The organism is Oceanicella actignis, assembly GCF_008124525.1.
GTDB lineage: Bacteria > Pseudomonadota > Alphaproteobacteria > Rhodobacterales > Rhodobacteraceae > Oceanicella > Oceanicella actignis.
In genome coordinates this window covers 1-111,599 of sequence record NZ_VNHJ01000002.1, presented here as the reverse complement: position 1 = coordinate 111,599, position 111,599 = coordinate 1, and the positions used below count along the sequence as shown (strand labels likewise).

Below are 111,599 nucleotides of genomic sequence, written 5' to 3'. Positions count from 1 at the left end.
TTCGCCTCGGCCTTCTCGGACGTGTTCGACGATCTGTTCGGCGACTTCATGGGCCATCGCGGCGGGCGTCGGCGGACGGCGGCGCGGCGCGGATCGGACCTGCGCTACAATCTGCGCGTCACGCTCGAAGAGGCCTACGCAGGCAAGCGGCAGACCATCACGGTGCCCGGCTCGGCCAAGTGCGAGTCCTGCGACGGAACCGGCGCCGAGGACGGCTCGGCGCCCGTCACCTGCCCCACCTGCTCGGGCATGGGCAAGGTGCGCGCGCAGCAGGGCTTCTTCACCATCGAGCGCACCTGCCCCACCTGCTCGGGCCGCGGCCAGGTGGTCAAGAACCCGTGCCGGGCCTGCGGCGGCTCGGGCCGCGTGCATCGCGAGCGCACGCTCAACGTCAACATCCCGCCGGGCGTCGAGACGGGCACCCGCATCCGCCTGGCCGGCGAGGGCGAGGCGGGCGTGAACGGCGGGCCGCCGGGCGATCTCTACATCTTCATCGAGGTCGCGCCGCACCCGATCTTCGAGCGCGAAGGCCCCGACCTGCACTGCCGCGTCCCCGTGCCCATGACCACCGCCGCGCTGGGCGGCGAGATCGAGGTGCCGCTGCTGGACGGCGGCCGCACCCGGGTCAAGGTGCCCGCGGGCGTGCAGTCGGGCAAGCAGCTGCGCCTGCGCGAAAAGGGCATGCCCAACCTGCGCGGCGGCCGCCATGGCGACCTGTATCTCGAGCTGCAGGTCGAGACGCCCGTCAACCTGACCCCGCGCCAGAAAGAGCTGCTGCGCGAGTTCGAGGCCGCGGGCAAGGACAACTCGCCCCACAGCTCGAACTTCTTCTCGAAGGTCAAGTCCTTCTGGGAGGGCATGACCGGCTGAGCCGCGCGCGCCCCGGCCGGACGCCGGGCAAGGCCCCCGGTCACACGGCCGCGGAGCGATCGCAAGGCCGGCCAAGGGGGCGCGCCCGCAGCGGCGGCAGGGCCGCTACAGGCGCGGATGCAGAATGCGTTCGGCCGCCGCCTCGGAGCCCGGCGGCGCTCCTTCGCCGTCGAAGGCGCCGCGCAGCTGCGTCGCCCACCGCAGCGCCGCCAGGAAGGCGCGGGCCAAAGCCGGATCCGGGGCGGCCGGCGCGCGCCAGAACGCGTCGAGCGGCGCCTGGTCGGTCAGCCCCGGCCGGTCGAACAGCGCGCGTCCCAGCGCCTTGACCGGGCGCCCCGCCGCCAGCGCCGCCAGGCCGACGGTCGAATTGACCGTGACGACCCCGGCGCTGCGCGCGATCAGCGCGTCCAGATCGCCGCCGTCGAACACGCGCACGCGCCCGGCGGCGCCGCGGGCGGCGGCCTCGCGCTCGAGCAGCCGCCGCCAAGGGGTCAGCCCGTTGTCCATGGGGTGCTCCTTGACCGCCAGCACCGCGTCCGCCGGCGCATGCGCCGCGAATGAGCGCACCACGCGCCGCGCGGTCGCGCGCAGGTCCGGGTCCGGGCCGTTGACGCGGATCTGGTGATCGGTCCGCAGCTGCAGCGGGAACAGGAACATCGGCCCGCGCGCCCCTGCCAACGCCGCCAGCGCCCGCCCCGCCGCCCGCCGCCGCAGCGGCCCGGCCGCCAGCTTCAGCCCGAAGCCGCCATATTCGGCCAGCGGATGCCACAGCTGATGGCGCCGATAGCCCGGCGTCAGCGCCCATGACAGCGCCAGGTTCGACAGGTTCCACGCCATGTCCATGGCCGCATAGGCCGCGAAGCTGGCGGCGAAGCGCCGCGCCGGCTGGGGCGGCGCGGCGGAGTCCGCGGCGGCGGCGGCCTGCGCCATGAAGCGTTCGGCCTCGCGCGCGAAGCGCGAGTCGGGGCCCGCCCCGTCCAGCTCGACCGTGATCCAGTCGGGGCGGAAATAGCCCAGCTCGACATGATGCGCCAACACGCCCAGCCTGCGCGCGGCGGCGATGGCGGGCGCGTGAAAGGGCCGGTGCGCGCCCAGAAGGACAAGGTCGCTCACCCCCTCGCGCGCCATGAACGCCTCGATCCAGGCGGGCCAGCGCGCCAGGCCGCCGCGATAGACCCGCCCGCCGCCCCGGCGCCAGAACAGCATGTCGCCGGGGCACAGATGCACCCGCAAGACCCGCGCGCCCCGCGCCTCGAGCGCGTCGCCCAGATACGAGAAGAAGAACGATGACGGCCCCTGCAGCAGCAGCGCCGTGCGCGCGCGCGCCTCGCCGCTCATGCCCGCCGCCCCCGCCGCCATTGACAAGCCGCCCGCCCGCGCCTAGCGCTGCGGGGCCATCCCTGCACGCCGGACACGAAATGACGCCAGACGACGCAACCCGCGCCGAAGCCGCCCCCGCCGCGCCCGCGCGCCGGCGCGTGCTGCTGCTGCAGGGCCCGCCCTCGCCCTTCTGGCGCGAGCTGGCCGGCGCCTTCGAGGCCGCCGGGCACGAGGCGCTTCACGTCGCCGTCTGCACGGCCGATCGGGTCTATTGGGGCCGGCGGCCGACGGCCTCGTATCGCGGCCGCTTCGCCGGCTGGCGGCGCTGGCTGGAGGATTTCGTCGCGCGCCGCGGCGTCACCGACATCCTGTATTACGCCGACCGCAACCCCTACCACGTCGTCGCCGCCGAGCTGGCCGAGGAACGCGGCCTGCGCGCCCATGCGCTCGAGTTCGGCTATCTGCGCCCGGACTGGCTGACGCTCGAGCGCGTGGGCATGGGCGCCTATTCGCGCTTTCCGGACGATCCGGACGCCATCCGCGCCATCGCCGAGCGCGTGCGCGCCGAGGGCTTCGCGCCCGACATGAAAACCCGCCACCCCCATCCCTTCGTTCAGGAAGCCTTCAACGAGGTCTCGTTCAACCTGCTCAACAGCCTGTTCTTCTGGCCCTATCCGTTCTACCGGATGGACAGGCTGTATCATCCCCTGCTCGACTTCATCTCGTGGCTGCCGCGGCTGGCGCGACGCCGCCGCGCCGAGGCCCATGCGCGCGAGGTGACCCGCGCCTGCGCCGCCCGCGCCTTCGAATACGACCTGTTCGCCCTTCAGCTTCAAAGCGACTACCAGATCCGCGACAATTGCGGCTATGCGGGACTCGAGGACGCGATCGAAGAGGTCGTGGCCTCGTTCGCGCGCCACGCGCCGCCCGCGCGGCGGCTGGTGGTCAAGCAGCACCCGCTGGACAACGGGCTCGAGAACTGGCCCGCCCGCGTGGCGCGCGCCGCCGCGGCGCACGGCGTGGCCGAGCGGGTGACCACGATCGACGGCGGCGATCTGAACGCGCTGATCGAGGCGGCGCATGGGGTGATCGTCGTCAACTCGACCGTCGGGCTGCACGCCATCCGCGCGGGACGGCCGACGGCGGCGCTGGGCGCGGCGGTGTTCGACGTCAAGGGGCTGACGCATCAGGGGCCGCTCGACGCCTTCTGGCGCGAGGCCGCCGCGCCGGACCGCGCCCTGACGCGCGACTTCGTCCTGGCGCTGGCGGCGACGATCCAGGTCAAGGGCTCGTTCTACCAGCCGGCGGGACGGGCGCGCGCGCAGGCCGAGATCGTGGCGCGCGTGGCCGGCGGGCGCGTCAACGAGCCGGGCGCCTTCATGCCCTTTCCCCCGCGCCTGCGCCCGGCGCCGGGCGGGCGCTGAGCGCGCGCTCACCGCGCAAGCCGCGCCAGCCCGACGCCGGTCGAAACCGGCTGCAGCGCCAGGGCGATGACGCGCATGACCTTCTCGAAATTCGCGATCGGGGCGTTGGCGGCGTAGATGATGTCCTTGTCGCGCATCTCGAAGCGGCGGGCCAGGAAGAAGGACTCGGGCCGGCTCAGATCCAGGTTGTAGACCACCGGCACGTCCCGCGCGACGCGCCCGCCTGTCAGCGCGCGGGCGGTTTCGGCGCTCTCGCGGCGCATGACGAACACCGCCGAGGGGTCGGCCCGGTCGTCCGACAGCCCGCCGGCCAGGGCCAGGGCCTCGTCCAGGGTCAGGCGCTCGGCGGGGAACTCGATCTTGCTGGGGCGGGCGGCGGCGCCGAACACGGTCAGGCTGCGCGGCGCCTCGACCAGGTTGACGACGTCGCCCGGGCGGACGGGGACGTTCTGCGCCGGGTCGCGCAGCACCTCGGACAGATGCGCCTCGGCCGAGATCCGGCCCCGCGTCAGGCGCACCAGCGTGCGGTGCGGGGCGGCGCGCAGGCCGCCGGCGGCCGCGATCACGTCCAGGACCCGCTCGCCCACCCCGGCCAGCGCCACGCGGCCGCCGCCATTGGCCGCGTCGCCCAGCACCGTGACGGCCGAGACGGGCGATTCCTGGCGCGTGACCAGCGCCTGGGGCTCGATCGCCTTGCCCGCCAGCGCCGCCTCGATGGCGCGCTCGACCTGTCGCGGGGTGCGCCCGGCGGCGCGGATGCGCCCGGCATAGGGCACCAGAATGGCGCCGTCCTCGGCCACGCGCTGGGCCGGGAAGGGCGCCATGCGCGGCCCGTTCGCCTGCGGCGCGCTGAACAGGCCGCCATTGACGGCCTCCCACACCGTCACCGTCACCAGATCGCCCACCCGCAGCGCGTCGCCCGCGGCGGGGCCTGCGGCGGGCGCGTCGGCGCGCAGCGCGCCCGCTTCGCCGCCCGACGCGCCCTCGAGCGCGTCAAGCGCCGCCGGGTCGAGCGGCACCAGCAGATAGGGCGCATCCTTGACCTGAGCGGTCTCGCGCACCACATCCCCCTTGGGTCCGGCCTCGGGCATGCGCGCGCAGCCGCCAAGCAGCGAGGTCAGGATGAGGACGGCGCGGAGCGTCGGATTGAAGCGCATTGGAACCTCGTCGCGCGAGGGGCGGCGGCGCCCCGGTCGGCCTTCTTTGTGCAGACTTGCGCGCGGATGCGCAACCGCCTCGGATCGACCGTCGCGGGCGCCCGGCCCCCTCGCAATCGCCGATGCCGCGTGCTAGTGACGAAGCGTTCGCCAGCGCCGGCCCCGCGCCCGGCGCGGCGCGCAAGCGAAAGACGGAAGCGACCATGGAAGCCAGGGCGGGACAGGCCGAGAACCCATTCCGGGTGCACCTGCGCGTGGTCGGGGCGCTGATGCGGCGCGAGATGACCACGCGCTACGGGCGCTCGGCGGGCGGGTATTTCTGGGCCATCGCCGAGCCCATCGCCGTCATCGCGCTGCTGTCGCTGGTGTTTTCGACCCTGGCGCGCACGCCCTCGCTGGGGCGCAGCTTTCCGGTCTTCTTCGCCACGGGCTACATCGCCTACAGCCTTTACCGCAACACGGCGGACCAGATCTCGACCGCGATCCGGGCCAACAAGGCGCTGCTGCGTTATCCGAACGTCAACCCATGGGACGCCATCGTGGCAGCCGGCACGCTGCAGCTGCTGACCGAATGCATGATCGCGGCGCTGATCCTGCCGGCGCTGATCGTCGCGACGGGCGAGCCGGTGCTGATCGCGCCCGAATGGCTTCTGGGCGCGCTGGCGGCGGCGGCGATCCTGGCCTTCGGCGTGGGGTCGGTCAACGCGGTGATGTTCGTGGTGCACCCGATCTACGAGCGCATCTACAAGATCCTGATGCGCCCGCTTTTCATCATCTCGGGGATCTTCTTCCTGCCCGAGGCCCTGCCCTCCCAGCTGCGCGAGCTGCTGGCGCTGAACCCGGTGGTGCACATCGTGGCCGCCTTTCGCGAGGGGGTCTATCCCGTCTATCACGCGACGCTGGATCGGCTGGAGTATCCGATCATCCTGGGGCTGACGCTGTGCCTTCTGGGGCAGCTCCTGGCCCGGCGCCATGCGGAAAGGCTGGACGAGCTGTGATCCGTCTCGAGAACGTCTCGAAAACCTTCCGCCTGCCCGGCGGGCTGCGCAAGACCGTCGTGCGCGATCTGACCATGACGATCCCGCGCGGGCGCTCGCTGGCGCTGCTGGGGCGCAACGGGGCGGGGAAATCCTCGTTGCTGCGGCTGATCGCGGGCACGCTGCGACCCGATTCGGGCCGGGTGATCCATGGCTGCCGGGTCTCGTGGCCGCTGGGCTTTTCGGGCAGCTTCCACCGGGCGATGAGCGGCATTCAGAACGTGCGCTTCGTGGCGCGCATCTACGGCGTGGACGCGGACGAGCTGATCGCCTTCGTGCGCGAGTTCTCCGAGCTGGGCGACTATCTGCACCAGCCGGTGGCGGTCTATTCGGCGGGGATGAAGGCGCGGCTCGCCTTCGGCGTGTCGATGGGCATCCGCTTCGACGTGTATCTGGTGGACGAGACCATCGCCGTGGGCGACGCCGACTTCAAGCGCAAGTGCCGCGCCGTGTTCGAGGACCGCCTGTCGGCGAGCGACGTCATCATGGTCTCGCACGCGCCGGGGCCGCTGCGCAGCTACTGCGACTGCGGGCTGGTGCTCGAGAACGGGCGGCTCGAATATTACGACGACGTCGAGGACGCCATCGCGCGTCACGTCGCGAATCTGAGCGCCGGCCACGCGGGCGCGGCCCTTCGCGAAGCGCATGAGGAGCTGAGTTGAGCATGACGGACGACACGCGCCCGCCCGCCGCCGACGACGCGGCGCCCGATCAGGCCGAGCGCCGCGCCGCGCGCCGCGCCCGCCGCCTGGCGCGCCTGGGCCGCGGCGGCCAGGGCGGCCCCGGCCGCAAGGGCGGCGCGCCCGGGGGCCAGGGCGCGGACGAAACCGCAGGCCAGGGCGGGGGCTCGGGCGCGGGCTCGGGCGGGGGCAAGGCCGGCCAGGGCGCCAAGGGTCCGGGGCGCGGGGGCGCAAGGGGCCCCGGCGCCGGAAAGGGCGGCCCCCTCGCGGCCCGAGGAAACCCGGCTCGCCCCCGGCGCCAGGATGGCGGCGAGGGCGGCGGGCTGGCCGCCGGCGCCGGATCCGGCGCGCCGGCCGAGGCGGCGCGCGGGCGCCTTCGCGGCGGAAACGTCGACGGCCCCCGGCCGCTGCGCCCGACGGTCATCATCGAGGCCGGCGCGCCCGAAACGGGCCGCCGGGCGGGGCTGCGCCGGCGGCTGCGCGCGGCCCTGTTCTGGCTCAGCTTCGTCGTGATGGTGCTGCTGCCCTTGGGGCTGGCGGGCTGGTATCTGTGGACGCAGGCGGCCGATCAATACGCCTCCGAGACCAGCTTCGCCGTGCGCAGCCTGGACCAGACCCTGCCCAGCCCGATGACCGAACTGCTGGGCGGCGCGGCCGATTCCACCGCGGCCGACAGCCAGATGCTGTTCGAGTATCTGCAAAGCCAGCCGCTGGTCGAGATCATCGACCGCAAGCTGGACCTCGAAAAGATCTACAACCACCCCGACGCCGATCCGCTTTTCCGCCTCGGGCGCGGCCGCTCGATCGAAGAGAAGGTGTTCTACTGGAACCTGGCGGTCACGGTCAGCTACGACAACGCAAGCGGGATCATCTACGTCCAGACCCGCGCCTTCGACCCCGACGACGCCCAGCGCGTGGCGCAGGCGGTGCTGGACGAGAGCGCGCGGCTCATCAACGAGCTGTCGGTCAAGGCCCGCGCCGACGCGGTGCGCTACGCCCTGGCCGATCTGGCCGACGCCGAGGCGCGCGTGCGCGAGGCGCGGCGCAAGCTGCAGGAGTTCCGGCTGTCGGAACGCTCGGTGGACGTGACGCAGGACATCGCGCAGGCCATGGCGCTGATCTCGCAGCTGCGCGCCCAGCGCGCGGCGCTGCAGGCCGACTATGACAGCCGCAAGGACCTTCTGGGCGCCGAAAGCCCCGCCCTTGCGGCGCTGCGCCGGCAGATGGCCAGCCTGGACGAGCAGATCCGCCGCGAGCAGGAGCGCATCGCCTCGGCCGACCCCGAGGCCGCCGCGCGCGAGCGCGACGGCGGCGGCTCGCTGACCTCGGCCGCCGGCGCGCAGGAACAGCTGACCGTCGAGCTGAATTTCGCCGAGAACATGTATACCTCGGCGCTGGCGGCGGTCGAGGCGGCGCGCGCCGACGCCCGCCGCGCCCAGCGCTACCTGGCCACCCACATCGCCCCCACCCGCGCGCAAGAGGCCGAATACCCCGACCGGCTCATGTGGACCATCGCCGTGGCCTTCGTGTCTCTGCTGGTCTGGGCGATCACGCTGCTGATCATCGGCTCGATCCGCGACCGGCGCTGAGGCCCGGCGGGCGGCGTCGGGCGGGCCTTCGGCGCGTCCGCCGCGACCGTTCGGCCCGAACGCGAACGGCCGGCCCGCGCGGGCCGGCCGTCATCCCTTCCCCGCCGCGCGGCGGGCGCCGTCTCAGGCGGCCGAGCGGCGCACCACCTTGCCGTTGACGATGTGGATGCCGCACTCGGTCTTGTCGCGCCCGCGCCAACGGCCCGCGCGCGGGTCCTCGCCCTCGGCGACCGGGGTGGTGCACGGCGCGCAGCCCAGCGAGGGGAAGCGCTCGGTGGCCAGCGGGTGCAGCGGCAGGTCGTGCGCCTCCATATGCGCGCGGATGCGCCGCGCATCCCAGTCGGCCAGCGGATTGAGCTTGATGCGCCCGGCGGCGTCGGTCTCGTAGAACTCGAGCCGCGCGCGCTCGGCCGACTGGAAGCGCTTGCGCCCGGTGATCCAGGCGTCGAACGGCGCCAGCGCGCGCTCGAGCGGGCGCGTCTTGCGCAGATCGCAGCACGCGTCCGGGTCCGTCTGGTGCAGCGCGCCGTCGGGATCCTCGGCGCGCAGATCCGCCGGATCGGGGCGGATCAGCCGCACGTCGGTCAGGCCCAGCCGCTCGGCCAGATCCTTCTGGTAGGCCAGGGTGGCCGGGAACAGCATCCCGGTCTCGAGGAACAGGACCGGCGTCGAGGGATCGACCTCGGCCACGAGATGCAGCAGCGCCGCGCTTTCGGCCCCGAACGAGGACACCAGCGCGATGCGGCCGCGGAACTCTTCGAGAATCGCGTCGGCCAGCAGCTCCTGCGCCGACTTGCCGGCGTTGAGGCGGTTGAGCGCGGCCGCGCGCCGCTCGGCATGGCGGTGCAGCAGGCTGGGCGCGGCCGGCGCGGCGCCGGCCTGGTCGATGCTGGCGGGTGCGGTCATCTTGCGGCCTCCTCGCGCGCGGCGCGGCGCGCCTCCAGAATGTTGCGCCCGGGCAGCGCGTAGCCGCGCTGGTAGCCCAGCGTCATGCTGCGCGCCGCGGCCAGCCACTGCGCCTCGTCCTGGCGGGCGGCCAGCGCCTCGGGGATCTCGACGGCGTCGAAGCCGCAGGCGCGCAGGGCGGCGAACTGATCGGCGATCAGCGGCCCGAAGGCGCGCAGCTCGCCGGCGAAGCCCGCGGCGCGCAGGCGCCGGGCCACCGAGAACCCGCGCCCGTCGGCGAAGCTGGAAAAGCCCACCGAGATCAGCGCCGCGCGCGCGGCGGCTTCGGCGACGGCCTCGGGGTCGTCCTCGGGCGCGACATGCACGCCCAGCGCGGCCGCGCCGGCGGGCGGCCCCTGCTCGCGCAGGCGCGCAAGCGACACGATCACGCGCGCGCCCTCGGGGGCGGGACGGTCGTCGGCGAGCCGGGTCCACGGGTCGGGAACGAAGCCCGTATCGTCAAGCAGCGGCATAGAGGGCCTCCTTGAACGGGGTCATGCCCAGACGGCGATAGGTTTGCAGGAAGGTCTCGCCGGGCTGGCGCAGCTCGAGATACCGGCGCACGAGGGTCTCGACCACGTCGGGCACCTGGTCGAAGGCGAAGCCCGGCCCCGTGCGCTCGCCCAGCGCGGCGTCGTCGGTCGGATCGCCCCCGAGCGTGATCTGGTAGCTTTCGACCCCGGCCTTATCGAGCCCCAGAATGCCGATATGCCCGACATGATGGTGGCCGCAGGCGTTGATGCAGCCCGAGATCTTGATCGCCAGCGGGCCGATGCGCTCTTGCAGCGCCGGATCGGCGAAGCGCCGCGAGATCGCCTGCGCCACGGGGATCGAGCGCGCGGTCGCCAGCGCGCAGTAATCCAGCCCCGGGCAGGCGATGATGTCGGTCACCAGCCCCCGATTGGGCGCATCCAGCCCCTGCGAGGCCAGCATCCGCCAGACCTGGAACAGCTCGTCCTTGCGCAGATGGGGCAGCACGACGTTCTGCTCGTGCGTGATGCGCAGCTCGCCCATCGAGTGGCGCTCGGCCACGTCGGCCATCAGGCGCATCTGCTCGGCGGTCGCGTCGCCCGGCGCGCCGCCGATGGGCTTGAGCGAGATGGTCGCCGCCGCATGGCCGGGAACCTTGTGCGGGTGAACGTTGCGCCGCACCCAGGCGTCGAACTCGGGATGCGCGCGGCGCGCGCGCTCGAGCGCGGGGCACGCGTCGGGCAGCTCGGGATAGGCGGGGGGCGCGAAATAGGCCGCGATGCGCGCGACCTCGGCCGGATCGGGCGCGCTCGCCTCGGGGTCGAGGCGCGCGAACTCGTCCTCGACCGCGGCGCGGAAGGCGTCGATTCCCATCTCGTGCACCAGGATCTTGATGCGCGCCTTGTATTTGTTGTCGCGCCGGCCCAGCAGGTTGTAGACGCGCAGCGTCGCCTCCAGATAGGGCAGCAGATGCGCGCGGGGCAGGAACTCGCGCAGCGTCTTGGCGATCATGGGCGTGCGCCCCAGACCGCCGCCGACCAGCACGCGATAGCCGATCTCGCCGTCCGGGCCGCGCACGATGCGCAGGCCCACGTCATGCACCGCCACCGCGGCGCGGTCGTTCTCGGCGCCGGTGACGGCGATCTTGAACTTGCGCCCCAGGAAGGTGAACTCGGGGTGCAGGCTGGACCACTGGCGGATCAGCTCGGCCGTGGGGCGGGGGTCCTCGATCTCGTCGGCGGCGACGCCGGCCAGCGGGTCCGAGGTCACGTTGCGGATGCAGTTGCCCGAGGTCTGGATCGCGTGCATCCGCACGCCGGCCAGATCGTCGAGGATGTCGGGAATGTCCTTGAGCTGCGGCCAGTTGAACTGGATGTTCTGGCGCGTGGTGAAGTGGCCGTAGCCGCGGTCGTATTTCTCGGCCACATGGGCAAGCATGCGCATCTGCTCGGCGTCGAGCGTCCCGTAGGGGATCGCCACGCGCAGCATGTAGGCGTGCAGCTGCAGATAGACGCCGTTCATCAGGCGCAGGGGGCGGAACTCGTCCTCGGTCAGCGCGCCCGACAGGCGCCGGCGCACCTGCTCGCGGAACTGGGCGGCGCGCTGGGCCACGAAGGCGGCGTCGAATTCGTCATAGCGATACATGCGGCGTCTCCGTCGGTGTGGCGCGGCGGGCTTGGGGGCGCTCAGGCGGCGCGGGCGCCGGGGCCGCGCCGGGATGCGGCTTCGGGACCGTAGGCGAAGGTCGGACTGCGCGAGGCGCGGATGGCTTCGCGGCGCGAGGCGGGCCGCCAGGCGCCGTCCTCTTCGACCACCTCGACCAGACAGGGGCCGACCGTCGCGGCCTGCATGAGCGGCGTGTCCGCCAGCGCCTGGAGCGTGGCCGCCTGCTCGGGCGTCGTCGCGACGCGCGCATCGGCGAAGCTCTCGGACCAGCCGGCGCCGGTCCACCAGAGCGGCGCGCCCGATTCGAGCGCGTTGGCGGTCAGGACGACGGGATTGAAGCGTTTCGCCATGGCTTGGTCTTCCTTCGCTTTCCTGCCCCCGGTCGCGCCGCGGCGCGGGGGGCCGCAGGCAGGAAACTATGCCTGTTCGATGTGGTTCTCAATATTTCACACACGTCTTTGCGCTCAACATTTATTTCACATCAACGCAACGTTTTATTCCGCGCCGGGGGCTTTGGGGCTGGACCCCCGCCCCGCGCGGCGCTAACCGCTTTGCCTGACACAGGAGGCCAGATGACCGAGCGCGCCCTCTACGCCCGCCCCATCCCCGCCGACCCGGCACTTGGCGACGACCAGACGCTGCCGCTGGCCGGCGGGCCGGTGCGCTTCGCCTTCGCGCAGATCCTGTCGCGCTCGGCGCCCCCGCGCGTCGTGCCCGCGCGCGCGCTGCCCGACGACCTGCTCGAGCGCCTGACCGCCCCGCGCGCGCCGATCTGCGGGCTGACGCTGGACCGTCCGCGGATCATGGGAGTCATCAACGTCACGCCCGACAGCTTCTCGGACGGCGGGCGGCACCTGGCGGCCGAGGCCGCGGCCGAGGCCGGGCGGCGGATGCTGGCCGAAGGCGCCGACATTCTGGACATCGGCGGAGAATCGACCCGCCCCGGCGCCGCCGAGATCCCCGCCGAGGAAGAGGCCGCCCGCGTCCTGCCCGTCATCACGGCGCTGCGCGGCGCGGCGCCGCTGTCGATCGACACGCGCAAGCCCGAGGTCGCCCGCGCCGCCTTCGCCGCGGGCGCCGCGCTCTACAACGACGTCAGCGCCCTGACCTTCGCCCCCGACAGCCTGGCCGCCGCCGCCGAGCTGGGCGGCCCGGTGTGCCTGATGCATGCGCAGGGCGATCCGCAGACCATGCAGCGCAACCCGCGCTACGACGACGTTCTGCTGGACGTCTACGACTGGCTGGCCGCGCGCGTGGCCGCCTGCGAGGCCGCCGGGATCGCGCGCGCGCGCATTCTAGTCGATCCGGGCATCGGCTTCGGCAAGACCCTGGCGCACAACCTGGCGCTGCTGCGCGGGCTGTCGCTGTTTCACGGGCTGGGCTGCGCGATCCTGCTCGGCGTTTCGCGCAAGAGCTTCATCGGCGCCCTGTCGGGCGAGGCCGACCCCGCCCGCCGCGCCCCCGGCTCGATCGCCGCCGGGCTCGCGGGGCTTGCGCAGGGCGTGCAGATCCTGCGCGTGCACGACGTCGCCCAGACCGCCCAGGCCGTCGCCGTCTGGCGCGCCATCCGTCACGGAGAAAACCCATGACCCGCAAGCTTTTCGGCACCGACGGCGTGCGCGGGCGCGCCAACGAGCATCCCATGACCGCCGAGATCGCCATGAAGCTGGGCCAGGCGGCGGGGCGGCGTTTCCTGCGCGGGCGCCATCGTCACCGGGTGGTGATCGGCAAGGACACGCGGCTTTCGGGCTACATGATCGAATCGGCGCTGACGGCGGGCTTCGTCTCGGTCGGCATGGACGTGTTCCTGCTGGGCCCGGCCCCGACCCCGGCCGTCGGCATGCTGACCAAGTCGCTGCGCGCGGATGCGGGGGTGATGATCTCGGCCTCGCACAACCCGTTCCACGACAACGGCATCAAGCTGTTCGGCCCCGACGGGTTCAAGCTGTCGGACAAGGTCGAGGCCGAGATCGAGGCGATGATGGAGCGCCCCATCGCCCTGGCGGACGCCGCCGATCTGGGCCGCGCCAAGCGCATCGACGACGCGCTGGGCCGCTACATCGAGGCGGCCAAGGCCACCTTCCCGCGCCATCTGCGGCTGGACGGGCTGCGCGTGGTGCTCGACTGCGCCAACGGCGCCGCCTACAAGACCGCCCCCGCCGTGCTGTGGGAGCTGGGCGCCGAGGTCATCAAGATCGGGGTCGAGCCGAACGGGCTGAACATCAACGCCGGCGTCGGCTCGACCGCGCCCGATCTGTGCCGGCGCACGGTCGTCGAGACCGGCGCGCATCTGGGCGTGGCGCTGGACGGCGACGCGGACCGCGTCCACATCATCGACGAGAAGGGCGAGATCGTGGACGGCGACCAGATCATGGCGCTGATCGCCGAGCGCTGGCTGCAGAGCCGGCGCCTGGCGGGCGGCACGCTGGTGGCCACGGTGATGTCGAATCTGGGGCTCGAGCGCCACCTGGCCGCGCGCGGCGTGCGCCTTCTGCGCACCCGCGTGGGCGACCGCTACGTGGTCGAGGCCATGCGCGAGGGCGGCTTCAACCTGGGCGGCGAGCAATCGGGCCACATCGTCATGACCGACCATGCCAGCACGGGCGACGGCCTTCTGGCGGCGCTGCAGGTGCTGGCCGCCGTGGCCGAAGAGGGGCGCCCGGCCTCGGAGGTGTGCGCGCGCTTCTCGCCGTTGCCGCAGGTGCTGCGCAACGTGCGCTACGCACCCGGCGCGGCGCCGCTGGACGCGGCCGAGGTGCGCCGCGCCATCGCCGCCGCCGAGGCGCGCCTGGCCGGCGCGGGGCGCGTGCTGATCCGCAAGTCCGGCACCGAGCCGCTGATCCGCGTCATGGCCGAGGGCGAGGACCCGGCGCTGGTCGAGGCCGTGGTGGCCGAGATCTGCGCCGCGGTCGAGGACGCCGCCGCCTGAGGCGCGCGCCGCGGCCGCCCCCCCCGCGCGGCCGCGCGGCGGCGCAAGGCGCCGCCCGCCCGCCGATCGCAGGGGACGGGCATTCGAGGCAGGCCGCCCACCCGCGAATCGCGCCCCATGAACCCCCACGAAACCGACGCGCGCGCGGGCCGCGCCGCGCATGATCGCGGCCGCGGGGCCCGCAGGCCGGCCCGTCGCGTCGCGCATCGGCGCGCGCGGTTTCGGATCGGAAACATGGTTTCCCATCGCGGCGAAACGCGACGCTTTTCTGCGGGAACGCGACGTTTTGTGCGTTGACCGCGCCGGGGCCGAAGCGTATTGCGGCTGCGGGCCCGTCGCCGGAACAAGGGCGAGCGGCGGCGGACTCAGGAACCTCGCCCTGACGATGGAGCGCGTCGATGACGTTCCCCGCCAAGCCGCAGGTTCGCCCTGCGCGTCCCGAATTCTCTTCCGGTCCCTGCCCCAAACGCCCCGGCTGGTCGGCCGAAGCCGTCGCCGCGAAGGCGTGGCTGGGCCGCTCGCACCGCGCCGCCGGCCCCAAGGCGCAGCTCAAGCAGGCCATCGACCGCACCGCCGCCATGCTGGGCCTGCCGGCCGACTGGCGCGTGGGCATCGTGCCCGCCTCGGACACCGGCGCGGTCGAGATGGCGCTCTGGTCGCTGCTCGGTCCGCGCCCGACGGACGTGCTGGCGTGGGAAAGCTTCGGCGCCGGCTGGGCCACCGACGTGGTCAAGCAGCTCAAGCTGCCCGACGTCAACGTGCTCAAGGCCGATTACGGCCAGCTGCCCGACCTGACCGCCGTGCGCCCCGAGGCCGACATCGTCTTCACCTGGAACGGCACCACCTCGGGCGCGCGCGTGCCCAACGCCGACTGGCTCCCCGCCGCGCGCGAGGGGCTTGCGATCTGCGACGCCACCTCGGCCGTCTTCGCGCAGGAGCTGGACTGGAGCAAGCTCGACGTCGTCACCTTCTCCTGGCAGAAGGTCATGGGCGGCGAGGGCGCGCATGGGATGCTCATGCTCTCGCCCCGCGCGGTCGAGCGGCTTGAAACCTTCGCCCCCGACCGGCCGCTGCCCAAGATCTTCCGCCTGACCAAGAACGGCAAGCTCATCGAGGGCATCTTCCGCGGCGAGACGATCAACACCCCCTCGATGCTGTGCGTGGCCGACTACATAGACGCGCTGGACTGGGCCGAATCGATCGGCGGCGCGCCGGCGCTGCGCGCGCGCGCCGACGCCAACTTCGCCGCCCTTCAGGCCTGGGTGGACGCCACGCCCTGGGTCGAGAACCTGGTCGCCGATCCGGCGGCGCGCTCGAACACCTCGGTGTGCCTGCGCATCGTCGATCCCGGCGTCGCCGCCCTGCCCGACGCCGAGCAGAAGGCCTTCGTCAAGCGCATGGTCAAGCTGCTCGAGGACGAAGGCGCCGCCTTCGACGTCAACGGCTACCGCGACGCGCCCGCCGGGCTGCGCATCTGGTGCGGCGCCACGGTCGAGACCGACGACGTCAAGGCCCTGACCCCGTGGCTCGACTGGGCCTTCGCCCAGGCCCTGGCCGAGGCCCAAGCCGCCTGACCGGCGCCGCCGCAGCGGGCCGGCGCCGCATGCCCGGCCCGCCGCGCGGCGCCCCGCCGCCAACGCCGGCCGCGCGGCCGGCCCGCCACGGGCGCGACCGCGACGGCCGGCGCCCCCTCAGCATCATTCCATCCGAAAGACACGCCCCATGCCCAAGGTTCTCATTTCCGACAAGCTCAGCGAAGCCGCCGTCCAGATCTTCCGCGACAACGGCGTCGAGGTCGATTTCCAGCCCGATCTGGGCAAGGACCCCGCGCGTCTGGCCGAGGTGATCGGCCAGTATGACGGCCTCGCCATCCGCTCGGCGACCAAGGTCACGGCCGACATCATCGCCCGCGCCGACAGGCTCAAGGTCATCGGCCGCGCCGGCATCGGCGTGGACAACGTCGACATCCCCGCCGCCTCGGCGCGCGGCATCGTGGTGATGAACACGCCCTTCGGCAACTCGATCACCACCGCCGAGCACGCCATCGCCCTGATGTTCGCCGTCGCGCGCCAGATCCCCGCGGCCGACGCCTCGACCCGCGCCGGCAAGTGGGAGAAGTCGAAATTCATGGGCGTCGAGATCACCGGCAAGACGCTGGGCCTGATCGGCTGCGGGAACATCGGCTCGGTCGTCGCCTCGCGGGCGCTGGGGCTGCGCATGAAGGTCATCGCCTACGACCCCTTCCTGTCGGCCGAGCGCGCGCAGAACCTGGGCGTCGAAAAGGTCGCCGACCTCGACGACCTGCTGGCGCGCGCCGATTTCGTCAGCCTGCACCTGCCGCGCACCGAAAAGACCGCCAACATCCTGTCGGCCGAGCGCATCGCGAAGATGAAGAAGGGCGCGCGGCTGATCAACTGCGCCCGCGGCGGGCTGGTGGACGAGGCCGCCGTGGCCGAGGCGCTGCGCGCGGGCCATCTGGCCGGCGCCGCCTTCGACGTGTTCGCCGAAGAGCCCGCCCGGCAGAACCCGCTCTTCGACGCGCCGAACACGGTCTGCACCCCGCATCTGGGGGCCTCGACGACCGAGGCGCAGGAGAACGTGGCCCTGCAGATCGCCGAGCAGATGTCCGACTACCTGATGAAGGGCGCCATCTCGAACGCGCTCAACGCGCCCTCGGTCACGGCCGAAGAGGCGCCGCTGCTCAAGCCCTGGATCGCCCTGGCCGAGACCCTTGGCGGCTTCGCCGGCCAGGTGACCGAGCATGCGATCAAGGAGATCGAGATCGAGTATGTCGGCCGCGTCGGCGAGCTGAACCTCAAGCCCCTGACCGCCGCGCTGACCGCGGCCATGCTGCGCCCGCTTGTCGGCGAGGGCGCGGTGAACATGGTCTCGGCGCCGCTCGTAGCGCGCGAGCGCGGCATCCAGATCGCCGAAACCCGCAAGGACGCGCAGGGCGCCTACGGCTCCTACATCCGCCTCGTGGTGACGACCGAGAAGCAGACCCGCTCGGTCGCCGGCACGGTGTTCTCGGACGGCAAGCCGCGCATCATCCAGATCAAGGGCATCGACCTCGAGGCCGAGCCCCAGCCGCACATGCTCTACACCACCAACACCGACACGCCGGGCTATATCGGCGCGCTGGGCGCCAAGCTGGGCGAGCTGGGCGTCAACATCGCCACCTTCGCGCTCGGCCGCGCGGAAAAGGGCGGCGAGGCCATCGCGCTGCTGGGCGTGGACGAGCCGGTGACCGAGGCCATGCTGGCCGACATCGCGCAGCTGCCGCAGGTGCGCCAGGCCAAGGCGCTGCATTTCTGACCGGCGCCGCGCCGACGGGCATGGGGCGACCGCGCGTCGCCCCATGCGCATTTCCCGTTTCGCCCGCCCGCGCGCGCTGCTAAAAGGCCGCGTAATTCCCGAACAGGAAAGGATCGGCGGATGGCCAACGTTGTCGTGGTCGGCGCCCAGTGGGGCGACGAAGGCAAGGGCAAGCTCGTGGACTGGCTGAGCGAGCGCGCGGACGTGATCGTGCGCTTTCAGGGCGGCCACAACGCGGGCCACACGCTGGTGATCGACGGCGAGGTCTACAAGCTTTCGCTTCTGCCCTCGGGCATCGTGCGCAAGGGCAAGCTGTCGGTGATCGGCAACGGCGTGGTGCTGGACCCCTGGGCGCTGCTGGACGAGATGGAGCGCCTGCGCGCCAAGGGCGTCGAGATCACGCCCGAGAACTTCGCCGTGGCCGAGAACGCGCCGCTGATTCTGCCCGTTCACCGCGACCTTGACGTGATGCGCGAGGCCGCCGCCGGCAAGGGCAAGATCGGCACCACCGGGCGCGGCATCGGCCCGGCCTACGAGGACAAGGTGGGCCGGCGTTCGGTGCGCGTGGCCGACCTGGCGGACGAGGCCACGCTGGACAGCCGCCTGGACCGCCTGCTGGCGCATCACGACGCGCTGCGCAAGGGGCTGGGGGCCGAGCCCATCGACCGCGCCGCGCTCAAGGCGCAGCTGCTCGAGGTCGCGCCGCGCCTGCTGCCCTACGCCCGCCCGGTCTGGCAGGTGCTGGGCGAGCGCCGCCGCGCGGGCGACCGCATCCTGTTCGAGGGCGCGCAGGGGGCGCTGCTCGACATCGACTTCGGAACCTATCCCTACGTCACCTCGTCGAACACCACGGCGGGCATGGCGGCGACGGGCTCGGGGCTGGGGCCGAACGCGATCGACTTCGTGCTGGGCATCGTCAAGGCCTACACCACCCGCGTCGGCGAAGGCCCCTTCCCGACCGAACTGCATGACGAGGTCGGCAAGCGCCTTGGCGAGCGCGGCCACGAATTCGGCACCGTCACCGGCCGTCAGCGCCGCTGCGGCTGGTTCGACGCGGTGCTGGTGCGCCAGACCTGCGCCATCGGCGGCGTGACGGGCATCGCGCTGACCAAGCTCGACGTGCTGGACGGCTTCGACGAGCTGAAGATCTGCGTCGGGTATGAGCTGGACGGCCGCCGGCTTGACCATCTGCCCGCCGCGGCCGAGCAGCAGGCCCGCGTCAAGCCCATCTACGAGACGCTCGAAGGCTGGTCCGAAAGCACCGAGGGCGCGCGCTCCTGGGCCGACCTGCCGGCGGCGGCGGTCAAGTATGTGCGCCGCGTCGAAGAGCTGATCGGCTGCCCGGTGGCGCTGCTGTCGACCAGCCCCGAGCGCGAGGACACGATCCTCGTCACCGACCCCTTCGCGGATTGAGGTCATGGCGCTGAGCCACAAGACCCGCCGGCGCCTGTCGCTGTTTCTGCTGCTGGTGTGGCTGCCGCTCTACGTCGTGGCGGCGGTCACCCTCGCCGGCATGTTCGAGCGTCCGCACATCGCGCTCGAGGTGGCGATCTACGTCGTGCTGGGGATCCTGTGGGCATTGCCCTTCCGCCGGGTCTTTCTGGGGGTGGGGCGCGAGCCGCCCGAGGACGAGCGCTGACCCAGGCCAAGGGGTGCGAGGCTCCGGCGCGGCGCTGAGGTGGGGTGCTGCGTTGATCCTGACCCTTGGGGGAAGGGCCCGGCGAGCGTGGGGGCGCGCCGCCCCGGAGCCTCTCTCGCCAAGGTGGGGGGCCTTGACGATTTCGTCCGCCCTGCTCGCGGCCACGCGGCCGGCCCAGGGTGCCGAACGTCCTTCATGCGCTTTGCTACGCGCGCGGAAAGCTACGCTACCTGAGTGTGCATGGTCGCCGCACGGAACGCAGCGCGGCGCGGAAGCTTTCACGGCCTTGTTGTCGCCCAAATTCGCGCGAAAATCAACGGCAATTCCATTCATAAATCGTTCATAATCAATGCGCTGGGCAGGCCGCGACGATGTCTCGCCCCCTCGCGCCGTCGAACCCGCCGCAAGATGAACAATGCTTCATGTATCTTTCCAATTTGCGCTACTTATGCTTTCGTCGTTTCTTGGGCATTCCTTTCGGTTGAACCGCGCGCCCCATTGAGGTTAAGATTCCGTCGCATACGCAGGCTGGCGCGGCGTTTTTTTGCGCCGGCGGGAATTCTGGAGGATTCGATGCGCGTTCTGGTAGTCGAAGATGAAACGGTCCTTGCTTCGCAGATGCAAAAGGCGCTCGAGCGCGAGGGCCGCGTCGTGGACGTGGCCACCGACGGCGAGGAAGGCGGCTTTCTTGGCTCGACCGAACCGTATGACGCGATCGTGCTCGACCTGGGCCTGCCCAAGAAGGACGGCCACTCGATTCTCCGCGACTGGCGCGAAAGCGGCGTCAAGGCGCCCGTCCTGATCCTGACCGCCCGCAACAGCTGGCGCGACAAGGTCGAGGGGCTGGACAGCGGCGCCGACGACTACCTGACCAAGCCGTTCCAGATGGACGAGCTGCTGGCGCGCCTGCGCGCGCTGATCCGCCGCTCGTCCGGCCAGGCGAATCCGGTGTTCCGCCAGGGCGGGCTCGAATTCGACACCCGCTCGGGGCGCGTGAGCATGCACGGCGTCTCGGTGCAGCTGACGGCGCAGGAGACCAACGTGCTGGGCTACCTGATCGCCCATCGCGACAAGGTCGTCTCGCGCACCGAGCTGTCCGAGCATGTCTATGGCTACGACACCGAGCGCGACAGCAACACCATCGAGGTGTTCATCGGCCGCCTGCGCCGCAAGCTGGGGCACAACATCATCGTCACCATCCGGGGGCGGGGCTATCAGTTCAACGGCTCCTGACGCGCGATGAACCTGTCGCTGAGGGCGCGCGCCGTTCTCGGCGGCTTCGTCTGGATCATGTTCGCGGTGGGGCTGAGCGGCTATGTCCTGCTCTCGGCCTTCGACGAGATCGCGCGGCGCGCCTTCGACAACAAGCTGTCGGCGCGCCTTGACCAGATGGAGACGCTGATCCGCTCGGGCGCGCTGGACCCCGAGCGCGCGCCCGCCGACGGGCGCACCGGCGCGCTGGGGCCCTCGCGGCCCACGGATTTCTGGCAGATCGAGGCGCCCGACGGGCGCGTGTTCCGCTCGCCCAATCTGGGCGAAGAGCGCCTGCCCGACCCGGACGGCGCGCGCAACGCCTATTTCGCGCGCGCGCCCAGCGGTCTGGTCATCAAGATCATGGCCCGCGACGTGGCCGTCGATGCGGGGGCCGCGCGCGGCGGCGCCGGATCGTGGCGCATCCTGGCCGGCGAGGCGCTGGCCACCCTTTCGCGCGATCAGCTCGAGTTCCGGCGCAGCCTGTTCGGCGCGCTGATCGGCCTGGGCGCCTCGCTGATCCTGGCGGGCGCGGCGCAGACGGGTCTGGCGCTGCGGCCGCTGGCGACGCTGCGCGCCGCCTTCTGGGACTATCGGCAGGGCGAGGCCGACCGCATCGTCGGCAACTATCCGGCCGACATCGAGCCCCTGGTCGAGGACCTGAACGAGCTGCTCGAGCGCAACGCGCAGATCATCAGCCGCGCGCGCCGCCAGGCGGCCGATCTGGCCCATGCGCTCAAGACCCCCGCGGCCATCCTGCGCAACGAGATCGACGCCATGGACCCGCCCTCGCCGGTCATGCGCGACGCGCTCGACCGCATCGAGTCGCTCATGGCCCGCTACACCGCCCGCGCGCGCCTTGCGGGCGCGAACGCCCCCGGCGCCTCGGCCGAGCTGGCGCCGCTGGCCCAGGGCCTGGGCCGCGTCATGGCGCGCGTTCACGCCGACAAGGAGGTGGCGCTGAGCATCGAGATCCCCAGGGGCCTTCGCGTGCGCGCCGAGAAGGAGGATGTCGAGGAGCTGCTGGGCAACCTTCTGGACAACGCCTTCAAATGGGCCGACGGGCGCGTGCGGGTGCGCGCAAGCCCGCGCGAGCGCGTGATCGCGCTGACGGTCGAGGATGACGGCCCCGGAATCCCGCCCGAGCAGCGCGAGGCGGCGCTGCGCGCGGGCGGGCGGCTCGATCAGTCGACCCCGGGCACCGGGCTGGGGCTGGCCATCGCCTCGGACATTCTCGAGGCCTATGGCGGCGACCTGGTCCTTGACCGCAGCGAAGATCTGGGCGGGCTGGCCGTCCGCATCACCCTGCCGCGCGCGAAAGGGTGATGGGGCGGCGGCTTGCGCGGCGGCGGGCAAGCTGACACATTCCCCGCCATGAGCGCCTTCGACACCATCGCGCCGGGCGAACGCGGCGGCGCGCGCCCGCCCCTTGCCCGCGCCCTTGACGCGCTGAGCGCCCGCGCCGCCGCCGGCCCCGACCGCTTGCGGGTGTGGTCGCTGGTGGTGACCTTCTTCGGCGACGCGGTGGCGCCGCGCGGCGGGGTCATCCGGCTGGGGGCGTTGCAGCAGGTCACCGAGCGGCTTGGCGTCGAGCCCGGGGCGCTGCGCACCGCCATGTCGCGCCTTGCGCGCGACGGCTGGCTGACGCGCGAGCGGCGCGGCCGCGCCAGCTTCTACGCCCTCACCCCCGCCAAGCAGGCCGAAACCGACGCCGCCGCGCGGCGCATCTACGCGCCCGGCCCGCCCGAATGGGACGGCGGCTGGCGCGTGGCGCTGATCCATGCGCCCGAAGCTGATGCGCGCGCCGCCATCGCCGCCCGCCTTGCGGCGCGGGGCTTCGGCCGCGTGGGCGAGGCCTGGCTGCGCCCGCGCCGTGAGAACGCGGCGCCGCTGGTCGCCGAGCCGGGGGTGTCGTGGTTCGATGCGCCGGGCGAGGACGCGCGACCCGATCTCGAGGCGCTGTCCGAAGCCTGGAGCGACCCCGAGGCCGAACGCCGCATGGAGGCGGCCCTGACGCTGTGCGCGGCGCTGGCCTCGGCGCTGGACGCCGCGCCGCCGTCCGATCCGCTCGACGCCATGGCCGCGCGCTGCCTGCTGCTGCACCATTGGCGGCGCGCGGCGCTGCGCGGCCCCGACCTGCCGCTGGCGCTGCGCCCGGCGCGCTGGCGCGGCGAAGAGGCGCGCGCGGCGGTGCGGCGGCTCTACTGGCGCCTGCTTCCGGCCTCGGAACGCTGGCTCGACGGTTGCGAGGGGCGCCCCGACGGCCCCCTGCCCCCCGCCTCGCCGGCGCTTGCCGCGCGCTTCGGCGGCCCCCCCGCCGCCTGAAGCCCGCCGCCCCCATCGCCCGCGCGCGCCGACGCGCCAATCAGAACGGACCGCTTGCATGACCACCCAAGACCCGACCGCGCCCGACCGACAACCCGCCGCTCCGGCGCCCGAACAGGCCGATCCGCGCCCCCTGCCGCTGGCGGGGCTGCGGGTGGTGGACCTGACGCGCGTGCTCGCCGGCCCCTGGTGCACCCAGATCCTGGCCGACATGGGCGCCGAGGTCATCAAGATCGAGAACCCCGAGGGCGGCGACGACACCCGCTCCTGGGGGCCGCCCTGGCTGCGCGATCCGCAGACCGGCGAGGAAACGCGCGAGGCCGCCTATTTCCTGTCGGCCAACCGCAACAAGAAGTCGCTGGCCCTGGACCTGCGCAGCGAAGAGGGGCGCGAGATCGTCCGCCGCCTGGCCGCCGGCGCCGACGTGTTCGTCGAGAACTTCAAGGTCGGCGGGCTGAAGAAATACGGTCTCGACCATGAAAGCCTGCGGGCGCTGAACCCCGGTCTGATCTACGTCTCGATCACCGGCTTCGGGCAGACCGGACCCATGGCCGCGCAGCCGGGCTACGACTATCTGATCCAGGGCCTGGGCGGGCTGATGTCGATCACCGGCCAGCCCGACGACCAGCCCGGCGGCGGGCCCATGCGCGTGGGCGTGGCCATCGCCGACATCACCACCGGGCTTTACGCGGCCATCGGCATCCTGGCCGCCCTGCGCCAGCGCGAGGCGACGGGCCTTGGCCAGCATATCGACATGGCGCTTCTGGACACGCAGGTGGGCTGGCTGGCCAATCAGGCGATGAACTGGTTCATCGGCGGCAAGGTTCCGACGCGCACCGGCGTCTGGCACCCCAATCTGAGCCCCTACCAGCCCTTCGACGCCGCCGACGGCAAGGTGATCATCGCCGTCGGCAACGACCGGCAGTTCCGCGCGCTGTGCGACTTCATCGGGCTGAGCTGGATGGCCGACCACCCCGACTACGCGACCAACCCCGCGCGCAACGCCAATCGCCCGCGCATGATCCCCCTGATCGCCGAGAAGATCGCCCAGCGCCCGCGCGCCTGGTGGATCGAGAACCTTCCGCGCCAGGGGGTGCCCTGCTCGGGGCTGAACGACATCAAGCAGGCTTTCGAAGAGCCGCAGGTCCAGGCGCGCGGCATGAAGATCGAGACGCCCCACGCGCTGGGCGGGACGGTTCCGGGCGTCGCGAATCCGATCAGGTTCTCGGACGCGCGCATGCGCTACGACCACGCCGCGCCGCTGCTTGGCCAGCACAGCCGGCAGGTGCTGACCGAGGCGCTGGGCATGAGCGACGCGCAGATCGACGCCTTGCGCGACAAGGGCGTGATCCGCGAGGCGTCGCCCGCCCAGACGCCCGGGGACTGACCCGGCCGGCCCGGCCGCCGCGGCGGCCGGGCGCGGGGCGAGGACAGGGCGCGGCGGGCCTCAGCCCGCGGCCGCGCGCAGGTCGGGGTGGGCGTAGCCCATCTCTTCAAGCTGGCGGCGCAGCTGCAGCTTCGAGATCTTGCCCGTCGCGGTGTGCGGGATCTCGTCCACGAAGACCACGTCGTCGGGCACCTGCCACTTGGCGAAGCTGCGCGCGACCAGCTCGAGGATGCTTTCCTTGCTGGGCGCCTTGCCCGCCACGGGCACGATGACCAGGATCGGACGCTCGTCCCAGCGCGGATGCTTGACGCCGATGGCCGCGGCCTCGGCCACCTCGGGATGGGCGACGGCGGCGTTTTCGAGCTCGATCGAAGAGATCCACTCGCCCCCCGACTTGATCACGTCCTTCGAGCGGTCGGTGATGCGCACATAGCCGTGCGGGTCGATGGTGGCCATGTCGCCGGTGTCGAACCAGCCCTCTTCGTCCACCGCCAGCTTGTCGGCCTTGTGGTAGCGCTTGACCACGCCGGGGCCGCGCACGAACAGCTTGCCCTGGGTGCGGCCGTCCCACGGCAGCTCGGCGCCGGCGTCGTCGGTGATCTTGATGTCCACGGTGAAGGGCGGATGCCCGACCGAGGTCTGCACGTCCAGCCGCGCCTCGTCGTCCAGGGCGGCGACCTCGGGCTTGAAGGTGCACACGGTCCCCAGGGGCGAGGTCTCGGTCATGCCCCAGGCGTGGATGACCTGCACGCCGTAATCCTTCTGGAAGGTCTCGATCACCGCGCGCGGGCAGGAAGAGCCGCCGATGACCACGCGCTTGAGCGTGCTCAGCTTCAGGCCCTTGGCGCGCATGTGCTGCAGCAGGCCCAGCCACACCGTCGGCACGGCGGCGGTCAGCGTCACGTCCATCTCGAGCAGCTCGTAAAGCGCGGGCGGCGTCATGTCGCGCCCGGGCATCACCACCGAGGCGCCGACCATGGGCGTGGTGTAGGCCAGCCCCCAGCCATTGGCGTGGAACAGCGGCACCACGGGCATCACCACCTCGGTCGAGCTGAGCCCGACCACGTCGGGACTGACCGACACCATGGCGTGCAGCACGTTCGAGCGGTGCGAGTAGAGCACCCCCTTGGGATTGCCCGTCGTGCCCGAGGTGTAGCACAGCCCGCAGGGGTCGGTCTCGTCGCCCATGACCCAGGCGAAGTCGCCGTCCTGCTCGGCCATCAGATCCTCGTAGCAGATCGGATCGGGCAGGGTGGTCTGCGGCATGTGGGCGCGATCGGTCATGATGACGTAGCGCTCGACCGTGCGCAGGCGCGGGACCAGCGGCTCGAGCACCCCGACAAGGTCGAGATCCACGAACAGGACGCGGTCCTCGGCATGGTTGATGATGTATTCGAGCTGGTCGGCGAACAGGCGCGGGTTGAGCGTGTGCATGATCGCGCCGGCGCCGGCCACGCCCCACCACACCTCGAGGTGACGGGGCGTGTTCCACGCCATGACGCCCACCGCGTCGCCGCGCCCGATGCCCCAGCGATTGAGCGCCTGGGCGCATTTGCGGGCCTTGGCGTGGATCTCGCGCCAGTTCGAACGCACGATCGGCCCCTCGATCGAGCGTCCGATCACCGGCCGGTCGCCATGAAATTTCGCCGCGTGGTCGATGATCGACGTCACACGCAGCGGCCAGTCCTGCATTTCCCCGAACATGAACCGTCTCCTCCCGAATGGTTCTTCGCGGCGCAGATTATCAGCCGCCGAGCGGTTGTGAACCCGTGTTCCGCGCCGGTGCGCGCAGGTTACGGCCGCGCGCCGCGCGCGCCGGACGAGGGGCCCGCGCAGACCGCGGCGGCGCGGCCGGGCCGCCGCGATGGCGCGCCGCGCAAACCCGGCCGCGTGGCTGCGTCGCGCCCGTCCGGCGGCGGCGTCCCGGGCCGCTTCCATCGGCGTCCGAGCGCGGCGCGCCACGCCCCGCGGCCGCGCGCGCCTCATCCGCCGCGCCGGCCGGGCCGCGCGATCACGGCTCGGCGCCCTCTTCGAACAGGACGGGCACGTGGCGGAATCGGGTCACGTCGATCAGACCCTGATCCGAGATGCGCAGCTCGGGGATCACCGCCAGCGCCAGCAGCGAGTGCTGCATGTAGGCGTTGTTCAGCCGGCAGCCGCAGGCGCGCATGGCCTCGATCACGCCGTCGGCCTGGGCGGCGACCTGCTCGGCCGGGGCGTCGGACATCAGCCCGGCGATGGGCAGCGGAACCAGCGCCGCCTCGCGCCCGTCGCGGAACACCGCGACGCCGCCCCCGACCTCGGCCAGGCGATTGGCCGCCAGCGCCATGTCGCGCTTGCTGGTCCCGACCACGATCATGTGGTGGCAGTCATGCGCCACCGTCGAGGCCACGGCGCAGTCGGCCTCGTAGCCGAAGCCCGTGACGAAGCCGTTGACCACGCGCCCCTCGCCGCGGTGGCGCTCGACCAGCGCGATCTGGCACAGGTCGCGCGCGCGGTCCATCTGCGCCACGCCCCCGCGCACGGGCACGCGCGCGGTCAGCGCGCGGGTCGGGGCCTGGTTCTCGATCACGCCGATGACGCGCGCCGTCGCCTCATCCGCGCCGGCGGGGGCGGGGATGTCGAAATCGGCCTCGGTCAGCGGACGGGCGATGCGCACCGTCGCGCGCGCCTCGGGCGGGTAGTCGAAGCGCGGCGGCTCGACCAGCAGGCGCCCGTTCTCGGCCGCCACCCTGCCCTGGGCGATGACGGTCTCGACCGGCAGCTCGACCAGCGACGAGGTCAGGATCATGTCGGCCCGCCGCCCCGGCGCGATCGAGCCCAGCTCGCGCTCAAGCCCGAAATGGGCGGCGGCGTTGATGGTGGCCATCTGGATCGCGGTCACGGGCGCCAGACCCTGCGCGATGGCGTGGCGGACCACGCGGTTCATGTGCCCCTCGCGCACCAGCGTGCCGGAATGGCAGTCGTCGGTGCACAGAATGAAGTTGCGCGGGTCGAGCCGATCCTCGGTCACGGCGCGGATCTGCTCGGCCACGTCGTGCCAGGCCGAGCCCAGCCGCAGCATCGCCCGCATGCCCTGGCGCACGCGCGACACGGCGTCCTCCTTGCGGGTGCCCTCGTGATCGTCCGCGGCGCCGCCGGCGACATAGGCGTGGAAGGGCAGCCCCAGATCGGGCGAGGCATAGTGCCCCCCGATGGTCTTGCCCGCGGCGGCGGCGGCGGCGATCTCGCCCATCATGCGCGGATCGCCCGCGGCGACGCCGGGAAAGTTCATCACCTCGCCCAGCCCGACGATGCCCGGCCAGGCCATCATCTGCGCGATCTCGTCCGGGCCGAACTCGGCGCCCGCGCGCTCGAGCCCCGGCGCCGAGGGCACGCAGGAGGGCGCCTGCACGAACACGTTCGCGGGCTGGACCAGCGCCTCGTCATGCATCAGCCGCACGCCCGCAAGGCCCAGAACATTGGCGATCTCGTGCGGGTCGATGAACATCGAGGTGGTGCCGTGGGGCAGCACCGCGCGCACGAACTGGCCGACCGTCAGCATGCCCGATTCGACATGCATGTGCGCATCGCACAGGCCCGGAACCATGTAGCGCCCCTCGGCCTCGATGACGCGGGTGTCCGGGCCGATGCAATGGCCCGCATCCGGGCCGCAATAGGCGAAGCGCCCCGCGGCGATGGCGATGTCCGTGCGGGGCAGGATCTCGGCCGAATGCACGTTCACCCAGCGGCCGCCGCGCACCACCAGATCGGCCGGGGCGCGCCCCGCGGCGACGTCGACCAGGCGTTGGACCGATTGCTGCCAGGGCGCTGGGGCGGTCATGTCGTGCTCCTTCGTTCTTCGTTGGGCCCTCCGCCGGCCAGGGCGGCCGCGGGCGGGCGCAGTTTCCGCCCTTGGCGCGGCCGAGGCAAGCGTGCGCGCTTGCCCGCCGCCGCCCGCGCGCCTAGGCTGAACGCAAGCCGCCCCGCCCGGGGCGCATCCATGCGGGAGACGCCATGAAAGCCCTTGCGACCGGCCTTGTCGGCCTTGCCGCCGCGCTGCTCGCCGCCCTGCCCGCCATGAGCGAGACGCAGGCGCCGACGACGCTGCGCCCGGCCGATCCGCAGCCCGACCCCGCGCATCTGGCGCCGGGGCTGAAGGTGGGCTACGCCTATCCGGGCGACGTCAAGTTCCTGACCGACGCCTGGCGGGCCATCGACTCGGGGCTCGAGCCGGGGCCGCCGCTGATCGGGTTCGACTACCCCAACACCCTGCCGGGCGAACCGGCGCTGACCTCGCGCCGGGCCACGCGCGTGGTGGCGCTGATCGAAGGCTACATGCGCTTCGACGAAGCCGGCGAGCATGCGCTCGAATTCTGGTCCAATGACGGACTCGAGGTGTTCCTGGGCGGCGCGCGCATCTACCGCTTCGACGAGCGACGCCCCTGCGACACCGCCGGCCCGGTGCGCGTGAACGTGCCGCAGCCGGGCTGGTATGCGCTCAAGGCGGTGTTCTTCCAGCGGCTGAGCACCTCGTGCCTGTTGCTGAAGATGCAAAAGCCGGGCGGGCGCCTGCTGTGGGCGCCGACCGACATCTACGCCTACGAGAAGGACTGAGCCCGCTCAGCCGCGCGCGCTCAGCGCCGCCAGGGCGCCCGCGCCGGCCAGAAGGCCGCCGCCGGTCCGCCCCAGCGCCCGCATCGCGCCGGGGCGCGTGATGCGCTCGCGCAGCGCGCCCGCCGCAAGGCCCCAGATGACCACGTTGACGAAGCCCAGCGTGGCGAAGGTGGCGATCAGGATCGCGCATTGCGGCGCGAAGGGGCGCGTGGGGTCGATGAACTGCGGCACGAAGGCCACGAAGAACACCAGCGCCTTGGGATTGAACAGCGTCACCAGGAAGGCGTCTCGGAACATGCGCCGCGGCGCCTTCTGGCTTGCCGTCGTCAGCCCGAGCGCCATCTGCGGCGCCGCGCGCCACATGCGCAGGCCCAGCCACAGCAGATACGCCGCGCCGGCAAGCTTGACCGCCGAGAACAGCGCCGCCGACGCCGCCAGCGCCGCGCCCACGCCCAGCATCGAGGCGCTCATCGCCGCCAGGTCGCCCAGCAGCACGCCCGGCGCGCTGGCCAGCACCGCGCGCCGCCCCTGCCCCAGCGCGAAGCTCACCACGATCATCACCGTCGGGCCGGGAATGGCCACGATGACGCCCGCCGCGACGGCGAATGCGATCCAGGTGTGCAGATCCATGGGGCAAGCCCTCTGGCCAAGGTTCGGGATACGCCGTTCTCCGGCGCGGCGAATGTGGCGCCGAACGCCGCCGCCCGCAAGCGCGGCGCGCGCGCGCAACATCATTGCGCAAAGCTGCGCCGCAGCATATGCATTGCAGGTGCGAAAAGCGGTTTCCGGGCGAAACCGCCGCGCCGCGGGTCGGAGGTCCATGCGATGCAGATTTGCCGCACCAAGCAGGAGATTCGCGCGCTGACGCGCCGCTGGCGCGCCGAGGGGCGCTCGATCGGCTTCGCGCCCACCATGGGCTATCTGCACGAGGGGCACCTGGCGCTGGTGCGCCGCGCGCGCGCCGAGAACGACGCGGTCGTGGTCTCGATCTTCGTCAATCCGACCCAGTTCGGCCCGAACGAGGATTTCGACAGCTACCCCCGCGATCCCGAACGCGACCTGCGCCTTCTGCGCGCCGAGGGGGCGGATGCCGTGTTCCTGCCCGACGCGGCCGAGATGTATGCCCCGCACGCGCAGACCTTCGTCGAGGCCGAGCGCCTTTCGCGCATCCTCATCGGACGCCTGCGCCCCGGGCATTTCCGCGGCGTGGCCACGGTCGTGACCAAGCTGTTCAACATCGTCGGCCCGGACGCCGCCTATTTCGGCGAGAAGGACTACCAGCAGCTGACGGTGATCCGGCGCATGGTCGCCGATCTGGACGTTCCCGTGCGCATCGTCGGCGTGCCCACGGTGCGCGAGCCCGACGGGCTGGCCATGTCCTCGCGCAATGTGCGCCTGTCGCCCGAGGACCGCGCCGCCGCGCCGGTCCTGTGCCGCGCGCTGGACGCGGCCGAGGCGCGCGCCGCGCGCGGCCCCGTTTCGGTCGAGGCGCTGCGCCGCCTGATCCGCGAGACGCTCGAGGCCAGCCCCCGCGGGCGCGACCCGCGGGTGGACGTCCGCGCCGCGGACGACCTTTCGCCCCTGCGCGGCGCGCTCCGCCGCCCGGCCGTGGCGCTGATCTCGATGCGCTTCGGCGACGTGCTGCTGATCGACCAGCGCGTCATCCGCCCCGCTGACCAGGAGAACGCCCCATGAGCGCTCAGAAACCCGTCCGACGCATCACCGCGCCCCAGATCGCGGCGCGCAAGGGAGGCGAGCCGATCGTCGCGCTGACCTCGTATCACGCGCACACCGCCCAGATCGTGGACCGCCACGCCGACGTGATCCTCGTGGGCGATTCGCTGGGCATGGTGATGCACGGCATGGACAGCACGGTGCCCGTTCCGCTCGACCTGATGATCATGCACGGCCGCGCGGTGATGCGCGGCTCGCGCCGCGCGCTGGTGGTGGTGGACCTGCCCTTCGGCGCCTACGAGGAAAGCCCCCAGGCCGCCTTCCGCAGCGCCGTGCGCGTGATGAAGGAGACCGGCTGCGGCGCCGTCAAGCTCGAGGGCGGCGCGCGCATGGCCGACACCATCCGCTTTCTGGTCGAGCGCGGCATTCCCGTCATGGCCCATATCGGCCTGACGCCGCAATCGTCGAACACGCTGGGCGGCTTCAAGACCCAGGGCCGCGATCAGGACAGCTGGCCCCGCCACGAGGCCGACGCCCAGGCGGTGGCCGAAGCGGGCGCCTTCGCCGTGGTCCTCGAAGGCATGGTCGAGCCGCTGGCCGCGCGCATCACCGCCCAGATCCCCATCCCCACCATCGGGATCGGCGCCTCGGCGGCCTGCGACGGCCAGATCCTGGTGCTCGAGGACATGCTGGGTCTGAACCCGACGCCGCCGAAATTCGTCAAGGTCTACGGCGCGCTTGGCCCCGCGATCGAAGAGGCGGTGCGCGCCTATGCCGACGAGGTCAAGAGCCGCGCCTTTCCCGCCGAGGATCACGTCTACCGCTGAGCCGCGCGGCCCCGGACATGGCGACGCCCCGGCGCAAGGCGCCGGGGCGTTTCGTTTTCCGCCGCTCCGGGGGGCGCGAAACCGCGCCGCCCCGCAAGCGCGCGGCTCAGGCGGTGGCCTGCGCCGGACGCCCCGCGCCGCCGCGCCGGGGCCTGCGGCCGCCGGGCTTGGCGAAGGCGGGCTTGCCGAAGGCCGGCTTGCCGGCCGCGGGACGTCCGCCCGCCTTCTTGGGCGCGCCGCCGCGCGGCCCCTGCGCGGGCCGGCCGCGGCCAAGGCCGCCGCGCGGGGCGGGCTTTTCGTCGCGGCCCTCGGGTCCGTCGCCGATCACGTCGAGGCGCATCTGGATCACGCGCTCGATGTCGCGCAGATAGCCGCGCTCGGACGGATCGCAGAACGAGATCGCCGAGCCCGTCGCGCCGGCGCGCGCGGTGCGGCCGATGCGGTGGACATAGCTTTCGGGCTCGTTGGGCAGCTCGTAGTTCACCACATGCGAGACGGCGTCCACGTCGATGCCGCGCGCGGCGATGTCGGTGGCGACCAGCACGCGCGCGCGCCCCGACTTGAACCGCGCCAGCGCGCGCTGGCGCGCGTTCTGCGACTTGCCGCCATGGATGGCGTCCGCCTCGATGCCGGCGCGGGCCAGATCCTCGGCCACCTTGTTCGCGCGATGCTTGGTGCGGGTGAACAGGATGACGCGGGTCATCTCGGGATCGGCAAGCGTCTCTTCCAGCAGCTGACGCTTGTTCATGCCCGGATTCACATGACGCACCGACTGGGCGATGCGCTCGACGGTGGTGGACTGGGGCGCGATCTCGACGCGGATCGGGTCGTGCAGGATCTCGGCGCTCAGCCCGGCGACCTCGCGCGGCATGGTGGCCGAGAACAGCAGCGACTGGCGCTGCGCGGGCAGGGCCTTGAGAATGCGGCGCACGTCGCGCACGAAGCCCATGTCCAGCATGCGGTCGGCCTCGTCCAGCACCAGCACCTCGACGGCGCGCAGCGACAGCGAACCCTGGTCGAGATGGTCGAGCAGCCGGCCCGGCGTGGCGATGACCACGTCCACGCCGCGCGACAGGGCACGGAACTGCGGGCCGTGCTTGACGCCGCCGAAGATGACGGTGTGGCGCAGGCCGGCGAACTTGCCATAGGCCTGCATCTCTTCGCCGATCTGTATGGCCAGCTCGCGCGTCGGCGCCAGGATCAGCGCGCGCGGCTCGCGGCGCGAGCCGCCCCGCGCGCCGGACAGGCGGTGAAGGATGGGCAGCGCGAAGGCGCCGGTCTTGCCCGTGCCGGTCTGGGCGATGCCCAGCATGTCGCGGCCCTCGAGCAGCGCGGGGATGGCCTGCGCCTGGATGGGCGTGGCTTCTTCGTGGCCCCGCGCGGCAAGCGCGCGGAGAAGGGGCTCGGCAAGGCCGAGTTCGGCGAATTTGACGTTGGTCACAGATGATTCCCATGCTCGGGACGGAGCGCGCCTGTGCGCGGCCGGTCCCGGCGTCGCCCGCCTGCCGGGCGCGGCCGGGGCGGAATGTATTCAGAGGATTGGTCCCGGGACGTGACGTCCTTGACGGACGCTTCGCGCTATCGCGGGGCAACTGGTGCAAGCTATGTGGACGGCCGGGCGCCGATTGTCAAGCCGCGCCGCCCGCGCGGCCGGGGAACGCGCCCCGGCCCGGGACGGCCATTCAGGCGGGAATCGCCAGAAGGCGCCGCTCGCCGTCGGGAAAGGCGTCGAAGGACATGGGCCATCGCGCGCCGGGCCAATGGATGTCGAGCTCGCCCAGCCGGGGGCGATAGGCGGCCGTGTAAAGCGTGCCGAAGCCCGACGAGAAGGCGGTCGAGTAAAGCGGCGGCCGCAGGAACGCCTCGATGAAGCGTTCTTGCGTCTCGGGGTGCAGGGTCAGGCGGTGGAGCAGGAATCGCTCGCGCTCGACGGTTGCGGTGAAGCGGGCGTGGCTGGCCCACTCGACCCGCTCCTGATGGTTGGTGGCCACCGGCGCGTTGGTCACGACGGCGTCGCGGTCGGGCGCCAGATGAACGGTGGCGAAGCGGCGCGCGGCGTCAAGCGCCGTCACGTTGTAGCTCATGTGGCAGGGCACGCGGGCAAGGGTGCGGCAGGCCTCGGCGACGGTCGAGCAGGTCTGCAGCACGTAGCGCAGGATCAAGGGCACCCCGAAGCCCTCGCCCACCTCGCGCCGCCCGCCGAAGGTCAGCGACACCGCCAGCCCCGCGTCGTTGACGCCGTCCAGCAGACCCCAGACGCCGTCGGACATGCCCATGACCCGCCGGCCAAGCCAGCCCGTCTTCAGCACGACCGCGTCGAAGGCCGCGGGGCTGTAGTCGTAATTACGCACCAGAAGCGGCTCGTCGCCCGGCCAGATCGCCTGGCTGCAGCCGGCCAGATATCTGGGCGGACAGTAGAAGCTGAGGAACCTTGCCGCGTTGTCGCCGCCGCCCGCCAGCTCGCACAGCTGGTCGTAAAGGCCCAGCATCTCGGGCATATGCCGCGCCAGCGCGCGGCGGCACTCCATGTAGGTGGGGCGGGCGGTCATGCCTTCGCAGGCCCACCAGCGACGATAGGCGGGCCAGAACTCGTGAAACAGCCCGGCCACGCGCGGACCGGGCTGCGCTTCGCAAAGGGCGCGGAAGATCAGCGTCATCCCCCGTCACATGATCTTGAACGCCGGCTCTTCAAGGGTTGCGGCGGCCGGCAGCGGACGCGCCGAATAGGCCGACTTGATGCCGTGGATCCAACGCTTGGCGTTCTCGGTCAGCTTGAAGGCGTTGGTCATCGCCCGGCCCCGCATGACCAGGATCCCGAGATCTGCGCCCTCGTAGCGGTAGTCGCCCTGACGCAGGATGCGCAGGAAGAAGGCCTCGTTCTCGCCGACCGCGCGGCGGTGGTAGTCGAAGCGGTCGTAGACCACGCGGCCGTCCTCGAGCATCTTGTAGATGCCCGACTGGGGCGCGTCGGTGATGATGTCGACGCTGTCCTCGGTGTGCTTGATCACCAGCTGGCACCAGCTGTCGATCATGTCGGGATCGGCCCAGCGCTCGTTGATCTCGTCGACGTCCAGCTTGAACGGCTTGCGCGAGAATTCGAGCAGGTGAAAGAGGAACAGCGGCGCGTCGGCATGGGCGAAGGCGGCGTGGTTCGTCATCGAGCTGGCGCCGGTGATGCGCGGGTTCAGCTCGCCCAGCCAAAGCTCGCCGGTCTTCTTGTCGATCAGGAAATCCAGCTCGAAATAGCCGCGATAGCCCTCCTTGCGCAGCTGCTCGCCGAACTTGAAGGTCAGATCCCGCGCCTGCTGGCGGACCTTGGGCGAAAAGGCGGTGGCGAAGATCTCGTTGCCGCACCAGCCGCCGCGATAGGGGGTCAGCTCCTTGAAGCCCACCAGCTCGGTCATCAGGGGGCCGACGATGGTGCCCTCGCGCGTGGCGCAGGCCTCGATCGCCGAGCCGCGGCAGTCGATCCGCTTCATGATCTTGATCTCGCCCTGGCCGACGATCTCGTGCTCGTGCTTGCGGAAATCGGCCTCCGAGCGGATGAAGAAGGTCGTGTGCCCGCTGTCGCCGAAGGCCGATTGCAGCACCAGGTCGTCGCCCAGGCCCGCCTTGTCGGCGATCTGGCGCAGGTGTTCGTAGCTGTGGACCTCGGACAGAGCGTTGGGAACCGACGGCACGCCCGCCTTGTTGCCGACGCGCACGGTCTCGATCTTGTTGTCGAGCTTCTTGCGCAGCTTCGCCTTGGGGAACCAGATCTCGCCGCCAAGCTCCTTGACCAGCTCTTCGGTCCTTTCGTCGAACATCAGGAACACGAAGCGCGGCTTGCCGCCCCGGCGCTTGATCAGGTCGATGACCTCCTTGTGCTGGAGGAGATAGTTGTTGATGTCCTCGATCGACTGGAACTCGTCATGCGGCATCTCGGAGGGCACGAAGACGTTGGGATGCCGGCCGTCGAAGCAGTCCATGTAGCAGATATACTTGAAATTCTTCACCCACTCGTCGATGCCGAGAAGGTTGAAGTTCGTGGCCGAAACGAAATATATCGGATCTTCGTTCGTGTGAAAATACCGACGTATTTCGGATATGTTCTTCAAGACCTTCTTGACCATGGTCAGGATCTCCCGTTGGACTTGGTTTTTTCGGCGCTCTTGAGCGCATTTTCGTTGAAGACCCGCAGGCCCAGATCGGGCCGGAACCCGTGGATCTCGCTCACGTCCAGCGCCATCATGAAGCGCAGGATCTGCGGGCTGATGACCTGCCCCGGCACCAGGATCGGAAAGCCCGGCGGATAGGGGATGATGAACGCGGCCGACACCAGCTCTTCGCCGCCCTCGAGCCGCTCGAGCAGCTTTTCGTCAAGCTCGACGTAGTCGCACATCTCCTCGTCATAGGCGAGGAAGAAGGCCGCCCGCAGGTCGCCCTCGGGCGTGGCGCCGGGGCTGCGGAAGGCGTCGTGAAAGCGGCTGAAGTCCGGCAGCGGCGGGACGTGCTCGATCAGGCTCGAGACGCGCTTCTCGAAGGCGAGGCGCTCCATCTTCGAGGCGTCGTCCTGCACCTCGTCCAGCTCCTTGGCGATCTCGACCAGCACCTCGATCAGATAGGCCACCGACGAGCGCGTGGTGCCGATGTTCGTCATGAACAGCACGGTGTTGCGCGAGGTCTTGTTGATCTGGATCCCGTAGCGATCCATCAGCACCTTGGTCTTGAAGGTGTCGCCGTCCCAGCCCGTGGCGCCGACCAGAAGCGTGATGCGCGTGGGGTCCAGCACGAACTCGTCCGAGGCCCAGCACTCCCAGATGTCGGTCCAGCCGCGCTCCTTGTCGTAGTAGCGGGTCACGCCGCTTTCGCGGTGGCGTTCGGGGATCATGTCGGCGGGCGAGAGAACGCGGAAATACTTGCTCAGCAGCGGATGGTCGGCCACGGCGCGCCGGATCGCCATGGCGCTTTCGATCTGGCGCTGGACGAACTCGAAGCCCTCCAGCTCGACCTGCCGGCGCCCGACGTCCAGCGAGGCGATGATCTGGTAGTTCGGGCTGGTCGAGGTGTGGGTCATGTAGGCTTCGTGAAAGGCCTCTTCGACCTCGCCCTTGAAGTCCTGATCGTTCACATGGATCATCGAGCCCTGCCGCAGGGCCGTCAGCGTCTTGTGGGTGGACTGGGTGGCATAGACGCGCACCCGCGCGTCGGGCGGCGCCAGCAGGCGCGCGTCGAGCCAGGCCTGGTCGTCCGCGTCGCGCAGCGCCTCTTGCTGGGCCTTCCATGCGGCGGCGTGCTCGGGGGTGCGCAGCGTCTGGCGCAGGCGGTTGGCGACCTCCATCGCGGTGCGCTCGCGATAGGTCGGATCGAAGCGGGCGAAGGCGAACCAGGCCTCGTCCCACAGAAAGACCAGGTCCTTCTTGATGGCGAGGCATTCCTGCATCACGCGCTGCACGTTGTAGACGATGCCGTCGAAGGTGCAGTTGGTCAGCAGCACCATGCGCACGCGGTCCAGCTTGCCCGCCGCGCGCAGCTCCAGCAGCTTGCCCTTGATCTCGGACAGCGGCGCCGCGCCATACATCGAATATTCGTGCAGCGGGTAGCTTTCCAGGTAGACCACCTGCGCCCCCGCCAGCACCAGGCCGTAATGGTGCGACTTGTGGCAGTCGCGGTCCACCAGCACGATGTCGCCCGGGCGCACCAGGGCCTGCACCACGATCTTGTTGCAGGTCGAGGTGCCGTTGGTGGCGAAGAAGGTCTGCTTCGAGCCGAAGGCCCGCGCCGCGGCCAGCTGCGCCTCCTTGATCGGGCCGCGCGGCTCGAGCAGCGAGTCGAGCCCGCCCGACGTCGCCGAGGTTTCGGCCAGGAAGATGTTGGGGCCGTAGAAGGCGCCCATGTCCTGGATCCAGTGCGAGCGCGAGATGGACTTGCCGCGGCTGATCGGCATGGCGTGGAACACGCCGGTCGGCTGCTTGGAATATTCCTTCAGCGCCGAGAAGAACGGCGTCTTGTAGCGCCGGTTGACGCCGCGCAGGATGTTCAGGTGCAGTTCGAGGAAATCTTCCTGATTGTAGAACACCCGCCGGCACAGGCCCAGATCGAGGCCGGCGATCTCTTCGACCGAGCGGTCGGTGATCAGATAGGCGTCCAGCTCGGGCCGGATGCGGGCGATCAGGCGGCACAGCTCGGGGCCGTAGTCCCACGGCTCCATCGCGTCGACGGTCTCGTCGTCGCCGACGCGGTCGAGATAGCGCTTGAGGATGTCGAGCTTGTTGCGCGACTTGAGCGACAGCCCCGGCCGGACGACCACCGCCTGGATGTTGGGGTTGAAAAGCACCGCGATCAGCGCGTCCTCGACGCTGGGCGCCACGACCGCCTCGTAGATGAAGGGATCCTCGACGCGGCGCATCCGCTGCAGGCTGGCCTTGAGGAAGCGCTCGTGATGCTCGTTGACGTCGTCGACCACCAGCACCTCGAAATAGGGCCGGCCCAGGGCGCGCGCATCGACGGGAAGGGTGGATTCGTCCTCGAAATCCTCGTTGTCTCCGGTCTCGCCCACCAGCTGGATCGAGCGGCGGCGGTAGGCGCCCGAGGTCAGCGCCCGGGCCACGCGCCGCACGACATGCGACAGGTCGTCGATGTTGCGCGCCTCGAGCAGCCGGCGCATGTGCTCGAAGGCGGCGGCGCCCGGAAAGGCGAAATAGAGCTCGATGGGCGCCAGCGCCTCGAGCAGCTCGGCCGCCCGCCGCGCCAGCTTGTCGGCCGAACGGCCCGCGGGGCCCGCGCGCTGCAGCGATTCCATCGTCTCGCGCAGCGTGCTCCACCGGTCCATCCTCAGCTGCGAGGCGCTGTAATAGTCCCTTATCGTGTGCCCTCGCCCTCCCTGGTCGTGCAGCTTCATGCCTTCCCCCCTGCTTGGCGGCGCCCTCAGTCGGCGCCGGTTCTTGCGCCGAAAGGCGCCTCGTTGCGCACCGGACGCGCCGGGTCCTCGCGATAGCCCGGCGCGATGCGCGGATCGGGCGCCGGCGCGGCGGCCGTCGAGCCCTTGCGCGGCATCTCGAGCGGGCCGAGCGTGTGCAGCCACGCATCCGCGCCGCTGGCGCGGTCGTAGACCGGAAAGTCCACCTCGCGGTCGCGGAAGCTCTTGAGCACCTGCCCAAGGCCCTTGAGGCCGGTCTCGCGCTGGCGCCGCACCAGGTCGAAGTCGATCTCGATCGGGAACATGTCTTCCTGACCATGGCTCTGGTGCAGGACCATGGCCGCCGGATCCACCACCACCGAGCGCCCCACCCCGCCGGCCGCCAGGCCGTTGACCGCGAAGACGTAGCACTGGAACTGCGCGGCCGTGGCGCGGGCGATGGCGATCTCGGCGTCGCGGTCGGTGGTGCCGGTCAGCACCGGGTTGAGCAGAACCTCGACGCCCTGGCTGGTCAGGTGGCGCGTGGTCTCGGGAAACCAGATGTCGTAGCAGATCGAGACGCCGAAGCGCCCCGCGCCGGGCACGTCGAAGATGCAGAACTCGGTCCCCGCCGAGACATTGGCCTCGTAGGGCCGGAAGGGAAACATCTTCGAGTATTTGGCGACGATCTCGCCATCGGGATTGATCACCGCCGCGGTGTTGAAGATCCGCCCGTCGGGGCGCTTCTCGAACATAGAGCCGGGCAGAAGCCATACGCCATGCCGGCGCGCATCCTCCTGAAACAGCGCCAGCGTGTCGTTCGGAAAGGGCTGGGCGAACTGCTCGAGCGGGCCGAAGGGCGCCAGCTCGCTGAACACGACCATCTGCGTCCAGGGAAACCGCGCCATCAGCACGTCGAGGCGGTGGCGCATGCCCTCGACGTTGGAATGCAGCGCCGCGACATGCATCTGGATGCCGGCGATTGCGAATGGTGTCATGTGACTTTCCGCTCCGTTCGATATGGGTCGATTGTGCCGTCCATCGGGCCGCGAAGGCCAGAGGTTTCGCAGGCTCGGCCCGCGAATCGCACGCGGTCAGGGTCGGGGAATCAGGGTTGGGGAATCGGATCGGGATCGGCCGCATCCATCCGCCCTGGGCGGCGACGCGCCGTGGCGGGCGCCGTCGCAAAGGCCCGGCCGCGGCCACGGCCGACTCGCCGCCCGCATCGCCGGGCCGCACGACGCGCGCCACGGCGCGGGGCGCTCAAGCGCGGCGCTATGCGTTTGGAAATTCTGGGAAATTTGGTGGAGCCAAGGGGAGTCGAACCCCTGACCTCTTGCATGCCATGCAAGCGCTCTCCCAACTGAGCTATGGCCCCATCCGGGTCGCCGCGCCGTCGCTTCGGGGCGTTGGGAGCCCCCTCGCCGCGGCTGACCGCTCTTTATTTTGCGCCGGCGGGAGTATCAAGCGAAAAATGCATCCGCCGCGAAATTCTCCGCCCGCCGGCCGCGGGCGCCGATGTCACTCTTCGTCGTCGGGCTTCTCGACGACCTCGATGCCCAGATCGTCGTCCTCCTCGTCCTCGAGAAGGGCGTCGTCCACCACCAGATCCTCCGCGTCGTCCGCGTCGTCGACCACCAGATCGTCGTCGTCCACCACGGCGGCCGTCGCCGGCGCCGCCTTGGCCTTGACCGGGGCCGCCGCGCCGCCGCGCCGCTCGACGAACGCCGATTGCGGCGTTTCCGCGCCGCAGGCGGGGCAGATCGCGGGATCCTTCATCAAGTCGTAGAAACGGGCGGCGCAGCTCGGGCAGATGCGCTTGGCGCCCCATTCAGCTTTGGCCATCTAAACCCCCAGGGATGTCTGTGTCGGCGCACGGACCGCCCGCGCGTCGCTGCTGCAGCGAACGGGCCGGTTGCCACAAGATCGCCCCGCTGTCAAACCCGCTTGATGGTTGCACCCGCGAAACGGCTTGTTTGCAGCGCGGCATGACGCTAGCGTGAAGCAAAGCGCCGGGCCATGGGTCCGGCGATCTTCGGAGGACAGCCATGCTTTACCAGGCCTATGAACTGACCCACGCGGCCATCGCCCCGTGGCGCGCGGCGGCGAAGATCGGGCAGCAGGCGCTCAGCAACCCGCTCAACCCGGCCGCGGCGACCTTTCCGGCGCGCGCCACGGCGGCCGCGCTCGAGATGTTCGTGAACGCGACGCGCCGTTACGGCAAGCCCGAGTTCGGCATCGACAGCGTCGTCGTCGACGGGCGCGAGCTGCCGGTCGTCGAAGAGGTGGTCCACAGCCTGCCCTTCGCCAGGCTGCTGCACTTCCGCCGCGAGGGCGCCGAGGGGCGCGACGATCCCAAGGTGCTGATCGTCGCGCCCATGTCGGGGCATTTCGCCACGCTGCTGCGCGGCACGGTCGAGAAGATGCTGCCCGAGCACGACGTCTACATCACCGACTGGGAAGACGCGCGCAACGTGCCGCTGGCCGCCGGCCCCTTCGATCTGGACGATTACATCGACTACGTCATCGAGTTCTGCCAGGTGCTGGGCGCGGGCGGCGAGCGCCCCGCCGTGCTGGCCGTGTGCCAGCCGGGCGTGCCGGTTCTGGCCGCCGCCGCCATGATGGCCGAGGACGAAGACCCCTGCCGGCCCTCGTCGATCACGCTGATGGGCTCGCCCATCGACACGGCCCGCAACCCCAAGCAGCCCAACGAGCTGGCCACGACTCGCCCGCTCAGCTGGTTCGAGCAGAACGTCATCACCACCGTCCCGTTCCCCAATCTGGGCTTCATGCGGCGCGTCTATCCGGGCTTTCTGCAGCTGTCGGGCTTCATGTCGATGAATCTCGACCGGCATGTGGACGCCCATCTCAAGCAGTTCCGCCACCTGATTCGCGGCGACGGCGATTCGGCGGCGGCCCATCGCGCCTTCTACGACGAATACATGGCGGTCATGGACCTGACCGCCGAGTTCTATCTCCAGACCATCGAGCGCGTGTTCCAGAAGCGCCTCCTGGCCGTGGGCGAGTTCATGTATCGCGACGAGCGCCTCGTGCGCCCCGAGGCCATTGTCGACATCGCGCTCATGACCGTCGAGGGCGAGAAGGACGACATCACCGGCCTGGGCCAGACCGAGGCCGCGCACGATCTTTGCGTCAACCTGCCCGACGAGATGCGCGCCCATTACGTGCAGGAGACCGTGGGCCATTACGGCGTGTTCAACGGCTCGCGCTGGCGCCGGTTCATCCAGCCGCGCGTGCGCGACTTCATCCGCGCCCACCGCGCCATGGTCGAGGACGAGGACGCCCCGGCGCGCGTCGGCGCCGCCGCGAAGGCCGCGCCGTCCGCCGAGGAAGGCAACGTCACGCCCTTCCCCGCCGCCGTCGGCGCGAAGGCGGACTGACCGCGCGCATGGGCGTGTCGATCCGGCTCGAGCGGCCCTCCGTCAGCGTGACGGTGCGGCGCTCGGCGCGCTCGCGGCGGTTCTCGCTGTCGGTCAGCCGGATCGACGGGCGGCCCCTGCTGACGATCCCCGAGGCCGCCAGCCTGGACGAGGCGCGCGGCTTTCTCGAACGCCATGCCGAATGGTTGAGCGGGGCGCTGGACCGCGCGCCGGGCGCCCTGCCGGTGACCGAGGGCATGACGCTGCCCATCGGCGGCCGGCCGGTCGTGCTGCGCGCCGATCCCGCCCGCCGGCGCGGCGCGCCGGCGCTGAGCGGCGACGCCCTGCTGATCCCGCCCTCGGCCGCGGGGCCCGGCCCGGCCGTCAAGACCTTTCTGATCGCGCGCTCGCGCGATGCGCTGACCCCGGCCGCGCGCCGCCACGCCGCCGCGCTGGGCAAGGCGCCGGCGCGGGTGACGCTGCGCGACACGCGCTCGCGCTGGGGTTCCTGCACCGCCGAGGGGGCGCTGTCCTTCAGCTGGCGGCTGGCCATGGCCCCGCCCGCGGTGCAGGACTATGTCGCCGCGCATGAGGCCGCGCATCTGGTCGAGATGAACCACGGCCCGCGCTTCTGGGCGCTGGTCGAGCGGCTGCGCCCCGATTGGCGCGAACAGCGCGCCTGGCTGCGGGCCAACGGCGCCGCGCTGCACCGCTTCCGCTTCGATCCGGCGGGCTGAGCGCGCCGCGCCTCAGCGCTCGATCCGCTCGGGCCGCTCGGGCCGCGCGCCCGCGGGCGCCGGGCGGGCCGGCGCCGCGCCGCCCGCCTCGCGCGTGAAAAAGCCCACCACGTCCGAAAGGATGCGCCCGGCAAGCGACTCGGCAAGCGCGTCGGCGATCGCGCCCGGAACCTGCGGCCCGCCGGCGGGGGGCGCGCGCTCGGAATCGAGCGGGCGCGGCGGCAGGCCGTCGTGAATGCGCATCATCGTCTCGCGCCAGATTTCGGCCGGCAGCCCGCCGCCGGTCACGCCGCTGAGCGGGGTGTTGTCGTCATAGCCCATCCACACGCCGGCGACGTAATCGGCGGTGAAGCCGATGAACCAGGCGTCGCGCGCCGCCTGGGTGGTGCCGGTCTTGCCGGCGGCGGGCCGGTCGGGCAGCGCGGCGCGCCGGCCCGTGCCCGAGCGGATCACCTCTTCGAGCATCCCGGTCAGCCGCCGCGCCGTCATCGCCGAGACGGCCTGCTCCGGCGCGGGCGGCTCGCGGCGCATGAGCGGCGCCGGGTCGCCCATCAGGCGGATCTCGCGGATGCCGTAGGGAATGGTGCGCCGCCCCTCGGCGGCGATCGCGGCATAGGCGCCGGTCATCTCGAGCAGCGTCGCCTCGGAGGTTCCCAGCGCCGAGGCCAGCCCCGGCGCAAGCGGCGACTCGATCCCCAGCCGCCGCGCCGTCTGGGCGACGCGGGCCATGCCGACCTCTTGCGCCAGGCGCACCGCCACCGTGTTGATCGAGCGCGCCAGCGCCTCGGTCAGCGTGACCGGCCCCGCATACCCGCCGCCATAGTTGCGCGGGCTCCAGCCGCCGATCTCGAGGGGGCGGTCCGCGACCACGTCCCACGGCGTGCGCCCGGCCTCGAGCGCGGCGGCGTAGACCACGGGCTTGAAGGCCGAGCCGGTCTGCCGCTTGGCCTGGGTGGCCCGGTTGAAGCGGCCCGCGCCGTCCGAGGGCTCGCGCCCGCCGACGATGGCGCGCACCGCCCCGTCGGGCGACATGACCACGATCGCCGCCTGCGCGCGCGAGCCGGGGCGCACGCGCGTCTCGAACACATGGGCCAGCGCCTCTTCGGCGGCGCGCTGGATGCGAGGGTCGAAGGTGGTGGCGATGCGCACATCCTCGCGCGTGTCCTCGGTCAGATAGGCGGGGCCCTCCTCCATCACCCAATCGGCGAAGGCGCCGCCCGCGCGCGCCGCCGCCGCGCGCGACAGCGTGGCGGGGTGCGCACGCGCCTCGGCCGCCTGGGCGGGGGTCAGGTAGCCCTGCTCCTCCATCAGGCCGATGATGAGCTGTGCGCGGTTCTGCGCCTGGCTCAGATCCGAGGTCGGCGCATAGCGCGACGGCGCCTTGAGCAGCCCGGCCAGCATCGCCGCCTCGGCCGGGGTCACGACGCGCGCCGACTTGCCGAAATAGCGCTGCGCGGCGGCCTCGAAGCCATAGGCGCCGGCGCCCAGATAGACGCGGTTGAGGTAGATCGAGAGGATCTCCTCCTTGGTGTATTTCATCTCCATGGCCAGGGCCATGGGCAGTTCCTTGAGCTTGCGCTCGAGCGAGCGCTCATTCGTCAGGAACACGTTCTTGGCCGTCTGCTGCGTCAGCGTCGAGCCGCCCTGCACCAGCCGCCCGGCGCGCAGGTTGGCGGCCATGGCGCGCGCAAGGCCAAGCGGATCGACGCCCCAATGGCGCCAGAAGCGGCGGTCCTCGGTGGCGATGACGGCGTTGACCAGATGCGGCGACAGCTCGCCCGCGCGGATCGCGCCGCCATATTGCTGCCCGCGCCAGGCGAAGACCTGCCCGTCGCGGTCAAGCAGCGTCACCGAGCCGCGCGCGCGCCCGTCCAGCAGCGCCTCGGCCGGAGGAAGCTGCGCGTAGAAGAACAACGTCGCCGCGCCCAGGATCAGCGCCACCCCCAGCGCGAAGCGGCTGCCCAGCAGCCAGATCCAGCGCAGCATGAAGCGCACCGCGGCGCCCAGCGCGCGATCGAGCGCGCCGCGCCGGCGCGCGCGCGCCCGCCCGTCCCCCGGCCGCGTCCCCGCCGCCGGGCGCGCGGCCGACAGGGCGGGCTCGACCCGCGCCTTTGGCTTGCTGCGTCTGCTCACGCTCGTCCTCTTCGCCGGCATGATCCGTCGGCCGCCCGGAGCCGTTGCCCGGCTCTCGGAAGCGGCGCGCCCGCCTCGGGCTTCACACTACCGCGCCGCGGCGGGAATGTGGAGAGGATGGGGCGAAATCGCGCGCACCACTCTGCACAAATTTTAGGCATTTGATCGTTTTTCGCCCCGCAAGCGGGCGCCGCATCTGCACATTTTTCGATCATGAGCGCATGTTTCCGGCCCGGCGTGACTTGGCACGCTTTGTGCATCGCAATATCCGCGCCCGCCCCGGCGGGCCGAGAAACCATGCGGAGAAAGCGAATGAAGCTCGTCATCGCCGTCATCAAGCCCTTCAAGCTCGAGGAGGTGCGCGAGGCGCTGGCCTCGAGCGGGGCTCAGGGCCTCATGGTGTCCGAGATCAAGGGATACGGACGCCAAGCGGGCCACACCGAGATCTACCGCGGCGCGGAATACGTCGTGAACTTCGTGCCCAAGATCAAGCTTGAGGTCGCCGTGCCCGACGCGGCGGTCGAGCGCACGGTCGAGGCGATCGCCGGCGCCGCCCGCACCGGCCGCATCGGGGACGGCAAGATCTTCGTCCTCGACCTCGAGCAGGCCGTGCGCGTGCGCACCGGCGAACAGGGCGAGGACGCGCTGTGATCCCCGCCCGCATCGAACCCCTTTCCGCCATGTCCAAGAAGGTCACCGCCATGCGATCCAAGACCCGCACCGCCCTTGCCGCCGCCCTGGCGGCGCCGGCCCTGCTGGCCGCCCTGCCCGCCGCCGCGCAGGACGCCGCGGCCGCCGGCGCGCCGGCGGCGCAGACCGTCTTCATCTTCAACACGCTGCTGTTCCTGATCGGCGGCTTTCTGGTCATGTGGATGGCCGCCGGCTTCGCCATGCTCGAGGCCGGCCTGGTGCGCTCCAAGAACGTGACCATGCAGCTGACCAAGAACCTGGCGCTGTTCGCCATCGCCGCGGTCGCCTATCACCTGATCGGCTACCGGCTGATGTATCCGGGCGACGGGTGGACCATCGCCGGCGTGCTGGGCGCCTTCGGCCCGGCGACGCTCGAGCCGGTCGGCGTCGCGCCCGAGCAGGCCGACGCGCTGGACTACGCCGCGACGGCGTCGGACTTCTTCTTCCAGCTGATGTTCTGCGCCACCACCGCCTCGATCGTGTCGGGCACGCTGGCCGAGCGCATCAAGCTGTGGCCGTTCCTGGTCTTCACCGCCATCCTGACGGCGCTCATCTACCCGATCCAGGCGTCGTGGAAATGGGGCGGCGGGTTCCTGGACGCGCAGCTGGGCTTTCTGGACTTCGCCGGCTCGACGGTCGTGCATTCGGTGGGCGGCTGGGCCGCGCTGGCCGGCGCGCTGATCCTGGGCCCGCGCATGGGCAAGTACAAGGACGGGCGCGTGCACCCGATGCCCGGCTCGAACCTGCCGCTGGCGGCGCTGGGCACGTTCATCCTGTGGCTGGGCTGGTTCGGGTTCAACGGCGGCTCGCAGCTGGCGCTGGGCTCGGTGGGCGACGCGGCGGACGTCTCGCGCATCTTCGCCAACACCAACGCCGCGGCCGCGGGCGGCGCGCTGGCCGCCATCGCGCTGACGCAGGCCATCTACCGCAAGGTCGACCTGACCATGGCGCTCAACGGCGCGCTGGCGGGGCTGGTCTCGATCACCGCCGAGCCGCTTACCCCGACGCTGGGCCAGGCCACGCTGATCGGCGCGGCGGGCGGCGCGATCGTGGTCTTCGCGGTGCCGCTGCTCGACCGGCTGCGCATCGACGACGTGGTGGGCGCCATTCCGGTCCACCTGATGTGCGGCGTCTGGGGCACGATCGCCGTCGTGCTGACCAACCCCGACGCGACGCTGTTCGGACAGCTGGCCTCGATCGCCATCGTCGGCGCGGCGACCTTCGCCGTCTCGGGCGCGCTGTGGCTGCTGCTTGACCGCACGATGGGCCTGCGCGTGAGCGCGGAGGAAGAGCTGGCCGGCCTCGACAAGGTCGAGCTGGGGCTCGAGGCCTATCCCGAGTTCGGCAAGGGCTCGCAGATCGGCTGAGGCCGCTGACGCCGCGAGGGGCCCGTTCCGGCGCGCGCGCGCCGGGGCGGGCCGCCGCGCGGCGCTTGACCCCGGCGCGGGCGGCGATAAGGATGGCCGACAGACAATTAACAGGGAGCTTCCCCAATGAAGAACACCATCGCCGCGGCCCTGGCCGCGTTCGGCCTTCTGACCGGCGCCGCCGGCGCCGCGGATCTGCGCATCTGCGTCGAGGGCGCCTACCCGCCCTTCTCCGAAACCACCCCCTCGGGCGAGCTCAAGGGCTTCGACATCGACATCGCCAAGGCCCTGTGCGACGAGATGGGCAAGACCTGCGAACTGGTCAAGACCGAGTGGGACGGCATCATCCCCGCCCTGCTCGAGCGCAAGTGCGACGCCATCATCGCCTCGATGTCGATCACGCCCGAGCGCCAGAAGGTCATCGACTTCTCGGACAAGTATTACAACACCCCCGCCCGCTTCGTGGCGCGCAAGGGCGCGAACATCGAGTTCACCCCCGAGGGCCTGAAGGGCAAGGTGGTGGGCGTGCAGCGCGGCACCATCCACCAGGATTTCATGGAAGGCGAGTTCCCCGGCGTCGAGCTCAAGCTCTACGGCACGCAGGACGAGGCCTATCTTGACCTGGCCGCCGGGCGCGTCGACGCGCTCATGGCCGACAGCGTGGCCATCGACGACGGCTTCCTCAAGACCGAGGCGGGCAAGGACTTCGAGTTCGTCGGCCCGGCCTACTCGGTGCCCAAGTATCACGGCGAGGGCGCCGGCATCGGCGTGCGCAAGGGCGACCCGATGAAGGACGAGTGGTCCAAGGCCATCAAGCGCCTGCGCGAGTCGGGCAAGTATGACGAGATCATGCACAAGTATTTCGACTACGACATCTACGGCGGCTGACGCCGCGCTCGAAGGCGCCGGGCCGCGGCCCGGCGCCTTCCCTTCAGCGAGAAGCCCGACATGGACGCGCTCATCGCCTACGCGCCGCTGCTTGGACGCGGCGCGCTCGTCACCATCGCGCTTGCGCTGGCCTCGATGGCCCTGGCCACGACGCTGGGCGCGCTGGGCGCCGCGGCCAAGCTGGCCGGCGGCGCCGTCGCGCGCGCGCTGGCGGCCGCCTACACGACGCTGATCCGCGGCGTGCCCGACCTGGTTCTGATCCTGCTGGTCTATTTCGGCGGCCAGCGGCTGGCGAACGACATCGGCGGCGCGCTGGGCTGGGACTATGTCGAGATCTCGAAATTCTGGGCCGGCGTCCTGTCGATCGGGGTCATCTATGGCGGCTATCTGACCGAGACCTTCCGCGGCGCCTACCTGACCGTCCCGCGCGGCCAGGCCGAGGCCGCCAAGGCGCTGGGCATGCGTCCGCTGGCCACGCTCTGGACGGTGACCGGGCCGCAGATGGCGCGCTTCGCCCTGCCCGGCTACGGCAATGTCTGGCAGGTGCTGGTGAAATCCACGGCGGTGGTGTCGGTGATCGGGCTGGACGATCTGGTCGGCCTTGCGGACAAGGCGGCGAAATCGACGCGCGAGCCCTTCACCTTCTTCCTGGCGGTGATCCTGGTCTATCTGGCCATCACCTCGGTCTCGAACGCGCTGCTGGCGCGCGCCGAGGCGCGGCTGAACCTTGGGCAGGGGCGCTGAGATGGACATCTGGCTGCCGCTCAAGCACTGGGACCTGTTCGCCACCGGGGTGTGGACGACGCTGGTCCTGACGTTTCTGTCCGTCGGCGCGGGCTTCTTCATCGCCCTGCCCTGCGCGCTGGCGATCTGGCGCAAGTCGCCGGGCTGGCGGCTGGCGGCGGGCTACGCCTATGTCTTTCGGGGCACGCCGCTGCTGGTGCAGACCTATCTGATCTATTACGGCCTGGCGCAGTTCGACTTCGTGCGCGAAAGCTGGGCCTGGAGCATTCTGCGCGAGGCGTGGTGGTGCGCGCTGATCGCCTTCTCGCTCAATTCGGGCGCCTATGCGACCGAGATCCTGCGCGGCGCCTTCCAGACGACCCCGCGCGGCGAGCTCGAGGCCGCCGCGGCGCTGGGCTTCACGCCGCGCCAGATCACCTGGCTGATCCTGCTGCCCTCGGCGCTGCGCCGCGCCGCGCCGCAATACATGAACGAGATCGTGTTCATGCTGCACGGATCGGTGGTCGCCTCGGTCATCACCATCCAGGACATCCTGGGCGCGGGGCGCACGCTCAACGCCAAGTATTACGTGGCCTATGAGGGCTTCGTGACCGCGGCGCTGCTCTACATGGCCATCACCTTCGCGCTGGTCGGGCTGTTCCGCCTGATCGAGCGGCGCTACATGCGCCACCTTCTGCCCGCGCGCGAGGAAGCGGCGGCGCAGGGGGCGCATCTGGGCGCGCCGACCATCGTCGGCTGATGCCGCGCGGGGCCGCGGCGGGAGCCGATGCCGCGCAGGGCCGCGGCGGGGGCCGATGCCGCGCGGGGCCGCGGCGGGGATGCTCGCCGCGGTCAGCCGCCGTGGACGGCGAAGCTTTCAAGCCCCGCCTCGCGCGGGGGGATGACGCGGAAGCTTTCCTTGACGCCGGCCGGGACCAGCTCGCGCGAGACGGTCAGGATGGCGTTGTCGGGCTGGTCCTCGCACATGGCGCGCATGTGCTCGAGCTCTTCGCGCGCGGGGCCGCGCGCGGCCTCGAGGTCGGGCGCGCCGTAGCGCTCGACGAAATGCGCGCTCAGCCGCTCGATCAGCGCGTCATACTCGGCCGGCGAGATCGCCGTCACCGCGACCAGCGTCGCGCGGCCGAAGGACTCGAGCCCCAGCCAGCCATTGGCGAAGGCCTGGCGGCGCTTGCCCGCAAGATCGGCCTCGGTCCAGTTCGAGAACTCGAACGCCCCCGAGATCGCCCATTCGAACGGCTCGGCCGGGCGCTCGAACACCAGCGCGTCGCTGTCGTCAAGGCGCAGGGTGCGCGCCAGCTTGAGGGTCGGATCGGCGCTCATCGCTCGGGCTCCATCATGTCGGTCAGGGGTATGATCCGCGTCGCCGCGCCTTCGCGCAAGATCATGCCGCCATCCTCGTCAAGCCCCAGGAACAGCCCCCGCGCCGGGCTCTCGACCGCGCCGCCGATGGCCTCGCAGCGCCCGCGCCAGGCGGCGTGAAGAGGGGGCATGCCGTCATCGACGAAGCGGTTCAGCCAGACCAGGAAGTGCCGCGACCAGCTTTCGAGCAGCTGCGGCGCGGTCAGCTCGGCGCAGCCCTCCTCGGCCAGGGCGGTGACGGCGGGATCCTCGCCCGGCTCCCGCCCGCGCAGCCGCAGCGGCGCGCGCAGCGCCAGCGCCAGCCAGTCGGGCGCCCGGTCGGGATCGGCCCCGCCCGCCGCCACGCGCACCCGCCCGCAGGCGGCGCCGTTGACGCGCAGCCCGAAGGGCCAGTCGAAATGCACCGCCACCTCGGGCGGGGCCAGCGCGCCCAGCGCGTCGGCGAAGCCCAGCATGACGGCGAAGGCCGCCCCCGCCGCCTGGCGCAGCGGCACCTCGGGCGCCAGCAGCACCGCCGCATCCAGCGCGTCCGGGTCCTCGGACCAGACCACAAGCCCCGGATCCGCGCCCAGCATGCCCGCCGCCATCGCCTTGCCCAGCGGGTCGATGCCGGCGCGCACCGCCTCGCCGCGCAAAAGCGGCGGGAAGAGCGGCGCGCTCATGCGCCCTCCGGCGCGCCGGCCGGATCGCGCAACGCATCGGCCAGCGCCGCGGCGACATCGGCGAAGGCGCGCGCCTGCGGGCTTTCGGGGGCCTGGACGACGATCGGCGCGCCGCCGTCGGCGGCCGTGCGGATCGCCAGGTCGAGCGGGATCTCGCCCAGGAAGGGCGCGCCCAGCTTCTCGGCCTCGGCGCGCGCGCCGCCATGGCCGAAGGGGTGGTGCACCTTGCCGCAGCCGTCGCACACGAAGGCGGCCATGTTCTCGATCACGCCAAGGATGGGGACCTGCATGCGGCGGAACATGTCGATGCCCTTGCGCGCGTCGATCAGCGCGATGTCCTGGGGGGTCGAGACGATCACCGCGCCGGCCACGCGCACCTTCTGGCACAGGGTCATCTGCACGTCGCCCGTGCCCGGCGGCAGGTCCACCAGCAGAACGTCGAGCCGCCCCCAGGCCACCTGCCCCAGCATCTGCTGCAACGCGCCCATCAGCATGGGGCCGCGCCAGATCACGGCCTGGTCCTCGGGGGTCATCAGGCCGATGGACATCATCGTCACGCCATGATTGCGCAGCGGCAGGATCGTCTTGCCGTCCGGGCTCGAGGGCCGGCCCGACACGCCCAGCATGCGCGGCTGGCTGGGGCCGTAGACGTCGGCGTCCAGCAGCCCCACGCGCAGCCCGCGCGCCGCCAGCGCGACGGCGAGGTTGGCCGCGACGGTGGACTTGCCGACGCCGCCCTTGCCCGAGGCCACCGCCACCACCGCGCCGACGCCGGGCATGGGCGCGGGTCCGGGCGCCTGCGCCGGGGCGCGCGCATCGGGACGCGCGCCGCGCAGGTCGGGCGGCGGGGCCGAGGCGGACGCGGCGGCTGGTCGAGACGCGGCGGGATCGGGCGCGGCGGGATCGGGCGCGGCGGGACGGGGCGCGGCCGCGGAGCGCGCCGGGCGGGCGGCGCCGGGTTCGGCATGCGCGGTCAGCACGGCCAGCGCGCCCGCCATTCCCGGAACGGCGCGCACGGCCTCTTCGGCGGCGCGGCGCAGCGGCTCGAGCGCGGCGGCGCGGGCGGGATCGGCCTCGATGGCGAAGCGGGCGACGGCGTCGCGCACGCTCAGCCCCTGCACGCGCCCGGCGGATACGAGGTCGGTTCCGTCAGCCGGGTCGGCCACGCGCGACAGCGCCTGCAGCGCCGCCTCGCGCAAGGCCGCATCGTCGGGGCGGGAGTCGGGTCGGTCGGCGGACATGCTCATGCCTCGTCCAGACGAATCTCGCCCTCGACGACGTGCTCAAGGCCCAGCTCCTCGACGCGCAGCGTCATGCGCGCGCGCAGCGCCGGCGGCAGCTGGCCGCGCGCGCGGGCCTCGCGCACGGCCTGCTCGATGCGCTGCTGCGAGGTGACGCCGACGGTCTTGAGAAACTTGCGCAGGGACGTGTCGAAGCTGTCTTCGGTCATGGAGCCTCCTTGCTGGGGGGTCGGGATGGCGGGCGCTCAGTCCTCGTCATCGGCGGACAGATAGTCGTCGGTGGTGCGCGGGCGGCGCGGCGCGCCCAGCGCAAAGGGGTTGTCCCTGGCGTGGAACTGCGCGCGCACGCGGCAATCGTCGCACATGCGGATCATCCGCCCGGCCTCGGGGTTGGCGTAGAGCCAGTGCTTGCCCTCGAGCTTCGCGGCGATCCGCTCGATGGTCGAGCGCACGCCGAAGGGCTTGCCGCACTCGACGCATTCGAAGGGTTCCTCCTCGTGCAGCACCCTTGCCGACAGGGCCTGCGGGCGCGGGTCGAAGCGCGGAACCAGCGTGATGGCCGATTCGGGACAGGTCGCGGCGCAGATGCCGCATTGCAGGCACGCGGCCTCCTGAAAGCGCAGCTGCGGGCGGTCGGGATTGTCGCCCAGCGCGCCGACCGGGCACAGCGACACGCATGCGAGGCACAGCGTGCAGGCGTCGGCGTTCACCTCGACCGCGCCATAGGGCGCGCCCGCGGGCAGGGCGAAAGGCTCGGGCGGCGGATCGCCCGCAAGGGCGGCGACGGCAAGGCGCGCGACCTCGCGCCGGCCGCCCAGCGCCATGATCGGCGCCGCGCCATGCGGCGGCGGCGCGGGGGCGCGCAGCGCGGCCTCGAGCGCGTCGGGGTCGGCCGGTTCGATCAGCCCCGCGCGCTCCTCGTCGCTTCGCGCGCCGCGCAGCAGGGCGCGGGTCAGCGCCAGCTGCGGCGCAAGCGCCGCGCGCTCGGTCCGCGGGCCGGCCAGGATCAGCGCCTGCGCGAAGCCCGAGCCCAGCGCCGCCATCAGCTCGGCATGTCCCACGCCTTCGACCTCGGGAACCTCGACCGGGATCACGTCGGCCGGCAGGCCGCGGCCGAAGCGGGCCGACAGGGCGATCATCTCGGCGCCCCAGGCGTCGTGAAACAGGACCCGCGGCGCGCCGCCCCCCGGCCCCGCCGCGGCGCGCCAGGCCGAGGCCAGCGTGCGCAGCCGCGCGAAAAGATGGGCGACGGGGGGCGCGTCGTAGCTGGCCGCCCCCGAGGGACAGACCGCCGCGCATGCGCCGCAGCCCGCGCAGACCATCGGATCGATCGAGACCGCGTCGCCGGCGGGCTGGATGGCGCCGGTCGGGCAGACCTCGAGACAGCGCGAGCAGCCCGGCTTGCGCGCGCGCGAGTGGGCGCAGAGCATCGGGTCGAAGCGGATGTGCAGGGTCTTCTCGAACTCGCCGCGCAGCTGCCCCGCCTCCAGGGCCGCGCGCGCCGCGGCGCCCGGCTCGGCCGGATCGACGCGCACATAGCCGTCGCGCTTGTCGGGCGCGGGAAAGGCCGGCGCGCCGCCGCGCAGGTCCACGATCACGTCGCAGCCCGAGCGGGCGCCGTCGCGCGGCTGGCCGAAACGCGGCGCGCCGCGCCCGGCGGGATCGAGCGGCGCGAACCCGTCGATCGTCACCTCGAACCCGCCCAGCGCGCCGCGCGCCGCGCGCAGCCGCCCCAGCGCCAGCTCGAACCCCTCGGGCGGGGCGGCAAGATCGGGCGCGGCCTCGGCGATCACGGTCACCGACAGGCTCGGCGCCAGAAGCCGCGCGGCCTCGAGCGCGGGTTCGGGGCGGGCGCCGGCCAGCACCAGGCACACGCCGTCCGAGCGCACGTCCATCGCCGGCATGGGCGGCGCGTCCAGGGCGGCCTCGGCCAGCAAGGCGGCCTGCTTGGGCGTGGGATCGCCCGCATCGGTCCAGCCGGCGCGATCGCGGATGTCGACGCAGGTCAGCCGCTCCTCCGCGCCCAGCTCGGCCGCCAGATCGTGGAACAGGCCCGCCATCTGGCCGCAGGCGATCAGCGTCGCGCCGCTCCCGAGCGCCTCGCGCGCCGCGTCCAGCTCGGCCGTGCACAGGCGCGAGCATGCCCGCGTGCGCTCGCGCGGCACGCCGGCCGCATCGGCCAGCGCGTCGGGGTTCAGCCTCATGCTGCCCGCGCAGTCGCACACAAGCAAGGCGTCGAACTGGGGCATGCGGTCCTCTCCCTTTCGCTGCGGCGCCCCATGGACAGGCGCGCCGAACCGGCTATCCTCGACCCGCAGCCTAGCCGCGCAGCCCGCCGCGGCAAGGGCGCAAACGCCCCGCGCCCGCCGGAGGATGGAAAATTGACCACGCCCGCCGCCACCATTCCCGTCGGCGTCGTCCTGCGCCGCACCCCCGGCGCCACCCGCTGGGCGCGCTGGAACTGGCGCGTCGCGGCGCTCCTGCCCGGCGCCGGCCCGGCCGATTGGCGCGAGCTGCGGCGCGAGGGCGAGGCGGTCGAATACCATGCGGCCACGGTGGACATGGAGCTGCACCGCGCCGACGCCGAGGCCTACATGGTCTCGCTGAACATGGCCCAGCCGACGGCTTTCGTGATCCTGCGCCCCGAAGAGGACCCCGACGCCCCGCATGAGTGGCGCGTGCATGCGGTCACCGCCTCGGCCTACGAGGCGCAGGACCACCAGGACGGCGGCGACGAGCTGGTCGAGCCGGCGCCCATGCCCCCGGCGCTGGCCGAGTTCGTGCGCGCCTTCTGCGCCGCGCATCACCGCGAGACGCCCTTCGTCAAGCGCCGCCGCGACAAGGCGCGCCCGGCCGGCGCCGCGCAGGGCGTGGGCGATCCGCGCATCCGCCAGCCCGCCGACGTCTACCGCGCGCCCGCGCAGGTCAAGCCCCGCCTGACCCCCGGAGACGAAAGCGAATGACCCCGCCCGACAGCGACCGCCCCGACGGGTTCCTGGCCCGCTGGTCGGCGCGCAAACGCCGCGCCGCCGCCCCGCGCGAGGCCAAGCCGCCCGCGCCCCCCGCCGAACGCGCCGAGGGCCCCGCACACCCCGCGCCGCCCGAGGCCGCGCCAACGCCTCAGGCCCGCTCGCCCGGCGCCAGGCCCGCCCCCGAAGGCGGCGAGGCCGGCGCGCCCGGGCGCGAGGAAAGCGACGAAGAGGCCCTGGCCCGCCTGAACCTGCCCGCCCCGGAAACGCTGGGCCCCGAGGGCGATTTCTCGGCCTTCCTGCGCGCCGACGCGCCCGAATCGCTGCGCAGGCGCGCGCTGCGCGCGCTGTGGCGGGCCAAGCCGGGCCTGGGCGCCCCGGACGGACTGCTCGACTACGCCGAGGATTTCACCGACCGGGCCGTGGGCGCCGGCGCGGTGTCCACGATCTACCAGGTCGGCAGGGGGCTTGCCGCGGCGTGGGAGAGCGACTCGCCCGAGGCGCCGCGGCCAGACCCGCGCCCGGCCGCCGAGGCGGGCGCGGCCGCCACCGGGTCGGAGCCCGAGACCGCGCCCGCTTCAGGCGACGCCGCCGGGCGCGCCGTCTCGCCCCGCCATGCACATGACGACGCGCCCGACGACGCGCGCGATGACGCGCCCTCTCGGGCCGCGCGGCAGCCCGAGGATGCGGCCCTCGCGCCCCGGCCCGCGCCGGACTCGGGCCCGGCGGCGGGCCTGGCCCGATCCGACGCCGCAAGAACCGCCCCCGCCCATGGCGCCTCGGCCGACGACGCTGCAGCCGACGCCGCCGCCGCCGGCGGCGCCCCCGCGCGCTTCGACGCCGCCCGCGACGCGACGCCGGCCCGGCCGCGCCCGCGCATGCGCTTCGTCTTCGACGACGAGCCGGGCGGCGCCGACCCCCGCGGCTGACCCGCCCCGCCGCCCGAGTCCGCCACGCCAGTCCGCCACGCAAGTCCGCCACGCGAGTCCGCCGCGCGAGGCGGGGCGCCGCCTGATGAAAACGTCCCTCATCCGACCATCGAACGGATCGACATTGCGGCGCGCCTGGCGCTTACTGGATGCTGCCTGAAACCGACGCCTGGGGAGGACATGTCGACATCCGGCCAAACCGCGCAGACGCCGCACGCCCCCGCGCCCGAGGATTTGCTGCGCGCGGACCTCTACGGCTTTCTCGCCGCGCTGCTGGCGCGTCCCCCCTCGCGCGATCTTCTGGACCGCGCCGCCGGGCTCGAGGGCGACGACACCCCCGTGGGCCGCGCCGTGACGGCGCTGGCCCGTCTTGCGCGCGCGGCGACCGAAACCTCGGCCCGGCGCGAGTTCGACGCCCTGTTCATCGGCGTCGGCCGGGGCGAGCTGCTGCCCTATGGCTCGTATTACATGACGGGGTTCCTGAACGAAAAGCCGCTGGCGCGGCTGCGCGCGGACATGACCCGTCTGGGCATCGCCCGCGCCGAGGGCGTGTTCGAGCCCGAGGACAACATCGCCTCGCTGTGCGAGATGATGGCGGGCCTGATCCGCGGCGCCTATGGCGCGCCGGCCGATCTGCGCACGCAGCGCGACTTCTTCAACGCGCATCTGGCCCCCTGGGCCGAACACTTCTTCACCGATCTCGAGGGCGCCGAGTCGTCGGCGCTCTATGCGCCGGTGGGCCTTCTGGGCCGCACCTTCATGCAGATCGAGCGCGAGGCCTTCCGCCTCGAGGGCTGAGCGCGCGAAACCGGACCGCTCGTCGCGGTTCATGATGGGAGGAAAGGATGAGCAAGAAAGACGCCGCCGCGACCAGGCGCGACTTCCTGAAGCTGGCGGGGGCGGCCGCGCCGGCCGCCGCGGCGGCCGTGGTCGCCCCCGCCGCAGCAAAGGCCGCCGCGCCCGCCAAGGCGCCGGCCGGGCTGCGCCGGACCGAACACGTCGAGAAATACCTGCGCTCGGCGCGTTTCTGAGCGCGCCAGCGCTCATCCGTCCGGCCCGCTGACGCGGCGAAGGGTTGCGAAAGGCCCCGACGCCCGCGGGCCGGGCGCTCCGGCGACGCGGGGCGCGCGCCGGCAAGCCAAGCCTTCCGCAGGAAGGTCAAGCCAAGGGAGAGAACCATGCTCAGGAAAAAGAGCGACGGGGTTGCGCAAGGCCCCCGCGCCGCATCGGTCCTGTCGCGCATCGCATCGAAATCCATCGACCGCCGCAGCTTCCTGCGCGGCTCGGGTCTGGCGGTCGGCGGCCTGGCGGCGCTGGGCGCCACGGGCGCCGGCGTGACGCGCGCGCGCGCGCAGTCCGCGGCCGACAACGTCGAGATCATCAAGTCCGTCTGCACCCACTGCTCGGTCGGCTGCACGGTGGTCGCCGAGGTGCAGAGCGGCGTCTGGGTCGGGCAGGAGCCCGGCTGGGACAGCCCCTTCAACATGGGCGCCCATTGCGCCAAGGGCGCCTCGGTGCGCGAGCACGCCCATGGCGAGCGCCGGCTGAAATATCCCACCAAGCTGGTGAACGGCGAGTGGGTCCGCATCAGCTGGGACGAGGCCATCAACGAGATCGGCGACAAGATGCTGGAGATCCGCGAGAAGAGCGGCCCCGACAGCGTCTACTGGCTGGGTTCGGCCAAGCACTCGAACGAGCAGGCCTACCTGTTCCGCAAGTTCGCCGCCTACTGGGGCACGAACAACGTCGATCACCAGGCGCGCATCTGCCACTCCACCACGGTCGCGGGCGTCGCGAACACGTGGGGGTATGGCGCGATGACCAACTCCTACAACGACATCCACAACTCGAAGGCCATCTTCGTCATCGGCGGCAACCCGGCCGAGGCGCACCCGGTCTCGCTGCTGCACATCCTGCGCGCGAAGGAGCGCAACAACGCGCCGCTGATCGTGTGCGATCCGCGCTTCACCCGCACCGCCGCGCATGCCGACGAATACGTCCGCTTCCGCCCGGGCTCGGACGTGGCGCTGGTCTGGGGCATCCTCTGGCACATCTTCGAGAACGGCTGGGAGGACAAGGAGTTCATCCGCACCCGCGTGTGGGGCATGGACCAGATCCGCGCCGAGGTGGCCAAGTGGAACCCGGCCGAGACCGAGCGCGTCACCGGCGTGCCCGGCGCGCAGCTCGAGCGCGTGGCGCGCACGCTGGTCAACAACCGGCCCGGCACCGTCATCTGGTGCATGGGCGGCACGCAGCACACCAACGGCAACAACAACACCCGCGCCTACTGCATCCTGCAGCTGGCGCTGGGCAACATGGGCACGGCCGGCGGCGGCACGAACATCTTCCGCGGCCATGACAACGTGCAGGGCGCGACGGACCTTGGCGTGCTCAGCCACACCCTGCCGGGCTATTACGGCCTGTCGGCCGGCGCCTGGGCGCACTGGGCGCGCGTGTGGGGCGAGGATCTGGACTGGCTCAAGTCGCGCTTCGCCACGCTCAAGGGCAAGGACGGCAAGGACAAGCCGCTGATGAACGAAACCGGCATCCCGGTTTCGCGCTGGATCGACGGCGTGCTCGAGGCCAAGGAGAACATCGACCAGCCCGACAACGTCCGCGCCATGGTCCTGTGGGGCCACGCCCCCAACTCGCAGACCCGCCTTCCCGAGATGAAGAAGGCGATGGAGAAGCTGGACCTGATGGTGGTGGTCGATCCCTATCCCACCGTCTCGGCCGTGCTGCACGACCGCAAGGACGGCGTCTACCTGCTGCCCGCCTGCACCCAGTTCGAGACCTACGGCTCGGTCACCGCGTCGAACCGCTCGATCCAGTGGCGCGAGAAGGTCGTCGATCCGCTGTTCGAGAGCCGGCCCGACCACACCATCATGGCGATGTTCGCGCGCAAGTTCGGCTTCGCCGACCGGCTGTTCCGCAACATCGAGGTGCAGGAGACCGACCGCGGCCCCGAGCCCAAGGTCGAGGACATCACCCGCGAGTTCAACCGCGGCATGTGGACCATCGGCTACACCGGCCAGTCGCCCGAGCGCCTGCGCTCGCACATGCAGAACCAGCACACCTTCGACCGGACCACGCTTCAGGCGGTGGGCGGGCCCAATGACGGCGAGTATTACGGCCTGCCCTGGCCGTGCTGGGGCACGCCCGAGATGGGCCATCCGGGCACGCCGATCCTGTATGACATGTCCAAGCCCGTCAGCAAGGGCGGCCTGACCTTCCGCGCCCGCTTCGGGGTCGAGCGCGACGGCCAGAGCCTGCTGGCCGAGGGCGTCTACTCGGCCGGGTCCGAGATCCGCGACGGCTATCCCGAGTTCACCATGGCCATGCTCAAGGAGCTGGGCTGGGACAAGGACCTGACGGATCAGGAGCGCGCGGTCATCGAAGGCATCGCCGGCGACAAGACCAACTGGAAGACCGACCTGTCGGGCGGCATCCAGCGCGTGGCGATCAAGCACGAGTGCGCGCCCTTCGGCAACGCCAAGGCCCGCGCCGTGGTCTGGACCTTCCCCGACCCGGTGCCGCTGCATCGCGAGCCGCTCTACACCAACCGGCGCGACCTCGTGGCCGACTATCCGACCTACGAGGACCGCAAGTTCTACCGTCTGCCGACGCTCTACGCGTCGATCCAGAAGAAGGACTTCTCGAAGGACTACCCGATCATCCTCACCTCGGGGCGCCTGGTGGAATACGAGGGCGGCGGCGACGAGACCCGCTCGAACCCCTGGCTGGCCGAGCTGCAGCAGGACATGTTCGTCGAGGTCAACACCCGCGACGCCAACGACCTGGGCATCCGCGACGGTCAGATGGTGTGGGTCGAGGGCCCCGAGGGCGGCAAGGTCAAGGTCAAGGCCATGGTCACCGAGCGCGTGGGCGCCGGCGTCGCCTTCATGCCGTTCCACTTCGGCGGCTGGTTCCAGGGCGAGGACCGCAGATCGAAATACCCCAAGGGCGCCGACCCCTATGTGCTCGGCGAATCCACCAACACGGCGCAGACCTACGGCTACGACTCGGTCACCCAGATGCAGGAGACCAAGGCGACGCTGTGCAAGATCTGGGCGGCATAAGGGAGGACGTCAGACATGGCACTCGGAGGAAAGGCGCGGGCCAAGTTCCTGTGCGACGCCGAGCGGTGCATCGAATGCAACGCCTGCGTGACCGCCTGCAAGAACGAGCATGAGGTGCCCTGGGGCATCAACCGCCGGCGCGTGGTCACCATCAACGACGGCAAGCCGGGCGAGCGCTCGATCTCGGTCGCCTGCATGCACTGCTCGGACGCGCCGTGCATGGCGGTCTGCCCCGTCGACTGCTTCTACCAGACCGAGGACGGGGTGGTGCTGCACTCGAAGGATCTGTGCATCGGCTGCGGCTATTGCTTCTACGCGTGCCCCTTCGGCGCGCCGCAATTTCCGCAGGCGGGCAACTTCGGCTCGCGCGGCAAGATGGACAAGTGCACCTTCTGCGCCGGCGGCCCCGAAGAGGACAACTCGCAGGCCGAGTTCCAGAAATACGGGCGCAACCGCATCGCCGAGGGCAAGCTGCCCATCTGCGCCGAGATGTGCTCGACCAAGGCCCTGCTCGCCGGCGACGGCGACGAGGTGTCCGCCATCTACCGCGAGCGCGTCGTCGCCCGCGGCTTCGGCTCGGGCGCCTGGGGCTGGGGAACGGCCTACGGGCTCAAGGGCGGCTGAGCGCCGCCGCGGCCGATCCGCGGGGGCGGCGCGCCCGCCCCCGCGGCGTGGAATTCTGCACCGGCCCCAGCGGCCAGGACCCGGAGACCTGCGCATGATCTCTTGCAGCCAGATCCGCCGCGCCGTCGCGCGGCTGACGCTTGCGCTTGGCGCGGCGCTGCTCTTGGCCGCCGCGCCGACGCCGAACGGGGCGGCGCGCGCCGACGCCGTCGTCGCGCCGGCGCCGCCCGCGCCCACGTCCCAGACGCTCGAGGACATCCTGCGCCGACAGGCGGGCGACCGCGCGGCGGTCGAGCGGCGGCGCGCCGCCAACCCGCCCCTCGATCTGCCGCCGCCCATGGGCATGCGCGCGCCGCTCGGCACGCTGGGCGGGGCGTCGGATGCGGATGTATGGCGCGCCCTGCGCTTCGGCACGGCCGAGGTCACGGTCTCGACCCGGCGCCCGGTCGATCGGGTGCTGGTGCAGGACGGCGGCATGCGCTGGCTGGCGGCGCGCAACGGGCCGCTGCGCGAATACGGGCTGTGGGCGATGGGCGGCATGCTGGCGCTGCTGGCGGTCTTCTACCTGCTGCGCGGCCCGATCCGCATCGAGGGCGGCCGCTCGGGCGTCAAGGTGCGCCGCTTCGCCGGCGTCGAGCGTTTCGCCCACTGGCTGCTGGCCAGCAGCTTCATCGTCCTGGCGCTGACCGGACTGATGGTCACCTACGGCCGCCCGGCGCTCATCCCGCTGATGGGCAAGGAGGCCTTCGCCGCCCTGGCGGCCGCGGGCAAATGGGCGCACAACAACGTCGCCTGGGCCTTCATGGCGGGCCTGGTCATGGTGTTCGTCATGTGGGTCGGGCAGAACCTGCCCAACCGGCACGATCTGAAATGGCTGGCCATGGGCGGCGGGTTCTTCGGGGGCGGCCATCCGCCCTCGCGCAAGTTCAACGCCGGGCAGAAGCTGATCTTCTGGTCGGTGGTGGTGCTGGGCGCCTCGCTGGCGGTCTCGGGCCTGTCGCTGCTGTTCCCCTTCGAGCTGCCGCTTTTCGCCGCCACCTTCGCGCACATCAACGACCTGGCCGCGCTGGCGGGGTTCGACGCCGGCCTGCCCACGCAGCTGGCCCCGCATGAGGAAATGCAGCTGGCCAGCATCTGGCACGCCATCGTGGCGCTGGGGCTGACGACCATCATCCTGGCGCACATCTACATCGGCACGATCGGCATGGAGGGCGGGTTCGAGGCCATGGGCTCGGGCGAGGTGGACCGCAACTGGGCGGCCGAGCATCACAATCTGTGGCTGGCCGAACTCGAGGCGCAGGGCAAGGCGCCCGCGCCTTCGGCCCCGGCCGGGCAAGGCTGACCGACGCGATCGCAAGGAGCATGACCATGCGCGCCTTTCTCGCCGCCCTGGCGGCCATGATCGTCATCGCCATCGCCGCGGACCGCGCCCTGCACGCCATGGGCTGGAGCGCGGCCGAACGCACCGCAAGCCAGGCCGTGCGGCTCTGAGCCCTCAGGTGAACTTGCGGAAGGTGCGGCTGCGGTCGAACAGCGCCTCGAGCCGGCGCATGCGCTCGCGCGTGTCGTCCCAGTCGCGCGCCTCGACCGCGGCCAGAAGCGCCTCGACCAGCACCATGGGCGCCACGTTCGAATCCCACGCCGAGGGGGCCTCGATGCGGGCGTGGAAGCTGTGCGCGGCCAGCTTGGCGATGGGCGAGCCCCACTGATCGGTGATGAGCACGATCTGCGCCCCGGCCTCGGACGCCGCCTCGGCGAAGCGCAGCAGGTCGCGCTCGTAGCGGCGCATGTCGAACATCATCAGCACGTCGCCCGCGCGGATCTCGAGCGCGTGGTGCGGCCAGGTCGCGCCATGGCCGGGCGCAAGCGTCACGCGCGCGCGGATCACCTGCAGATGGGTGTAAAGGTAGTCGGCCAGCGCGTGCGAGATGCGCCCCCCGGTGACGAACACCGCGCGCTTGCGGTCCGCGAGCAGCGCCGCGGCGGCGTCGAAATCGGCCGGGTCGATGCTGCTGATCGTCTGGCGCATGTTGCTCAGCGCCACATCCGCGAAACGGTTCAGCGCATGGGCCGCGGGCGCGTCCTCGGCCCAGCGGTCGTGGCGGGCGATGGGGTTCGAGATGGTGGCCTGCAGCTCGTCGCGCAGCGCCGCCTGAAGATCGGAAAAGCCGCCATAGCCCAGCTTGCGCGCCAGCCGCACCACCGTGGGCGAGGACACATGCGCCGCCTCGGCCAGCGCGGTGATGCTGCCCAGGCCCAGCATCGGATAGTCGCGCAGCATGGCGTCGGCCAGCTGGCGCTCGGCGCGGGTCAGATCCTCGAAACGGGCGCGCAGCCTTTCGGCCACGGTCCTGTCGTCGGCCGCCATGGGCGCCTCCGCTTGTTCGGGGCGCGGCCCCTTGCGCCCCCTTGGTGTAAAGTATGCGCCAGAATGAAGCGGCGCGAAACATTTCTTACAAAAATTGGTTGACTGGCGCGGCGGTTCTGGAATGCTCGAACCCGAGGAGACAGACGATGCACGCCGCCGCGCCCCAGTCCAAGCCCGTCTACGCGCCCCTTGTCCGCAACGCGGACGGCCTCGGACCCGTCGTCCTGGCGTGCGAGCATGCCTCGCCGCGGATCCCGCCCGAGTTCGGCGACATGGGCCTTGCGCCCGAGGCGCGGCTCAGCCACGCCGCGTGGGACCCCGGCGCGCTGGCCGTGGCCGAGGAGATGTCGCGCATCCTGGACGCGCCGCTGGTGGCGGGCCAGGTGTCGCGACTGATCTACGACTGCAACCGCCCGCCCGAGGCGCCCGGCGCCATGCCCGCGCAGGTCGAGCGATTCCGCATTCCCGGCAACGAGAACCTGACCCCCGAGGCGCGCGCCGACCGCACGCGCCGCATCTACGAGCCGTTCCGCGACGCGCTGGGCGCGATGCTTGACGCGCGCGCGCCCGCCGCGCTGGTCACGGTGCACAGCTTCACGCCCGTCTGGATGGGCCGGCCGCGCGACGTGCGTCTGGGCGTGCTGCATGACGAGGATGCGCGCCTGGCCGACGCCCTTCTGGCCGCGCTGGACGCGGCCGGCGCCCCGGCGGCGCGCAACCGGCCCTACGGCCCGCAGGACGGCGTGACCCACACCTTGCGCGCCCACGCCCTGCCCCGCGGCCTGGCGAATGTGATGATCGAGATCCGCAACGACCTGATCGCCGACGCCCAATCCCAGCGCGCCATGGCCGAGCTCCTCTCGGACGCGCTGCGCGACGCGCTTGCGCGCCTGGCGCCAAGCGCAACCGATGACGACCGATGACGACCGATGACCGAAGCAGGAGCCGCGCCATGCCCGACATGATCCGCCGCTACGTCCGCGCCGTCGATGCGGTCAACGCCGCGATCGGCCGCTTCGCGATGCTGCTGATCTTTGCGCTGATGGGCATCCTGCTGTGGTCCTCGATCTCGAAGGCCTTCTTCGTGCCGGCGAACTGGACGCTGGAAATGGCGCAGTTCACCATGGTCGCCTACTACATCCTGGGCGGCCCGTGGTCGCTGCAGGCGGGCGAGCATGTGCGCATGGACCTGCTCTACGGCGCGCTGTCGGACCGTGCGAAGGCGTGGATGGACAGCTTCACCGTGCTGTTCCTGATCGCCTATCTGGCGCTGCTGTTCTATGGCGGCCTGTCCTCGACCGCCTATGCGCTGAAATATGGCGAGCGCAGCTACTCGTCCTGGGCGCCCTACATGGCGCCGATCAAGATCGTGGCCTGCATCGGCATCTTCCTGATGCTGCTCCAGGCCTTCGCGTTGCTGTTCAAGGACGTCGCCAAGCTGCGCGGCGAGGAGCTCTGACATGTCCTACGAGCTGATCGCCACGACCATGTTCGCCTCGATGATGGTCATGCTGCTGACCGGGCAGCGCGTGTTCGCGGCCATCGGAGCGGTGGGCGCGCTGTCGGCGCTGTTCCTTTACGGCGACGGCGGGGCCGAGTTCGCCTTCTCGGCGGCGATGAAGCTGATGAAGTGGTATCCGCTGCTGACGCTGCCGCTTTTCATCTACATGGGCTACGTCCTGTCCGAAAGCCGCATCGCCGACGACCTTTACGAGGCCTTCCACGTCTGGTTCGGCGGCCTGTCGGGCGGGCTGGCGATCGGGACCATCGTGCTGATGGTGGCCATTTCGGCCATGAACGGGCTGTCGGTGGCGGGCATGGCCATCGGCGCGACCATCGCCCTGCCCGAGCTTTTGCGCCGCGGCTATGACAAGCGCATGGTCACGGGGGTGATTCAGGCGGGATCCAGCCTTGGCATCCTGGTGCCGCCCTCGGTGGTTCTGGTGCTTTACGGCATGATCGCGCGCCAGCCGGTGGGGCAGCTGTGGCTGGCGGGGGTGTTCCCCGGCCTGATGATGGCGGGGCTGTTCATCCTTTACATCGTCGTGCGCTGCAGGCTGAACCCGGCGCTGGGGCCGGCCCTGCCGCCCGAAGAGCGCGCCATGCCGCTGGCCGACAAGCTGCGCCTGCTGCGCGCGGGCATCACGCCGCTGGCGATCTTCTTCTCGATGACCGGGCTGTTCCTGATGGGCTACACCAGCCTGGTCGAAAGCTCGGCCGTGGGCGCGCTGGCGGCGACGCTGGCGGCGCTGGCCAAGGGCCGGCTCAACCGGCAGGTCATGGGCGTGATCCTGCAAAAGAGCCTTGGCGTGACCTGCATGTTCATGTGGATCATCCTGGCGGCGCTGTGCTTCGGCGCGGTGTTCGACGGGCTGGGCGCGGTGCGGGCCATAGAGGGCTTCTTCCTGCAGGATCTGGGCCTTGGCCCGTGGGAAGTGCTGATCCTGATGCAGCTGAGCTTCCTGCTCATGGGCACGTTCCTGGACGACACGGCCATGCTGGTCATCGTCGCGCCGCTCTATGTGCCGCTGGTCAAGGCGCTGGGCTTCGATCTGGTGTGGTATGGCGTGCTCTACACCATCACCTGCCAGATCGCCTACATGACCCCGCCCTTCGGCTACAACCTGTTCCTGATGCGCGCCATGGCGCCGCCCGAGGTGCGGCTGCGGGACATCTACGCCTCGATCATTCCCTTCGTGGGGGTGATGATCCTGGCGCTGGCGCTGGTGATGATGTTCCCGCAGATCGCCCTCTGGCTGCCCGAGCAGCATTACGGGCGCTGAGGCCGAAGGATGGGGCGAGCGACAACCACAAGACCCGCCGGCGCACAAGGCGGGCGCAAACCGGGCCCGAGGGCCCCTCAGACAGGGAAAACGACCATGACGACGAGACGAGATTTCCTCCGCACCACCGCCGTCGGCGCGGCCGCGGGCGCCGGCGCGCTGGCCGCCCCCGCCGTTCACGGGCAGTCGAAGATCGTGTGGCGCCTTCAGACCTATGCCGGCCCGGCGCTGGCGCAGCACGTCATCAAGCCGTCGATCGACATGTTCAACAAGATCGCCAACGGCGAGATGGAGATCCAGCTCTACTACGCCGACCAGCTGGTGCCCACGGGCGAGCTGTTCCGCGCCATGCAGCGCGGGCTGGTGGACGCGGTGCAGTCGGACGACGACTCGATCGCCGCGCCGACGGATGTGAGCGTGTTCGGCGGCTACTTCCCCTTCGCCACGCGCTACTCGCTGGACGTGCCGGTGCTGTTCGAGCAATACGGCCTCAAGGAGATCTGGGAAGAGGCCTATGACGAGGTCGAGGGCGTCAAGTGGCTGTCGGCCGGCGCCTGGGACCCGTGCCACTTCGCCACCAAGAAGCCCATCCGCTCGCTCAAGGATCTGGAGGGGCTGCGCGTGTTCACCTTCCCGACCGCGGGCCGCTTCCTGTCGCGTTTCGGCGTCGTGCCCGTGACGCTGCCCTGGGAGGACGTCGAGGTCGCCGTGCAGACCGGCGAGCTTGACGGCATCGCCTGGTCGGGCATCACCGAGGACTACACCGTCGGCTGGGCCGACGTGACCGACTACTTCCTGACCAACAACATCTCGGGCGCGTGGATCGGCAGCTACTTCGCCAACGAAGAACGCTGGAACGAGCTGCCCGAGCACCTCAAGGCGCTGTTCCGCGTGTGCATGGACAGCTCGCACTACTACCGCCAGCACTGGTATTGGGGCGGCGAGGCCAAGCTGCGCGTGCATGGCAAGAAGATGCAGCTGACCACCATCCCGGACGAGGAATGGGCCCAGGTCGAGGCCGAGGCGCACAAGTTCTGGGACGAGATCGCCCAGACCTCGCCGCGCGCGGCCCGCGTGGTGCAGATCTTCAAGGAATACAACGAGGTCATGGCCAAGGCCGGCCGCCCCTACCGCTACGACTGAGCGGCCCGCCGAATCCGATCATCCGCCGCCCCCGCCGCCGCCGCGCGCCGGGGGCGGCGCCGCGACGAGAACGAAGGACGACACGCCCATGCCTGGCAAACTCACACTGGACGAGCTTCGCGCGCTGACCGAAACGGGCGAGATCGACACCGTTCTCGCCGCGCAGGTGGACATGCAGGGCCGCCTGATGGGCAAGCGCTTCCACGCGCGCCATTTCGTCGACTCCGCCTGGGAGGAGACGCATTCGTGCAACTACCTGCTGGCCACCGACCTCGAGATGTCCACCGTCGAGGGCTACAAGGCCACCTCGTGGGAGTCGGGCTATGGCGACTACGTCATGAAGCCCGATCTCGACACGCTGCGCCGCGTTCCCTGGCTCGAGGGCACGGCGCTGGTGATCTGCGACGTGCTCGACCACCACGACCACGCGCCCGTGCCCCACTCGCCGCGCGCGATGCTCAAGAAGCAGGTCGCGCGCCTCGAAGCCATGGGCATGCGCGCCATGATGGCCACCGAGCTTGAGCTGTTCCTGTTCCGCCAGAGCTACGAGCAGGCCCAGGCCGCCGGCCATATGGGGCTCGAGCCCATCAGCGCCTACAACGAGGACTACCACATCTTCCAGACCACCAAGGAAGAGGCGGTGATGCGCGCCATCCGCAACGGGCTTTACGGCGCCGACATCCCGATCGAGAACACCAAGGGCGAGGCCGACGCCGGGCAGGAGGAAATCAACGTCCGCTACGCCGACGCGCTGACCATGGCCGACCGGCACGCCATCATCAAGAACGGCGCCAAGGAGATCGCCTGGGCCAAGGGTCACGCCGTCACCTTCATGGCCAAGTGGAGCGCCCGCCACGCCGGCAACTCCAGCCACATCCACCAGTCGCTGGTCGACATGGACGGCAAGCCGCTGTTCTTCGACCCCGAGGCGCCGCACGGCATGTCGGCGCTGATGCGCGCCTGGCTGGCCGGCCTGCTGCGCCACGCTCGCGAGATCACCTATTTCCTCGCGCCGCACGTCAACTCCTACAAGCGCTTCGCGCCCGGCACCTTCGCGCCGACCAAGACCGTCTGGTCGCTGGACAACCGCACCGCGGGCTTCCGCGTGGTCGGCGAGGCGAGCAAGGCCGTGCGCGTCGAGTGCCGCATCGGCGGCGCCGATCTGACCCCCCATCTGGCCATGGCGGCCCTGATCGCGGCGGGGCTTGACGGGATCGAGAAGAACATGGAACTGGAGCCGCCCTATGTCGGCGACGCCTATGCCGGCGCGGACGTCGCCGAGATCCCCCGCACGCTGCGCGAGGCGACCGAGCTTCTGGACCGCTCGGCGCTGCTGCGCGAAGCCTTCGGCGACGCGGTGGTGGACCACTATGTCCACGCCGCCCGCTGGGAGCAGATGGAACATGACCGCGCGGTGACCGACTGGGAGCTGCGCCGCGGATTCGAAAGAGCCTGACCCATGACCAAGACCCTGCGCTGCATTTCGCCCATCGACGGCTCGGTCTATGCCGAGCGGCCCGTCGCCGACCCCGTTCAGGCCGCGCACGCCGTCGAGGCGGCCCGCGTCGCCCAGGCCGCCTGGGCCGCCCGCCCGCTGGCCGAGCGCGTCGAGCTGGTGATGAAGGGCGTCGAGAATCTGGGCCGCATGAACGACCGCCTCGTGGTCGAGCTGGCCCACATGATGGGCCGGCCCGTGCGCTATGGCGGCGAGTTCGGCGGCGTGCGCGAGCGCGCGGCCTACATGGCCTCGATCGCGGACGAGGCGCTCGCCCCCCTCGTGATCGAGAACTCCGACGCCTTCGAGCGCCGCATCGCCCGCGAGCCGCACGGGGTCGTCTTCGTCATCGCGCCGTGGAACTACCCCTATCTGACCGCCATCAACACCCTTGCCCCGGCGCTGATGGCCGGCAACGCGGTGGTGCTCAAGCACGCCACGCAAACCCTTCTGGCCGGCGAGCGCCTGGCCGAGGCCTTCCACCAGGCCGGCGTGCCCGAGGATGTCTTCGTCAACCTCTTCCTCGACCACGAGACCACCGAGGGGCTGATCGCCGCGCGCAGCTTCGACTTCGTGAACTTCACCGGCTCGGTCGAGGCCGGCCGCGCCATCGAGCGCGCCGCCGCCGGCACCTTCACCCCGCTCGGGCTCGAGCTGGGCGGCAAGGATCCGGGCTATGTGATGGACGACGCCGACCTTGACGCCGCGGCCGCGGGGCTGATCGACGGGGCGATGTTCAACTCGGGCCAGTGCTGCTGCGGCATCGAGCGCATCTACGTCGCCGCGCCGCTTTACGACGCCTTCGTCGAGAAGGCGGTCGAGATCGTGAAGGGATACCGGCTGGGCAACCCGCTGGACAAGGCCACCACTCTTGGCCCGATGGCGAATCTGCGCGTGGCCCGCACCGTGCGCGAGCAGATCGCCGAGGCCCTGGCCCAAGGCGCGAAGGCCCATATCGACCCGGCCCTGTTCCCCGAGGATGACGGCGGAACCTATCTGGCGCCGCAGGTGCTGACCGACGTCAACCACCAGATGCGCGTGATGCGCGAGGAAAGCTTCGGCCCCGTCGTCGGCATCATGAAGGTCGAGAACGACGACGAGGCCGTGGCGCTGATGAACGACAGCGACTACGGGCTGACCGCCTCGCTCTGGACCCGCGACGCGGCGCGCGCCGCGCGGGTGGGCGAGCGGCTGCGCACCGGCACGGTGTTCATGAACCGCTGCGACTATCTCGACCCCGCGCTGTGCTGGACCGGCTGCAAGGACACCGGCCGCGGCGGGGCGCTGTCGGTGATCGGGTTCCACAACCTCACGCGTCCGAAATCCTACCACCTCAAGAAGAAGGTCTGAGCCATGAAGCTCGTCGCCAACTGGAGCTACCCGACCGCGATCCGCTTCGGCGCCGGCCGCATCGCCGAGCTGCCCGAGGCCTGCGCGGCGGCGGGCATGCGCCGTCCGTTGCTGGTCACAGATCGCGGCCTCGCGCCGCTGCCCATCGTCGCGCGCGCGCTCGACGCGCTCGACGCGGCGGGGCTGGGCCGCGCGCTGTTCAGCCAGGTGGACCCCAACCCGAACGAGGGCAACCTGGCCGCCGGCGTCGCCGCCTTCCGCGAGGGCGGCCATGACGGCGTCGTCGCCTTCGGCGGCGGCTCGGCGCTGGACCTGGGCAAGCTGATCGCCTTCATGGCCGGTCAGACCCGCCCCGTCTGGGATTTCGAGGACATCGGCGACTGGTGGTCGCGCGCCGACGCCGACGCCATCGCCCCGATCGTGGCCGTGCCGACCACGGCGGGCACGGGGTCCGAGGTGGGGCGCGCGGGCGTGCTCACCAACTCGGCCACGCATGAGAAGAAGATCATCTTCCACCCGCGCATGCTGCCCGCGCAGGTGATCTGCGACCCCGAGCTGACCGTCTCGATGCCGCCGGCCATCACCGCCGGCACGGGGCTCGACGCCTTCGCGCACTGCCTCGAGGCGTTCTCCTCGCCCTTCTACCATCCCATGAGCCAGGGCATCGCGCTCGAGGGCATGCGCCTGGTCAAGGAATGGCTGCCCCGCGCCTACGCCACCCCCGGCGATCTCGAGGCCCGCGCCCACATGATGAGCGCCGCGGCCATGGGCGCGGTCGCCTTCCAGAAGGGGCTGGGCGCGGTCCATGCGCTCTCGCACCCGATCGGCGCCATGTTCAACACCCATCACGGGGCGACCAACGCGGTGCTGATCCCGGCGGTGATGGCCTTCAACCGCCCCGCGATCGAAGAGCGCATCGTCCAGGCCGCCGCCTATCTGGGCGTCGAGGGCGGCTTCGACGGCTTCGTGCGGTTCTTCGAGCGGCTGCGCGCCGATCTGGGCGTGCCCGCGCGGCTGCGCGAGCTGGGCGTGACCGAGGACAGCTTCGCCCAGATCGCCGCCATGTCCGTCAAGGACCCGAGCGCGGGCGGCAACCCGGTCGAGCTGACCGAGCAGGCCGCGCTCGAGCTGCTGCGCGCCGCCTGGTAAGGCCGTCTGCGGCGCGCCCGCCGGCGGCCCGGCAGGGTCAGGCGGCGGGCGCGCCGACCGCGCCGCGCGCCTTTTCCGGCCGGCCGGGGCGCGCCTGCGCCTCGCGCGGGCCTTCGCCGAGATGCGCCGGGCGCCCTGACGCGCCGCGATCGCGCCCCGGCGCCGTTGGGCCCCGCCCGCAAGGCGGCCCCAAGCCGGCACGCCGCCGGCCCCCGACGCGGCCCTCACGCGGCAAGCGCCGCGACGCCCAGCGCCGCCAGAACCCCCGATGTCAGCCGGATGCGCAGCGCCGGATACCAGGGCGGCGCCTCGGCCCGGCTTGCAGGGGCAAGCTCGACCGCCAGCAGCGCGACGAAGGCCGCGGCTAGCAGCCCAAGGCCGGCCGGCGCCGGCATGAACGGCGCGCCGAAGGCCGGCAGGCTGGCCAGCGCAAAGGCCGCCAGCCGCGCGCCGCCGGCCCCGGCCGCCAGCGCCATGGCCCAGCGGGCGCCGGCCATGAAGGCCAGGATCGTCGCGCCCCAGGCCAGCTCGGCCCGAAGCGCCGTCCCCGCGGCCGGGCTTGCGGCGGCCACATGCGCGGCCAGCGCGAATCCCCAGAAGGGAACCAGCCCCGCCGCGCCAAGAAGCGCCGCCGCGCGCGCGGGGCTCATGCCTCGGGCGCGGCCAACGCCGCCTCGATCGCCTCGCGGGCCTTGCGCGCGGCGGGGTCGAGCGTGCTGGGCATCCAGGCGATGACGCGACCGTCGCGGCCGATCAGATACTTGTTGAAGTTCCAGCGCACGCGCTCGCCGGTCTCGGCCGCGGCCCAGGCGAAGAAGGGGTGCGCGTCCGGCCCCACCACATGCACCGGCGCCGTCATGGGAAAATCGACGCCATAGGTGAGCTCGCAGAACGCCTTGATCTTGTCCTTCTCGGCGTATTCCTGCCGGAAATCCGTCGAGGGCGCGCCGATCACGACCAGGCCCCGGTCGCGATATTCGCGCCAGATGCGGACAAGCGCGCGATACTGGGGCGTGAAGCCGCAAAAGGACGCGGTGTTGACCACGAGCAGCACCTTGCCGCGCCACTGCGCAAGGGGCATCGGCCCGCCCTCGAGGGCCTCGAAGACGAAATCCCAGGCGCTGGCGGCGCGCGCGGCCCCCGGCGCAAGCGCCAGCGCGCCGGCGCCGGCGGCCAGGCGGAAGATGTCTCGGCGGCGGATCATCCCTTCTTCTCCTTCCTGTCGGCGCGCCCCGACGCCTTCGCGCCGCCGCCGAACAGGGCGTGGAACAGCGGCAGCGGCGCGAAGCGGCCCAGCGTGAACAGCCAGGCGAAGGGCGCGGGAAAGCTGGTCGAGAAACGCCCCGAGCGGATCGCCGCCAGCGTGCGGCGCGCGGCCTCTTCGGGCGTCATGATCTGCGGCATGTGGAAATCGTTCCTGGCGGTCAGCCGGGTGCGGATGAAGCCCGGATTGACCTGCTGCACCGTCACGCCCGAGCCGGCAAGATCGGCGCGCAGGTTCTCGGCCAGATGCATCAGCGCGGCCTTCGAGGCGCCGTAGCCGATCGCGCCGGGCAGACCGCGAAAGCCCGCCAGCGAGCCGATCAGAACCACCCGCCCCGCCCCGCGTTCGGCCATGCCCGGCACGACATGCGACAGGACGGTCAGCGCGCCGATGAAGTTGACCTCGGCCACCGCCTCGGCCACGCCCAAACGCCAGTCCTGCGCGCGCATGGGTTCATAGGCGCCGGCGGCGTAGATCACGCCGTCGGGCGCGCCGATCCGCGCCGCCGCCTCGGCGACCGAGCGCGGATCGGTCACGTCAAGCGGCAGCGGCGCGATGCGCGCATCCTCGCCCGCCAGCGCCGCAAGCGCGTCGGCGCTGCGGGCCGAGGCGATCACCTCGGCGCCCGCGCGCGCCATCTCGAGCGCCAGCGCGCGCCCAAGGCCCGAGCTGGCCCCGACGATCCACCAGCGCAGCCCCGCGACGGCGCTCATCGCGCATCCGTCCCGGCCGGGCGGATGGTGGCGATCAGCTCGGCCACCTTGACGCCGAACTTGCGCATCTCGGAGCGGTTGATGATGACGCCGTCCGGGGTCAGATACATCCAGTCCACCACGCTCAGCACATGCCCGCCCGAGGATTGCGGCAGGCGCAGCCTGTAGGTCAGGCGCGCGGCCGCGCCCGAAACCTGACCGCGCGCGACGCCTACGATGTCGGGCGCCGTCGCCGAGAAGCGGCCGTTCTCGCCCCGGACGATGGTCCATTCGCGCTCCTGCTCCTCGCCCGAGGCATAGCGGAAGCTTTCCGAAAGCCGGCCCTCGGCGCCCGACCAGACGCCGCGCATCCGGGCGGTGAAGCGGCTGACCACGGCGCCGGCGGGGCCGAAGATGACGCCCTCCGAGATCATGTCGCCGCCCAGATGCCGGCTCAGATCGAAGGCGGGCTCCGAGCCGGCGTAGCGCGCCGGAGACTGCGCCCCGAAGCTGAAGAAGTGGCGCTGGATCGCCAGCGCCAGCGCAAGAACGACGAACAGCGCGGCAAGGAGCTTGAGCATCAGAACACCTTTCGTGGCAGCGCCAGCAGAAGGCCCAGCGCAAGCAGCTTCAGAATGCAGGGAAGGACGGCGTAGCCCAGCACAAGGGCGCGCGCCGCCTCCGGCCCGGGCGGGGCGCCGGGGACATACCCCGTCAGCGCCAGCGCCGGCAGCGCCACGGCGGCGGCGATGGCCAGCGCCAGCTTTCCGGCCAGCGACCACAGGCCGAAGGCCACGCCCTGCGGCAGGCCATGGCGCGCAAGAAGCGCCGCGAACAGCGCCGGCAGCAGCACCAGCTCGGCCCCCACCGCCGCGCCCGAGCCCACCGTGATCGCCGCAAAGGCCCAGGCCGCCCCGGCCGGCAGCAGGGCGGCCCAGGCGAAGGCCGCGACGGCCAGCGCCATGGCTGCCGCCAGCACCGGCCGGGTTCCAAGACGCCGCGCCAGCGCCGCCCAGCCGGGCGCGGCCATTGCGGCGGCGAGAAAGAAGGCCGCCAGATACGGCCCCGCCAGCGCGCCGAGCCTGAGGTGATCCTCGACGAAGAACAGGAACAGCGTCGCCGTGATCGCCACCGGCAGCGCGTTCGCCAGAGCCAGCGCCAGCAGCCAGCCCCCGCCCGCGGCGAAAAGCGGGCGCAGCGCGAAGGCCGGGGCGCGGCGCGGGGCCAGCGCGCGCCAGAGCGGACGGCTCGCCAGCCACACCGCCAGCGCCGCCCCGGCCATGAGCAGTCCGAAGGCGGCGTAGCCCGCGCGCGGCCCCACCGCCGCCGTCAGCGCCGCCGGCAGGACCGCGGCCAGCAGCACGCCCGCCAGCGCGCCGCTTTCGCGCCAGGCGGCAAGGTTCAGATGCGGTCCGGCCTCGGAACTGGCCGCCAGATCGACCGACGCCGCGTAAAGCAGGATCATGCCCAGGCTGTAGGCGGTGAACAAAAGCGCAAGCCCGCCCGTCAGCGCCCATATCCCGGGCTGCGCGGCGAACACGACGGCGAAGCCGGCGCCAAGGCCGCCCAGCGCCAGCGCCGCCAGCAACCCGGCGCGCGCGCGCATCCGGTCCACAAGGCGGCCAAGCAGCGGGTCCTGCGCGAAATCAAGCGCGCGCAGCGCCAGCAGCAGCCCGCCCGCCGCGGCCAGCGGCAGATCCAGCGCGGCGACGAAGCGCGGCAGATGCACATAGAGCGGCAGCCCCGCCGAGGCCAGCAGACCCGCCGTCAGCGCCATGCGCCAACGCGCGCCCTCCGGCGCGCCGGCAAGGGGCGCGGACTCAGCCATGTTCGAGCGCCAGCTGAACCACATCGACCCGCCCGGCGGCGAAGGCCGCGGCGCCGGCGTTCAGACGATAGCGCCAGCGCCGCAGCGTCGCGGCGTCAAAGCCGTATTGCGCCAGCCGCCCGGCACGGGCCTGCATCCGTTCATCCCAGGCGCGCAGGGTGCGCGCATGGTGCTCGCCGAAGGCCAGGCGCCCGGCCACGGTCAATCCGGCCCGCCGCGCCTCGGCCGCGATCGCCGCCTCGCGCGGGGCGAGGGCGCCGGGAAATGCGCCCGGCCCGGCTTCGGCCGCCTCGTCGGGCGTGACGACGGCCTGCACCACCGCCCGCCCACCGGGCTTGAGGCGCGCGGCAAGGCTCTTGAACCAGGCGGGCCGCCGGCGCGCGCCGACGGCGCCGATGGACTCGATCGCGACGATGGCGTCGTATTGCACCCGGTCCTCGCGGTCGCCCTGCAGGCGGATCTCGGCGCGGCCGTCGAGGCGCGCGTCGGCATAGGCCTTGTGGTTGGGCGTGGCGGCGATGCCCGTGACCCGGTGGCCGCGCTCGGCGGCGCGCTCGGCAAAGCCGCCCCAGCCGCAGCCGAGCTCGAGCAACGCGCCCGGCGCGGGGCCGAGCAGATCCAGGATCCGGTCGCATTTGGCAAGCTGCGCGCGCTCGAGCGAATCGCCCTCGCGCGCGAAAAGCGCCGCGGAGCAATGCATGCCCTCGTCCAGCCACTGGCGGTAGAACTCGGCGCCCAGCTCGGGCCGGACAAGCATCAGCGGCCCGCCATCGGCGCGGGGCTCGGCCCCAAGCGCGCGCGCCGCCGTCGCCGCCAGCCGCGCCGCGGGCCGGGGCGCGTCCAAGCCGAACGGCGCGCGCGGGTTGCGCAGCGCCAGCGCGCAGACGGCCTCGATGTCGGGGCTGTCCCACAGGCCCGCGGCATAGGCCGCGGCCCAACCGGCCTCGCCGCGATCGCGCGCGGTGGCCAGGGCGGCCCAGTCGTGCAGGATGAGCTCGGCCTGCGGCGCGCCATCGCCGAAATGGCGCACGGCGCCCTCGGGGGTGGTCAGCCGCAGGCTGCCGTGCGCGATCGCCGCGCAGGCGTCGAGAAAGGCCGAGCGCGCGTTTGGGCCAGGCCGGCGGGCGCGCGGCGCGGGCGCGAGGCGGACGAGAGGGGCGGTCATGGGCTGGTCTCCGAAGCGGGGGGCGCGGGGCGCTCGCGCCAGCGCGCGCCCTTGAGGGCAAGGCGCAGCGCGTGCCAGTGGATCAGGGCCAGCGTGCGCAGCGGCCCGAAGGGATGGCGCAGCATCATGCCCGCCAGCGCGCGGCGGCCCAGCGGCATGAGCGGCCCCGCCAGGCTGGCGGCCACGCCCTCGGGCCCGTTCCGGTGCACGATGCGGATGTCGAGCGCGCGCGCGCCGAAGTCAAAGTCGAAGCGGAAGGCGTAGTCGCCCGCCACGTCCTGAAAGGGCGAGACGTGAAAGATCTTGGCCGCGGTCAGCCTGTCGTCCGGGGTTATCGGGCGGCCGTCCTCATGGCGGCAGACATAGGCGTGGCGCTGACCCCAGGTGTTGGTCACCTCGGCGATGACCGCGACCAGCGCCTCGTCCCGCCACGCCAGCCAGAAGCTGACGGGGTTGAACCCCCACCACAGGAATCGCGGCGTGGTCAGAAGGGCCAGCCGGTCGGCCGTCACGCCGCGCGCCTCGAGGGTCTGGCGCGCCCATGCCGCGCCGCGCCCGCGCCCGGGCGGGCCGCCATGGTCGCGATCGGACACCGAAAGCAGGCCGAAGCGGTTGCGCCGCAGGGGAAAGGGCGGGGGCGTGGGCGACTCGGGATCGATCAGCACCATCTCGGCCCGATGGGTCAGCCTGTGGCGAGCCGAACCCCGCCGCAGATGGGTCGTCGCGCCCGCAAGGCGCAGGGGCAGGCGCGCGGGCGGGGCGTTGGGCGGGGCGTTTCCCGAGGCGCGCGCGATCATGCCGTCGCCCCCGTGCGCGCATCCGCGCCGCGCTCGGCCCTGGCCGCGATGGCGCGCGCGACGCGGGCCGCGGTCGCGCAGCCATCCTCGTGAAAGCCGTGGCGCAGCCAGGCGCCGGCGAACCATGCGCCGCGCGCGCCCTGCATGGCGGCGATGCGCTCTTGCGCCGCGATGGCCCCGTGGTCGAAGACCGGGTGGCGAAAGGTCGTCTCGTCCTGGATCAGCTCGTCGCGCAGCGAGGCGGGCGGGTTCAGCGTGACGAACAGCGGATCGTCCTCGGGGATGCTCTGGAGGCGATTCATCCAGTAGGTCACCCCCACGCCCGCGTCGCCGCCGCCGCGGCCCGACACATAGTTCCACGCCGACCATGCCTTGCGCCGCCGCGGCATCAGCGCGGCGTCCGCGTGCAGCACGGCGCGGTTGTCCTGAAAACGGACGGCGGACAGCGCCGCGCGCTCTTCGGGCGCGGCATCGGCCAGAAGGCGCAGCGCCACGTCGGCGTGGCAGGCGAAGACCACCTCGTCGAAGCGCTCGGGCTCGGCCCCCGCGGCGCGCACGCGCACGCCCCCCTCGCCGCGCAGGACCGCCGCGACCGGCGCGCCGATGCGCAGATCGACCCCGCGGCGGCGCAGATCGGCGGCCAGGCGCTCGACGTAAGAGATCGACCCGCCCGCGACCGTCCACCACTGGTGCTGGCCCGAGACCGACATCAGCCCGTGATTGAGAAAGAAGCGCACCATCCGCCGCGCCGGAAACGCGCCGATTTGCGCGGCGGGCGTGGACCAGATCGCGGCGCACATGGGCCGCAGGTAGTGGCGCTCGAACCAGCGCCCGAGGCCAAGGCGCGCCGACAGCTCGGCCAGGGTCATGTCGTCGCGGGCGGCGGCCGGCGCCAGGCGGTTGAAGCGCAGGACGTCGCGGATCATGCCCCAGAACGCCGGGCGCAGCGCATTGGACGGCTGCGCGAAGACGGCGCCGGGATTGCGCAGCCCGTATTCGATCGCGCCGCCCTCGAGCGAGGCGCCGAAGCTCATGTCGGTCCTGAGCAGGGGCACGTCCAGCTCGTCGAACAGCCGGCCCAGATGCGGGTAGTTGGCGTGGTTGAAGACGATGAAGCCCGTATCCACCGGCCTGTCGCCGCGTCGGCCCGCGGCGACGGTGCGCGCATGTCCGCCAAGGCGGGGCGCGGCCTCGAACAGCGTGACATGGCGCCCCGGCGCCAGAAGCCGCGCGGCGTAAAGCCCCGTCACCCCGCCCCCGATGATCGCGATGCGCCGCGGGGCCGAGGGCCGCAAATCGAATGCCATGTCGCTCTCCTGCGTGAAGTCTTTGTGAACATACGCATGAAGACCGCTGTCGGATCACTCGCGCGGACGCGAGCCGTTTTTTCGGCGCCGCAAGTGATCCGCCCCGCCCGGCGCCGCGTAAAGGATGCATGACCAGCGCGATCGACATGGAAACCTGCCGCGCCGCCGCGCCAAAGGCCGGGCCGGCCCCGCGCGCGGCGCTTTGCCCCGCGCCCCCGCTCGGCTACGCTCGCGCGAAAGGCGACGGGCGCAAGACGGCGTGCGCGCGCGCTGCGGGCAAGAGGCAGGCAGGATCCATGAGCGAAACGGGCGATGCGCTCAGCGAGCAGACGCGGCTTCTGATCGCGGTGCGCGACCGGCGCGACCGCCAGGCCTTCGCGGCGCTGTTCGCGCATTACGCGCCCCGGCTCAAGGCCATGCTGCGGCGCGGCGGCATGGCCAACGCCCAGGCCGAAGAGGTGGTGCAGGAGGCGATGCTGGCCGTCTGGCGCAAGGCCGCCCAGTTCGACCCCGCACGCGCCAGCGCCTCGGCCTGGATCTATCGCATCGCCCGCAACCGGCAGATCGACATGTTCCGCCGCGAGGGGCGTCCCGTTCCCGACGAGCTGGCCGAAGAGCTCGCGCACGACCCCGACGCGGCCGACGCGCTGGCACTGGATCAAGAGACCCGGCGCCTGCGCGACGCGCTTGGCGCGCTGCCGCCGGCCCAGCGCGAGATGATCGAGCGCGCCTATCTGGGCGAGCTGTCCCATGGCGAGATCGCCGCCGTCACCGGCCTGCCGCTGGGCACCATCAAGTCGCGCATCCGCCTGGCGCTGACGCGCCTGCGCCACGAACTCAAGGACCTTCGCCGCCCATGACCCACGACGTCACGCACCATATCCCCGAGCCGATGCTGGCGGACTACGCCGCGGGCCGCCTGGGGCATGCGTTTTCGGTCGCGACGGCGGCGCATGTCTCGCTGTGCGACGAATGCCGCGCCCGGCTGGCCGCGCACGAGGCGGCGGGCGGCGCCGTGCTCGAGACCCTGCCCCCCGAACCCGTGTCGGACGAGCTGATGGCCCGCGTCATGGCCCGCCTCGACGATCCGGCCGCCGCGCCGCCCGAGCCGCCGCGGCCCTCGGGCATCTACCCCGGGCCGGTGATGGCGGCGCTGGGAGGACGCCCGCCGCGATGGCGCAGCATGGGCGCGGGCATCCGGCAGGCCATGCTGCATGCCGGGCCGGACGGCTCTTTGCGGCTTCTCTACATCCCGCCGGGCCGGGCCGTGCCCGATCATGGCCACAAGGGGCGCGAGCTGACGCTGGTCCTGCAAGGCGCCTTCCATGACGAGACGGGGCGCTTTGGCGTCGGCGACGTCGAATATGCCGACGAGAGCCTCGAGCACACGCCCGTCGCCGACGAGGGCGCGCCCTGCATCTGCCTCGCCGCCACCGACGCCCCCTTGCGCTTTCGCGGCCTGATCCCGCGGGCGCTGCAGCCGATCTTCCGCATCTGACATGGGCGCCGCTTCTTCCGCCCCGGTCGCGATCCACTGGTTCCGCAACGATCTGCGCCTGTCCGACAACCCCGCGCTTGCGGCGGCGGCGGCGCATGGGCGCGTGATCCCGGTGGCGATCGAAGATCCCGCGCTCGAGGCCGCGCACCCCGCCGGCGCCGCCTTCGCCTGGTGGCGCGGGCGCGCGCTGGCCGCGCTCGACCGCGCGCTGGGCGGAACGCTGCGGGCGCTGCGCGGCGACCCAGCCGAGGCGCTGCGGGCCCTGGCCGCGCGCCATGGCGCAAGCCTGATCACCTGGACCCGCGCCTACGAGCCCTGGACGATCGCGCGCGACACGGCCGTCAAGGCCGCGCTTGCCGGCGCCGGGCTGCAGGCGCGCAGCGCCAACGGCGCCTTGCTTTGGGAACCGTGGGAAACGCTCAAGCCCGACGGCGCGCCCTATCGCGTCTTCACGCCCTTCTACCGGCGCGGCTGTCTGGGCGCGGCGCCGCCGCGTCGGCCGCTGCCCGCGCCGCGTCTCGACCTTGTGCCGCGCGCGCCCGACGAGCCGGGCCTCGCCGCCCCCGACGAGGCGCCATGGCAGGCCAGGCTGGGGCGCCTCTGGCGCATCGGCGAGGACGCCGCGCACGACGCGCTGCAAGGCTTCGTGCAGGAGCGCCTGGCCGGCTACGCCAAGGGGCGCGATTTCCCGGCGCTGGGGCGGACCTCGCGCCTGTCGCCGTATCTGGCGCATGGCCAGCTCTCGCCCAACCAGGTCTGGCACGCGGTCGAGGCGGCGGGCCCGCCCGAGGACGTGGCCAGCTTTCGCGCCGAGCTTGGCTGGCGCGAGTTCAGCGCCCATCTGCTGTTCCACTTCCCGAAGCTGGCGCACGCGCCGCTGCGGCCCGAATTCGCCGCCATGCCCTGGCGCGACGACCCCGAGGGGCTGGAGGCATGGCGGCGCGGGCGCACGGGCGTTCCGCTGGTCGACGCGGGCATGCGCGAGCTGTGGCAAACGGGATACATGCACAACCGCGTGCGCATGGTGGTCGCCTCGTTCCTGACCAAGAACCTGCTGATCGACTGGCGCGCGGGCGCGCGCTGGTTCGCCGACTGCCTCGTCGATCACAGCCCCGCCTCGAACCTGGCAAGCTGGCAATGGGTGGCCGGATCGGGCGCCGACGCCGCGCCCTATTTCCGCGTCTTCAACCCCGCCGCCCAGGCGGCGAAGTTCGACCCGCAAGGCGACTACATCCGCCGCTTCGTCCCCGAGCTTGCGCGCCTGCCCGACCGTTGGCTGGGCGCGCCATGGTCCGCCCCCGCCGAAGTCCTGGCGCAGGCGGGGCTGCGGCTGGGGCGGGACTACCCGCGCCCGCTGGTCGATCTGGCCGCTTCGCGCCAGCGGGCGCTGGACGCGCATCGCGCCCTTGGCGCCAGGGCGGCGGCCGAAGAGCGCGATGCGCAAGCGCAAGGAGAAGCTCCATGAACATGACGACCCTGCTCGTCGCCCTGCCCTTCTTCGCGGCCGCATTCGCGGCGGCGGCCTCGGGAGCGTTCTTCGACGTGGGCGGAGCGTGGTATCAAGGCCTTGCCGCGCCGTCCTTCCGCCCGCCGGCCTGGGTGTTCGGCCCCGTGTGGACCGTGCTTTACCTGATGATCGCCGCGGCGGGAACGCGCCTGGCGCTTGCGTCGGGCGGCGGCGCGACGGTCGCCGCCTGCATCGGGCTGTGGGCGTTGCAGATGGTGCTCAACGCCCTGTGGACGCCCGTCTTCTTCGGCGCACATGATCTGCGCGGCGCGTTCGCCGTGATCCTTTGCCTGCTGGTCTCGATCGCCCTGCTTGCGGCGCTCGCCTGGCGGGTCGATCGCATCGCCGCGCTGCTGCTGCTGCCCTATCTTGGTTGGGTGAGCTTCGCCGCGGTCCTGAACGGCGCCTTCTGGCAGCTGAACCGCTGAACCGGGCCACGGCCCGCGCATCCGGCTCAGGCGCGCCAGCGCAGCAGGCGGCGCTCGGCCATGCCCAGAAGCCAGCTGACCGTCAGCCCCATGGCCGACAGGATCATCACCCCGGCGACCAGCTGATCGGTCGCCATCAGGTTGCCCGCCAGCAGGATATAGGCGCCCACGCCGTATTCGGCGCCGATCATCTCGGCCGCGACCAGCAGGATGATGGCGATCGAGGCGGAGATGCGCATGCCCGACAGGATCGCCGGCATGGCGCCGGGCAGCACGATCTTGCGGATGATCGACAGCCGCGACAGCCCAAAGCTCTGCCCCATGCGGATCAGCGTCCGATCCACGTTGTCGACCCCGCCATAGACCGCGATGGTCATGGGAAAGAACGTGCCGAACAGGATGGTGGCGACCTTGGATTCCTCGCCGATGCCGAACCAGATGATGAACAGCGGCAAGAGCGCGATCTTGGGAATCGGGAACAGCGCCGCCACCAGCGGCAAGATCCCCGCCCGCGCCAGAGAGAACAGCCCCGCCGCCAGCCCGGCCGCGATCCCCGCCAGCACGCCCAGCGTCCAGCCCTGCGCCAGCCGTCCCAGCGAGGCGCCCAGATGCTTGGCCAGCAGCCCCGACTGGGCCAGGTCGCGCAACGCGGCCAGCGCCTCGGACGGCGCCGGCAGCGCCAGCGGGCTGATCCAGCCAAGGCGCGAGCACATCTCCCAGAACGCGATCAGCCCCGCCAGAAAGGCCGCCCCCGCCCAGCGGCGCGGGCGCGGCGCAAAGCCGCCGCCGCGATAGGGCACGGGCCGCGCGCCCTCGCGCGCATGGGCGCAGGCGGGTTCAGACATCGGCAAGCTCCTGATCGGCGGCGGCGGCCTCTTCGCGCAGAAGCTGCCACAGGCGGCGTTCGTGAACGGCCAGCTCGGGCATGCGCTCGGCGCGCTCTTCGAGCGGCATGTCGATCTCGATCACCTCGCGCACCCGGCCGGGCCGGCGCGACAGCACCGCCACGCGATGGCCAAGGCGCACCGCCTCGGCAAGGTTGTGGGTGACGTAGCAGGCGGTGAAGCCCTCGCGCAGCCACAGGCCGACCAGATCGTCCATCAGCAGCTCGCGCGTCTGGGCGTCGAGGGCGGACAGGGGCTCGTCCATCAACAGGCAGGCCGGCCGCACCGCCAGCGCCCGCGCGATGGCCACGCGCTGGCGCATCCCGCCCGAAAGCTGGCGCGGCAGCGCGTCGCGATAGGCGCTCAGCCGCGTGCGCGCCAGCACGTCGTCGACGATGCGCGCGATTTCGGCCCGGCCCAGGCGGCGATCCTCGAGCGCCAGCGCCACGTTCCCCGCCACGCTGCGCCAGGGCAGCAGCGCGAAGTCCTGGAAGATGTAGGTGAGCGGGTTCAGGCAGCCCTCGGGCGGCTCGCCGACCTGAAGGACGGCGCCCGCGTCGGGCCGCTCGAGCCCGCCCAGCATGCGCAAGAGCGTGGACTTGCCGCAGCCCGACGGGCCGACCACGCACAGGATGCGCCCCGAGGGGATCTCGAGGTCGATGTCCTGCAGGACCGGCGCGCCGGCATAGACATGCGTCAGGCCGACGACGCGCAGATCCATCGGCTTCTCCTCGCGCTCACTCGCCCGCGGGCTGAAAGCGCGGATCGACCAGCTTGTCCATGGTCAGCCCGGCGGGGGCCAGGCCATGCTTCTTGAACCAGGTCAGCTGCCGCTCGACATCCGCGACGTCCAGCGCCGCGCCCGCGTTCAGATGCACCGCGCCGGCCTTGATCGAAGGGGCGGCCTTTTCGCGCGGACGGTCGGCATAGACGTATTTGTGGATCAGATCGACCATCGCCTCGGTGGCGGCGGGGTCGCGGTCCTGGTCCAGCATCACGGCGCGATAGTCGGCGATGCCGCGCGCATAGGCGCGCATGAAGCGGCGCACCAGCTCGGGGCGTTCGGTCGTGTTGGCCGCCGAGGTGAAGATGGTCGTGACCTGATACGGCCCCAGATCGCGCACCCATCCGACGATATGCGCCGCGCCCGCCGCGTCGAGCGGCCGCGCGATGTGCGGCACGATGGCCATGGCGTCGACCTGCCCCGACTTGAGCGCGCCGATCATGGCGCCGACCTTCTGCAGCGGCACAAGGCGCATGTCCTCGAGCGCGAAGCCGTTCGCCTCGGCGATGCGGCCCGCCATGTAGTGGAAGGACGAGCCGAACTGCGTCAGCGCGAAGCTGCGCCCGCGCAGGTCGGCCATCGAGCGCACGCCCTCGTCCCACGCCTTGTTCGAGACCAGCACCGCCGAGCCGTCGTGATCGGGATGCTCGGACATCAGCCCGCCGATCACCCTGACGGCGCCCTTGTCGGCCAGGCTGAAGAAGCCGCCCGTCAGCGCTGTGACGCCGAAATCCACGTCTCCCGAGGCGACCGCCACCGCCACGGGCTGCGCGGCCTGGAAGAACTTGAGCTCGACGTCCAGCCCCTCATCGGCGAAATAGCCGCGCTCGTACGCGATGAAGGTCGGCGCGTGCGAGGTGAAGCGCAGCGCGCCCACGGCCACCTTTTCGGCCGCCGCCGCGGCGCCCGCCGCCATCGCCAGGCCAAGCCCGAGGCCGGCCGCCAGCCCCAGCGCGGCGCGGCGCGTCCAGCCTTGCGCCGCCGCGCGGCGCGTTTCGCCCATGATCTTGCGAGCCATTTTCGCCTTCCTCCCGATCTGGCGCAGCGTCGCGGGCCGCGCGGTCGGCTCGACTATCGCCGCCCGAGCGCGCCGCGTCCAGAGGGCGCGGCCCGCGCAAGGCGGCGCCTTGGTTCAGGCCCCCATGCCCCGCGCCCCGCTCAAAGCGCCTCGCAGGTCACCAGGGGCGCAAGCCGCAGCACCTCGTCGCCCTCGCACAGCTCGGTGGCGGGGGTCTGCACCGCGGCGGCGGCGGCGGCCACGCCCATGCGGCACGCCTCGAGCGCCGAGCCCCCGCGCGCCAGCGTCAGCACGAAGGCGGCCACGAAGCTGTCGCCCGCCCCGACCGCGCTGACGACCTTGACCGGGGGCGGGGCGCACATCCACCGCCCATCGGCGCACGCCAGCGCCGAGCCGCGCGCCCCCATCGCCACCACCGCCATGCGCGCGGCGCCCTCGGCGACCAGCCGGGCGGCCAGCGCGGCGGCCTCGGCGGGCCGATCGACCGGGCGGCCGGCCAGCTCGGCCGCCTCGACCGAGTCCATGCGCAAGAGCTCGAAGGGCGCGCCGCGATGGGCCGCGGCGGCGCGCAGCGGCGCGCCCGAGGTGTCGAGCGCCAGCCGCGCCCCCTTCGCCGCCAGCCGGTCGGCCAGATCGGGCGCGAAGCCCGCCGGCACGCCGGGGGGCTGGCTGCCGCTGAGCACGGCCAGATCGCCCGCGCCGACGGCGCGCGCGATGCGCCGGGCGGCGGCCTCGCAGTCCTCGGCGCTCCAGCTCGGACCGGGCAGGACGAAGCGGAACTGGGCGCCCGTCTCCTCTTCGGTCACGGCCAGGCTCTGGCGCGTGGGCCGGCGCACCCCAAGGCCGTGCGTCTCGATTCCCTCGGCCTCGAGCAACGCGCGCAGGTCGCGCCCGACGCCGCCGCCCATGGCCGCCAGCGCGACGCTGGCGCCGCCCATGCGCGCGATCGCGCGCGAGACGTTGATCCCGCCCCCGCCCGGGTCCATGCGCGCGGGCGCGCAGCGCAGCTTGCGCCCCGGCTCGACCCTGGGCGTGCTGGTGGACAGGTCGAGCGCGGGATTGAGGGTGACGGTGACGATGCGGGTCATCGCAAGCCTTTCGCATTTCGCCTTGCGCCGCCTCAAAGCGGCAGGGGGCCGCCGGTCTTGACGTCGCGCAGGATCAGATTGGTGCGCACGTTGGACACGCCCGGCAGCTCGAACAGCATTTCGAGAAACGCGTTGTAGGCCGCCAGATCGGCGCAGGCCACATGCAGATGATAGTCCGCCTCGCCGGTGGTGGACCAGCAGTCGCGCACCTCGGGGCGGGCGGCGACGGCGCGGGCGAAGGCCTCGGCGTTCTCCTTCACATGGCGGATCAGCGAGACATGCACGATGGCGCGAAAGCCGATGCCGGCGCGCGCCGGGTCCAGCTCGGCCACATGGCGGCGGATCACGCCGGCCTCCTCCAGCGCCCGGACGCGCCGCCAGCAGGCCGAGGGCGACAGGCCCGCGCGCTCGGCCAGCTCGGCGTTGCTGAGCCGCGCGTCGGTCTGGAGCAGGCGCAGCAGGGCGCGGTCGGCGGAATCGAGCTTGGGCGCGGTCATCGGCAAATCCTTTCGCAATTCAGTCATAAACGAAAATTCCTTCCGTTTGCACCACGCAAGACGGCGAAAACGGTGAAACTTTCCGCGCGCAACCGCCTATCCTGAGCCGCGAACCCGCCAGGACGCCCGCAAGGACAGCCGCCATGCTCGACGCCGCCCCAGCCCTTCGCGACTACAAGCTTGACGACCGCTACGCCGCCGAAAGCGGCCGCGTCTTTCTGACCGGCACGCAGGCGCTGACCCGCATCCTCATCGACCAGGCCCGCCGCGACCGCGCCGCCGGGCTGAAGACCGGCGGCTTCGTCTCGGGCTATCGCGGCTCGCCGCTTGGCGGGCTGGACCTGGAGCTGTGGCGCGCGAAGAAGCTGCTCGACGCCCACCGCATCGAATTCCTGCCCGCCGTGAACGAGGATCTGGCCGTCAGCGCCGTCATCGGCTCGCAGCAGGTCGAGACCGACCCCCACCGCCAGGTCCAGGGCGTGTTCGGCATGTGGTATGGCAAGGGCCCGGGGGTCGATCGCTCGGGCGATGCGCTCAAGCATGCCAACGCCTATGGCTCGTCGCCCCATGGCGGGGTGCTGGCCGTGGCGGGCGACGATCACGGTTGCGTGTCCTCGTCGATGCCGCACCAGTCGGACGCGGCGTTCCTGAGCTGGTTCATGCCGGTGCTGTCGCCCGCCTCGGTGGCCGAGTATCTGGAGTTCGGCGAATACGGCTACGCGCTCAGCCGCTTCTCGGGCGCCTGGGTGGGGTTCAAGGTGGTGTCCGAGATCGTCGAATCCGGCGCCTCGGTCGAGCTCAAGCCCCCCCGCGTCTTCGCCGCGCCCGACTACGCGCCGCCGCCGGGCGGGCTGCACTATCGGCTGATGGACCCGCCCAGCCCCGAGATCGAGCTGCGCCTCGCCGAGAAGAAGAAGGCCATCTACGCCTTCGCCGAGGCCAACCCCATCGACCGCGCCATCTTCGGCACGCCCGCCGCGACCTACGGCATCGTCACCACCGGCAAGGGCCACCTGGACCTGATGGAGGCGCTGCGCCTGCTGGGGCTGGACGCCGAGACCTGCCGGCGCATCGGCATCGAGGTCTACAAGGTCGGCATGGTCTGGCCGCTGGCCCGGCGCGACGCGCTGAACTTCGTGCGCGGCAAGCGCGAGATCCTGGTGGTCGAGGAAAAGCGCGGCATCGTCGAGAGCCAGCTCAAGGAATATTTCTACGACTTTCCCGGCGACAAGCCCCAGCGCATGGTCGGCAAGCACGACGAGAACGGCGAGCGCCTGATCCCCTGGACGGGCGAGCTGTCGCCGCGGATGCTGGCGCAGGTCGTGGCGCGGCGGCTGGACGCGCTGTTCCCGGGGCTGGAGCTGACCGCCCGCGCCGAGGCCCTGCCCAGGGCGCCGGCGCCGATCGTGGTCGAGGGCGCGACCCGCACGCCCTATTTCTGCTCGGGCTGCCCGCACAACACCTCGACCCGCGTGCCCGAGGGCTCGACCGCCGGGGCGGGCATCGGCTGCCACGTCATGGCGACCTGGATGAACCGCAACACCGCCGGCTTCGTCCAGATGGGCGGCGAGGGCGTGCCCCGCGCCGGCGCCGCGCGCTTCACCGGCAACCGGCACATGTTCCAGAACCTGGGCGAGGGCACCTGGTATCACTCGGGCTCGATGGCCATCCGCCAGTGCCTGGCGGCGGGGGTGAACATCACCTTCAAGATCCTCTACAACGACGCCGTCGCCATGACCGGCGGCCAGCCCGTGGACGGGCCGGTCAGCGTGCAGCGCGTGGCCATGTCGGTGCGCGCCGAGGGGGTCGAGCGCATCGCCCTCGTCTCGGACGAGCCGGGCAAGTTCCGCGCCGCCGACTTCCCCGCCGGCGTCACCTTCCACCATCGCTCCGAGCTGGACGCCGTGCAGCGCGAGCTGCGCGAGGTTCCCGGCGTGTCGGTGCTCATCTACGAGCAGACCTGCGCCACCGAGAAGCGCCGCCGCCGCAAGCGCGGCACGATGGAGGACCCGCCCCGCTTCGCCGTCATCAACGAGCTGGTCTGCGAGGGTTGCGGCGACTGCTCGGTCGCCTCGAACTGCCTGAGCGTCGAGCCCGTCGAGACCGAGTTCGGCCGCAAGCGGCGCGTCAATCTGAGCTCGTGCAACAAGGATTTCTCGTGCCTTGACGGCTTCTGCCCCAGCTTCGTGACGGTCGAGAACGCCCGCCGCCGCAAGAAGACCGGCGCCGGGATCGACCCGCACGAGGCCGCCGCCCGCCTGCCCCAGCCCGCCCTGCCGCCGACCGACCGGCCGTGGAACCTGCTGGTGACCGGCGTGGGCGGCACCGGCGTGGTGACGGTGGGGGCGCTGATCTCGATGGCCGCGCATCTCGAGGGACGCGGCGCGAGCGTGCTCGACTTCACCGGCTTCGCGCAGAAATTCGGCCCGGTGCTGAGCTATCTGCGCATCGCCGACGCGCCCGAGCAGCTCAACCAGGTGCGCATCGACGAAGGTTCGGCCGATGCGCTGATCGGCTGCGACGCGGTGGTGTCGGCCTCGGCCAAGGCCAGCCCGATGTATCGGCCCGGGATGTGGGCCGCGCTCAACGTGGCCCCCATGCCGACGGGCGACGTGGTGCTGAACCGCGATGCGGATCTGCGCATCGACGAGCGCGTCGCGCGCATCGCCGCGCTGACCGGCGCGCAGCCGCTGACCGTGGACGCCAACGCCGCGGCCGAGGCGCTGCTGGGCGACGCGGTCTTCGCCAATGTGCTGATGCTGGGCATGGCGTGGCAGGCGGGGCTTGTTCCCGCGGGGCTCGAGGCGCTGATGCGCGCCATCGAGTTGAACGGCGTCGCGCCCGAGGCGAACAAGGCGGCCTTCGCCTGGGGGCGTCTGGCCGCGGCCGATCCCGAGGCCTTCGCCGCCGCCTGGCGCAAGCCCGACGAGCGCGCGCGCACGCTCGACCAGGTCATCGAGCGGCGCGTCGCCTTCCTGACCGACTACCAGGACGCGGCCTATGCCGAGACCTACCGCGCCTTCGTCGAAAAGGTGCGCGCCGCCGAGGCCCCGCTGGGCTCCGAGGCGCTGACCGACGCGGTCGCCCGCGCGCTGTTCAAGCTGATGGCGGTCAAGGATGAATACGAGGTGGCGCGGCTGCATCTGGACCCCGCCTTCGAGGCCAGGCTGCGCGACGAGTTCGAGGAGGGCTTCGTCATCCGCCACCACCTCGCGCCCCCGCTTCTGCCGCTGGGCAAGGACTGGCGCGGGCGTCCGCGCAAGCGCGCCTTCGGGCCGTGGGTGCGCGGCGCGTTCCGCGTTCTGGCGCGGATGAAGCGGCTGCGCGGCACGGCGCTCGACCCCTTCGGCCGCACCGCCGAGCGCCGCATGGAGCGCGCCCTGCCCGCCTGGTATCGCGCCCTGATCGAGCGCCAGCTGTCGGAGCTGACGGCGCAGACCCTGCCGCGCGCGATCGAGATCGCCCGCGCGCCCATGGACATCCGCGGCTTCGGCCCGGTGAAGGCGCAGGCGGTCGAAGAGGTCAAGGCGCGCATCGCCGCGCTCGAGGCCGAAGGCGCCGCCTGAAGCGACGCGGCCCGGGTCGGCGGCGCAAGGCCGCCGGGGCGACGTCGCCTGTGCGCCCCGCTCGGCAGGGCCGCGCGGCGGCGCGCCTCGGGGCGGCCGGCCGTGCGCAGGGCCGGGCATCCGCCCCTCCGCGCGGATCGGGCGACGCTCCGGCCAGCCGCGCCCCAGTCAACGCCCCAACTCCCGCCCCACGCCGCCGGCCCGCGGCGCGGCGGCCCTGGCCGGACGGACCCGCCGCCGCGCGCGTCGGGAATGCGGCCTCGCGCACAAGCGCCGACCCCGTCCGCGCCATCCGCGCGGCGCGGCGCAGTTCCGCCGCGTGCGGCGGCGGCCCCCCGATCAGACCCCCCGCGATCAGACGGCGGGGCGCGGCCGGGGCATGGGCGCGGCCGGCGGGCCGCCCCCGCCGGCGACCGTGCGGCGCGAGGGGCGCGAGGCCGGAACGGCGATGGAATCGGCGATGGAATCGGGGGCGGGGCGCATGGCCGGCGCGGCTTCGGCCTCGGCCAGTTCGCGCTCATCCGCCGAGATCGGATCGCCATTCGCGCGCTTGAGCGCGACCACCGCCCGCGCCAGACGGATCAGCAAGCGGTCGTCGTCCAGCGGACCCGCGCCGAAGACGCCGCTCGACACCACCGCCGCGCGGCCGCCCAGCTGCGTGAAGGCGCGCCAGAAACGCTCGCCCATGGCGCGGGCGAAGGGGTTTTCCTCGTCGCGCACCAGCACGAACAGGCTGTCGCCCGCGCGGCGCATCGCCAGGATCTCGACCCGATCCGCGGGGCCGCCCATGCCGGCCGACACGCGCCCCTCGGGCGTCTGCACGAAAGCCTCGAGCGCATCCAGCGCCGCGGCCCGCGCCGCCCGGTCCTGCTCGGGCGCGGCGAACATCGGCCCCGCGCCCAGCGACACCAGCAGCACCTGCGCGGGGCGCTCGTCATCGTCGCCGCAGCCCTGCATCATGACGAATGCGCCCTGCGGGCCGCTGACGGCCGAGGCCGGGTCAAGGCAGAACCCCTCGGGCGGATCGATGCGCACGCGCGCGCCGCCCGCCGTCAAAAGCGCCGGGTCGGCGGCCGGCGCGCCGCCGCGGCCCAGCGCGCCCGGTGCGCCCGGCGGGGGCGCCGCGCAGCCCCAAACGAAGGCGGCGGCCGTCAGCGCCGCCGCCGCGGCCGCCGCGCGAAGGCGGCGGCGTCCGTGATGGTCATGCATCAGAGGTCGGCGTAGACGTGCTTCTCGGCCTTCGCGCCCGGATGAGTGACGGCGCCGAGATAGGTCTTGCCGACCAGCTGGGCGTATTTCCACAGCGCGCCCGAAGCGTAGATCGTCTCGCGCGGGCCCTTCCACTCGGCGCGGCGGCGCTCCAGCTCCTCGTCCGACAGATCGACCGAGATCTCGCCCTTGACGGCGTCGAGGGTGATCATGTCGCCGTCGCGCAGCAGCGCGATGGGGCCGCCATGCGCCGCCTCGGGACCCACATGCCCGACGCAGAAGCCGCGCGTGGCGCCCGAGAAGCGCCCGTCGGTGATCAGCGCCACCTTCTTGCCCATGCCCTGCCCCGAAAGCGCGGCGGTGGTGGCCAGCATCTCGCGCATGCCGGGGCCGCCGGCGGGGCCCTCGTTGCGGATGACGATCACGTCGCCTTCCTTGTATTCGCGGTTCTGCACGGCGGCGAAGGCATCCTCTTCGCATTCGAAGACGCGGGCGGGGCCGGTGAAGCGCAGCTGGTCCTCGCTCATGCCGGCGATCTTCACGATGGCGCCCTCGGGGGCGAGGTTGCCCTTCAGCCCGACCACGCCGCCGGTCTTCGAGATGGGGTTGCTGACGGGATGGATGACGCGCCCGTCCGCCTCGCGCGCGATCTCGTCCAGCTCCTCGCCCAGGGTGCGGCCCGAGACGGTCATGCAGTCTTCGTGCAGAAGGCCGGCCTTGCGCAGTTCCTTGAGGATGACGGGCACGCCGCCGGCCTCGTAAAGATCCTTGGCCACATAGCGGCCGCCGGGCTTGAGATCGACGAAATAGGGCGTGTCGCGGAAGATGTCGCACACGTCGAACAGCGTGAAGTCGATGCCCGCCTCGTGCGCGATGGCCGGCAGGTGCAGGCCGGCATTGGTCGAGCCGCCGGTGCAGGCGACCACGCGCGCGGCGTTCTCGAGCGCCTTGCGCGTGACGATGTCGCGCGCGCGAATGTTCTTCTCGATCAGGTTCATCACCGCGCGGCCCGAGGCCTCGGCATACTGGTCGCGGCTTTCATAGGGCGCGGGCGCCCCGGACGAGTTGAGCAGCGCAAGGCCGATCGCCTCGGACACGCAGGCCATGGTGTTGGCGGTGAACTGCCCGCCGCAGGCGCCGGCCGAGGGGCAGGCGACGCGCTCGAGCTTTTCGAGCTCGCAGGTCGACAGCTGCCCGGCCTGGTGCTGGCCGACCGCCTCGAACACGTCCTGCACGGTCACGTCGCGCCCGTCGAGCCGCCCCGGCAGGATCGAGCCGCCATAGATGAAGACCGACGGCACGTTCAGCCGCACCATGGCCATCATCATGCCCGGCAGCGACTTGTCGCAGCCGGCCAGCCCGACCAGCGCATCGTAGCAATGGCCGCGCATGGTCAGCTCGACCGTGTCGGCGATCGCCTCGCGCGAGGCGAGGGACGAGCGCATGCCCTCATGCCCCATGGCGATACCGTCGGTGACGGTGATGGTCGTGAACTCGCGCGGCGTGCCGTGGGCCTCCTTCACGCCCTGCTTGACCGCCTGGGCCTGGCGGTTGAGGGCGATGTTGCACGGCGCGGCCTCGTTCCAGCAGGTGGCGACGCCGACGAAGGGGCGGTGGATCTCCTCATCGGTCATGCCCATGGCGTAGTAATACGAGCGATGCGGCGCGCGGGCCGGTCCCTCGGTCACATGGCGGCTGGGCAGGCGGTTCTTGAGGTCGGTCTTGGCGTCCATCGCGGCGTTCCCCATGGGCAGGCTTGAGACCGGCGCGCCGGCGCCGCCGCGGGAAAAGCCGCGGCCGGGCGCGCCGCCCCGGCGGCGTCGGGCCGTCCGGGCCCGAAAAGGCTTAGACAAGCGCGCGCGCCGGCGCAAGCGCGCCGGGGGGCATGGACGCGCCGGGGGGCCGGCGCTAGTTTGCGCCTCGTGAGCAGCCAGACCCCGCCATCGCCGCCGCCCCGGCCCTTCGTGCACCCGCTGCGTGCCTTCAGCGCGCCGGCGCAGGCGCGGGCCGAGCTTTGGCGCACGGCGCTGGGCGCGGCGCTGGCGGCGGGGCTGGCGATCGGCTTCGGCGCGCTGGCGCGGCGCGGCTTTTTCACCGCCATGGCCGAGGGCGGGCCGCTGGCGACGCTGATCCCGCCCGGGGCGGCGGACATGCTGGGCACGCTGGTCGGTTTTCTGGGCGTATGGCCCGCGCTGTGGCTGGTGGTGCGCGTGCTGCACCGGCGCCCGGGCGCGACGCTGTTCGGGCCGGACGGGCGGGTGAACTGGCGCCACTTCCGAATCGGGCTGGGCATTTCGCTCGGGGTCGGGGCGCTGGCCTGGCTGCCGATCCTGCACCGGCATGGCCCCGAGACCTTCGCGCTGGCGCCGCTCGGGGTCTGGGCGCCGCTGGCGCTGGCGGCGGCGCCGATGATCTTCATTCAGGCGGCCGCCGAGGAGCTGTTCTTCCGCGGCTATCTGCTGCAGCAGATCGCGGCGCGCACCTGGTCGATCCTGGGGTGGTCGGTGCTGCCCTCGGCGCTGTTCGCCATGGCCCATCCGGCGGCGGCGGGTCCGCTCGGGATCAGCTGGTATCACTTCGTGTTCGGCCTGGTCATGGCCGCCGTCACCTCGCGCACGGCGAATCTGGGCGGGGCGATCGGGCTGCATCTGGGCACGAATCTGGTCAACCTGCTGATCGTCTCGCCCGAGCGGCATCTGAGCGGGCTGGCCCTGTTCGTCTACCCGCCCGGCATGGACGCGCGCGCCGCCATCTACACCTACATCGCGGTGATGTTCCTGGGCGCGACGGTCTTCATGGCGCGCATGGATCTGCGTTTCCTGCGCGAGTGGAAGGCGCACAAGCGCGCCACGCAGTCGGCCGGACGCCCGGCCGAGCCGCTTCCCATGAAGATCTACGCGCCGGGCGAGGCGACGCGCCGCCCCGCCCCGCCCGAGCGCCCCTAGCGCCTTCGGCGCGGGCGCTCAGAGCGCCGCCTCGTAGATCGCCCGCGCGGCCTCCAGCGTCATCTCGCGCGGGTTGTTGACCAGAAGCCGCGTCTGCTTCATCGCGTCCTCGGCCAGCATGGGCAGGTGGTTGTGGCCCACCCCGACCTCGGACAGCCGCGTCTTCAGCCCGATCTCTGGCGCAAGGCGGCGGAACCCCTCGACCAGATCGGCCGCGCCGCGCGCGCCCTCGAAGACGATGGGCGCAAGCTCGGCGTAAAGGGCCTCGGCGGCCGGCATGTTGTATTCGAGCACATGCGGCAGCACCAGGCAGTTGGACAGCCCGTGCGGCACATGGAAATGCCCGCCCAGCGGATAGGCCAGCGCATGGACCGCCGCCACCGGCGCATTGGCGAAGGCCTGCCCCGCCAGCATCGAGCCCAGCAGCATGGCCGCGCGCGCCTCGCGGTCGCGCGGGTTGTCGCACACGCGGCGAATGTTCGCGCCCAGAAGGCGCAGCGCCTCGCGCGCCAGCGCGTCCGAGACGGGGTTCTTGCGGTGACGGCTGGTGTAGGCCTCGATCGCGTGAACCATGGCGTCCACGCCCGTGGCGGCCGTGACCTCGCGCGGCAGGCCCAGCGTCAGGTCGGCGTCCAGCACCGCCCAGTCGGGCAGAAGCTGCGGCGCGACCACGCCCTTCTTCTCGGCCTGGCCGGTGGTGACGATCGAGATCGGCGTGACCTCGGACCCCGTGCCCGCCGTGGTCGGCGCCAGGATCAGCGGCGCGCGGCGGCCGCGCGCCTGATCGACGCCGTAGATCTGCTCGAGCGGCTGGTCGCTGACCAGCAGCAGCGCGACCAGCTTGGCCGTGTCCATGGACGAGCCCCCGCCCACCGACACCACGCCGTCGCAGCCGGCCTCGCGCGCGCGCGCGACGGCGCCCAGAACCACCTCTTCGGGCGGATCGGCGACCACGTCGGAAAACACCGTCGCCTCGATGCCCGCCGCCGCCAGACCGTCCAGCGCCGGCTGCGCCAGGCCCAGATCCAGGATCATGCGGTCGGTGACGAAGGCGGCGCGGGTCACGCCCAGATCGGCCGCCAGCGCGCCGATGCGCGCCGTGGCCCCCGGCTCGGACAGGATGGCGGGGGTGGTGCGGAAGGTGAAGGGGGTCATGGGCTCCTCCGACGCGGAAAACCGTTTCGCAATCGGGCGAAGCCTAGATCGCCGCGCCGCCGCCGTCCAGCGGCGCGGCGGGGCGCGGAGGGGCGGCGGCCCTCAGCCCTGGGGCTGAGGCGCCATGCCGCCGTCGTCGCGCGGGCGCTTGCCCGCCTTGGGAATCGAGACCACGCCCGGCGCAGAGCCCTCGGGCGCGGGCGGCGCGCCGCCGTCGTCCGAACGGTCGAGCGGCTCGCCGCGCAGCACCTTGTGGATCTCGTCGCCCGTCAGGGTCTCGTATTCCAGCAGGCCCTGGGCCAGACGCTCGAGATCCTCGCGCTTTTCGGTCAGGATGCGCTTGGCCGTCTCGTAGCCCTGATCGACGATGCGGCGCACCTCTTCGTCGATGATCTCCTGCGTCTCGGGCGAGATGTGCGCCGGCGCCTGGTAGGCGCCGAGGAAGCTCTGCTGCTCGTTGGCGTAGTCGATGTTCCCAAGGCGCTCGGACATGCCGAACTGCGTGACCATGGCGCGGGCGATGCGGGTGACCTGCTGGATGTCCGAGGCCGCGCCCGAGGTCACGTTCTCGGGGCCGAAGACCAGCTCTTCGGCCACCTTGCCGCCCATGGCCATGGCGATCTTGGACTCATACTTGGTCTTGGACACCGACAGGTGGTCGCGCTCGGGCAGCGACAGCACAAGGCCCAGCGCGCGGCCGCGCGGGATGATGGTGGCCTTGTGGATGGGATCGTGCTGGGGCACATTCAGCCCGACGATGGCGTGACCCGCCTCGTGATAGGCGGTCAGGCGCTTCTCGTCCTCGGTCATGACCATCGAGCGCCGCTCGGCGCCCATCATGATCTTGTCCTTGGCGGTCTCGAAATCCTCCATGGTCACAAGGCGCTTGCCCAGGCGCGCGGCGGTCAGCGCGGCCTCGTTGACCAGGTTGGCCAAATCCGCGCCCGAGAAGCCGGGCGTGCCGCGCGCGATGACCTTCAGATCCACGTTCGGCGCCAGCGGCACCTTGCGCGCATGCACGTGCAGGATCTTCTCGCGCCCGCCCACGTCGGGGTTGGGCACCGTCACCTGCCGGTCGAAGCGGCCCGGGCGCAGCAGCGCGGGGTCGAGCACGTCGGGGCGGTTGGTGGCGGCGATCAGGATCACGCCCTCGTTCGCCTCGAAGCCGTCCATCTCGACCAGCAGCTGGTTGAGCGTCTGCTCGCGCTCGTCATTGCCGCCGCCATAGCCGGCGCCGCGGTGGCGGCCGACGGCGTCGATCTCGTCGATGAAGACGATGCAGGGGGCGTTCTTCTTGGCCTGCTCGAACATGTCGCGCACGCGGCTGGCGCCGACGCCTACGAACATCTCGACGAAATCCGAGCCCGAGATGGTGAAGAAGGGCACGCCCGCCTCGCCGGCGATGGCGCGCGCCAGCAGCGTCTTGCCGGTGCCCGGCGGGCCGACCAGCAGCGCGCCCTTGGGGATCTTGCCGCCCAGGCGCGAGTATTTCTGCGGGTTGCGCAGGAACTCGACGATCTCTTCCAGCTCCTCCTTGGCCTCGTCGATGCCGGCGACGTCGTCGAAGGTGACCTTGCCGGTGCGCTCGGTGAGCAGCTTGGCGCGCGACTTGCCGAAGCCCATGGCGCCGCCGCGCCCGCCTCCCTGCATGCGGTTGAGGAAGAAGATCCACACGCCGATCAGGATCAGCATCGGCAGCCAGAAGCCCAGCGTGCTGAGCAGGCCCGAGCTTTCCTGCGGCTCGACCATGATCTCGACGCCATGGGCGCGCAGGTCGTCCAGGATGTCCGCGTTGCGCGGCTGGACGGTCTGGAACTGCTGCCCCGAGGTCAGCCGCCCGGCGATGCGCTCGCCGTCGATGACGACGCTGGCCACCTGGTTGTTCTCGACGCTTTCGAGGAAGTCCGAGAAGGTGATCCGCGCGCCCTGGCGGCTTGCGCCGCCGTCCTGAAAGACGCTGAACAGCGCCACCAGAAGCAGGATGACGACCGCCCAGAAGGCCAGGTTCTTCGCGTTGCCCAAAATCCGATCTCCGTCAGCTGCAAGCCCGTCGCCGCACGCCGGGCGGCGGCCGCTTGCGGCAAGATATTCCCTCGCGGCGCGGAATCAACGCCCGCGGCGCCGCGTCCGAACGGCGCGGCATGGCGCGATCATCGCATGTCCGGCCCGCCAAGACCATATCCGGGGGGCGATTCGCCCGAACTATGCGCCGCGCCGGCCTCGACGCCGGGGACGCGTGGAGGCGAAACCGCAAGGCGCGCCATGGCCCAGGGCCGGGCCGGCGCGCGGCAAGGGCGGCATCTGCGGGCCACGCCGGCGGGCGGCCCCGGCGGCCCGAACGGCGCTTTCCGTCCCCGGGGGCCGACGCCCCCGCGCACGCGGGAGCGAGGTCGTTTTGCGTGGGATTGACGGCCTCGTTCTTCCGACGCCCCCGCCTTCCGACGCCCCCGCGTGCGTGGGGGCTAGGGCGGCAAACCGCTGATCGCGGCATTCGACGCCCCCGCCTGCGAGGGGGCAAGGTCGCAAGGCGCGCGATGACGCCACATCCGACCGGCGCGCGGCAAAGGCGGCATCGGCGCTTGCAGCCCACGGGGGCCGGCGCCGCGCGGGCCGAGCGCAGGCGCCCAAGGCGCGCGTTCATCGCGCACGCGCCGACGCTTGGGGCGCCTGGCGCCGGGCGCTGCGCCCCTCGACGCTGGACCCGAAGCCGCCGCATCCCACCCGCGGCGCCGTCGGGCGCCCGGATGGCTTTCGCGGCCGCCGGAGGCCAGGCCCGCGCGCCTAGAGCGCCAGCGGCGCGCGCGACAGGCGCCAGCCCTCGGCGCCCGCGGCCGCATGGCCCGCGCCCGGCGCCGCCGCCAGCCGCCCGGCGCGCCAGAGCGCCGGCGCCGCCAGGCGCGCCGGGCGCGGCAGGCGAGACCAATCCTCGGGCGCCGTCCATTCGCCGCGGCGCCTTGCCTCCTCGAGCGCGCGCAGCCCCTCGGCCCCGAGCGGCCCGATCATGGCATCCGCCGGCGCGCCCGGGGCGCTCCAGCCCTCCCACGGGCCGGGCGCGGGAACGGGCGCGGTCAGGACGCGCGACTCGCGGCAGACAAGGGCCAGGCCGGGCAGGCGCGCCGGGGCGGGCAGGATCATGCAGCCATGCAGGGTCACCCCGGGCGCGGCGGCCAGGATGGCGGCGTCCGCGCGCTCGAGCCCCGCCTGCCGCGGCCGCCGCCCGCCGCCCAGCCATGCCAGCGTCGCCGCCAGCAGCCGATAGCGCGTGTCGGCGCGCGCCTCGGCATAGGCCGCGCGGTCGATCCGCGCCTCGCCCGCGGGGCCGACCCGCAGCGCCCGCGCCGCCAGCGCGCGCGCCGCGTCCTCGAGCACCTCGCGCTGGGCGCGCAGGCGCGTCGCGGCCGCGGCCAGCCCGACCGCGTCCAGCCCGAGCGGCGCCAGGGCCTCGAGCGCATGGCGCGCGCGCACGCGGGCGAAGGCGGGGTCGCGATTGGTGGGGTCCTCGAGCCAGTCCTGGCCGCGCGCGCGCAGGATGCCGCGCAGCGCCGCGCGCCGCTCGGCCAGGGCCGGGCGCAGCCAGACCATGCCGCGCCGCTCGATCCGCTCGGCCATGGCCGACAGCCCATCGACCCCCGAGCCGCGCGCAAGCCGCATCAGCACCGTCTCGGCCTGGTCGTCGAGGGTGTGCGCCAACGCCACGGCCGCCAGGCCGCGCCGCGCCGCCCATCCGCCAAGCAGGGCGTAGCGCGCCTCGCGCGCCTGGGCGGGCAGGTTGCCGCGCGCGGGCGGCGCCTGCCAGACCAGCGTCTCGTGCCGGACGCCAAGCCGCGCGCAGGCGGCCGCCGTCCAGGCCGCTTCGTCGGCCGATTCGGGGCGCAGGCGGTGATCGACGGTCGCCGCCTCGACGCGGACGCCGCGCGCGCGCCCCCATTCGGCGGCCACCGCGGCCAGCGCCATGCTGTCGCCCCCGCCCGAGACCGCCACCCCCAGCGGCCCGCGCGCCAGCGCGTCGAGCCGCGCCGCGATGCGCGCCGCCGCCCCGTCAGGGGGCGTCATGGGCAGCCAAGGCCCTCGCGCTCCTTGCGGGCCGCTTCGGCCGGAGCCGAATCGGGACGCCGGCGCAAGAGCTCGTCAAAGGTCAGACAAGCCTCGTCGCGCTGGCCCAGAAGCGCCAGCGTGCGCCCCAGCTCGAGCAGGTGCTCGGCCACCAGCGGGCCGTCGGGCGCGGCCGTGGTCGCGGCCAGGAAGGTTTCGGCCGCGGGGCGCAGCTTGTTCTGCGCCAGCTGCGCGCGACCCAGCAGAAGGCGCGCCTCGTCGGCCAGCGGCCCGTCGCCGAAATCGCGCAGAAAGGCGGCCAGCAGCGCCTCGGCCTTGGCCGCGTCGCCCTCTTGCAGCGCGGCGCGGGCCGCGTCGAAGGCCGCCTGCTCGGTCACCGCGACGGCGGGCGCGCCGGCGGGCGCGGCGCCCTCGCGGCCCAGGGGGATGGGTTCGCCCACCACCGAGACGTCGCCGCCTTCGAGCTCGGTCAGGCGGAACTCGACGTCGTTCAGGCGCCGCCCGCCATCCTCGGCGATCAGCCGCAGCTGGTTCTCGAGCAGCTCGACGCGCCCGTTGAGGCGGCGGATCTCTTCCTCGAGCTTCTGGATGCGGGCGTAGGCGTCGCCGCCCGCCGCCTGCTGCGCCGCGGCCGGCCCCGCCGCCAGAATGGCCGACGCCAGTCCGGCGCCGGCCAGGGCGCGCATGAGGGCGCGCATCAGCTCAGCGGCGCGCCGGCCGCGACGGTGACCGCGCGGCGGTTCTGGCGCCAGCAGCTTTCGTCCGAGCACAGGGCGACTGGACGCTCCTTGCCGTAGCTGACGGTGGTCAGGCGCTCGGGCGCCACGCCCTCGCCGATCAGGAAGTTGCGGGCCGCCGTGGCGCGGCGCGCGCCCAGGGCCAGGTTGTAATCGCGGGTGCCGCGTTCGTCGGCATGGCCCTCGATCACGGCGTTGATGCCCGGATTGCGCAGCAGCCAGTCGGCCTGCCGGCGCAGCGTCTGCTGCGCCTCGGCGCTCAGCGCCGCGCTGTCGGTGTCGAACCAGACGGTGTCGCCGACGGCGGTGCGGAAATACTCGATGCTGCCGGGGTCGAGCTGCCCGGCCGCCGTCGCGCCGCCGGCGCCGGCCCCGGCGCCCGCCGCCGCATCGGCGCCGCCGCGCGCGGCCTCGTCGCTGGAGCACGCCGCCAGCGCCGCCGAAAGGGTCGCGGCGAGGATCAGCCGCGAAACGAGGTTGAATCGGGTCATGATGAGATCTCCTCCTGTGGGGCGCGCAGGCGCCCGGATTCGTTCGGGGCCGCGCCGCCCGGGCGGCGCGGCGTCAGGGCAGAAGCGCCGACCACGAAGGGTCGGACGCCGGCGTCGCGGTCGGCACGCGCCGCAGGTTGCGCCCGGTCGCGTCCACCCGCCACAGGGCGGGCGCGCCGTTGGGGCCAGGGGTTTCGCGGAAGAACAGCAGGACCCGTCCGTTGGGCGACCAGACGGGCGCCTCGTCCAGGAAGCTGGCGGTGAGCAGGCGCTCGGAGGCGCCGTCGGGGCGCATGACGCCGACATGGAAGCGGCCGCGCAGGATCTTGGTGAAGGCGATCAGATCCCCGCGCGGCGACCAGACGGGCGTGCCGTAGCGCCCCTCGCCGAAGCTGATGCGCCGCGGCGCGCCGCCCCCAAGGTCCATGACGTAGAGCTGCTGCGTGCCGCCCGCGTCGCTTTCGAAGACGATGCGCCGCCCGTCCGGCGCATAGCTGGGCGAGGTCTTGATTCCCGGGCCCGAGGTCAGGGCGCGCATCTCGCGGCTGGCAAGGTCCATCTCGTAGATGTCCGAGTCGCCCCCGCGCGCAAGCGACAGCAGCACCTTGCGCCCGTCGGGCGAGAAGCGCGGCGCGAAGGTCATGCCGGGAAAGCCGCCCAGATCCTGGTCGCGGCCGGTCAGCACGTCCATGATGCGCACGCGCGGATGGCCGCCCTTGTAGCTCAGATAGACCAGATAGGCCCCGTCGGGCGAAAAGCGCGGCGACAGAACCAGGTCGCCGCCGTCGGTCAGGTAGCGCAGGTTGGCGCCGTCCTGGTCCATGATGGCGATGCGCTTGACGCGCGCGTTCTTCGGCCCCGTCTCGGCGACATAGGCGATGCGGCTGTCGAAATAGCCGGGCTCGCCGGTCAGCGCCAGGTGGATGGCGTCGGCCAGCTTGTGCCCCACGCGCCGCGTGGCCTCGGGCGAGGCGCGCAGGCCCAGCCCGTCGCCCAGCGCGCGCTCGCCGAACACGTCCCAAAGCTGCATGCGCACCGCGAGGCGGCCGTCGGGCTCGACCTGGGCGTCGGCGATGATCAGCGCCTCGGCGTTCAGGATCGCCCAGTTGGCGAAGTTGGGGCGCATGTCCGCGCCGGCCGGACGCTCAAGATACGCGGCCTCGTCGATCACGCGGAACAGGCCCGAATCCTCGAGATCGCGCTTGACGATGCGGCGCACCTGCTCGCCCAGCACGGCGCCGTCGGGGCCGCCGAAGGGCGGCAGGGCGATGGGCATGGGCTCGATCACGCCCTCGCTGATCTCGAGCCGCAGCGGCCCCGGCGCCGAGTCCTGGGCGCGGAGCTGGGGCGCGGCCGCAAGGACCAGCAGCAGCGCGGCGACGGATGCGATGAATGCTCTCATGTGCTCGCCTCTCCTCATCCCGAACCGACGCCCGACACGCCGCGGGCGGGGTTGAATGTGACCTCGATGACGCGCCAGCGCGCGTATTTCTCGGGCGGCAGACGGAAGGGCGCGGCCTGGCGCAGGGCGCGCGCGGCGAACTCGAAGGCGCGGCGGAAGCGCGCGTCGCGCAGCTCGGTCACCGGCTCGGGGTCGCCCACGATGCGGCCCTCGGGGTCGAGGGTGATGCGCACGGTCACGATCAGCTCCTCGTAATTGGCCATGTTCATGATCTGCCCCTTGCGCCAGCGGCTCTCTATGCCCGCGCGCAGGCCGTCCAGCTCGGCCCGGGTCAGGGGCGGGCCGACCGGAAGGGCGGCGGGCGCGGGGGCGGCGGCCGCGCCGCCCGCCGCCTTGGACGCGGGCGCGGGCGCGAGCGCATCGGCCGCGGCGGTCTGCGCGGGCGCTGGCGGGGTCGGCGCGGGCTGTTCGACCGGCGGCGCAAGACCCTCGGGGCGGCCCGGCGGCGGCGCCATGGCGACGGGCGCGGGCGCCAGGCGCTCGGACGTCTCGTCCGCCTCGGTCACGATGCGGTCGGCGGCCTCGGGCGGGGCGGCGGCCTTGCGCGCGGGCTCGGGCGGGGTCTGGGCGCCCGGAACGGGCGCGGCCTCGGGGACGGCGCGCTCGGCCGTTGCGGCGTTGTCCGGCGCCTCGGACGGCGTCGGCGCTACGCGCGCCGCCGCGCGCGAGGGGGCGGCGTCGAGCCGCGCGGGGCCCTGGCGCTCGGGCGCGTCGAGGCGGCGCGGCCCCGCCGGCAGGGGCGGCGCCAGGGATGCGACGCCGCGCGGCGGCGGCGCGGCCTCGGCCGGCGCGTCGGGCGCGGGACGCGGCGGGGGCGCATCGGCCGACGGCGCGGCGCGGGTCAGCGCGCTCAGATCCGGCGCCGCGTCGGGGGCGGGCGGCGCGGCGGCGTCCCGGGCGGCGTCATGGGCGGGCGGCGCATCGGCGGGCGCGGCCTGGGCCGGCGCGTCGGCTTCGGGCGGCGCGAGGGGGGCGGGCGGCTCGGCCTCCGGCGCGGCCGGCGCGCTGGACAGGGCGGCCTCGAAGGCGGCGCCGGAAATCACCTCGGCCTCGGTCAGGCGCATGGGCTCTTCGGGCGGAGGGTCGCCGAACACGCCGCCCAGCAAGGCCGCCGCGAGCAGCGCCGCGTGCAGCCCCGCCGAAAGCGCAAGCGCGCGGCCGAGCGGCTCGTCGCCCGGCGCCGGGCCGCCATGAGCCGCCGCCGCGCTCACCCCGCCTTGTCCCCTGAGGCGGGCGCCGCGGGATCGGCGACCAGCCCGATCGAGCGGAAGCCGCCGGCGTTGAGCGCGCCCATCACCTCCATCACCCGGCCATAGGGCAGGCCCTGATCGGCGCGCAGATAGACCTTCTCGTCGCGGCGCTCGCGCGCCAGCGCGGCCAGAAGGGCGGGCAGACGCGCGGGGTCAACCTCTTCATCCTGCACGAAGACGCGGCCGTCGGCGGCCAGCTGGATGGTCAGCGGCCGCTCGTCGGGCTGGGGCAGGGGGTTGGCGGCGGTGCGCGGCAGCTCGAGCGGCACGCCCACGGTCAGAAGCGGCGCGGCGACCATGAAGATGATCAGCAGCACCAGCATCACGTCCACGAAGGGCGTGACGTTGATCTCGGACATGGGACGGCTGCGCCGCCGCCCGCGCCCCGACCGCCGCGAGACCAGCCCCGCGCCCATCGCTCAGCCCTCCAGCTCGAGCTGACGCGACAGGATCGCGGCGAACTCGTCCACGAAATTCTCCATCCGCCCGATCAGCGCGTCGGCCTCGGCCGACAGGCGGTTGTAGGCCACCACCGCGGGGATCGCCGCCAGAAGGCCCAGCGCGGTGGCCACCAGCGCCTCGGCGATGCCGGGCGCGACCACGGCCAGATTGGTGTTCTGCTGCATGGCGATGGCCTCGAAGCTGTTCTTGATGCCCCACACCGTGCCGAACAGGCCCACGAAGGGCGCCGTGGCGCCGACCGTGGCCAGAAAGCCCAGCCGCGCCTCCAGCGCCTCGGCCTCGCGGTTGACGGCGACGCGCATGGCGCGCTCGATGCGCTGCAACGCGCCGGGGATCAGCCCCGTCTCGCGGTGCGACTTGCGCCACTCGGCCATGCCGGCGACGAAGACGCGCGCCATCGCGCCGGGGGGCGCGTCGCCCAGCCGCTCGGCCAGCTCGTCAAGCGGCCGGCCCGACCAGAACGCCTCTTCGAACGCGTCCGCCTGCCGCCGCGCCCGGGCGAAGGCCATGGACTTGGCGATGATGATCGCCCACGACCAGACCGACGCGACGATCAGCAGGACCATCACCAGCTGCACGACCAGCGTGGCCCTCAGGAACAGCGCGACGAGCGAGAAATCCAGCTCGCGCGCGGCCGCCAGGGTATCGGCTTCCATCCGCCTGCCTCATGTTTCGCGGCGCGCGGGCCTGCTCGCGCCCTGAGCGCCGCCGGGCGCCGTTGTCAAGCCCGGCGCCTTCCTTGTGGCGGGATGATAGAGCATCGCCCGGCGCGAAACCAGAGCCCGGCGCCCCGCATCGCGGCGCCCGGGCGGCGCCGAGGCGGCGATTTTCGGGCGCGCCGCCTCAGCCGGCCAGCGCGGCCAGCGCGGCGCGCAGATCGGCCGGCAGGCGGGCGGGCCGCCCGTCGAGCGTCATGCAGGCGATGCGCGCGCGCGCGAGGGCCAGCTCGACCCCCTCGCGCAGGGCGCGCTGGGCCATCTCGACCGAGGCGCCGGCCACGCGCAGCACGCGCGTCTCGATGCGGATCAGGTCGTCGAAGCGCGCCGGCCGCAGGTAGTCGGTCTCGAATCGGCGCACCACGAAGACCAGCCCCGCATCCTTGAGCGCGGTCTGATCGACGCCCAGCGCGCGCAGCGCCTCGGTCCGGCCGCGCTCGAAAAAGCGCAGGTAGTTGGCGTAATAGACGACGCCGCCGAAATCGACGTCCTCGTAATAGATGCGGATGTCCATGGCGTGCATGCGCGTCGGTCCTATGCTGCCGCTTCGCCCGGGATGCGCGCCGCCGGGGTCCGCGCGCTCATGGCGCGTCGTCCTCGAACAGGGCGCCCTGGGCCGAGCCGTCGCGCGGAGGCTCGAGCCCCAGATGGCGCCAGGCGCGCGGCGCCAGCATGCGCCCGCGCGGGGTGCGCTGCAAAAGGCCCTGCTGAAGCAGGAAGGGCTCGATCACCTCTTCGAGCGCATCGCGCGATTCCGACAGCGCCGCGGCGATGGTCTCGACCCCGACCGGGCCGCCGGCGTAGTGCTCGGCCAGAAGGCGCAGATAACGCCGGTCGGCGCCGTCCAGCCCCAGATGATCCACCCCGAGCTGCGTCAGCGCCATGTCGGCGATGGCGCGGGTGATGCGGCCGTCGCCCTTGACCACGGCGAAATCCACCACCCGCCGCAGCAGCCGGTTGGCGATGCGCGGCGTGCCGCGGGCGCGGCGGGCGATCTCTTCGGCGCCGTCGGCCTCGGCCGGCACGCCCAGCAGCCCCGCCGCGCGCGTGACGATGCTGACCAGCTCTTCGACCGAATAGAATTCGAGCCGCACCGGAATGCCGAAACGGTCGCGCAGCGGCGTGCTCAAGAGCCCCAGCCGCGTCGTCGCCCCGACCAGGGTGAAGGGCTTGAGATCGATGCGCACGGTGCGCGCGGCCGGCCCCTCGCCGATCACCAGGTCAAGGGCGAAATCCTCCATGGCGGGGTAGAGCACCTCCTCGACCACGGGGTTCATGCGGTGGATCTCGTCGATGAACAGCACGTCGCCCGCGTCGAGATTGGTCAGAATGGCGGCAAGGTCGCCCGCGCGCGCCAGCACCGGGCCCGAGGTCATGCGGAAGTTCACGCCAAGCTCGCGCGCGACGATCTGCGCCAGGGTCGTCTTGCCCAGCCCCGGCGGGCCGTAGAACAGCGCGTGATCCAGCGCGCCGCCGCGGCGGCGGGCGCTTTCGATGTAGACCTCGAGATTGCGGCGCTCCTTGGCCTGGCCGACGAAATCGGCCAGCTTCTGCGGGCGCAGGGCGCGGTCCTCGCCCTCGTCGGGCAGGGGGTCGGGCTTGACGATGCGGTCGGTCTGGCTCATCGGCGGGGCGCCTTGCGGGATGCGGGGAAATGCGCGCTCATGTCTTCGGCGCCAGCTTGCGCAGCGCCGCCTCGATCAGCGCCTTTTCGTCGCCCTCGTGCCGATCGGCGGCCTCGGCGACGGCGGCGGCGGCCTCGGCGGCCGAAAAGCCCACGCCCCTGAGCGCCGCCAGCGCGGCGGCGCGGGCCTCGGCGGCGCGCAGCTGCGCGGCGCGCGCCTCGGCGGCGGCGGGGTCCTTGGCGGCGGTCTTGCGGCGCGCGCGGCTTCCGGCCGGGGGCGCGTCGGCGGCCTCGGGCGCGCCCTCGGCCGGCGGGACGGGCGGCGCCGCCGGCCGGGCCGGGGGCGCGGCGCGGTGCATGAGCGCCGGCGCCTTGTCGCGCAGCTCGTTGACCACGCGCGCGGCCAGCTTGGGCCCGACGCCGGGCGCGGCGCGGATCATCCGCGCGTCGCCCGCCGCGATGGCCAGCGACAGGGCTTCGGGGCCCAGCTCGCCCAGAATCGCCAGGGCGGCCTTGGCGCCCACCCCCTGCACCGAGCACAGCAGGCGGTGCCATTCCTTCTCCAGCAGGGTCGCGAAGCCGAAAAGCTGCATCAGATCCTCGCGCACCAGCAGCTCTGTGTAGAGCGCGGCCACCTCGCCCGCCGGCGGCAGCTGGCGCAGCGTGCGCGCCGAGCAATGGATCACATAGCCCACGCCCGCCGCCTCGATCAGGACGTGATCCTCGGCGATGTGGTCGATGCGCCCGGTGATCTTGCCGATCATGCCCCGCCCCCCTTCAGCGCGCCGCGGCCAGCGCCTGCGCCAGCCGCCCGCCGAAGCGCGCATGATGGGCGTGGCACAGCGCGATGGCCAGCGCGTCGGCCGCGTCCGGGCCGGCGATGTCCGCGCGCGGCAGCTGCAGGCGGACCATGTGTTCGACCTGCGCCTTCTGGGCGTGGCCCACGCCGACCACGGTCTTCTTCACCGCGTTCGGCGCGTATTCGGCCACGGGCACGCCCGCCATGGCCGGCGCCAGCAGCGCGATGGCGCGCGCCTGGCCCAGCTTGAGCGTGCCGGCGGCGTCCTTGTTGACGAAGGTGTGCTCGACCGCGGCCTGGTCGGGCGCGTGGCGCGCGATGACCTCGGTCAGCTGAACGTAAAGGCTGCGCAGACGCTGGGCCAGGTCCGGCCCCTCCGAGGCGCAGACGCCGTTGGCCACATGGGTCAGGCGGGCGCCGGCCACGTCAACCACCCCCCAGCCGGTTCGCCGCAATCCCGGGTCGATGCCGATCACGCGCATCCGCGCCGCTCCTGTCCGCCGCGGGCGCCCGATCCGGCCCGCAACCGATGGGTTAGCACGAAAGGCGAACGCGGAACAGGGGCGCGCGGCTCATCCGGCCAGCTGGGCCATGACCTCGTCCGAGACCTCGAAATTCGCGGTCACGCTCTGCACGTCGTCGTCGTCCTCGAGCGCGGCGATCAGCTTCATCACCTTCTGCGCGCCCTCGAGGTCGAGCTCGTTGGTGATGTTGGGCTTCCACACCAGCTTGGCGGTCTCGGCCTCGCCCAGGCTGGCCTCGAGCGCGGCCGAAACCTCGGCCAGCTCGGTGGCCTCGCACCAGATGACGTGGTTCTCGTCATCCGATTCCACGTCCTCGGCGCCCGCCTCGATGGCGGCCTCCATGACCTGGTCGGCCGAGCCGGCCGCGGCGGGATAGACGATCTGCCCCTTGCGGTCGAACATGAAGGCGACCGAGCCCGTCTCGCCCAGATTGCCGCCATGCTTGGAGAAGATCGAGCGCACCGACGAGGCCGTGCGGTTGCGGTTGTCGGTCAGCGCCTCGACGATCACCGCCACGCCGCCGGGGGCGTAGCCCTCGTAGCGGATCTCCTCGTAGTTCTCGGCGTCGCCGCCCTGCGACTTGTTGATCGCGCGCTGGATGACGTCCTTGGGCACCGAGTTGGCGCGCGCCTCGCGCACGGCCAGGCGCAGACGCGGGTTCTTGTCGGGATCGGGGTCGCCCAGCTTGGCGGCGACGGTGATCTCCTTGGCGAGCTTCGAGAACAGCTTCGAGCGCGCCGCGTCCTGGCGACCCTTGCGGTGCTGGATGTTCGCCCATTTGGAATGGCCGGCCATGCGTGAACCCTCGTCTTGTGCGGTGAACCCCGCGCTTTTAGGAAGCGCGCGCCCCGCGGTCAAGGCGGCGGCGCGCTCAGAACGGCCAGATGAGCGGGATCAGCAGCGAGGCCAGAACCCCCAGCATCAGGTTCAGCGGCAGGCCGATGCGCACGAAATCGGTGAAGCGGTAGCCGCCCGGCGCATAGACCAGCGTGTTGGTCTGGTAGCCGATCGGCGTCGCGAAGCTGGCCGAGGCGGCCATCATCACCGCCACCACGAAGGGCCGCGGATCGACCCCCAGCGCATGCGCGACCCCGATGGCGATGGGCGTGACCACCACGGCCACGGCGTTGTTCGAGACCATCTCGGTCAGGGCCGAGGTCATCAGGTAGATCAGCCACAGCACCAGCGCCGGCGGCATGGCCTGGAAGCTGGGCGCAAGCGCGTCCACGATCAGCGACACCGCGCCCGAATCGTGCAGCGCCGCGCCGACGGCCAGCATGGCGAAGATCAGGGCCAGCAGGCGGCCCTCGATGAACTCGAAGGCCTCGTCGGCGTCGATGCAGCGCGTGATCAGCACCGCCGCCATGCCGATGATCGCCGCCGCCACGATGGGCAGCAGCTCGAGCGTCGAGGACAGCACCACGAAGGCCAGCGCCATCAGCACGATCCACCCGCGGTCGCGGCGGTAGGGGCGCTCGGTCGGGGTCGAGATGTCGACCAGCCCCACATCGTCCGCCAGGCGCTTGATGTCCTCCGGGTCGCCCTCGAGCAGCAGCGTGTCGCCCACGCGCACATAGACGTCGTCAAGCTGCGTGCCCACGTTCTGATTGCGCCGGTGGACGGCCAGCGGATAGACGCCATAGCGTCGCCGCAGCCGCAGCTGGCCCAGCGTGCGGCCGATCAGGCGGCAGCCCGGGCCGATCAGCGCCTCGACGGTGACGGTCTTCTTCTCGGACAGCTTGTCCACCATCGCCAGGGCGCGCGAATCGCGCAGGCCCAGCAGCTCGTCCACGCCGGTGCGCAGAACCACGCGGTCGCCCTCCTGCAGCACCACCGAGGCCAGGTCGCGGCGCAGCGACTCGTCCCCGCGCAGAACGTCGATCACGCGCATGCCGTCGCGGCGGAACAGGTCCACCTTCAGCACCGGCTGGCCGATCACCGGCGAGCCCGGCGGGACCGCCACCTCGGTGAAGAAGCGCAGCGCCTTCTTGTCGGTCAGGAAATCGGCCAGCGATTCGCGGTCGGGCAAAAGGCGCGGCGCCATGATCCGCAGATACAGCAGCCCGAACGCGGCCAGCGCCAGACCCAGCGGGGTGATCTCGAACAGCGTGAACGGCGCCAGCCCCTCGGCGCGCGCCACGCCGTCGACCAGCAGGTTGGTCGAGGTTCCGATCAGCGTGCACATCCCGCCCAGAATGGCGACGTAGCTGAGCGGGATCAGCAGCCTGGAGGCAGGCGCCCCGACCCGCTTGCCCAGCCGCACGGCCACCGGGATCAGCACGATCACGACCGGCGTGTTGTTCATGAAGGCCGAGGCGAACAGCGTGAACAGCGCAAAGCAGGCCAGCGTCAGGTTCGGATGCGACTCGACCCGCTGCGAGGCGAAGCGCGTGAACGCCTCGAGCGCGCCGGTGCGCACCAGCGCCCCCGACAGCACGAACATGGCGCCGATGGTGATCGGCGCGGGGTTGGCGACCGCGTCGAGCAGCCCCGACACGGGCAGCACGCCCATGGCCAGAAGGGCCGCGACGCCGGCGATGGCGACCACCTCGGCCGGGTATTTCTCGGCCACGAAGGCGGCGAACATGACCGCGACGACCAGCAGCGACGCCAGGGCCGCCGCGTTGTCGATGAAGAAGCTCGTCACGCTTCGCGTTCTCCCGATGCAGGCGCGGCCGGGCCGGGCCGCCGGCGGACGAACTTAGCGCCTCGCGCGGGCCGTGTAACCCGTTCTTGCGCACCCTCCCTTGGCGGGCGCTTGCGGAGCGGGGCGCGCTGGTCTAGTCCGAGGGCATGAAAATTCTGTTCCTCGGAGACGTCATGGGCCGGGCCGGCCGCGAAGCGGTCGCCGCGCGCCTGCCCGAGCTGCGCGAGCGGCTCAAGCTGGACTTCGTGGTCGTCAATGCCGAGAACGCCGCCTCGGGCGCGGGCCTGACCGGCGCGATCGCCGACAAGCTGCTCGAGGCCGGCGCCGATGCGATCACGCTGGGCGACCATGCCTTCGACCAGCGCGACATGCTGTCCTACATCGAGCGCCAGCCGCGCGTGCTGCGCCCGCTCAACATCGCCAAGGCCGCGCCGGGGGCGGGATTTCGCGTGTTCGAGGCGCCGCGCGGGCGGCGCGTGGCCGTGGCGCAGGCGCTGGGGCGCGTGTTCATGAGCCGCCCCTATGACGACCCCTTCTCGGCGCTCGACGCCGCGCTCAGGGCCGCGCCGCTGGGCGGGGGCGTGGACGCCGTCATCGTCGATTTCCACGCCGAGGCGACGTCCGAGAAGATGGGCATGGGCCGCTGGCTGGACGGGCGCGCCAGCCTGGTCGTGGGCACGCACACCCACGTGCCCACCGCCGACGCCATGATCCTGCCGCGCGGCACGGCCTACATGACCGATGCGGGCATGTGCGGCGACTACGACTCGGTCATCGGCATGAAGCCCGACGAGCCCATGCGCCGCTTCGTCACCGGCCTGCCCAAGGGCCGGTTCGAGCCCGCCACGGGCGAGGCCACGCTGTCGGGCGTCGTGGTCGAGACCGACGACGCCACCGGCCTCGCCCGCAGCGTCGCGCCGCTGCGCGTGGGCGGCAAGCTGGCGCCCGCGCTTCCCGAGCTCTGAGCGTCAGCCGCGGCGCAGCACGCCCGCCTCGGTGACGATGGCGTCCAGCGGCTGGTCGGTCGGCTCGAGCGGCAGCGCCTCGGCCTGCTGGGCGGCGTAGGCGAACCCGGCTGCGAAGGTCGGCCGCGCGGCGCGCAGACCGGCCAGCGTGCGGTCGTAAAAGCCCCCGCCATAGCCCAGCCGGTTGAGCCCTCCGTCGAACGCCACCAGCGGAACGATCAGCGCGTCGGGCTCGAGCCAGTCGCCCTCGGCCGGCACGCGCGCGCCGAAGGGGCCGGGGACCATGGGCGCGTCGGGCGTCCACTCGCGAAAGCGCAGCGGCCGGCCGCGCCCCTCGATCACCGGCACGCAGATCCGCGCGCCGCGCGCATGCAGCGCGGCCATGACCGGGGCCGGGTCGATCTCGGTGCGCATGGCCATGTAGCCGGCGACCACGCGCGGGCCGAGCGGTTCGAGCAGCGCCATCAGCGCGCGCTGCGCAGGCGCGGGGTCCGCGACGCCATGCGCGGCGGCGCGGCGCGCGAAGGCGTCGGCGCGGGCGGCGGCCTTGAGCTGGCCAAGCGTATCATGCGTGTTCATGAAGCGAAGGTGCCTTGCTGCGCGGCGCGGGACTGCGCCGAAAGCGACCTGCGGCGTCGACCGCGCGGCATGTGCGGCGCGGGCGGCGTCAGGGGCGGAATCGGGGGCGGCGGGCCCGTCGCGACCGTCGAGGCGTCTAATCCTCGCGAGCCTGGATAACCAGGTGGGCGCCAGGTGCGATAGGCCACGGCCAGTCGCAGAGCCAGCTCCCGCGAGAATGCTTAGGCCACCAGGATCTAGGGCCCCTGACGAGAAGGACAGAACCCGCCTGCCGTCTAGATAGGCCGCCGGGCGCGGCTCGAAAAGCCCCGTCGCGCAGGATTTTTCGCGCGCCCCCTCTTGACCTTGCCGGCCGCAGCCGATATCTGAGCCGCCACACGCCGTTGGGGAATAGTTTAACGGTAGAACAGCGGACTCTGACTCCGTCGGTCCTGGTTCGAATCCAGGTTCCCCAGCCAAAACGCCCAAGCGTTTTCCAAGCGACGTCCTGACATCGATGACCGCTGCGCCTCGGTCCAGCCGTGGCGCGCGAATCATGCGCGCTCCTTGGCGGCGAAGGGGGGCGCGGCGTGGGCCCGGCGCCGGCGTCGCACGGATAGCGTTGCGACCGCCCGCCACCGGCGGCGCGGCATGGGCCTGGCGCCGGCCCTCATCGGCAAACGGCGCGCACGAAAACGCCCCGCCGGCGGAACCGGCGGGGCGCTGCGCCAGGCGGGGCCTCGCGGCCCCGCGGATGGCGCGCTTACTCGATGATCTTCGAGACGACGCCGGCGCCGACGGTGCGGCCGCCCTCGCGGATGGCGAAGCGCAGGCGCTCCTCCATGGCGATGGGGGCGATCAGCTCGACCTCGAACTTCAGGTTGTCGCCGGGCATCACCATCTCGACGCCCTCGGGCAGCTTCACCGTCCCGGTCACGTCCGTGGTGCGGAAGTAGAACTGCGGGCGGTAGTTGGTGAAGAACGGCGTGTGGCGGCCGCCCTCCTCCTTGGTCAGGATGTAGGCCTCGGCCTCGAACTTGGTGTGCGGCGTCACCGAACCCGGCTTGCACAGAACCTGGCCGCGCTCGACGTCCTCGCGCCCGATGCCGCGCAGCAGCGCGCCGATGTTGTCGCCCGCCTCGCCGCGGTCCAGCAGCTTGCGGAACATCTCGACGCCCGTGCAGGTCGTCTTCTTGGTCGGACGCAGACCCACGATCTCGACCTCGTCGCCGACCGTGATCACGCCGCGCTCGACGCGGCCCGTCACCACCGTGCCGCGGCCCGAAATCGAGAACACGTCCTCGATCGGCATCAGGAAGGGCTGGTCGATCGGACGCTCGGGCGTCGGGATGTACTCGTCGACCGCCGCCATCAGCTCGCGGATCTTGTTCTCGCCGATCTCGGGGTCGCGGCCCTCGAGCGCCGCAAGCGCCGAGCCCGCGATGATCGGAATCTCGTCGCCCGGGAAGTCGTAGGACGACAGCAGCTCGCGCACCTCCATCTCGACCAGCTCGAGCAGCTCGGGATCGTCGACCTGGTCCACCTTGTTCAGGAACACCACCAGCGCCGGAACGCCCACCTGGCGCGCCAGCAGGATGTGCTCGCGCGTCT

The 111,599-nt window shown here is 72.3% G+C and carries 101 protein-coding genes, 2 tRNA genes and 1 other RNA gene (1 of these 104 running past the window's edge); 48 read left to right on the top strand and 56 right to left on the bottom strand.

The window, feature by feature from the left end; all coding sequences use genetic code 11:
* A protein-coding gene (gene dnaJ / locus LY05_RS03235; RefSeq protein ID WP_148922087.1) for a molecular chaperone DnaJ crosses the window boundary here: on the top strand, positions 1 to 870 show its 3' portion. Its footprint begins 282 nt before the window's first position; only the last 870 of its 1,152 coding nucleotides appear in the window; its start codon lies beyond the left edge, outside the window; its stop codon occupies positions 868 to 870.
* 105 nt (positions 871 to 975) lie between these two features.
* Here dnaJ and LY05_RS03230 read toward each other — a convergent pair whose 3' ends face one another.
* Complete coding sequence (locus LY05_RS03230) at positions 976 to 2,208, bottom strand: capsular polysaccharide export protein, LipB/KpsS family (RefSeq protein WP_170258787.1); 1,233 nt, start codon at positions 2,206 to 2,208, stop codon at positions 976 to 978.
* A gap of 80 nt (positions 2,209 to 2,288) precedes the next feature.
* Between LY05_RS03230 and LY05_RS03225 the strand changes: the two genes are divergently transcribed.
* Positions 2,289 to 3,614, top strand: coding sequence for a capsule polysaccharide biogenesis protein (locus LY05_RS03225; protein ID WP_170258785.1), 1,326 nt, complete (start codon positions 2,289 to 2,291; stop codon positions 3,612 to 3,614).
* 8 nt (positions 3,615 to 3,622) lie between these two features.
* Here the strand turns inward: LY05_RS03225 and LY05_RS03220 are convergent, their stop codons facing one another.
* Positions 3,623 to 4,771, bottom strand: coding sequence for a polysaccharide biosynthesis/export family protein (locus LY05_RS03220; RefSeq protein ID WP_148922084.1), 1,149 nt, complete (start codon positions 4,769 to 4,771; stop codon positions 3,623 to 3,625).
* 203 nt (positions 4,772 to 4,974) lie between these two features.
* Here LY05_RS03220 and LY05_RS03215 point away from each other — a divergent pair, with 203 nt between their 5' ends.
* The 3 genes from LY05_RS03215 to LY05_RS03205 are packed head-to-tail and all read left to right on the top strand — an operon-like array spanning position 4,975 to position 8,077.
* Complete coding sequence (locus tag LY05_RS03215) at positions 4,975 to 5,769, top strand: ABC transporter permease (protein ID WP_072748103.1); 795 nt, start codon at positions 4,975 to 4,977, stop codon at positions 5,767 to 5,769.
* A complete protein-coding gene (locus LY05_RS03210; protein WP_072748104.1) occupies positions 5,766 to 6,470 on the top strand; it encodes an ABC transporter ATP-binding protein in 705 nt (234 codons plus the stop codon). The genes LY05_RS03215 and LY05_RS03210 overlap by 4 nt, the downstream gene beginning before the upstream one ends.
* Positions 6,471 to 6,472: 2 nt before the next feature.
* Positions 6,473 to 8,077: a KpsE/RkpR family capsule polysaccharide export protein gene (locus tag LY05_RS03205; protein ID WP_148922082.1), complete on the top strand. Its 1,605-nt coding sequence runs from the start codon at positions 6,473 to 6,475 to the stop codon at positions 8,075 to 8,077.
* A gap of 123 nt (positions 8,078 to 8,200) precedes the next feature.
* Here LY05_RS03205 and LY05_RS03200 read toward each other — a convergent pair whose 3' ends face one another.
* Genes LY05_RS03200 through LY05_RS03185 form a run of 4 tightly spaced genes read right to left on the bottom strand, consistent with a single transcriptional unit; the run spans position 8,201 to position 11,508 of the window.
* On the bottom strand, positions 8,201 to 8,983 hold the full coding sequence (locus tag LY05_RS03200) for a phosphoadenylyl-sulfate reductase (RefSeq protein WP_148922081.1): 783 nt from the start codon (positions 8,981 to 8,983) through the stop codon (positions 8,201 to 8,203).
* On the bottom strand, positions 8,980 to 9,495 hold the full coding sequence (locus LY05_RS03195; protein ID WP_072748106.1) for a DUF934 domain-containing protein: 516 nt from the start codon (positions 9,493 to 9,495) through the stop codon (positions 8,980 to 8,982). The genes LY05_RS03200 and LY05_RS03195 overlap by 4 nt, the downstream gene beginning before the upstream one ends.
* Positions 9,482 to 11,137, bottom strand: a complete 1,656-nt coding sequence (locus tag LY05_RS03190) for a nitrite/sulfite reductase (protein ID WP_072748107.1) — start codon at positions 11,135 to 11,137, stop codon at positions 9,482 to 9,484. The genes LY05_RS03195 and LY05_RS03190 overlap by 14 nt, the downstream gene beginning before the upstream one ends.
* A gap of 41 nt (positions 11,138 to 11,178) precedes the next feature.
* Positions 11,179 to 11,508 carry a DUF2849 domain-containing protein gene (locus LY05_RS03185; RefSeq protein ID WP_072748108.1) on the bottom strand — a complete coding sequence of 110 codons (330 nt, stop codon included), beginning with the start codon at positions 11,506 to 11,508 and terminating at the stop codon, positions 11,179 to 11,181.
* A gap of 222 nt (positions 11,509 to 11,730) precedes the next feature.
* Between LY05_RS03185 and folP the strand changes: the two genes are divergently transcribed.
* From folP to LY05_RS03135, 10 genes are all read left to right on the top strand, one after another.
* A complete protein-coding gene (folP, locus tag LY05_RS03180; protein ID WP_148922080.1) occupies positions 11,731 to 12,747 on the top strand; it encodes a dihydropteroate synthase in 1,017 nt (338 codons plus the stop codon).
* Complete coding sequence (glmM, locus tag LY05_RS03175; protein WP_072748110.1) at positions 12,744 to 14,087, top strand: phosphoglucosamine mutase; 1,344 nt, start codon at positions 12,744 to 12,746, stop codon at positions 14,085 to 14,087. The genes folP and glmM overlap by 4 nt, the downstream gene beginning before the upstream one ends.
* A gap of 398 nt (positions 14,088 to 14,485) precedes the next feature.
* Positions 14,486 to 15,661 (top strand): phosphoserine transaminase, encoded by a 1,176-nt coding sequence (locus LY05_RS03170; RefSeq protein ID WP_148922079.1) that lies wholly within the window; start codon positions 14,486 to 14,488, stop codon positions 15,659 to 15,661.
* 148 nt (positions 15,662 to 15,809) lie between these two features.
* On the top strand, positions 15,810 to 17,402 hold the full coding sequence (gene serA / locus LY05_RS03165; protein ID WP_148922078.1) for a phosphoglycerate dehydrogenase: 1,593 nt from the start codon (positions 15,810 to 15,812) through the stop codon (positions 17,400 to 17,402).
* Positions 17,403 to 17,522: 120 nt separating this feature from the next.
* Entirely contained in the window at positions 17,523 to 18,815 is a 1,293-nt protein-coding gene (locus LY05_RS03160; RefSeq protein WP_072748113.1) for an adenylosuccinate synthase, read from the top strand.
* A 4-nt stretch (positions 18,816 to 18,819) separates the two neighbouring features.
* Positions 18,820 to 19,041 carry a DUF2842 domain-containing protein gene (locus LY05_RS03155; protein WP_072748114.1) on the top strand — a complete coding sequence of 74 codons (222 nt, stop codon included), beginning with the start codon at positions 18,820 to 18,822 and terminating at the stop codon, positions 19,039 to 19,041.
* A 573-nt stretch (positions 19,042 to 19,614) separates the two neighbouring features.
* Entirely contained in the window at positions 19,615 to 20,274 is a 660-nt protein-coding gene (locus LY05_RS03150; protein WP_072748115.1) for a response regulator transcription factor, read from the top strand.
* Positions 20,275 to 20,280: 6 nt separating this feature from the next.
* Positions 20,281 to 21,618 (top strand): sensor histidine kinase, encoded by a 1,338-nt coding sequence (locus tag LY05_RS03145; protein ID WP_148922077.1) that lies wholly within the window; start codon positions 20,281 to 20,283, stop codon positions 21,616 to 21,618.
* A gap of 48 nt (positions 21,619 to 21,666) precedes the next feature.
* Complete coding sequence (locus LY05_RS03140; protein WP_083581531.1) at positions 21,667 to 22,617, top strand: PaaX family transcriptional regulator C-terminal domain-containing protein; 951 nt, start codon at positions 21,667 to 21,669, stop codon at positions 22,615 to 22,617.
* Between the two features lie 58 nt (positions 22,618 to 22,675).
* Positions 22,676 to 24,004 (top strand): CaiB/BaiF CoA transferase family protein, encoded by a 1,329-nt coding sequence (locus LY05_RS03135; RefSeq protein ID WP_083581533.1) that lies wholly within the window; start codon positions 22,676 to 22,678, stop codon positions 24,002 to 24,004.
* A 60-nt stretch (positions 24,005 to 24,064) separates the two neighbouring features.
* On the opposite strand, the gene LY05_RS03130 is transcribed toward LY05_RS03135, so the two are convergent.
* Together LY05_RS03130 and ade are read right to left on the bottom strand one after the other, a co-directional pair.
* Positions 24,065 to 25,708 (bottom strand): long-chain-fatty-acid--CoA ligase, encoded by a 1,644-nt coding sequence (locus LY05_RS03130; protein WP_148922076.1) that lies wholly within the window; start codon positions 25,706 to 25,708, stop codon positions 24,065 to 24,067.
* Between the two features lie 307 nt (positions 25,709 to 26,015).
* The gene (gene ade / locus LY05_RS03125; protein ID WP_148922075.1) at positions 26,016 to 27,827 is read right to left on the bottom strand and encodes an adenine deaminase; all 1,812 of its coding nucleotides are present in this window, start codon (positions 27,825 to 27,827) and stop codon (positions 26,016 to 26,018) included.
* 173 nt (positions 27,828 to 28,000) lie between these two features.
* Between ade and LY05_RS03120 the strand changes: the two genes are divergently transcribed.
* On the top strand, positions 28,001 to 28,600 hold the full coding sequence (locus tag LY05_RS03120) for a hypothetical protein (RefSeq protein ID WP_148922074.1): 600 nt from the start codon (positions 28,001 to 28,003) through the stop codon (positions 28,598 to 28,600).
* 6 nt (positions 28,601 to 28,606) lie between these two features.
* On the opposite strand, the gene LY05_RS03115 is transcribed toward LY05_RS03120, so the two are convergent.
* Positions 28,607 to 29,230, bottom strand: coding sequence for a LysE family translocator (locus tag LY05_RS03115; RefSeq protein ID WP_148922073.1), 624 nt, complete (start codon positions 29,228 to 29,230; stop codon positions 28,607 to 28,609).
* Between the two features lie 195 nt (positions 29,231 to 29,425).
* Between LY05_RS03115 and panC the strand changes: the two genes are divergently transcribed.
* Together panC and panB are read left to right on the top strand one after the other, a co-directional pair.
* Positions 29,426 to 30,295, top strand: a complete 870-nt coding sequence (panC, locus tag LY05_RS03110) for a pantoate--beta-alanine ligase (RefSeq protein ID WP_148922072.1) — start codon at positions 29,426 to 29,428, stop codon at positions 30,293 to 30,295.
* Positions 30,292 to 31,101 carry a 3-methyl-2-oxobutanoate hydroxymethyltransferase gene (gene panB, locus LY05_RS03105; RefSeq protein WP_072748122.1) on the top strand — a complete coding sequence of 270 codons (810 nt, stop codon included), beginning with the start codon at positions 30,292 to 30,294 and terminating at the stop codon, positions 31,099 to 31,101. The genes panC and panB overlap by 4 nt, the downstream gene beginning before the upstream one ends.
* 106 nt (positions 31,102 to 31,207) lie before the next feature.
* Here panB and LY05_RS03100 read toward each other — a convergent pair whose 3' ends face one another.
* The 7 genes from LY05_RS03100 to LY05_RS03070 form a co-directional block, all read right to left on the bottom strand.
* On the bottom strand, positions 31,208 to 32,542 hold the full coding sequence (locus tag LY05_RS03100) for a DEAD/DEAH box helicase (protein ID WP_148922071.1): 1,335 nt from the start codon (positions 32,540 to 32,542) through the stop codon (positions 31,208 to 31,210).
* A 241-nt stretch (positions 32,543 to 32,783) separates the two neighbouring features.
* Positions 32,784 to 33,758, bottom strand: a complete 975-nt coding sequence (locus LY05_RS03095; protein WP_211356273.1) for a C45 family autoproteolytic acyltransferase/hydrolase — start codon at positions 33,756 to 33,758, stop codon at positions 32,784 to 32,786.
* 6 nt (positions 33,759 to 33,764) lie between these two features.
* Positions 33,765 to 35,213: a biotin carboxylase gene (locus tag LY05_RS03090; protein ID WP_148922070.1), complete on the bottom strand. Its 1,449-nt coding sequence runs from the start codon at positions 35,211 to 35,213 to the stop codon at positions 33,765 to 33,767.
* Positions 35,214 to 35,215: 2 nt separating this feature from the next.
* The gene (locus LY05_RS03085) at positions 35,216 to 37,981 is read right to left on the bottom strand and encodes an aminotransferase class I/II-fold pyridoxal phosphate-dependent enzyme (RefSeq protein ID WP_148922069.1); all 2,766 of its coding nucleotides are present in this window, start codon (positions 37,979 to 37,981) and stop codon (positions 35,216 to 35,218) included.
* Positions 37,982 to 38,007: 26 nt separating this feature from the next.
* A complete protein-coding gene (locus tag LY05_RS03080; protein ID WP_072748126.1) occupies positions 38,008 to 38,976 on the bottom strand; it encodes a carbon-nitrogen hydrolase family protein in 969 nt (322 codons plus the stop codon).
* 304 nt (positions 38,977 to 39,280) lie between these two features.
* Positions 39,281 to 39,356, bottom strand: a tRNA-Ala gene (locus LY05_RS03075).
* Positions 39,357 to 39,499: 143 nt separating this feature from the next.
* A complete protein-coding gene (locus LY05_RS03070) occupies positions 39,500 to 39,823 on the bottom strand; it encodes a TIGR02300 family protein (protein WP_072748127.1) in 324 nt (107 codons plus the stop codon).
* 203 nt (positions 39,824 to 40,026) lie between these two features.
* On the opposite strand from LY05_RS03070, the gene LY05_RS03065 reads away from it, so the two are divergent.
* Positions 40,027 to 41,379 carry a polyhydroxyalkanoate depolymerase gene (locus tag LY05_RS03065; RefSeq protein ID WP_148922068.1) on the top strand — a complete coding sequence of 451 codons (1,353 nt, stop codon included), beginning with the start codon at positions 40,027 to 40,029 and terminating at the stop codon, positions 41,377 to 41,379.
* Between the two features lie 8 nt (positions 41,380 to 41,387).
* Positions 41,388 to 42,095, top strand: coding sequence for a M48 family metallopeptidase (locus tag LY05_RS03060; protein ID WP_148922067.1), 708 nt, complete (start codon positions 41,388 to 41,390; stop codon positions 42,093 to 42,095).
* A gap of 12 nt (positions 42,096 to 42,107) precedes the next feature.
* Here the strand turns inward: LY05_RS03060 and LY05_RS03055 are convergent, their stop codons facing one another.
* A complete protein-coding gene (locus LY05_RS03055) occupies positions 42,108 to 44,228 on the bottom strand; it encodes a transglycosylase domain-containing protein (RefSeq protein ID WP_249041842.1) in 2,121 nt (706 codons plus the stop codon).
* Between the two features lie 312 nt (positions 44,229 to 44,540).
* Here LY05_RS03055 and LY05_RS03050 point away from each other — a divergent pair, with 312 nt between their 5' ends.
* From LY05_RS03050 to LY05_RS03030, 5 genes are all read left to right on the top strand, one after another.
* Positions 44,541 to 44,879, top strand: coding sequence for a P-II family nitrogen regulator (locus LY05_RS03050; RefSeq protein ID WP_072748131.1), 339 nt, complete (start codon positions 44,541 to 44,543; stop codon positions 44,877 to 44,879).
* Positions 44,880 to 44,929: 50 nt separating this feature from the next.
* Positions 44,930 to 46,285, top strand: a complete 1,356-nt coding sequence (locus tag LY05_RS03045) for an ammonium transporter (RefSeq protein WP_072748195.1) — start codon at positions 44,930 to 44,932, stop codon at positions 46,283 to 46,285.
* Between the two features lie 126 nt (positions 46,286 to 46,411).
* Positions 46,412 to 47,173 carry an ABC transporter substrate-binding protein gene (locus LY05_RS03040; protein WP_072748132.1) on the top strand — a complete coding sequence of 254 codons (762 nt, stop codon included), beginning with the start codon at positions 46,412 to 46,414 and terminating at the stop codon, positions 47,171 to 47,173.
* 60 nt (positions 47,174 to 47,233) lie between these two features.
* Positions 47,234 to 47,917 carry an ABC transporter permease gene (locus LY05_RS03035; protein ID WP_072748133.1) on the top strand — a complete coding sequence of 228 codons (684 nt, stop codon included), beginning with the start codon at positions 47,234 to 47,236 and terminating at the stop codon, positions 47,915 to 47,917.
* Between the two features lies 1 nt (position 47,918).
* The gene (locus tag LY05_RS03030; RefSeq protein ID WP_072748134.1) at positions 47,919 to 48,656 is read left to right on the top strand and encodes an ABC transporter permease; all 738 of its coding nucleotides are present in this window, start codon (positions 47,919 to 47,921) and stop codon (positions 48,654 to 48,656) included.
* A gap of 92 nt (positions 48,657 to 48,748) precedes the next feature.
* Here LY05_RS03030 and LY05_RS03025 read toward each other — a convergent pair whose 3' ends face one another.
* From LY05_RS03025 to LY05_RS03005, 5 genes are read right to left on the bottom strand one after another with little or no spacing between them, the layout of a single operon-like run.
* On the bottom strand, positions 48,749 to 49,237 hold the full coding sequence (locus LY05_RS03025) for a DUF6505 family protein (protein ID WP_148922065.1): 489 nt from the start codon (positions 49,235 to 49,237) through the stop codon (positions 48,749 to 48,751).
* Positions 49,234 to 49,938 (bottom strand): biotin/lipoate--protein ligase family protein, encoded by a 705-nt coding sequence (locus LY05_RS03020; RefSeq protein WP_148922064.1) that lies wholly within the window; start codon positions 49,936 to 49,938, stop codon positions 49,234 to 49,236. The genes LY05_RS03025 and LY05_RS03020 overlap by 4 nt, the downstream gene beginning before the upstream one ends.
* On the bottom strand, positions 49,935 to 51,179 hold the full coding sequence (locus LY05_RS03015) for an Mrp/NBP35 family ATP-binding protein (protein WP_148922063.1): 1,245 nt from the start codon (positions 51,177 to 51,179) through the stop codon (positions 49,935 to 49,937). Before LY05_RS03015 ends, LY05_RS03020 begins: the two co-directional genes overlap by 4 nt.
* A gap of 2 nt (positions 51,180 to 51,181) precedes the next feature.
* The gene (locus LY05_RS03010) at positions 51,182 to 51,388 is read right to left on the bottom strand and encodes a DUF6494 family protein (protein WP_072748138.1); all 207 of its coding nucleotides are present in this window, start codon (positions 51,386 to 51,388) and stop codon (positions 51,182 to 51,184) included.
* 36 nt (positions 51,389 to 51,424) lie between these two features.
* Positions 51,425 to 53,428, bottom strand: a complete 2,004-nt coding sequence (locus LY05_RS03005; protein ID WP_148922062.1) for a 4Fe-4S dicluster domain-containing protein — start codon at positions 53,426 to 53,428, stop codon at positions 51,425 to 51,427.
* 132 nt (positions 53,429 to 53,560) lie between these two features.
* Here LY05_RS03005 and LY05_RS03000 point away from each other — a divergent pair, with 132 nt between their 5' ends.
* The 8 genes from LY05_RS03000 (at position 53,561) to LY05_RS15515 (ending at position 61,271) form a co-directional block, all read left to right on the top strand.
* A complete protein-coding gene (locus LY05_RS03000) occupies positions 53,561 to 54,142 on the top strand; it encodes a DUF3305 domain-containing protein (protein WP_245728431.1) in 582 nt (193 codons plus the stop codon).
* Positions 54,139 to 55,077 (top strand): DUF3306 domain-containing protein, encoded by a 939-nt coding sequence (locus LY05_RS02995; RefSeq protein ID WP_148922061.1) that lies wholly within the window; start codon positions 54,139 to 54,141, stop codon positions 55,075 to 55,077. Before LY05_RS03000 ends, LY05_RS02995 begins: the two co-directional genes overlap by 4 nt.
* A gap of 180 nt (positions 55,078 to 55,257) precedes the next feature.
* Positions 55,258 to 55,875 carry a TorD/DmsD family molecular chaperone gene (locus tag LY05_RS02990; protein ID WP_148922060.1) on the top strand — a complete coding sequence of 206 codons (618 nt, stop codon included), beginning with the start codon at positions 55,258 to 55,260 and terminating at the stop codon, positions 55,873 to 55,875.
* Positions 55,876 to 55,922: 47 nt separating this feature from the next.
* Positions 55,923 to 56,108, top strand: coding sequence for a hypothetical protein (locus LY05_RS02985; protein WP_072748142.1), 186 nt, complete (start codon positions 55,923 to 55,925; stop codon positions 56,106 to 56,108).
* A gap of 147 nt (positions 56,109 to 56,255) precedes the next feature.
* Positions 56,256 to 59,156, top strand: coding sequence for a molybdopterin-dependent oxidoreductase (locus LY05_RS02980; RefSeq protein WP_148922059.1), 2,901 nt, complete (start codon positions 56,256 to 56,258; stop codon positions 59,154 to 59,156).
* A gap of 15 nt (positions 59,157 to 59,171) precedes the next feature.
* Positions 59,172 to 59,780 (top strand): formate dehydrogenase FDH3 subunit beta, encoded by a 609-nt coding sequence (gene fdh3B, locus LY05_RS02975; RefSeq protein WP_148922058.1) that lies wholly within the window; start codon positions 59,172 to 59,174, stop codon positions 59,778 to 59,780.
* Between the two features lie 94 nt (positions 59,781 to 59,874).
* Positions 59,875 to 61,122 carry a formate dehydrogenase subunit gamma gene (locus tag LY05_RS02970; RefSeq protein WP_148922057.1) on the top strand — a complete coding sequence of 416 codons (1,248 nt, stop codon included), beginning with the start codon at positions 59,875 to 59,877 and terminating at the stop codon, positions 61,120 to 61,122.
* 26 nt (positions 61,123 to 61,148) lie between these two features.
* A complete protein-coding gene (locus LY05_RS15515) occupies positions 61,149 to 61,271 on the top strand; it encodes a hypothetical protein (RefSeq protein ID WP_256598400.1) in 123 nt (40 codons plus the stop codon).
* A 4-nt stretch (positions 61,272 to 61,275) separates the two neighbouring features.
* On the opposite strand, the gene LY05_RS02965 is transcribed toward LY05_RS15515, so the two are convergent.
* The gene (locus tag LY05_RS02965) at positions 61,276 to 62,148 is read right to left on the bottom strand and encodes a MurR/RpiR family transcriptional regulator (RefSeq protein WP_148922056.1); all 873 of its coding nucleotides are present in this window, start codon (positions 62,146 to 62,148) and stop codon (positions 61,276 to 61,278) included.
* A gap of 146 nt (positions 62,149 to 62,294) precedes the next feature.
* Here LY05_RS02965 and LY05_RS02960 point away from each other — a divergent pair, with 146 nt between their 5' ends.
* The 7 genes from LY05_RS02960 (at position 62,295) to LY05_RS02930 (ending at position 70,068) form a co-directional block, all read left to right on the top strand.
* Positions 62,295 to 63,071 (top strand): N-formylglutamate amidohydrolase, encoded by a 777-nt coding sequence (locus LY05_RS02960; protein ID WP_148922055.1) that lies wholly within the window; start codon positions 62,295 to 62,297, stop codon positions 63,069 to 63,071.
* Between the two features lie 29 nt (positions 63,072 to 63,100).
* Positions 63,101 to 63,607, top strand: coding sequence for a TRAP transporter small permease subunit (locus LY05_RS02955; RefSeq protein WP_148922054.1), 507 nt, complete (start codon positions 63,101 to 63,103; stop codon positions 63,605 to 63,607).
* 1 nt (position 63,608) lies between these two features.
* Positions 63,609 to 64,931 carry a TRAP transporter large permease gene (locus tag LY05_RS02950; RefSeq protein ID WP_072748149.1) on the top strand — a complete coding sequence of 441 codons (1,323 nt, stop codon included), beginning with the start codon at positions 63,609 to 63,611 and terminating at the stop codon, positions 64,929 to 64,931.
* A 96-nt stretch (positions 64,932 to 65,027) separates the two neighbouring features.
* On the top strand, positions 65,028 to 66,074 hold the full coding sequence (locus LY05_RS02945; protein WP_148922053.1) for a TRAP transporter substrate-binding protein: 1,047 nt from the start codon (positions 65,028 to 65,030) through the stop codon (positions 66,072 to 66,074).
* An 88-nt stretch (positions 66,075 to 66,162) separates the two neighbouring features.
* On the top strand, positions 66,163 to 67,530 hold the full coding sequence (locus LY05_RS02940) for a glutamine synthetase family protein (protein ID WP_148922052.1): 1,368 nt from the start codon (positions 66,163 to 66,165) through the stop codon (positions 67,528 to 67,530).
* Between the two features lie 3 nt (positions 67,531 to 67,533).
* Positions 67,534 to 68,919: an aldehyde dehydrogenase family protein gene (locus LY05_RS02935; protein ID WP_072748152.1), complete on the top strand. Its 1,386-nt coding sequence runs from the start codon at positions 67,534 to 67,536 to the stop codon at positions 68,917 to 68,919.
* 3 nt (positions 68,920 to 68,922) lie between these two features.
* A complete protein-coding gene (locus tag LY05_RS02930) occupies positions 68,923 to 70,068 on the top strand; it encodes an iron-containing alcohol dehydrogenase (protein WP_072748153.1) in 1,146 nt (381 codons plus the stop codon).
* 224 nt (positions 70,069 to 70,292) lie between these two features.
* Here the strand turns inward: LY05_RS02930 and LY05_RS02925 are convergent, their stop codons facing one another.
* Genes LY05_RS02925 through LY05_RS02890 form a run of 8 tightly spaced genes read right to left on the bottom strand, consistent with a single transcriptional unit; the run spans position 70,293 to position 77,121 of the window.
* Positions 70,293 to 70,718 (bottom strand): DUF3429 family protein, encoded by a 426-nt coding sequence (locus LY05_RS02925; protein WP_148922051.1) that lies wholly within the window; start codon positions 70,716 to 70,718, stop codon positions 70,293 to 70,295.
* On the bottom strand, positions 70,715 to 71,272 hold the full coding sequence (locus LY05_RS02920) for a glutathione peroxidase (protein ID WP_148922050.1): 558 nt from the start codon (positions 71,270 to 71,272) through the stop codon (positions 70,715 to 70,717). Before LY05_RS02920 ends, LY05_RS02925 begins: the two co-directional genes overlap by 4 nt.
* Positions 71,269 to 72,045, bottom strand: coding sequence for an SDR family NAD(P)-dependent oxidoreductase (locus LY05_RS02915; RefSeq protein ID WP_148922049.1), 777 nt, complete (start codon positions 72,043 to 72,045; stop codon positions 71,269 to 71,271). Before LY05_RS02915 ends, LY05_RS02920 begins: the two co-directional genes overlap by 4 nt.
* Positions 72,042 to 72,605 (bottom strand): DUF3833 domain-containing protein, encoded by a 564-nt coding sequence (locus LY05_RS02910; RefSeq protein ID WP_148922048.1) that lies wholly within the window; start codon positions 72,603 to 72,605, stop codon positions 72,042 to 72,044. The genes LY05_RS02915 and LY05_RS02910 overlap by 4 nt, the downstream gene beginning before the upstream one ends.
* Positions 72,605 to 73,852, bottom strand: coding sequence for an MFS transporter (locus LY05_RS02905; protein WP_148922047.1), 1,248 nt, complete (start codon positions 73,850 to 73,852; stop codon positions 72,605 to 72,607). Before LY05_RS02905 ends, LY05_RS02910 begins: the two co-directional genes overlap by 1 nt.
* Complete coding sequence (locus LY05_RS02900; protein WP_148922046.1) at positions 73,845 to 75,017, bottom strand: class I SAM-dependent methyltransferase; 1,173 nt, start codon at positions 75,015 to 75,017, stop codon at positions 73,845 to 73,847. Before LY05_RS02900 ends, LY05_RS02905 begins: the two co-directional genes overlap by 8 nt.
* The gene (locus LY05_RS02895; protein WP_148922045.1) at positions 75,014 to 75,814 is read right to left on the bottom strand and encodes a DUF1365 domain-containing protein; all 801 of its coding nucleotides are present in this window, start codon (positions 75,812 to 75,814) and stop codon (positions 75,014 to 75,016) included. Before LY05_RS02895 ends, LY05_RS02900 begins: the two co-directional genes overlap by 4 nt.
* Positions 75,811 to 77,121: an NAD(P)/FAD-dependent oxidoreductase gene (locus LY05_RS02890; RefSeq protein ID WP_148922044.1), complete on the bottom strand. Its 1,311-nt coding sequence runs from the start codon at positions 77,119 to 77,121 to the stop codon at positions 75,811 to 75,813. Before LY05_RS02890 ends, LY05_RS02895 begins: the two co-directional genes overlap by 4 nt.
* A gap of 296 nt (positions 77,122 to 77,417) precedes the next feature.
* Here LY05_RS02890 and LY05_RS02885 point away from each other — a divergent pair, with 296 nt between their 5' ends.
* The 4 genes from LY05_RS02885 to LY05_RS02870 are packed head-to-tail and all read left to right on the top strand — an operon-like array spanning position 77,418 to position 80,554.
* Positions 77,418 to 77,981, top strand: coding sequence for a sigma-70 family RNA polymerase sigma factor (locus LY05_RS02885; RefSeq protein ID WP_211356272.1), 564 nt, complete (start codon positions 77,418 to 77,420; stop codon positions 77,979 to 77,981).
* Positions 77,978 to 78,619, top strand: a complete 642-nt coding sequence (locus tag LY05_RS02880; protein ID WP_072748162.1) for a ChrR family anti-sigma-E factor — start codon at positions 77,978 to 77,980, stop codon at positions 78,617 to 78,619. Before LY05_RS02885 ends, LY05_RS02880 begins: the two co-directional genes overlap by 4 nt.
* Position 78,620: 1 nt before the next feature.
* Entirely contained in the window at positions 78,621 to 80,084 is a 1,464-nt protein-coding gene (locus tag LY05_RS02875) for a cryptochrome/photolyase family protein (RefSeq protein ID WP_148922043.1), read from the top strand.
* Positions 80,081 to 80,554: a TspO/MBR family protein gene (locus LY05_RS02870; RefSeq protein WP_072748164.1), complete on the top strand. Its 474-nt coding sequence runs from the start codon at positions 80,081 to 80,083 to the stop codon at positions 80,552 to 80,554. Before LY05_RS02875 ends, LY05_RS02870 begins: the two co-directional genes overlap by 4 nt.
* 26 nt (positions 80,555 to 80,580) lie before the next feature.
* On the opposite strand, the gene LY05_RS02865 is transcribed toward LY05_RS02870, so the two are convergent.
* From LY05_RS02865 to LY05_RS02845, 5 genes are all read right to left on the bottom strand, one after another.
* On the bottom strand, positions 80,581 to 81,399 hold the full coding sequence (locus LY05_RS02865) for an ABC transporter permease (protein WP_148922042.1): 819 nt from the start codon (positions 81,397 to 81,399) through the stop codon (positions 80,581 to 80,583).
* Positions 81,392 to 82,159: an ABC transporter ATP-binding protein gene (locus LY05_RS02860; RefSeq protein WP_072748166.1), complete on the bottom strand. Its 768-nt coding sequence runs from the start codon at positions 82,157 to 82,159 to the stop codon at positions 81,392 to 81,394. The genes LY05_RS02865 and LY05_RS02860 overlap by 8 nt, the downstream gene beginning before the upstream one ends.
* A 16-nt stretch (positions 82,160 to 82,175) precedes the next feature.
* Positions 82,176 to 83,240, bottom strand: a complete 1,065-nt coding sequence (locus tag LY05_RS02855) for an ABC transporter substrate-binding protein (protein WP_245728432.1) — start codon at positions 83,238 to 83,240, stop codon at positions 82,176 to 82,178.
* A 140-nt stretch (positions 83,241 to 83,380) separates the two neighbouring features.
* Positions 83,381 to 84,328, bottom strand: a complete 948-nt coding sequence (locus LY05_RS02850; RefSeq protein WP_072748167.1) for a 1-phosphofructokinase family hexose kinase — start codon at positions 84,326 to 84,328, stop codon at positions 83,381 to 83,383.
* Between the two features lie 32 nt (positions 84,329 to 84,360).
* Complete coding sequence (locus tag LY05_RS02845; RefSeq protein WP_072748168.1) at positions 84,361 to 84,825, bottom strand: Lrp/AsnC family transcriptional regulator; 465 nt, start codon at positions 84,823 to 84,825, stop codon at positions 84,361 to 84,363.
* 143 nt (positions 84,826 to 84,968) lie between these two features.
* On the opposite strand from LY05_RS02845, the gene LY05_RS02840 reads away from it, so the two are divergent.
* Entirely contained in the window at positions 84,969 to 88,391 is a 3,423-nt protein-coding gene (locus tag LY05_RS02840; protein WP_148922041.1) for an indolepyruvate ferredoxin oxidoreductase family protein, read from the top strand.
* Between the two features lie 354 nt (positions 88,392 to 88,745).
* Here the strand turns inward: LY05_RS02840 and LY05_RS02835 are convergent, their stop codons facing one another.
* Both LY05_RS02835 and ilvD read right to left on the bottom strand, forming a co-directional pair.
* A complete protein-coding gene (locus LY05_RS02835; RefSeq protein WP_148922040.1) occupies positions 88,746 to 89,600 on the bottom strand; it encodes a hypothetical protein in 855 nt (284 codons plus the stop codon).
* On the bottom strand, positions 89,600 to 91,333 hold the full coding sequence (gene ilvD, locus LY05_RS02830; protein WP_072748171.1) for a dihydroxy-acid dehydratase: 1,734 nt from the start codon (positions 91,331 to 91,333) through the stop codon (positions 89,600 to 89,602). Before ilvD ends, LY05_RS02835 begins: the two co-directional genes overlap by 1 nt.
* A gap of 189 nt (positions 91,334 to 91,522) precedes the next feature.
* On the opposite strand from ilvD, the gene LY05_RS02825 reads away from it, so the two are divergent.
* Positions 91,523 to 92,545, top strand: a complete 1,023-nt coding sequence (locus LY05_RS02825; RefSeq protein WP_148922039.1) for a type II CAAX endopeptidase family protein — start codon at positions 91,523 to 91,525, stop codon at positions 92,543 to 92,545.
* A gap of 18 nt (positions 92,546 to 92,563) precedes the next feature.
* Here the strand turns inward: LY05_RS02825 and LY05_RS02820 are convergent, their stop codons facing one another.
* The 15 genes from LY05_RS02820 to LY05_RS02745 form a co-directional block, all read right to left on the bottom strand.
* Positions 92,564 to 93,700, bottom strand: a complete 1,137-nt coding sequence (locus tag LY05_RS02820; RefSeq protein WP_148922038.1) for an iron-containing alcohol dehydrogenase — start codon at positions 93,698 to 93,700, stop codon at positions 92,564 to 92,566.
* 102 nt (positions 93,701 to 93,802) lie between these two features.
* Entirely contained in the window at positions 93,803 to 95,722 is a 1,920-nt protein-coding gene (gene ftsH / locus LY05_RS02815) for an ATP-dependent zinc metalloprotease FtsH (RefSeq protein WP_072748174.1), read from the bottom strand.
* A 759-nt stretch (positions 95,723 to 96,481) separates the two neighbouring features.
* Complete coding sequence (tilS, locus tag LY05_RS02805) at positions 96,482 to 97,753, bottom strand: tRNA lysidine(34) synthetase TilS (protein WP_148922036.1); 1,272 nt, start codon at positions 97,751 to 97,753, stop codon at positions 96,482 to 96,484.
* Positions 97,750 to 98,439 (bottom strand): tetratricopeptide repeat protein, encoded by a 690-nt coding sequence (locus LY05_RS02800; protein WP_170258783.1) that lies wholly within the window; start codon positions 98,437 to 98,439, stop codon positions 97,750 to 97,752. The genes tilS and LY05_RS02800 overlap by 4 nt, the downstream gene beginning before the upstream one ends.
* A gap of 11 nt (positions 98,440 to 98,450) precedes the next feature.
* Positions 98,451 to 98,981 carry a peptidoglycan-associated lipoprotein Pal gene (gene pal / locus LY05_RS02795; protein ID WP_148922034.1) on the bottom strand — a complete coding sequence of 177 codons (531 nt, stop codon included), beginning with the start codon at positions 98,979 to 98,981 and terminating at the stop codon, positions 98,451 to 98,453.
* Positions 98,982 to 99,054: 73 nt separating this feature from the next.
* Entirely contained in the window at positions 99,055 to 100,383 is a 1,329-nt protein-coding gene (gene tolB, locus LY05_RS02790) for a Tol-Pal system beta propeller repeat protein TolB (protein ID WP_148922033.1), read from the bottom strand.
* 14 nt (positions 100,384 to 100,397) lie between these two features.
* Positions 100,398 to 101,654: a hypothetical protein gene (locus tag LY05_RS02785; protein WP_148922032.1), complete on the bottom strand. Its 1,257-nt coding sequence runs from the start codon at positions 101,652 to 101,654 to the stop codon at positions 100,398 to 100,400.
* Positions 101,651 to 102,109, bottom strand: a complete 459-nt coding sequence (gene tolR, locus LY05_RS02780) for a protein TolR (RefSeq protein ID WP_148922031.1) — start codon at positions 102,107 to 102,109, stop codon at positions 101,651 to 101,653. The genes LY05_RS02785 and tolR overlap by 4 nt, the downstream gene beginning before the upstream one ends.
* A gap of 3 nt (positions 102,110 to 102,112) precedes the next feature.
* Entirely contained in the window at positions 102,113 to 102,811 is a 699-nt protein-coding gene (gene tolQ / locus LY05_RS02775) for a protein TolQ (protein WP_072748181.1), read from the bottom strand.
* A 187-nt stretch (positions 102,812 to 102,998) separates the two neighbouring features.
* On the bottom strand, positions 102,999 to 103,394 hold the full coding sequence (ybgC, locus tag LY05_RS02770; RefSeq protein ID WP_148922030.1) for a tol-pal system-associated acyl-CoA thioesterase: 396 nt from the start codon (positions 103,392 to 103,394) through the stop codon (positions 102,999 to 103,001).
* Positions 103,395 to 103,452: 58 nt separating this feature from the next.
* Complete coding sequence (gene ruvB, locus LY05_RS02765; RefSeq protein WP_148922029.1) at positions 103,453 to 104,496, bottom strand: Holliday junction branch migration DNA helicase RuvB; 1,044 nt, start codon at positions 104,494 to 104,496, stop codon at positions 103,453 to 103,455.
* A 37-nt stretch (positions 104,497 to 104,533) separates the two neighbouring features.
* Positions 104,534 to 105,259: a Holliday junction branch migration protein RuvA gene (ruvA, locus tag LY05_RS02760; protein WP_148922028.1), complete on the bottom strand. Its 726-nt coding sequence runs from the start codon at positions 105,257 to 105,259 to the stop codon at positions 104,534 to 104,536.
* A gap of 13 nt (positions 105,260 to 105,272) precedes the next feature.
* Entirely contained in the window at positions 105,273 to 105,776 is a 504-nt protein-coding gene (gene ruvC, locus LY05_RS02755; protein WP_072748185.1) for a crossover junction endodeoxyribonuclease RuvC, read from the bottom strand.
* Between the two features lie 90 nt (positions 105,777 to 105,866).
* Positions 105,867 to 106,613, bottom strand: a complete 747-nt coding sequence (locus tag LY05_RS02750; RefSeq protein ID WP_072748186.1) for a YebC/PmpR family DNA-binding transcriptional regulator — start codon at positions 106,611 to 106,613, stop codon at positions 105,867 to 105,869.
* Between the two features lie 76 nt (positions 106,614 to 106,689).
* On the bottom strand, positions 106,690 to 108,405 hold the full coding sequence (locus LY05_RS02745; RefSeq protein WP_148922352.1) for an SLC13 family permease: 1,716 nt from the start codon (positions 108,403 to 108,405) through the stop codon (positions 106,690 to 106,692).
* 206 nt (positions 108,406 to 108,611) lie between these two features.
* Here LY05_RS02745 and LY05_RS02740 point away from each other — a divergent pair, with 206 nt between their 5' ends.
* Complete coding sequence (locus LY05_RS02740; RefSeq protein WP_148922027.1) at positions 108,612 to 109,430, top strand: TIGR00282 family metallophosphoesterase; 819 nt, start codon at positions 108,612 to 108,614, stop codon at positions 109,428 to 109,430.
* A gap of 3 nt (positions 109,431 to 109,433) precedes the next feature.
* On the opposite strand, the gene LY05_RS02735 is transcribed toward LY05_RS02740, so the two are convergent.
* Both LY05_RS02735 and ssrS read right to left on the bottom strand, forming a co-directional pair.
* Positions 109,434 to 110,009 carry a 5-formyltetrahydrofolate cyclo-ligase gene (locus LY05_RS02735; RefSeq protein ID WP_072748189.1) on the bottom strand — a complete coding sequence of 192 codons (576 nt, stop codon included), beginning with the start codon at positions 110,007 to 110,009 and terminating at the stop codon, positions 109,434 to 109,436.
* Positions 110,010 to 110,117: 108 nt separating this feature from the next.
* A non-coding RNA gene (ssrS, locus tag LY05_RS15640) (6S RNA) lies at positions 110,118 to 110,276 on the bottom strand.
* A 117-nt stretch (positions 110,277 to 110,393) separates the two neighbouring features.
* Here ssrS and LY05_RS02730 point away from each other — a divergent pair.
* Positions 110,394 to 110,467, top strand: a tRNA-Gln gene (locus tag LY05_RS02730).
* 284 nt (positions 110,468 to 110,751) lie between these two features.
* On the opposite strand, the gene LY05_RS02725 is transcribed toward LY05_RS02730, so the two are convergent.
* Positions 110,752 to 111,599, bottom strand: an 848-nt coding sequence (locus LY05_RS02725) for an elongation factor Tu (protein WP_148922026.1), incomplete at its 5' end; no start/stop codon positions are given.

Coding starts and splice junctions, on each gene's coding strand:
- LY05_RS03230 (WP_170258787.1), bottom strand. CDS start 2,208: ATGAGCGGCGAGGCGCGCGCGCGCACGGCGCTGCTGCTGCAGGGGCCG.
- LY05_RS03225 (WP_170258785.1), top strand. CDS start 2,289: ATGACGCCAGACGACGCAACCCGCGCCGAAGCCGCCCCCGCCGCGCCC.
- LY05_RS03220 (WP_148922084.1), bottom strand. CDS start 4,771: ATGCGCTTCAATCCGACGCTCCGCGCCGTCCTCATCCTGACCTCGCTG.
- LY05_RS03215 (WP_072748103.1), top strand. CDS start 4,975: ATGGAAGCCAGGGCGGGACAGGCCGAGAACCCATTCCGGGTGCACCTG.
- LY05_RS03205 (WP_148922082.1), top strand. CDS start 6,473: ATGACGGACGACACGCGCCCGCCCGCCGCCGACGACGCGGCGCCCGAT.
- LY05_RS03200 (WP_148922081.1), bottom strand. CDS start 8,983: ATGACCGCACCCGCCAGCATCGACCAGGCCGGCGCCGCGCCGGCCGCG.
- LY05_RS03195 (WP_072748106.1), bottom strand. CDS start 9,495: ATGCCGCTGCTTGACGATACGGGCTTCGTTCCCGACCCGTGGACCCGG.
- LY05_RS03190 (WP_072748107.1), bottom strand. CDS start 11,137: ATGTATCGCTATGACGAATTCGACGCCGCCTTCGTGGCCCAGCGCGCC.
- LY05_RS03185 (WP_072748108.1), bottom strand. CDS start 11,508: ATGGCGAAACGCTTCAATCCCGTCGTCCTGACCGCCAACGCGCTCGAA.
- folP (WP_148922080.1), top strand. CDS start 11,731: ATGACCGAGCGCGCCCTCTACGCCCGCCCCATCCCCGCCGACCCGGCA.
- glmM (WP_072748110.1), top strand. CDS start 12,744: ATGACCCGCAAGCTTTTCGGCACCGACGGCGTGCGCGGGCGCGCCAAC.
- LY05_RS03170 (WP_148922079.1), top strand. CDS start 14,486: ATGACGTTCCCCGCCAAGCCGCAGGTTCGCCCTGCGCGTCCCGAATTC.
- serA (WP_148922078.1), top strand. CDS start 15,810: ATGCCCAAGGTTCTCATTTCCGACAAGCTCAGCGAAGCCGCCGTCCAG.
- LY05_RS03160 (WP_072748113.1), top strand. CDS start 17,523: ATGGCCAACGTTGTCGTGGTCGGCGCCCAGTGGGGCGACGAAGGCAAG.
- LY05_RS03155 (WP_072748114.1), top strand. CDS start 18,820: ATGGCGCTGAGCCACAAGACCCGCCGGCGCCTGTCGCTGTTTCTGCTG.
- LY05_RS03150 (WP_072748115.1), top strand. CDS start 19,615: ATGCGCGTTCTGGTAGTCGAAGATGAAACGGTCCTTGCTTCGCAGATG.
- LY05_RS03145 (WP_148922077.1), top strand. CDS start 20,281: ATGAACCTGTCGCTGAGGGCGCGCGCCGTTCTCGGCGGCTTCGTCTGG.
- LY05_RS03140 (WP_083581531.1), top strand. CDS start 21,667: ATGAGCGCCTTCGACACCATCGCGCCGGGCGAACGCGGCGGCGCGCGC.
- LY05_RS03135 (WP_083581533.1), top strand. CDS start 22,676: ATGACCACCCAAGACCCGACCGCGCCCGACCGACAACCCGCCGCTCCG.
- LY05_RS03130 (WP_148922076.1), bottom strand. CDS start 25,708: ATGTTCGGGGAAATGCAGGACTGGCCGCTGCGTGTGACGTCGATCATC.
- ade (WP_148922075.1), bottom strand. CDS start 27,827: ATGACCGCCCCAGCGCCCTGGCAGCAATCGGTCCAACGCCTGGTCGAC.
- LY05_RS03120 (WP_148922074.1), top strand. CDS start 28,001: ATGAAAGCCCTTGCGACCGGCCTTGTCGGCCTTGCCGCCGCGCTGCTC.
- LY05_RS03115 (WP_148922073.1), bottom strand. CDS start 29,230: ATGGATCTGCACACCTGGATCGCATTCGCCGTCGCGGCGGGCGTCATC.
- panC (WP_148922072.1), top strand. CDS start 29,426: ATGCAGATTTGCCGCACCAAGCAGGAGATTCGCGCGCTGACGCGCCGC.
- panB (WP_072748122.1), top strand. CDS start 30,292: ATGAGCGCTCAGAAACCCGTCCGACGCATCACCGCGCCCCAGATCGCG.
- LY05_RS03095 (WP_211356273.1), bottom strand. CDS start 33,758: ATGACGCTGATCTTCCGCGCCCTTTGCGAAGCGCAGCCCGGTCCGCGC.
- LY05_RS03090 (WP_148922070.1), bottom strand. CDS start 35,213: ATGGTCAAGAAGGTCTTGAAGAACATATCCGAAATACGTCGGTATTTT.
- LY05_RS03085 (WP_148922069.1), bottom strand. CDS start 37,981: ATGAAGCTGCACGACCAGGGAGGGCGAGGGCACACGATAAGGGACTAT.
- LY05_RS03080 (WP_072748126.1), bottom strand. CDS start 38,976: ATGACACCATTCGCAATCGCCGGCATCCAGATGCATGTCGCGGCGCTG.
- LY05_RS03070 (WP_072748127.1), bottom strand. CDS start 39,823: ATGGCCAAAGCTGAATGGGGCGCCAAGCGCATCTGCCCGAGCTGCGCC.
- LY05_RS03065 (WP_148922068.1), top strand. CDS start 40,027: ATGCTTTACCAGGCCTATGAACTGACCCACGCGGCCATCGCCCCGTGG.
- LY05_RS03060 (WP_148922067.1), top strand. CDS start 41,388: ATGGGCGTGTCGATCCGGCTCGAGCGGCCCTCCGTCAGCGTGACGGTG.
- LY05_RS03050 (WP_072748131.1), top strand. CDS start 44,541: ATGAAGCTCGTCATCGCCGTCATCAAGCCCTTCAAGCTCGAGGAGGTG.
- LY05_RS03045 (WP_072748195.1), top strand. CDS start 44,930: ATGCGATCCAAGACCCGCACCGCCCTTGCCGCCGCCCTGGCGGCGCCG.
- LY05_RS03040 (WP_072748132.1), top strand. CDS start 46,412: ATGAAGAACACCATCGCCGCGGCCCTGGCCGCGTTCGGCCTTCTGACC.
- LY05_RS03035 (WP_072748133.1), top strand. CDS start 47,234: ATGGACGCGCTCATCGCCTACGCGCCGCTGCTTGGACGCGGCGCGCTC.
- LY05_RS03030 (WP_072748134.1), top strand. CDS start 47,919: ATGGACATCTGGCTGCCGCTCAAGCACTGGGACCTGTTCGCCACCGGG.
- LY05_RS03025 (WP_148922065.1), bottom strand. CDS start 49,237: ATGAGCGCCGATCCGACCCTCAAGCTGGCGCGCACCCTGCGCCTTGAC.
- LY05_RS03020 (WP_148922064.1), bottom strand. CDS start 49,938: ATGAGCGCGCCGCTCTTCCCGCCGCTTTTGCGCGGCGAGGCGGTGCGC.
- LY05_RS03015 (WP_148922063.1), bottom strand. CDS start 51,179: ATGTCCGCCGACCGACCCGACTCCCGCCCCGACGATGCGGCCTTGCGC.
- LY05_RS03010 (WP_072748138.1), bottom strand. CDS start 51,388: ATGACCGAAGACAGCTTCGACACGTCCCTGCGCAAGTTTCTCAAGACC.
- LY05_RS03005 (WP_148922062.1), bottom strand. CDS start 53,428: ATGCCCCAGTTCGACGCCTTGCTTGTGTGCGACTGCGCGGGCAGCATG.
- LY05_RS02995 (WP_148922061.1), top strand. CDS start 54,139: ATGACCCCGCCCGACAGCGACCGCCCCGACGGGTTCCTGGCCCGCTGG.
- LY05_RS02990 (WP_148922060.1), top strand. CDS start 55,258: ATGTCGACATCCGGCCAAACCGCGCAGACGCCGCACGCCCCCGCGCCC.
- LY05_RS02985 (WP_072748142.1), top strand. CDS start 55,923: ATGAGCAAGAAAGACGCCGCCGCGACCAGGCGCGACTTCCTGAAGCTG.
- LY05_RS02980 (WP_148922059.1), top strand. CDS start 56,256: ATGCTCAGGAAAAAGAGCGACGGGGTTGCGCAAGGCCCCCGCGCCGCA.
- fdh3B (WP_148922058.1), top strand. CDS start 59,172: ATGGCACTCGGAGGAAAGGCGCGGGCCAAGTTCCTGTGCGACGCCGAG.
- LY05_RS02970 (WP_148922057.1), top strand. CDS start 59,875: ATGATCTCTTGCAGCCAGATCCGCCGCGCCGTCGCGCGGCTGACGCTT.
- LY05_RS15515 (WP_256598400.1), top strand. CDS start 61,149: ATGCGCGCCTTTCTCGCCGCCCTGGCGGCCATGATCGTCATCGCCATC.
- LY05_RS02965 (WP_148922056.1), bottom strand. CDS start 62,148: ATGGCGGCCGACGACAGGACCGTGGCCGAAAGGCTGCGCGCCCGTTTC.
- LY05_RS02960 (WP_148922055.1), top strand. CDS start 62,295: ATGCACGCCGCCGCGCCCCAGTCCAAGCCCGTCTACGCGCCCCTTGTC.
- LY05_RS02955 (WP_148922054.1), top strand. CDS start 63,101: ATGCCCGACATGATCCGCCGCTACGTCCGCGCCGTCGATGCGGTCAAC.
- LY05_RS02950 (WP_072748149.1), top strand. CDS start 63,609: ATGTCCTACGAGCTGATCGCCACGACCATGTTCGCCTCGATGATGGTC.
- LY05_RS02945 (WP_148922053.1), top strand. CDS start 65,028: ATGACGACGAGACGAGATTTCCTCCGCACCACCGCCGTCGGCGCGGCC.
- LY05_RS02940 (WP_148922052.1), top strand. CDS start 66,163: ATGCCTGGCAAACTCACACTGGACGAGCTTCGCGCGCTGACCGAAACG.
- LY05_RS02935 (WP_072748152.1), top strand. CDS start 67,534: ATGACCAAGACCCTGCGCTGCATTTCGCCCATCGACGGCTCGGTCTAT.
- LY05_RS02930 (WP_072748153.1), top strand. CDS start 68,923: ATGAAGCTCGTCGCCAACTGGAGCTACCCGACCGCGATCCGCTTCGGC.
- LY05_RS02925 (WP_148922051.1), bottom strand. CDS start 70,718: ATGAGCCCCGCGCGCGCGGCGGCGCTTCTTGGCGCGGCGGGGCTGGTT.
- LY05_RS02920 (WP_148922050.1), bottom strand. CDS start 71,272: ATGATCCGCCGCCGAGACATCTTCCGCCTGGCCGCCGGCGCCGGCGCG.
- LY05_RS02915 (WP_148922049.1), bottom strand. CDS start 72,045: ATGAGCGCCGTCGCGGGGCTGCGCTGGTGGATCGTCGGGGCCAGCTCG.
- LY05_RS02910 (WP_148922048.1), bottom strand. CDS start 72,605: ATGCTCAAGCTCCTTGCCGCGCTGTTCGTCGTTCTTGCGCTGGCGCTG.
- LY05_RS02905 (WP_148922047.1), bottom strand. CDS start 73,852: ATGGCTGAGTCCGCGCCCCTTGCCGGCGCGCCGGAGGGCGCGCGTTGG.
- LY05_RS02900 (WP_148922046.1), bottom strand. CDS start 75,017: ATGACCGCCCCTCTCGTCCGCCTCGCGCCCGCGCCGCGCGCCCGCCGG.
- LY05_RS02895 (WP_148922045.1), bottom strand. CDS start 75,814: ATGATCGCGCGCGCCTCGGGAAACGCCCCGCCCAACGCCCCGCCCGCG.
- LY05_RS02890 (WP_148922044.1), bottom strand. CDS start 77,121: ATGGCATTCGATTTGCGGCCCTCGGCCCCGCGGCGCATCGCGATCATC.
- LY05_RS02885 (WP_211356272.1), top strand. CDS start 77,418: ATGAGCGAAACGGGCGATGCGCTCAGCGAGCAGACGCGGCTTCTGATC.
- LY05_RS02880 (WP_072748162.1), top strand. CDS start 77,978: ATGACCCACGACGTCACGCACCATATCCCCGAGCCGATGCTGGCGGAC.
- LY05_RS02875 (WP_148922043.1), top strand. CDS start 78,621: ATGGGCGCCGCTTCTTCCGCCCCGGTCGCGATCCACTGGTTCCGCAAC.
- LY05_RS02870 (WP_072748164.1), top strand. CDS start 80,081: ATGAACATGACGACCCTGCTCGTCGCCCTGCCCTTCTTCGCGGCCGCA.
- LY05_RS02865 (WP_148922042.1), bottom strand. CDS start 81,399: ATGTCTGAACCCGCCTGCGCCCATGCGCGCGAGGGCGCGCGGCCCGTG.
- LY05_RS02860 (WP_072748166.1), bottom strand. CDS start 82,159: ATGGATCTGCGCGTCGTCGGCCTGACGCATGTCTATGCCGGCGCGCCG.
- LY05_RS02855 (WP_245728432.1), bottom strand. CDS start 83,240: ATGGCTCGCAAGATCATGGGCGAAACGCGCCGCGCGGCGGCGCAAGGC.
- LY05_RS02850 (WP_072748167.1), bottom strand. CDS start 84,328: ATGACCCGCATCGTCACCGTCACCCTCAATCCCGCGCTCGACCTGTCC.
- LY05_RS02845 (WP_072748168.1), bottom strand. CDS start 84,825: ATGACCGCGCCCAAGCTCGATTCCGCCGACCGCGCCCTGCTGCGCCTG.
- LY05_RS02840 (WP_148922041.1), top strand. CDS start 84,969: ATGCTCGACGCCGCCCCAGCCCTTCGCGACTACAAGCTTGACGACCGC.
- LY05_RS02835 (WP_148922040.1), bottom strand. CDS start 89,600: ATGCATGACCATCACGGACGCCGCCGCCTTCGCGCGGCGGCCGCGGCG.
- ilvD (WP_072748171.1), bottom strand. CDS start 91,333: ATGGACGCCAAGACCGACCTCAAGAACCGCCTGCCCAGCCGCCATGTG.
- LY05_RS02820 (WP_148922038.1), bottom strand. CDS start 93,700: ATGACCCCCTTCACCTTCCGCACCACCCCCGCCATCCTGTCCGAGCCG.
- tilS (WP_148922036.1), bottom strand. CDS start 97,753: ATGACGCCCCCTGACGGGGCGGCGGCGCGCATCGCGGCGCGGCTCGAC.
- LY05_RS02800 (WP_170258783.1), bottom strand. CDS start 98,439: ATGCGCGCCCTGGCCGGCGCCGGACTGGCGTCGGCCATTCTGGCGGCG.
- pal (WP_148922034.1), bottom strand. CDS start 98,981: ATGACCCGATTCAACCTCGTTTCGCGGCTGATCCTCGCCGCGACCCTT.
- tolB (WP_148922033.1), bottom strand. CDS start 100,383: ATGAGAGCATTCATCGCATCCGTCGCCGCGCTGCTGCTGGTCCTTGCG.
- tolR (WP_148922031.1), bottom strand. CDS start 102,109: ATGGGCGCGGGGCTGGTCTCGCGGCGGTCGGGGCGCGGGCGGCGGCGC.
- tolQ (WP_072748181.1), bottom strand. CDS start 102,811: ATGGAAGCCGATACCCTGGCGGCCGCGCGCGAGCTGGATTTCTCGCTC.
- ybgC (WP_148922030.1), bottom strand. CDS start 103,394: ATGCACGCCATGGACATCCGCATCTATTACGAGGACGTCGATTTCGGC.
- ruvB (WP_148922029.1), bottom strand. CDS start 104,496: ATGAGCCAGACCGACCGCATCGTCAAGCCCGACCCCCTGCCCGACGAG.
- ruvA (WP_148922028.1), bottom strand. CDS start 105,259: ATGATCGGCAAGATCACCGGGCGCATCGACCACATCGCCGAGGATCAC.
- ruvC (WP_072748185.1), bottom strand. CDS start 105,776: ATGCGCGTGATCGGCATCGACCCGGGATTGCGGCGAACCGGCTGGGGG.
- LY05_RS02750 (WP_072748186.1), bottom strand. CDS start 106,613: ATGGCCGGCCATTCCAAATGGGCGAACATCCAGCACCGCAAGGGTCGC.
- LY05_RS02745 (WP_148922352.1), bottom strand. CDS start 108,405: ATGTTCGCCGCCTTCGTGGCCGAGAAATACCCGGCCGAGGTGGTCGCC.
- LY05_RS02740 (WP_148922027.1), top strand. CDS start 108,612: ATGAAAATTCTGTTCCTCGGAGACGTCATGGGCCGGGCCGGCCGCGAA.
- LY05_RS02735 (WP_072748189.1), bottom strand. CDS start 110,009: ATGAACACGCATGATACGCTTGGCCAGCTCAAGGCCGCCGCCCGCGCC.